The organism is Herminiimonas sp. (assembly GCF_030655415.1).
This window is the reverse complement of the sequence record NZ_JAURVN010000004.1, coordinates 115344-230686: the sequence shown is the minus strand read 5'-3', so window position 1 is coordinate 230686 and position 115343 is coordinate 115344. Positions and strand designations below refer to the sequence as shown.

Genomic DNA, 115343 nt, shown 5'->3' with positions numbered 1-115343 from the left:
TATTGGCGCGACCGTAGATTCAAGGCAGACCTATTGGATTTATCGCTTGCCTCATTCACTTACAATCTTTTTATCGATCACTGATTCACATCCATGGCCACTACAAAAAAAACATCATTCAAGACCAAAACCGCAGAGCCGAAAAAGAAAACCACGCGTCAGGCCAGCAGCGTTAATGGCATGGCAGATCCGAAACCGAAGTTGACTGATCTGGCCTACGACCAGTTGGAAGAAGCGATCATCACCTTGCGTATTCCTCCAGGTTCTGTAATCTCCGAATTGACGCTGAGCGAAATGTTTAACATCGGTCGTACGCCGATACGCGAAGCTATCCAGCGTCTGGCGCGCGAACATTTGTTGCTGGTCTTGCCGCAACGCGGCTTGATGGTTCCGGAAATCGATCTGAAAAAGCAGTTGAAACTTTTGGAAACACGTCGTGAAGTAGAGCGCCTTATTTGCAAGAGCGCTGCACGTCGCGCCACGCCTGCCGAGCGTGAAACCTTTGCCAGACTGCACGATGAATTCATGCATGCTTCCTCCACCAATGACGACGTGACCTTCATGCGTTCGGATCGCGAGTTCAATGACCTCACACTGGTCGCAGCGCGTAATGAATTTGCCGAAGGTGCGATGCGCCTGATGCATGGTTTATCGCGTCGCTTCTGGTATTTCCACTACAAACAGGCGGCCGATCTGCCAGAAATGGCACGTCTGCATGCCAACGTTGCGGGCGCTATTGCAAAAGGCGATGTGGCTGCAGCCGGCGAGGGACTCGATCGACTGCTGGACAATATCGAAACCTTTGCAAAAGCCACGCTGATGTCCGACATGTAAAAAAGCGGTTGCCGGGATCAGTTCGGCAACCGCTGAGAAAATTAAATAACGAGGCCTCGATCGATGGTTTCGTTTTCTTCTTTAGTCAATTGCGGACCATCCAGCGTCACGCGTGAATCATCCAGACGGAAGCGCTTGATGATTGGCTTCAACTCTTCCTTCACATGTTTTTCGCTATAGCCGTTGAACAGGTGGCCAATCAATCCACGATCGAGATCTGTAGTGCCCATTGCCCAGTCGGCGATAGGGAAGGTCAGGTTCATGTTGTACTTCATCATGATCCCTTGATTGTGATGCGCGGTATGGTGGCGACGGATCGTGTTGATGAATGGCATGTTGCGTACAAACCAGTTGTCATGCACGTGGCAGCAGTAGTGAAAAGTTTCGTAAATCAGGTACTGCGCGACCATCGTGATGAACAGGATGTAACCGGCATTCAGATTAAAAATGACGGATGCCACATAACCAAATGTCAGACCGCCTACGCCTAGAGTAATCAACACGCGCCAAGGGAAAAACACGATGCGGAATTCGCGCGTGGAATCGATCGTCGCTTCGTTATCTGTGAAGTATTGGTGATGCTGGCGCGTGTGACGTTCATAGATTGCACGCAATGCATAGACGTCGATGCGTCTGTGCATGACGAAGCGGTGCATCGCCCATTCGACAAAATTACCTGCCAGGAAAACCGGTATTGCAATCAGCCATTCCCAGCCCGCGCCGTTCAGTTGCGTCAGGCAATACCAGATTGCCGCTATCCCGACCGAGTACATCACCCCAATATGCAACAGACCGTTGTATAGCGGGCTGATGTCAGCTTTGTATTCTTCGCGGAATTTCCGCTGGCGTTCGCTCATCATGATTATCTCCTTCGTTATTCTTGATGTATAACTAATATATTAGTAGTGTATATTTGTGATGTCAAGCGCGATATTTGGATGTTTGATGCTTTTGTGCCGTACTACGCATCAGCGAAAAACCAAGGACAATCAAGAAAACGAATAAATCGAAACGCAAGGAGATGAATATGGAATCGATACCGCGTCTGCAGAAACTGGTGGATACCTTGACGGCTTTGTTCAAGGAGCGAGAGGTAAAAGACGAGCAGCAAAAATTGGCGATTGCTGGTGACGCGCTAAAAACTTTGGTCGCGACAGACGATTGGTTGCCGGAAGAATTTGCGCAGCCGCATCCTCAGTACTATCAGCAATATTTGTTGTATCGCAATCCGCAACAACGATTTTCTATCGTCAGTTTTGTATGGGGCCCGGGACAGACCACGCCGATACATGATCACAAAGTCTGGGCGCTGATAGGGATGTTGCGCGGTGCGGAACGCGGTGAACGTTTCGAGTTGGTATCGTCGGGGCAGCCGATGAAATGCATCAGCACCGACATGCTTTTTCAGGGCGAGATTGAAAGTCTTTCGCCGTCGTCAGGCGATATACATCGGGTATCGAATGCCTACGCTAATCGCGTGTCGATCAGCATTCACGTCTATGGTGGCGATATCGGCCAAATCAAACGTCACGTTTACGACGCGAGCAATGGACAGGCGCGCGAGTTTATTTCTGGTTATGCGAATGTGAACGCTGCGGCTTCGTAGTTGACGCGCGTAATAGAACATGCAGCTGCTTGTATATCAAACAGCCGCATGTTGGTCGTCATGGATCCATGTATTAATAAATAGAACGAACAGCTATTAACGAGTGCTTACGACTTCGCAAACGCCAGCAAATCCGCATTCAGTTTGTCTTTGTGCGTGTCGGTCAACCCATGTGGCGCACCTGGGTAGACGATCAGCTTGGCATTCTTGACAAGCTTGGACGACATCATTGCACTGGCACCAATAGGAACAACTTGATCGTCGTCACCATGTATGACCAGCGTTGGGACGTTGAATTTTTTCAGATCTTCGGTGAAGTCGGTTTCTGAAAATGCCTTGATACAAGCGTAGGTATTGATGTGGCCAGCTTGCATACCTTGCGCCCAGAAAGAATCGATCATGCCTTGCGATGCCTTGGCGCCTGGTCGGTTGAAACCAAAGAACGGGCCGCTGGCAAGATCTCTGTAAAGTTGCGAACGATCCTTGATCGATGCAGCACGTATGCCGTCGAATACTTCGAGTGGCAAGCCGCCCGGATTATTTGCGGTTTTCAACATCAATGGTGGCACGGATGAAATCAACGCTGCCTTGGCTACGAGTTTGGTGCCGTGACGACCAATGTAGCGCGCTACTTCGCCACCGCCGGTAGAGAAGCCAACGAGGATGACATTTTTCAAATCCAGCATGTCCATTAACTGAGCCAGATCGTCGGCGTAGGTATCCATATCATTGCCGTTCCATGGTTGTGTGGAGCGACCGTGACCGCGTCTATCGTGAGCGATGGCGCGGAAGCCGTTCGACGCGACGTGCAGCATTTGCGATTCCCAGCTATCTGAACTCAAAGGCCAGCCGTGACAAAACACGATAGGTTGACCTGATCCCCAATCCTTGAAGTAAAGCTGGGTGCCGTCTTTTGCGGTGAAGGTATTCATATTGTGTTTTCCTTTGTGGGCGCTGGAAGGTGTTTTTTTGCTTTCTGCAGCAAATGCTGTGATGGGCAGGCTGAGGGCGGCGGCCACACCGGCACCACCTTTTAATGCTATACGGCGGGCATCATTGATTTTTTGAGTTGCATCTTCAGACATGTGTTTCTCCAGGCGATAAGCGATCGAAATTAAGCCAATTAGGCTGATCAACCTTAGCCCTTTGAAATGACTGGCAGATATCAGTAGAGGTGATTCTTGTGTCGTTCGGCATGTTTAATTTGTCTATTGCAACAAATGCCAGTACTTGCAGCGCACCACGCTGGCGCACTCGAGGCCAGGTGATATCTGCAAGCCGCGTGACGCCTCACGTTCCATGCATTTTGGCAAGAAAAATCGAATTGTGACAAATGACATGTACTTCCGTTTTGTTGCAGTGCGGTGTATCTTTTGATCTCTACGTCACACCTGCAAAAGTTGAAGAAAACTCCATGAAAATTCAAGCGCCAACATCTGAAACAGCACACGTATTGGCGATCGATGACGATCCCATGATCCGGCAGTTGATTTGTGATTATCTGGGCGACTATGACTACAAAGTGACCGCGGTTGCAGATAGCCGCGAGATGCTGGATGTGATGGCAAAAGAAACGGTCGATCTGTTGATTGTTGATCTGAAGTTGCCGGGTGAAGATGGCATGCAAATTACACGCAAATTGCGCGACGAGTCGGACCTGCCCATCATCATGCTCACCGGCCGCAAAGATGAAGCGGATCGTGTAATGGGTCTGGAGCTGGGTGCGGACGATTATTTGACCAAGCCATTTTCGCCTCGTGAATTGCTGGCTCGCATACGCGCATTATTGCGTCGCACCCGTGCGCAAGAAACCGTGGCTGATAGTTTGTCGCGCATACGTGCCTATCGGTTTTCCGGTTGGGAATTGAATGTCAGATTGCGTCGATTGGTCGATCCCGAAGGACAAGATGTTGCGCTTACCAATACCGAATTCAATTTGCTGACAGCATTTTTGGCGGCGCCGCAACGTGTGCTTTCCAGGGAAAAATTGCTGGAGCTATCGCGTCTGCATAATGATGAAGTCTATGACCGCGCGATTGATGTACAGGTCGGTCGTTTGCGCAAAAAGATACAAGGCTTGCGTTCTAAGGAGCGTTTTATTCGCACCGAACGTGGCTCGGGTTATGTGTTTACTTCTGATGCAAGTGCAATACGCTGAGTAATAAACTAATGACGCACGTACACATGTGCAAATGTCTCTACGCAAATGCATGTACGGAAATACATCACCGCAAAAATCTTCACCTAGTCATTTTTATATTTCGCTTTCTTACTAAATCGATAGACCCACGCATATGAATCTGAGCGCCGCTTTTCGATGGCAAACCGCGAGTGGATTCGTATCGCTATCGGATGAGGCGTGGGCGCTTTTCGATTTTCATCTGGGCAGCGTATCGACGCTGACGGATTTATGGCAGCGCGTCCATCCGGATGATGCGATGTTTGTATCGCAAGCTCTTGATAGAGCATTGCGCGATAAGTATCCGCTTGATTTTGAACATCGTTTTTTGATGGCAGACGGCACGGTCAAGTATGTACAAGTCATTGCGCGTGCAGTCACAACGAATCTAAGCGGTACCGACAATATCGAATACATAGGCACGATGACAGATGTCACCGGGCGCCAGCGATCGCAGCATGCAGTCGCAAATGCGCTGCAAGAAATTCAAGCGCAAAACATTCAGTTCCGCATGGCGGTCGATCACATACCGGGTTTGGTCTGGAGTTCACAGGCGAACGGCTATGTCGACTTTCTTAATCTGCGCTGGTTGGAATACACCGGTATGCGTCTTGCCGATGCTTGCGGTTGGGGCTGGCACAGTGCTTTGCATCCAGATGATTTGCCTGGATTGATGGTGACCTGGAAGCGTTTGCTGGAGGCTGGTTCGGCGGGCGAGGTGAAAGCACGTCTGCGTCGTTACGATGGATCGTATCGATGGTTTATGTTCCGTGCGATTCCGATGTATGACGAAGGCGACAAGCTGATCAAGTGGTACGGCCAGACTACCGACATTGAAGATCATCAACGTGCCGAAGCATTGCTGGATAGAGAAAAACGTTTGTTGGAGATGATCGCCAAGAGCAATCCTCTGCGCCATACCTTGAATGCAATGTGCGAAATGGTCGATGATATGGCCGTCGGTTCTGTCTCTTCAGTCTGGTTGATTTCTTTGGAAAATCAAAGACTCGAACAGATTGCCGGACCGGGCATTCCACAGAGTTTTACCGATGCGTTGGCCAGAGAAGAATTGAACTCACAAGAAGGTCCTTGTGGTTTGGCTGCTTACTATCGAACGCCGGTTGTGATCCAGGATATTGCGAATGATCCGCGCTGGGCGGCATACGGCGAATTTCTGGTGCCGCATGGTTTGCGTGCTTGTGTTTCGACGCCGATTTTTTCATCGACTGGCAATGTGCTGGGGACATTTACCCTGCATTCAAAAACGATAGGCGCACCGACGGCTTATCAGCAAACCATCATTGATCATTTCACGCACGTCGCTGCATTGGCGATAGAGCGGCAGCATGGCGATGCAGCGCTGAAAGAAAGTGAAGAGCGCTTCCGCTTGATGGCCGAGTCCACGCCCGATGTGATCTGGATCACTGATCTGATGCCGGAGCGGGTGCTGTATGTCAGTCCCAGTTTTGAAAAATTATGGGGCCACACTGCGGCGGACTTGTATCGCGATGCGCGTCTGTGGACCAAGGTTATACATCCCGAAGATGTTGATCGCGTCGTCGCCATATTTGCGCAGGGAAAAGACGGTTACATAGGTACGCAGTACGACGTCGAGTTTCGTTTATTGCGTGCGGATGGCTCTATCCGCTGGATACATGAGCGCGCCGTATTCATACGCGATCAAGCCGGCATTGCGTATCGGGTCAGCGGTATTTCTACCGATATTACCGAGCGCAAATTAACCGAAGATGCGCTGCGAGCATCGCAAGAGCGCTTCAAACTGGCGGTTGCTGCATCGGCTGACGGCATCTGGGATTGGGATATTGGCAGTGATGCTTTGTTCATGTCTGAACGTGCGCAGCATATCTATGGTTTGCAATCTGATCTTGCGATCAGGCCACGTTTGGAATGGTGCGCAATGATGACCATGCATCCGGCCGACGAAGCGGAACATCAGGTTTTGCTGACCAACTATTTATCAGGCATGGCGCCCACCATAGATCACGAATGCAGGGTAGTTGGCAGCGATGGTAATTTCCGCTGGATACGCATACGCGGCATGTGTGAGCGCGACATCAATGGCCGCGCAACCCGGCTGGCCGGTTCGATCAGTGATATCGATATGCACAAGCGCACAGAAGCCGCTTTGCAACAAGCGCGACGTCTGCAAGCGATGGGTACTTTGGCTGGCGGCATCGCGCATGATTTCAATAATATTTTGGGTGTGATTCTGGGATATGGTGAGATGGCCTTGCGCGATACGCGTGACGGCAGTCGCCAGCGGCGTGATCTGGAAAGCATCATGAGTGCCGGCGAGCGTGGTCGCAGTCTGGTTGATCGCATACTCATATTCAGTCGCAGTGGTTTTAGCGAGCGCTTGCCGGTTCATGTAGAAGCCGTGGTGCAAGAAACCGTTGATTTGTTGATGCCGACTTTGCCGGACAACATCCAGATTACGCTGTGCCTGACGGCCGGACGCACCGCGATGATGGGAGACGCAACGCAGGTACATCAGCTGGTGATGAATTTGGTCACGAATGCTGCGCACGCGATGCGGGATGGTGGCGAGATCTGGATTTCGCTGAGTGTGCGACATAGCCAAAGCGCGCGTGTCGTGACGACAGGCATGCTGGCGGAAGGCTCGTATCTTGTGCTGGAAGTGGCCGATAGCGGCAGTGGTATAGAACTGGAAGTTCTTGATCGTATTTTTGATCCCTTCTTCACAACCAAAGAAGTCGGCGTCGGCACTGGGCTTGGCCTGTCGCTGGTGCATGGGATTGTGACGGATGTTGGTGGCGCGATTGATGTCACGAGTACGGTAGGCAAGGGTAGTTTCTTCACCGTATTTTTACCCTGTGTGGGCGAGGCGGCTCTGAATAATGAGCAGACGGCACCCGTACTGCCACTCGGTAATCGGCAACGCATTTTGGTGGTGGATGACGAAGAGCCTTTGGTGCGACTGGCGACAGAAACGCTGGCGAATTTGGGTTATCTACCGTTCCCGTTTACTTCCAGTCTCTCTGCGCTGGATGCATTTCGTGCAACGCCTGGTGCATTCGATGCGGTGTTGACCGATGAGCGTATGCCTGAAATGTCAGGCTCGGTGTTGATTGGCGCAGTACGCAGCGTGCGGCCGTCGCTGCCCATCGTTTTGATGACCGGTTACCTGAGCGAAACTGCCGCAAAGAAAAAGTATGAAGCAGTGGCAGATGTTGTTTTGAAAAAGCCTTTGTCCATGAAGGACATGGCGAACGGCATGGCGCAGTTATTTACATAGTTCGCCATAGAGATTAATGTCGATTGACACAGAAGCTGAGCCATTCGATATATGCATGACACAAGCTTACACGACAATGCGATTATCCGATTCTTGAGATTGACATTCTCGAATCGCTGATCGCTTTCAAGGAGTAGCGCATGTATCTGATGTCCATCGGTGCCGGTATTTTGGTTGGTGTCATCTACGCCTTAATAAATGTACGGTCGCCCGCACCACCAGTGATCGCTTTGCTGGGATTACTCGGCATGCTGATCGGTGAACAAATGGTACCTATCGCCAAACGCGTCATCAGCGGCGAACCAGTTTCCCTCTGTTGGTTTTCCAATACCTGCGTACCTAAAATAACCGGCATCGAAGCTCCTCCACCGCGCAAGGACGACAACAATCCTCCTGGCGTTTGATTGCACCTCCACCCATTTTCTTTTCATGGAATTCAACATGAACAATAATCGTAGAACCGTCTTGAAAACTGTTGCGTCCGGTGCGGCACTGGCAACCTTGGGTGCAATGTCTTCCGCCTCGAATGCTGCTTCTGCTGCGAGTGCCAGCGTGACAAGCTCCGCATCCAGTGCGGGTGCCAAAGCAGCGGGCGCGACTTCATCACCGACCTTGATTTTATTGAACGGTCGTTTTCACACAGTCGATAAAAGCAAACCAACAGCAACGGCGGTAGCGATCAAGGATGGCAAGTTCCTCGCAGTTGGCGATGTGGAAGATGTGATGCGTCATCGCACGCCGGATAGCCAAGTCATCGATCTGAATGGTCGCACCGTGATCCCAGGTTTGAACGACTCGCACATCCATTTGATCCGCGGCGGGCTTAACTACAATCTAGAGCTGCGCTGGGAAGGCGTGCCATCGGTAGCCGATGCGCTGCGGATGTTGAAGGAACAAGCACTGCGCACGCCGAATCCGCAATGGGTGCGCGTAGTCGGCGGCTGGACAGAATTTCAGTTCGCTGAAAAACGCATGCCGACGCTGGAAGAAATTAATGCTGCAGCGCCGGACACACCAGTATTCGTCCTGCATCTCTACGATAGAGCGTTGCTGAATCGCGCCGCCTTGCGCGCAGTCGGTTACACCAAGGACACGCCAAATCCACCGGGCGGTGAAATCCAGCGCGATGCAGCCGGTAATCCAACCGGCATGTTGATTGCCAAACCGAATGCTTTGATTCTGTACGCAACGTTGGCCAAAGGCCCGACCTTGCCGCGTGAATTGCAGGTCAATTCGACGCGTCAGTTCATGCGCGAATTAAATCGCCTTGGTGTTACCAGCACGATTGATGCGGGTGGTGGTTTCCAGAATTATCCTGAGGATTACGCCATCATTGATGAGCTGGCGCGCGAGCAGCAACTGACTGTGCGCGTTGCCTACAACTTGTTCACGCAGAACAAAGGTAAGGAACTGGAAGACTTCCAGAAGTGGAGCACGATGGTCAAGCCGGGGCAGGGCGACGATTTTTATCGTCACAACGGTGCGGGCGAAATGCTGGTGTTTTCTGCCGCCGACTTTGAAGATTTCCTGGAACCGCGTCCTGACTTACCGCCAGGTATGGAAGCCGAGCTGGAACGCGTGGTGCGCCATTTGGTATCGCAACGCTGGCCGTTCCGTTTGCATGCGACCTATGACGAATCGATCAGCCGCATGCTGGACGTATTCGAGAAAGTGAATCGCGAGATTCCATTCGATGGTTTGCGCTGGATGTTCGATCATGCGGAAACGATTACGCCGCGCAATATCGATCGCGTACGCGCACTCGGTGGCGGCATTGCGATTCAACATCGTATGGCATTCCAGGGTGAATATTTTGTCGAGCGTTACGGTACGGAAGCTGCAGCGAATACGCCGCCTATCAAGCGCATGCTGAATGCAGGCATTCCCGTCGGCGGCGGTACTGATGCGACGCGTGTCGCCAGTTACAACCCTTGGACCGCGCTGTACTGGCTGGTATCCGGGCGCACGGTTGGCGGCATGAAAATTTATGATTCCAGCGCACAGTTGTCACGCGATACTGCGCTCGAATTATGGACCAATGGCAGTGCCTGGTTCTCCAGCGAGCAGGGTAAAAAAGGCCGGATACAGGAAGGCCAACTGGCTGATCTTGCCGTATTGTCGGCAGACTTTTTCACGGTCAAGGAAGACGCGATCAAGTCGCTGGAATCCGTACTCACGATAGTCGGCGGCAAGATTGTGTTTGGCGCAGATGAGTTCAGCAAGATTGCACCGCCACCAATACCGGTATTGCCGGATTGGTCACCAGTCAAAACCGTGCCAGGTCATTACCGTCAAGTCGCGACCAGCAAGCAATTGGCTGCGTTGCCGCATCAATGCGCCGGCGCTTGCGGCGTGCACATGCATGCGCATGATGTCGCGCGAAAATCCACCGTGCCGGTAACGAGTCACACCGGTTTCTGGGGTGCGCTGGGCTGTAGTTGTTTTGCGTTCTGATCGGATGAAAAATTTCCTGATCAGATTCAATGCGCCGCAGATCGATTTCGGCTTGCTTTTTCTGCGTGTCAGCGGTGCCTTCATGCTTTTGCACGTACATGGCTGGCCGAAGGTCGTTCATTACAGTCATGAGTTGACGGTGATCGAAGATCCATTTGGTTTAGGCGCACAGTTTTCACTGCTGGCGGCGATTTTTGCGGAAGTGGTCTGTCCCGTATTGATTGCCCTTGGTTTTCTGACGCGTTTTGCTTGCCTACCTGTGATTGCAGTGTTGCTGGTATCGATGTTCATCGTGCATCCGCAGTGGTCAATAGCGGAAGGGCAATTCGGTTGGTTGCTGATGGTGATTTTTGGCGCGATTGCTTTCTGCGGTCCTGGTAAGTATTCGCTGGCCTCAGTAATCGGACGCAGGGAATTGGCATGAGCGCAGCAATAGATAGCGCCACAGGAAAAAGCACGACCTCATCGTGGAGTCCGCTTAAAAATAAATTGTTCCGCGCATTGTGGCTGGCGACGGTGGCATCGAACATCGGTACCTGGATGCACGATGTAGGCGCTGGCTGGATGATGACTTCGCTCAGCTCAGACCCATTCATGGTGGCCTTGGTACAAGCCGCAACCAGCTTGCCGATGTTCTTGTTTGCGCTGCCATCAGGCGTGCTGGCCGACATCGTTGACCGTCGAAAATATCTGCTGTTCGCACAGATATGGATGTTGCTGACGGCTGCCGCGCTCAGTGGATTTGCATTCGCAGGAATGGTCACGCCGGAGATTTTATTGGGCGCGACATTTTTCCTCGGGGTAGGTGCAGCAATGGCAGCGCCGCCGTTTCAGGCGATCGTGCCTGAACTGGTGCCGAAAGAAGATCTGGCGTCAGCCGTTGCACTCAACTCGCTCGGCATCAATATCAGTCGTGCCATCGGACCGGCACTCGCCGGTTTGATCTTGTCATTTGCCGGCCCTGCAGTCGTCTTCATGTTGAATGCCTTGTCGGTACTCGGCGTGGTGGCCGTGCTGTATTTCTGGAAATCGGCACCGCGCGTGCAACGTTTGCCTGCCGAACATTTCCTGCCTGCGGTGCGCGCTGGTTTGCGCTATGTACATGCCGCGCCTGTGTTGCGTGTGGTGCTGATACGCGCGGTGGCATTTTTTACGTTCGGTAGTGCTGCGTGGGCATTGCTGCCGCTGGTGGCGCGTAATGAACTTGGATTGGGTGCTGGCGGTTACGGCATCTTGCTCGCCTGTATAGGCGTCGGTGCAGTGACCGGTGCCGTGTTATTGCCACGCTTGCGTAAACGTTTTTCGACCGATGGTCTGGCTATAGGTGCGACCTTGTTGTTTGCGGCATCGATGCTGGCACTGGCGATGTTGAAAGATGCTGTGTTGCTCGGCATCGTTTTGCTGTTCTCAGGCTTTGCATGGATAGCGATGCTATCGATACTCAACGTCGGTGCGCAACGCAGTTCGGCCGGTTGGGTCAAGGCGCGCGCATTGGCGGTTTATCTGGTGGTGTTCTTCGGCGCAATGGCGGCGGGTAGTGCTATATGGGGCCAGACTGCAGGCAAGTTCGGTACGCCAACCGCATTGATCATCGCAGCGATTGGCATGGTCTTGTCGTGCGCGACGGCATTGCGTTGGCGCCTCGATCTGACACCGGATTTGAATCTGACGCCCTCTGCACATTTACAAAAACATCATCTCGCCGATGAGCCTGCACATGATTCTGGGCCGGTGATGATTACTGTCGAATATCGTATCGCCGCGGAAAATGCAGAACAGTTCAAAACCGCTATTCATGCGATGCGGCATGTGCGTCGCCGCGGTGGCGCATTGACGTGGGGGATTTTCGAAGACGTCGCTCAACCTGGTCGTTACATCGAAACCTTTGTTGTGGAATCGTGGCTGGAACATTTGCGACAGCACGATCGTTTTACTGAAAACGACAAGGCGATTACTTTGCGTGCGCATAGCTTTCATCAGGGGCCGGATGCGCCTGTGACTGAGCACTTTATTGCACCTCGCTAAACAATAGATATTTTTGAAATTTTAAATCGTTCACCTTACTTAAGTTTTTAACCAACAACTCTTTAACCAGCGGAGCACATTATGAGCAACCCAAAACTCGAAGTATTGACACCAACTAATTCGCAATTGATTTTCATCGATCATCAACCGCAGATGGCTTTCGGTGTGCAATCGATCGATAGACAAACTTTGAAGAACAACACAGTTGCTTTGGCCAAGGCTGGCAAGGTATTCAATATCCCAACCATCATCACTACCGTAGAAACCCAAAGCTTTTCGGGCCATACCTATCCAGAATTGCTGGATGTGTTCCCAGGACAGAAAATCCTGGAACGTACATCAATGAATTCCTGGGATGATCAAAAAGTACGTGATGCCTTGAAAGCAAACGGCCGCAAGAAAGTCGTTGTCGCTGGTTTATGGACAGAAGTCTGCAACAACAGCTTTGCTCTGTGCGCAATGCTGGAAGGTGATTACGAAATCTACATGGTGGCCGATGCATCCGGCGGCACATCATTGATGGCGCATGACCTCGCAATGCAACGCATGATCCAGGCTGGCGTTGTGCCAGTAACCTGGCAACAAGTCATGCTCGAATGGCAGCGCGATTGGGCCAATCACGCAACCTATGATGCAGTCACCAGCATCGTCAAGGAACATTCAGGTGCCTACGGCATGGGCATCGACTATGCAGTAACGATGGTGCACAAAGGTGATGTACGCAATACTAGCAAGCATGAAACACTGGCGCCGGTTGCTGCGCCTGTACGCAAGTAATTTAATGCTCTGGCTGCAAAGCTGAGCATTTAGCGAGCTAAAGCTTCAACGATGATCTGCTGTGTGTAGATACGGCAGATCATTGAGTATCTTTCCATTTATCCACTAGCGAATGTATGGCCTAACGCGCGACAACGGCGGTGGCATCAATCTCAAACAGCATTCCATCCAAAGCCAAACGCGGTACCGGTATCAAGGTGCAAGCGGGGAGTGGATGTTCTCCCCAAGCTTCCTGCAATTGACGGCCGACTATAGTTAGTCTTTCCTGGTTGTGATCGACAATCAGCAGCGTCAGTTTCACGACTTTTTCTAAACTGGCATCTGCAGCATTCAATGCAATACGCAAATTGCGTAGCGCCTGATATACCTGATTATCAAAATCCGGCGATAGCACGCCATCCGCGGTTTCCCCACCTTGTCCCGCTATATAAATCAGACGTGCCGGCATTTCAGCGGCGACCACGTGTGTATAAGCGTTTGGGCGTGGATCGTACAGGCCGGTTGGATTAATGAAAGATACGGATAAGGATGATTCGCTGCTGTGGCTTGAAGTCGTCATGCTTATTCTCTCAAAGTAAAAAGTCAGATTTAGAGTTTAAAACCTGAACTTATATTGAGGTAAAGCACTCGACGAAATTCTGTCAAGCTAGGTCGAACCTTGGTGAACCTCCGGTTTGGGTCCGAATCGGACATTCGCAATAAACCAAAATCGACTTTAATCGCCTAGACATGGCGGACAATTAGCCCTTAATATTTGACATAAATTTAATGTGGCTTTAGTAAGCCAATTCTGTATCACCACTTTTTCGGCAGATCGCAAGTTATTTTGCTTACTATTTCCCATGACTAGAAGTTGCTCGTCGTTGCGTTACCTGATTGGAATTGGGCTGTTGTATGCATCCCCCGTTTCTGCAGAATCTAGTAACTCACCGCAAGTCCTTCCCTCCGTAGACGTACGAGAAGACAGGGCAGACCATGTAGCAGCACGGGAACGTATGCGTGGCATTTCCGGTAACACTGGGATACGGTTTACTGAAGATAATCGTGATCATGCTGTGATCGGCCTGGCAGATGCACTCGCAGGTATGCCTGGAGTGTATGCCCAGCGTCCGTCTGGGCAAGAAGCTGCAAAAATCTCAATTCGTGGATCTGGAATTTCTTCTTCGGGCATACGTGGCGTGCGGCTGTTACGTGACGGGCTACCGCTTGGGCGACTCGATGATCGAAATGAGGCGATATATGCCGATGTACTGGTAGCCAATCGTATAGAAATATATCGTGGAGCCAGTTCTCTGCAATACGGTGCCGCAACCTTGGGTGGTGCTATTAATTTAATTTCACCAACGGCCTACAGCAACCCGGGTTTTGAGACACGAGTCGAGACGGGATCGGATGGCTTACTGCGGAGTCAGGTTAAAGGGGGTAAGGTCTTTAGTGACGAACTAGACGCCTACGCATCGGTTTCCCATTATGAATCTGCCGGGTTTCGTGAGAATAGTGCAGAGCGTTCGTCTCGGCTTTATGCAAATATCGGGTATGCCTTCAGCTCAACATCCAGAGGTCGCCTGCACCTGACGGAGGAAAAGTACAGCGGGGGGTTGCCAGGCACGCTCACCATCGCCCAGGTGCTGAATGATCCAGGTAAGGCTGATCGGGCCAGCCTCGCCGCCAAAGCCCATATCCAAACATCTCCCCGCTGGCATCTCGCTTACCAGCATGATATTGATTTAGCTAATGGAGATAAGCTCGCATTGGGCTTTTTTCACACTGGGACCAAGTTTGACTCGCCGACTTCAGCGGTAAAAGTACTCTATGATGCTGTCGATTACGGCGGCGCGTTACGGCACGAAGTTAACCGTGATGTATACGGTCATCGCAACCAGTATGTGTGGGGCGTCAATTTTGGACGTGGTAGTGGTGACAATTCTCTTATTGTTAATCCCAATCCTCTATCTCCTTTGACCACATCAGGCACAGTGCAGGATCGTCGTTCAAACGTGGAAATTTTCGCCGAGAATACTTTTCATGCGACAGAGCGTCTTGCTTTGGTTGCCGGTGCACAAATTAGTCGAGCAAGCCGGAAGATCGAGAATCGCACACCTTTTTTTCTGACCGAATACCCGAATGGTTCTGCCTCGCGCACTTATGATGCTTTCAATCCAAAAGTAGGAGCGATCTGGGATCTTGGTAGTAATAATGCACAGCTCTATGGAAATCTAAGCCGTAGTCACGAAGCGCCATCGAGCCTGTCTTTCTATAACAAGTATTCCTTATTCCCACCAATAACACGCACACTGCAGGCGCAAAAAGCGACAACTGTAGAGCTAGGCACGCGCGGAGGAGAGCGTGAATTTGCATGGGACATCGCCGTCTACCGCAGTCACATCGATCAAGAACTGTTATCGGTGGCGAACATGACCAGCCCGGTTCTACCTGCGGTAAATATGAATATCGACACGCCTACCTATCACTCCGGACTGGAGTTCGGATTGAATGGATCAAAAGGCGTACCAGCCTGGTCCGGAACGGTTGACTGGAACCTCGCATACACATGGAATCATTTCCGTTTCGATGATCACGCGAAGTACCAAAATAACAAGCTTCCTGGCATTCCTGACCACGTCGTGCAGGCCGGTCTGACTTTTCGACATCGCGATGGTTTTTACATCGGGCCTAGCGTTTCCGTGGGATCAAGCTGGTATGCAGATCAGGCCAATTCCTTGAAGGCCCCGGGTCATGCGATTATTAATTTGAACGGAGGATATGTTGCCCGCAACGGTGTACGCATCTTCTTGGACGCTCGAAATTTAACCAACAAGTTCTACGCCTCTACCTCTGATTTGGTGGTGGATGCAAGGGTGCCCGGCACTTCTACTGCTGTGTTCCGGCCAGGGCAGATTCGAGCAGTTATCGTTGGCGTCGAAGCACGGTGGTAAATCCTCTTTAGAATTTCAAAAATTCTCATTCAAATTCATAGAGTGACAAGAGACCATGAGTCGCTCTTGTCATTTTTATTACATTAACTTGAGTGTCGCGTATTTTTTCTTTTAGCGCCACTGAGTTGAAAATTCCTTCGCTTTCAAAATTTACTTTTTTGAAAATGATTTTCTAGAGACGACTTGTCTCTCTCTAAGCCCGCGTCTCGACATGGCGGCAATTTGCACGAAGACAAGCTTCAGCTTGGGCCGCTTACCGCGATACACATAAGAATCGTCTCAAGGTGCTCGCTGGCGTCATGCCAAAACGTTTATACAGATTGTCGAATATCTAATAAGGCTGCAGAGCATGCTGTAAAAGACTGCTTGCTTCAAACGCCGATCCCACCGATTAAGCTGACATTGTCGGCAGATGCTCTGTTCCGCTTTGACAAGTCGCCACCAGCTTACATCCTGCCAATGGGAAAAATTGAGCTTGATGAAATGATTGCAAAACTTAAGGATGGAATTGCCGAGGTCAAATCGCTGACAATTGTCGGACATACGGACCTTCTGGGAACTAAGACTTATAATCAGCGCTTAAGCGAAGCACGGGCTCACACGGTCAAACTCTATATGGTGGAGCGCGGAGTCCGTATTCCGATTTCCTCTGAAGGAAGAGGACTCACGGAGCCAGTCAAAACATGCAAAATGCTAAAGCCGTTCAAAGAACGGATTGATTTCTTGCAGCCGAACAGACGTGTGGAAGTCAGCGCTAACTTTGTTTTTCTACCGATATCGACGTCATCTGATGAATTTTTTATCACTTTTATGTATCACGATCATTAGCCGTTTTTATTTTGGCAGGTCTGTCATATGCATGCACTAATTCGATGGATATTTTCCATCACGTGCTTGTTGGTCTCGGCACCCTCTTTGGCGGCAATTCTAATTGATGCACCACGTGTGAGTCTGGAAGGTCATCTGACTGCTGCAATTGATCACAGCAAAAGTTGGTCGATCGAGCAAGCCCTGGCATCGGACGGTCTCTTCAAGCCCTTGGCAGGAAATTTGACACGGGAAGCTATTGATTCCGTCGTTTGGTTACGCTTTACTCTAAAAAACCAGCGAACCGATCTTCAGGAACATTGGCTCGAGATTGATCCGGCGATGCTCGAACGTCTCGACCTGTATGCCGCGCTACCCGATGGCCGCCTCATTCATCAGAAGGCCGGATCAACTCTTCCCTTCAGTTATCGCGACGTGGCGTATCGCAATCCGGTATTCAAACTGGAGCTACCCGCAGCGCAAGACAGGACGTTTTATCTGCGCCTGGACAGCGGTATGTGGCGAACCACGAAGCTGACGGTGTGGGAGCCTGGTACATTCCTCTCAGCCGTCGCAAAGGAACAATTGTCATTCGGCTTGTACATCGGCATCTACATCTTGCTCGTAATTGCCAGCTTGTGGTTCGAACGAGTTATGCGTGATGGAGTATATTTTTTTTTCGCCCTGTATGTTTTAGGTTGCGTCTTCATAACTTTGACATCGACAGGACTTTGGCAGCAATACCTTATGCCAGATTCCCCCCGTTTAATCGTCCTCTCCTACGCAGCGTCTTTTACTTTCATGGTGGGCGCGTGTATTCAGTTCTTTTTTGTGTTTGTCGGAATGCATCGCCATCGACCGAAAACAACGCAAGTATGCCTTTCCATCATATGGGCAATATGTGTTTCGGTCGTGATTGCTTCAGCCATTGGATATCATCGTTACGCGTTATACGTTTTTAATCTTACGATCATAGTCGTGATATTGCCTATCACAGCGTTACTGTTGTGGAAGCCTGCTTTGCAAAGTCGCAATGAAATCAGACTGACCTTCGTCTTTGGAGGTTTGCAACTGTTGGTCTCCTACGCATACGTGTCTGCGGTATCTAACCAATTACTACCGAGCAGTTGGCTGTCTTCCAACCTTATATATGTAAGCTCAATGAGTTTTTTCCTCATTGTCTTCTATGGTGTCAGTCGCCGCTATTACGCTTTACGTGTTACGAAGGAAATGGCGCAGCATGAGTTATTGCAGCTTTCTCATCGCTCAGAAAAAGAACTTCAAAAATTGGTAGTTACTCGTACATTGGAATTGGAACGAGCAAAGCACAGCGCAGAATCCGCACTTACAGAGATGAAGAATCAGGCGGTCGCTCTGGAGCAAGCCAAGCTGGCCGCAGAACAAGCTGCATTGGCCAAGTCATCCTTCCTCGCGATGATGAGCCACGAAATTCGCACACCTATGAATGCTGTGATCGGTATGGTGCATCTGGCGCAACGTACCGATCTGACCCAAAAGCAGCGCAACTATCTGACCAAGGTCGATCACTCAGCGCACGCACTACTCAACATCATCAATGACATTCTGGACTTTTCCAAAATTGAAGCCGGTCAACTGGCGCTGGAAGAAATGACGTTTTCTTTGGAAGAATTGCTGGATAGTTTGTCTGACGTGGTTGGCCTGAAGGCTGAGCAAAAAAATATCGAAATCGTGTTTTCGATTTCTCAAGATACACCACGCTATTTGGTGGGCGACTCATTGCGTTTGGGCCAGGTGCTGGTCAATCTGGTCAGCAATGCAGTCAAATTTACCGAGCGAGGCGAAATCGTCGTGTCGGTCGTGCCTGAACAGTTAAACGCTGAATCAGCAACCTTGCACTTCACGATACGCGATACCGGTATCGGCATGACGCAAAAGCAGATGGACGGATTGTTCCGTTCCTTCTCGCAAGCCGATACATCGATTACACGTAAATATGGCGGCACAGGATTGGGGCTGGCGATCAGCAAGCAATTGGTCGAAATGATGGGTGGTCGCATATGGGTCGAGAGTGAGCCTGATATCGGCAGCACTTTTGCATTTACGGCTGTACTTGGCAGAAGCAAGACGACATCACCTACGCGTATTGGTGCACGCTTGGCTGAACTACGTGGCAAGCGTGTGCTGGTGGTTGACGATAACGACAACGCGCGCGTGGTCTTGCGCGCAATGCTGGATGCGAATGGCTTTACGGCAGAGGCCGTATCGTCAGGATCAGAAGCGTTGTCGCGATTGGAGCAAGCGTCGCGCGAAAACCTGCCATTTGATTTGGTGTTGATGGATTGGCGTATGCCTGAGATGGACGGTATAGAAACCTCGCGCCGCATCAAGAGCGATCAAAACCTGTCGCGCCTACCGGCGATCTTGATGGTGACCGCTTTTGGCCGTGAAGAAGTAATGGCACTGGCGAGCGACACTGGGCTGGATGGTTTCCTGATCAAACCGGTCAATGAATCAATACTCGTCGATACGATTGCAGAAATGTTTATTCAACATGAAGATGCTGCGCCGCGAAGCACTCAGCAGCGCGGCTTGCAATTGAACATTCCTTCAAATCTGGCAGGGCGCCGTATTCTGCTGGTGGAAGACAATCCTTTCAATCGTGATCTGGCAATCGAGTTACTGACCGACTTGGGTATGGTGGTTGATATCGCAGAAAATGGTCGTATCGGCGTTGAGAGAATTTACGCCGAAACATTCGATCTGGTTTTGATGGATATACAGATGCCGGAAATGGACGGTCTGACGGCAACCCGGATGATACGTACCGAAAAACGCTTCGATGATTTGCCGATACTGGCGATGACAGCGCATGCGATGACCGGTGATCGTGAAAAGAGTCTGGACGCCGGCATGAACGATCACATTACCAAACCGATCGATCCCGAAAAGCTGACGCAGACCTTGACGCATTGGCTGGCGAAGAAACCACGCGTGCAGCGTCCGCAGAAAGATGTCTTGCCAACTTCGGTAGAAATGCTGCCAAGCGAAGATATTCCTGATGAGCTGCCGCCTTTCGATATACGTTTGGCGCTGATTCGTACCAATGGCAAGCGCACTTTGCTGCGTCGATTGATACTCAGTTTCCGCGAACGTTATGAGCATGCCGCGCTTGAGCTACGCGGATTGATTGCACAAGCAAGACACGATGACGCAGAGCGTCTGGTACATACGATCAAAGGCGTCGCTGCGACGCTGGGAGCCGAAGAATTGCGTGATGTGGCCGATGTGATGGAAAGGGCTTATCACGATCAGGAGGCAGATAATGCAGCTGAACTAATAGAACGGTTTGAAACAGCGTTGAGCATTGCGATTGCTGCCGCTGCATCATTGGTCCAAGCGGAACCTGCTGCCGCTAAATCTGAAACCGTATCCAAAAATTCTGCAGAGATCGATATGGAAGAGATTGCCCTGCAGATTGTGCAACTGAAAAAAGATATCGCCAGCAATAATCTGAAAGCCCGCAAATTGTTCCTGCCACTTCGAGCAAGCTTGCAGAGTTACGGCGTCGATGCAGAATTGGACGTGTTGGGACAAGCCTTGGATGGTTTGCAGTTCTCTGTTGCTCTGGATGCGATAGATGAGCTTGCAAGAAAACTTGATCTGAAAGGATGACGATGCTGATGATCGAACCACGTCCTCGTTTGCTGATAGTGGACGACGAGATTAGTAATATCGAATTGATAGCAGGAATTTTTAGCGATTACAACGTTCTATTCGCAACCAACGGTGAGCGTGCGCTTGAAATTGCCGCAAGCGAAAATCCTGACGTCATTTTGCTGGATATCTTGATGCCGGATGTAGATGGCTACGAGGTGTGTCGTCGTTTGAAATTAGACAAGAAGACCCGTCCGATTTCGATTATTTTCATCTCTGTGTTGGGCGATGTCGCGTCAGAAACGCTGGGACTTGAATTGGGTGCGATGGATTACATCAGCAAGCCGTTCAGTCCTGCCATCGTCAAGATGCGGGTGAATAATCAGATCGAACTCAAGCGTACGCGTGAGCAACTGACCCAGTTGTCGTTGACCGATGCACTCACAAAGCTGGCAAATCGCAGATACTTCGACAAGGTATTGCTGCAAGAATATGCACGGCATATTCGTAGTGGCGGCAATCTTTCATTGATCTTGCTGGATATCGATCACTTTAAAAAATTCAACGACAGTCATGGGCATATCTGCGGCGACAGTTGCCTGCAGCAAGTCGCTAGCGTAATGGGTAGCATGATACGTTCAACGGACTTTGTCGCGCGCTATGGTGGAGAAGAATTTGTATGCATACTGCCGGAAACAAAACATGAAGGTGCGAAGGCGATTGCCGAAAAAATACGCACAGCGATAGCTGGGCTGAAGATCGCTCAAGATGGTATCGACATCACTGATCAGGTTACCGTCAGCCTCGGTGTGGTGACGGGCAATTGCGAACCTAGCCGATCACCATTGATGTTTGTCGCGAAGGCAGACGAGCTCTTGTATAAGGCCAAATCGGAGGGCCGCAACAGCTTTTTTGCTGCGACGATACAATCGGATACGTAAGCACCAAAAGCTCGAGGTGATTTTGACAACAGTTTTGACCTGGTTCAAAAAGTTTAAAAAGCAAAGGGCAGTAAGATGCGGGTACAGCAAGCAAAGATTCTGGTTGTGGATGATGAGGTGACCAATATTGAACTCATCGCCGATATCTTTGATGACGAGTACGAAGTGATCTTTGCAATGAATGGCGAGCACGGGCTGGAACTTGCCGCCACCGCAAAACCCGATGCGATTTTGCTTGATGTCATGATGCCAGGCATCGATGGCTACGAAGTGTGTAGACGCTTGAAGGCTGATCGCAAGACGCGCAATATCCCCGTTATATTTATTACCGCACTGGGCGACGTCGCGGCAGAAACACGTGGCTTGCAATTGGGCGCTATGGATTATGTCACCAAGCCTTTGAGCACCGCCGTCGTCAAGTTACGCGTCGAAAATCAGATTGAGTTGAAGCGCGCGCGCGAGCAACTGACGCTGATATCGCACGATATGCGCGCGCCGCAATCGGCAATTCTCGCTCTGCTTGAATTGCAAAAAGACAGCCAGACAGCGCTGGATCTGGATGAACTGTTTGCCAAGATTGAGCGTTCCGCACACAGCACGCTGATGCTGGCTGATGATTTTGTTCATCTCGCCAAAGCCGAATCAAAAATCTACCACTTCAACGAAGCCGATTTTCTGGACATCATCGCGGATGCCAATGACGATATGTGGGCATTGGCGAACAAGAAGTCAATGACGATTACCTTGCGCACTGAAGAAGAGGCGTGTTGGGTCAATGTCAATCGCCGACTGATGGTCAGGGCAGTATCCAACTTGTTATCGAACGCGATCAAATACGGCCCGCCGAATTCGATCGTTAGTTGTGCTGTATCTATTGATCGCAGTAAAAAACCTGCGTTAGTGGTTTATGAAATCAGGGATCAAGGCAATGGCATCGCTGCCGCTGATCAGGCCTCTTTGTTCACGCCGTTTTATCGTGCTGATCAACCTTTGCAGCAGGGTGCCGGCTTGGGCCTGTCTTTCGTCAAGGCAGTGCTTGATCAACACGGCGGCAGTATCGTGTTTTCAAATGCAGAAAACGGCGGGGCAATTTTCACGATGTCCTTGCCTTGTATAGATCAATAGGGCGAACAATGAAGATTGCAGTACTTGAAGATGATGCGGTAGAAGCGCAACTGATACAGCGGATTTTGACTAGGGCAGGGCATATCTGTACAGGATTCAGCACCGGAGCATCGCTGCTGAAAAATCTAAAGACAGACGCTTACGATTTATTGTTGCTGGATTGGGCTTTGCCCGACATGACGGGTTACGACGTGCTTAACTGGGTCAGAACAAATCTGGGCCCAGAAATAATCGTTCTGTTTTTGTCGAATCACGATCTGGAAGAAAATATCGTTGCCAGCTTGATGGCAGGTGGTGATGATTATCTGGTGAAGCCGGCACGCTCGGCAGAATTGCTGGCACGCATACATTCGATGTCGCGTCGCTTGTCAGGATCGACAACGCCTGCAGATAACGGTCTGTTGGAAGTCGGTGCTTACCGCTTGGACAAAATACTGAAAACTGCAGAAGTACATGGCGTCGCCATTGAACTGAAGCCCAAGGAGTTCAACATCGCGTTGCTGCTCTTGCAGAATGCAGGTGCCATCGTGTCGCGCGAAACATTAATGGAAGAAGTATGGGGAAGGGAATTGGTTACGACTTCGCGTACGCTTGATACGCACATTTCTCAAGTTCGACGCAAACTGATGTTCAGTCCGGAAAATAAAATCAAGCTATCGACGGTTTATTCTTTGGGCTATCGGCTTGATTTGCTGTAAGCCAAAAAATTCCAGTTTCTAGAATGTATCCAGACGATAGCCGATGGTATAGATAGTCGTCAGTCGCACATGATTATCCAGTTTCAGTTGCAATTTGGTTCTGACTTGCGACATGTGCGTATCAAGGGTCCGTGAAGTCATCATCAGCTCGCGCCCCCATACTTCTTCCATGATGGTTTCTCTTGAAATAAGTTGGCCTACATTTTGAAAAAGTAGGACAGCAATATCAAATTCCTTAGGCTTCAACTCAACCGCTTCGCCGCGTATTTTCGCAATCTTTCGCATCAAATCAAAATGAAACACGCCCACTTCGATCGCACTGCTTGCTGGTAGCGCAGGAGTGGCTTCGCCTGGCTGTGGACGACGTAGACGTTTTGATAGCGCGTGTATGCGGGCTGACAGTTCTGCTACACGTATCGGCTTGGTCATGTAGTCGTCGGCACCCGCCATCAGACCCATCACGATGTTTTCTTCCAGCACGCGATTGGTCAGGAACATGACGACAATATCTTCGCCCACATTAGTTCTGACCCACTCGATGACATCTTTTCCTGTCATGTCCGGCAAATGCCAATCCAGTATTAACAGATCAAAGGTTTGATAAGGCAGCGCGTTGATCAGCGACTGGCCTGTTACGAAGGCAGTACAGTCGTGTCCGGCATCGGTAAGGATCCGCTGTATGAGTTTGGACTCAATCGGATCATCTTCCAATGTTGCTATTTTCATTTCTTGCTTTCTATTTCAATTAATACTTTGACGCGCAATATCTTGTTCATGCTGCGTGTCAGATTTCGTTCGCTTCAATCACGCAGGGGAGTGTGATGGTGAAGATGCTGCCTTTGCCAAGCACGCTATTGACATCGATCGTGCCGCCATGGCGTTCAATCACCATTTTTACAAAAGCCAATCCCAGTCCTATTCCATCGCGTCCTTGTTCGGCAGCACGCTGGAATGGTAAAAAAATTGCCGTGTGTTCAGACGCTTCAATCCCTTTCCCCTGATCCGAGATGCTGCAGATGATGTAACCGCCTGAATCGGTCTGGATTGGTTTCGCTGTACAGACAACCTGTGAACCTGAAGGACTGAACTTGATCGCGTTTGAGAGCAGATTACCGATCGCACGAACCAGCAATGATCGGTCCACATTGATCCAGTAATTTTCCACTTGTGCATTGATGACGATCGCGATTGATTTGCTATGTGCAAAAGCCCACATGTCATCTGCTGCATCGGCCAATATGGAAGGGAAGTCAGCATCCTGCAATTGATAGGCTTGCGACTCTGCCTTGGCTAGATGAACAAAGTTATCAGCCAGATTGAGTGTGGTTTCCACGGATTTTTCTATACGGCCGAGGAATTCCGGCAATGGAAAAGCGGTAGCAGGATTCTTCTGCAGCTGTATCAGCGCAAGAATGGATGACTGCGGCACACGCATATCGTGCGAGATAAAATTCAGACTTTCTTCGCGTCGGCGTTCCGCCGCGCGCAGTGTCGTAACGTCCACCAGCGATACGATCCATCCCAGCATCGAGTTATCGGCCATGCGGGAAGGAGCTGATTTGACGAGGAACTCGCGCTTGTTGATGTCACGCGTCTCTATTTCAACTACCTCGTGCGCTGCAGTGGGTTGCAGCAAAACGTCGCGCCAGCTGGAACGTTTTGCATTCGTTTCAAAATAGGGTTCGAATTTTTCAAAGATGCTATCCAGCGTCGGTTGATCCGAAGCTTTGAATCCTATGCTGGCGAAATATTTGCGGGCGACGCGGTTCACCATTAACAGCTCGCCACTTGGTGACAAGACCAGCGTGGCATCTGGCATGCTGTTGAGATTGTCGATTACAAATTGATGCATGTCGCGCGAGCGATCCGCCGCGATGCGCATAGCGGTAATTTGCTTGTCTAGAAAATCAGAATTTTTGGGTTTGATTGATATGTCGTTATTCCGCAGAACGATCGCGGTATTTTGATTCAGACGCGTAAATTCTTCGCTGAGGAAGTTTAATGCGGCTTCCAGTCGACGCCAGTTCCACAGAGGATAAACAGCTATCACCATCAGGATGGCCGCAGCAGGAGGAATCCACACCCCAGCTGTAAAAATAAAATAGGTAAATCCACTGATCAAAGCCAGTAGCAAGGCACTTAATCCCAAAGCAATAAATGGTGAAAAAGTTCGGCATGCAGCCATTGCAAGCACTGTTGCTGCTAGCGTAAATAACATGATGGCCCATCGTGCGGCATCGTGAATACTGCGACCTTCTATCAGCCCGGCAAGAATATTTGCGTTGATCTCGACGCCGGACATTGCTCTGTGATCAGTTGTGACCGAGGTTGAAAAGGTCGGCGCTACGCCGGCAGCGATGGCACCTATCAATACATATTTATCGGTGAAATAGTTGGCAGGTATTTTTCCGGACAAAACATCAACATAAGAAACAGTTTTGAAATGCCCGGGTGCACCGGCGAAAGGAATACGTTCCAGCGTATGATTTTTGAAAATATGACTCAAGATCGTATTCTCGGTGTCGTCTACATTTTCTGTATTGCTGCTATCTGGATATGCGCCCGCATTATTGAGGTCATCATTACCTTTTCCGGTATTGAATACTGACAACGCAAACTGCGGCCATGACACTCCGTGTAGGGATTCCTGCATATAGACGCTACGTACAATGCCGTCGGCATCGAATGTGAAGTGAATGTGCCCCAGATTTTTTGCGGCAGCTTTTAACTCAGGTAAGGGCAGTGTTGTTTTGGGACCGCTTGCAGTACGTTCTATCAAGACCGGCAGCACTGTGCGTCCGGTTTTTGCAATCGCCGACGCAAGAAGTACATCATCTTCAGGTACCGTACTCGGCTCAGAGAAAATGATATCCATGCCAATGGCATTTACATCAGCTCCGGCAAGAATATTAAGAAGGATGGAGTGTGTGGCGCGCGACCATGGCCATCTACCTATGCTTGCAAGGCTGACATCGTCAATTGCAATGATGGCGATTTCATCGGACGCAGGGCGTTGTGTAGCCTTGATCAAATTGTCATAGATGAAGCGATCGACTTGACCAAGACCGGCGGGATAACTCAACAGAGCAGCCAGTCCCAACATGAGTAGCACGAAGATGCCCCATTCTTTTTTTAATGGAGAGTAAATGTTGTGCGCGCTTGTCATTGATCGGCGAGAAGAATTGACTGATCCATCACGCAGCAGGTAACACTCGTACTAAGTAAGTGCACAGTTAGCAAGCAACGATGAATAGAGGTCATCGCGAGAATCAGAAGCCGGTGCCTACAGGCTTGTCCATCGATTGCCAGGTACCGCCGTATTCGGTTCTCCAGCGGTCGGGAATGACAAATTTCTGCGGCGGCGAAAATGTACCAATAAATCCATCCGCGTCAATGCTGCGTACGCGCGCGTAATAAGTGCCGGCTTGTGGCGCAGGGATGCTGGCTTCTGATTGCGTGGTTTCTATGTCGTTCAACAATTTGTCGAACGTGTTCGATTCAGAAATCTGGAACGTGAACCGTTGTCCCGGTGTGGCGCTCCATGTGAAATGCACATCTTCTTCACCGATCTTGGCCGCTGGTGCTGGTAACTCCGGCAAGAGCTCCAGCTTTTTCGCGTCGCCAAAAGGACCTTGCTTGTTTGCTGGACCGTTCTTGATGATGGTAGCGACGCGCCAGTAATACGAACCTACCTTGAGTGGCACAGTGGTTTGCGCTACATCTTGTTCTATCGTTTTATCGATCACGGTAGATGCGAATGTCTGGTCACTGGCAACTTGCAAACGGTAACCATAGGCGCCTGCAGTTTGTGACCATTGCATAGGCACTTGAACTTCTGCGCCTAGATGATTGCTCTGAAATTTTGCAGCGGGACTAAGCAAAAAAGGTGGGAAAGGGCGTACTTCTACGCGGAAGCGTAGCGTACCTGGCACGCCCTCCAGACCCGCTTGATCGATCGCGCTGTAATGAACGAAGTACTCACCATCTTCAAGATTTTCAAGCTTGGCGGTGGCTGTGCCATCCTTGTTTTTAACGAAGGCTTCAGCAATATTATTTGCACCGGCAGAGTCGGTTGAAATGACCGTGCTGAATGAGGTGGCGCTTGGATGACTCAATGCAAATTGAATCGGCAAACGATGTTGGGTCTGATATCCATCTGACATGGTTGGTACTGCCAGCAGAGCAACCGGCTTGCCGACACGGCCATTTTCAACAACGGTGCCATATCCATGCGTCACCAATTGACCTGTCTTTGTTGCTTTGGCCTGTACCCCCGAGTTGACGGCAACCTTGCCTTCTATGACTTCATTCAATACGCGTTGCTGATCGTAGTTGACGCGAAAGACCGTGCCGCGCACACCGGAAACGGCAAGCGGACTTTGAACTTCAAAGCGGCTGTCTGGCTGCACAAATGGTGTGACTTGTGATTTGACGCGGCCCTTTTGCAGAAAGAGTTCTGTGCGCGGGCTATTGATGATGTAAGTCGCCCGCAGCATTTTCAGACTGACGGTGCTGTTTGGGGGGAGCGTGAATTGCGTGCCGTCTTCCAGCGCGAGCGAGATAAAACCATCTGCCAGTGTCATCAAGGTATCGCCTTCTTTCAGCAACGTCCCTAACGCCGCTTCGATATTGCTTCCCTCGCTCGATTGAATAACAACTTTTCCGAAAAAGTTCTTGATCTTTGCAAACGCCGAGACCGGTGTTAACAGCCGACTTGGAATCAGGATTTTTTTACCAATAGGAATCGTACGATCGTTGCCGATGTGATTGGACTCACCAATCGCACGCCAGTGATTTACTTGACCGGTAAATTTTTGGGAAATGCTCGACAAGGTTTCATTCGCTGATACCGAGTAGATAAGGCCGTTGCGAGTGACTTCAACATTGCTTGGAATTGACTGCGGATTTTGGGCACATGCAAAAGAGCTGGCGAAAATTGACAGCAACATGCCGGGAATAATTTTTAACACTTGCCGCCTCGCGTGGGTACTTCGAAAGTTCTGAATATTTCTCTACCTGGGATATTGCTGGCGAGGAAATAGATGACTGCGAAAATTATAGGTAGTTCGAGGTTGATGTTGCGATAAAGAACGTTAACATTTGTAAATTAATAGCGAATCAGCGCTAATTCGCTAGCCAGTACAAGTTAGTCAATGAGTGAAATACAACAAACGAATTCATTTGATTTGATATGAGTTCGAATGACTGCGGCACTGGTTCACTTGCACTCAATCAACAAGCTGTTGTTTTTGTGACGAACAACATCGCATAGCGGTTTTTAAGTTCACTTTTTCAGCACGTAGGCCTTCTCGAGTTTATTTACAGTTGTTTGCATTTCATTTCATATTTTTCTCCGTCGAAAATTCTTATCTTTCTCCTATGAATTTGATTCGATTACGCATGCGAATCAATTCATGGCGTGTCTGCTTTTCAATTTGAAACGTTCACAAAGTGTTTGCAATTCGTTTTCAAATGTTAACCAAGTTATGAATGCGAATGCATTTCGGAATCCTTATATTCCGTCGAGCAATCTTTTGTCGAAGAACTTTTTACAAAGGAAATTGCAACAACTTTGTTTGTCCGACATTGAAAGTGAATAAAGCCGTGATGCCGTCCGCCCACTTGTTTGCCCGTTTTTCTCTTCGCTCATTTCTACGCTCGACAGCAGTCTCGGTATTTGCCGGCTTATTGCCGTTATCTGCTTTTGCCGCATTGAATGCCTCAGTAACGACAAACGACAGCTCAGCTTTTTATCCAGGGGAACAGAGAACGCTGATCGTAACGCTGACGAACAATTCAACAAATTCTTTAAACGGTGTTAATTTTTCGAACAGCCTCCCGGGTACTTTGCCTAACGGTTTGAAGATCGTGTCATCTTCCTTGTCGGCATCCTGCGGAGCGGCAACGCTGACGGCAATACCTGGTACTCAGCAATTGACGCTTGCGAACGGCGTTGTTCCTGCCAGAGTTGGTTCTACTGACGGAAGTTGCGTAGTGAGTGTAGTCGTAACGAGTGGAACATCGAACGGCGCCGGTACTAGCTATGATTACACTTTGGCGGACAAGGCAGTTGGCGGTCTGGAAAACGGTGTGCTTGTAGAAAATAGTGGCGCTGTTACTCAGACTTTTGGTGTCCGCGCGTTTCAGCAGCCGCAAATAAGTAAAGCTTTTGGGAGCGCAAGTTTAGTACTCGGTAGCACGTCGACAGTGCTGACAGTCACAGTTACCAATCCAAATCCTGTCGCGATTACCAATGTTGGATTTACGGATAATTTTCCTCAACTTGGCGGCGTAGGAATTCTTAAAGTTGCCAACCCCGCAAATGCTAATTCAACCTGCGGCGCGACTTTTAGTCCTGCTGTTGGTGCAACTAGCATTACTGCAACCGGGGGGACTTTGCCCGCATCTGGCAACTGTGTATTCACTGTCAATGTAGAGGCGAATCAAACAAATGGTGCATATACAACTGGCGACCAGACCAATCGTATTGATCGCACGTCCAATTTCACCAACGATCTGGGTATCAGTGCCAGCGCAGATGCAACTGCTTTAGTCCGTGTTAGTTCTCCTCTACGTGTGGGTAAAGCATTTAATGCATCTTCACTGTCGAGTGGTAACAATGGTAGTTTCACAATCACGCTTACCAACAGCGGCAATACGCCTCTTTCCATCGCAAACTTCAGCGATTCGCCTATCGATGGCATGGGAGGAGCTGACGGTACGAAAGGCTTACTAGTTACTGGCGCGAGTAATACCTGCGGCAGCGCGACGCTGGCTGCAACCAGTGTCGGTATTTCAATGACGGACGGTTTGATCCCGGCGAACGGCAGTTGCACGATCACTGTCAATTTTACTGGGCGGGTTCAAACGACCGGTGTCCCGGTTACCTATACCAACAGTCTTGCCGAAGGCGCTGTAAACGTAGGAAACCCTGCGATTCTAAGCCAATCGACCTCCGCGACTATTCTGGTCGCCGATGATTTACGCGTATTAAAAGAATCTACGCCGCTTGCTGTGGCACCAGGCAATCCGATTCAATACAGAATCACCGTTCAAAATTTTGGTGCAGGCGCTATCAACAATGTGCGTGTCACCGATACTTTTACCCAAGGCCAGACCTATCTTACTGGTGTAATTAACGGCATCGATTTCACACCATCGGTGACCGCAGCGTGCGGCAATGTCAATTCTGCGAGTCCGCTTGGAAGCGCATCGCCATTGTTTGTAATTGATACTGTGCCAGGAAGACCTGGTGTCAATACACCTGGTTTTTGTACCATCACGATGTGGGCGATGACGTCAGCATCCGGTAGTGCATCAACGCAAAACGTCATCAACCCGGGCGGCGTCTGTTATGACAATGGTGGAGCCACAATTTGTAATGGCGGTGCTTCAAATCCGACGACAGGTACCGGCAACGCGGCAGTTCTGACAGCAGTAAAGCGGTTTGCCGAGTCTGCGCCTGGCGTGAGTACTTTTGCGGAAGGCACTATCGTCCGCATGACGATTACCCTCAGCAACAAGTCAGCAAATCCGTTGACTGATGTCACGATTTCAGACACGTTGCAGCTTGCAAATTCCGGTGGCGGTCAACTGCGTATTGCTACGCCAGCAAATGCAGCAAGCACCTGCGGTACCCCAACAATTCTTGCGGCACCGAACGCTACATCAATCAGCATGAACGGTGCGACAGTGCCTGCTCGCGCAGATAACGGAACTGGTGCAGACGGTGTCTGCCTGCTTCAAGTGGATGTGATTGGCCCTGCTGGCGTTTATCCCAATACAGCAACGGTAGGGGGTAACGAAAGGATCGCTGGTTCTGTTACGCCGCGCACATTGCCGCCCTTGAATACCAATACTCCTACCTTGACCTATACGTCGGCATTAACCGCAGCCAAAAGTTTTAATCCTGCGAGCGTCTCTACTGGCGGTAAATCAACGGTAACCGTGCAACTGCTCAACTCAAGCGCATTGCCATTGACGAATGTGAGTGTTACGGATCCTCTACCAGCAGGCATGATTTTAGCAACGCCGCCAAATGCGTATACGACCTGTGCTGGTGCGCCCGTCATCAGCGGCGCTTCTGGTGCAGCTTCTATTGCATTGACGGGTGCGAGCATTCAAGGAGGCGGTAACTGCGCTTTGTTGTTTGATGTCATTGCTACAGGTGCGACGAACTGGGTCAATTCCATACCGCCTGGGAATGTATCTGCTGATGGTGGCGTGCGTAATGTCACTGCGGTGAATGCAACTCTGATCCGCAGTGCATCCACCAATCTCACGATTCTCAAATCTACCAACCCAGCAAGTCTGACTTTTCCGGGGCAAGTCAGCAAGCTGACGATTGATATCAACAACGGTACTCAAGCTGTCACCAATATGGGCGTGACGGATTACTTTACCGTTGACGGCACCTCTGGTACAGCTGAGAACGGTTGGGAAATTACGTCGAACCCGCAGGCAAGCACGACATGCCCTGGTGGCAATGTGATTGCGCTTCCCGGTTCTCGGTCGGTCAGCTTAAGCATAGCAACGCTGGCAGCAAGTACCAATTGCGAGATCACCGTCAATGTCACATCGACAGTCGCGGGTGGCGTTACCAATATCATTCCCGCTGGCGCATTGCATACCGATCAAGGTCTAACCAACGCCGCACCTGCATCGACCAGTCTGGCTGCGAGCAGCAATATTGGTATCGTTAAAAAGTTCACTCCGAATGTTGTGAAACCTGGTGAGCGTTCCCGTCTGAACGTCACTATTCATAATCCGACTTCACAACCTGCGACCAATGTCAGCTTCACTGACGTATTACCTGCGACGGTCACTGTACCGGCTAATCCAAATCCAACTTCCAGCTGTGGTGGAACAATCACACCGTCGGTAGTCGGCGGTAGCCACCAAATTGTGTTGACGGGTGGTGCATTGCCCGCCGCGGCAGCCGGCGTGCCGGCAAGTTGTGAAGTAGAAATTGATGTGTTGGTTGCGTCTGCAGGCGATTACGTAAATACAATTCCTGTCGGCGGTCTGAGCGCGACCATAGGTGGTGCTACCGTCAATAATCCTGCTCCTACTAGCGACACCTTGCGTGCGAAAGCACCATTGACTGTGCATAAGGCATTCAGTCTGCTTACGCTGGATACGCCAGCGCCGATCGCGCCCACTGCATTCACAACAGGTATCGACAACAAGGCTCCCGGTGCAGTTGCTGTGCTTACCCTACGGTTTGAAAACAACAACGTTACACCGCTAACGGGCTTGAATGTGACCGACGCTTTACCGTCGGGATTGGTAGTGGCACCTACGCCAGCGGCAAGTACGACTTGCGTAGGCGCCACTGTGATTGCCAATGCCTCGGCTACCAGCATTCGCGTTACCGGCGGCTCTATGACGCCGCCAAACAATGTGTGTGACGTGACGGTCAATGTCTTGAGCAATATCTCAGGGACATATACCAATACCATTGCAGCTGGTGCAGTGACGACCAACGAAGGTATTTCCAATGAGTTGCCGACTAGCGCGCGCCTGATTGTGTCGACTCCACCTGCGGTGAATAAACAGTTTTCGCCAGTAGTGATTCCACCTAATGGCACATCACGCTTGACGATATTCCTGACGAACGAAAACAGTTCGGCAATGAACCTGACAGCAAATCTGGATGACGTTTTGCCAGTTGCTCCAGGTCAGATCAGGGTCGCTGCGACCCCTGCAATAGCAACTACTTGTGGTGGCGGGATAGCTGCTGTTGTTGCAGCGCCTGGTGCGACAACTGTGCGTCTGAACAGCGGTGCCACGATCCCGGCACTGACAGGCTGTATGATTGAAGTCGATGTCACCGGCATTACCGCTGGCGCATACAACAACAATATTCCTGCTGGCGCCTTGCAAACCAATTTGGGTAATAACCCATTGCCGGCAAATGCACCTTTGTCTATCAGCACACGCGGCTATGTCAGCGGCAAAATATTCAAAGACAATAATCTCGTTCCAAACGGTTCGTTTGAAAGTGGCGTTGACACACCGATAGTCAACACACCGGTCGAGTTGCGCGGCGGAGCCAATTGCAGCGGCCCTTTGCTGGCAACAGCGACTACCGATGCAGTCGGTAATTATTTGTTCGCCGATCTGGCCGCAGGTAGTTATTCCGTTTGCCAGGCAGTACAACCTGTTGGAACCAGTAACGGCATCACGACTGCTGGTTCTATTCAATCAGTCAATGGCAGCACAGGAACGCCAGGCGTAGCAGCTAACCCAAGCGCGACTCGTAGTCAGATCACCAACATCCTGTTGAATGCAAATGGTAGCGGTGAAATTTCCGGCTCTATCAATAACAATTTTGCTGAAGTCGCTGCCTCGTCGATTTCTGGACAAGTCTTTAAGGACAATAACGCAACGCCTAATGGCACATTTGAAAGTGGTGTTGATACACCTCTGGCCGGCGTCACCATTCAATTGTTGAATGCGACAAATGTTGTAGTCGCAACGACGCAAACAGATGTCGATGGTAACTATCGTTTCGACAATCTATTGCCAGGTACATATTCGATACTTGAACCGACGCAGCCGGCCGGTACAGCAAACGGTATTACGACTGCGGGTGCGGTACCGGGTGGTACGCCTGGTGTGGCGACGACTCCAGCGGTAGCACCAAGCAAAATCAGTGGCATCGTATTGCCGCCTAATACTTCTTCAAGCGGTAACAATTTTGCTGAAGAACCGCGCGGTGGTGCGACTGGTGTGGTGTATGACGCGATTACACGTCAGCCTGTTAGTGGCGCGACATTGACGATCAGCGGCCCGGCTGGGTTTAATCCAGCTACGGATGTGGTCGGCGGTACTGCAAATTTCACTACCGGTCCGGATGGTCTGTATCAGTTCCCGCTGAATTCGTCCGCGCCAAGTGGGACTTATACGATTGCTGTTTCGACTTATCCAGCTGGATATTTGCCGTCGCCGTCGAACATGCTTCCGGTTTGCTCAAATGGTTTGCAAGTTTCACCAACGCCGAATCCGGCACTGGTACAAACAGGTGTCACCGCGCCAACAACAGCGGTGCCTCAGCAAAATCCTGCTGCATGTGCCACGACAAGTGGAGGCTTGTCGGCAAATCAAGGCAGCACACCTTATTACTTCAGCTTCAATTTCAGTAATACACCGGGACCAACCAGATCGGCAATTGTTGGTAACAACCACATTCCGCTTGATCCGATTCTTGGTGGCGCGATCTTGATGACGAAGAGCACGCCATTGGTCAATGTCGTGCGGAGTGACCTAGTGCCGTACACGATTACCGCGACCAATACCTTGAATGCTGTGTTGAGCAACATCAACGTGGTCGACACGATTCCAGCGGGCTTCCGCTATCGCACTGGTTCTGCAACATTGAACGGTGCGCAAGTTGAGCCACAGGTCACAGGCCGCAATTTGACATGGCCGAACCAGACCTTTAACGCAGGTGAGCGCAAAACATGGCGCATGTTGTTGGTCGTTGGTACCGGCGTATCGGAAGGTGAATACGTGAATCGCGTCTCTGCGATTAACAGCATTGGCAATTCGCAAGTGTCGAATACAGCTTCGGCAACCGTGCGCGTAGTGCCGGATCCGACCTTCGATTGCTCCGACATCATCGGCAAGGTATTCGATGACAAGAACGCCAACGGTTATCAGGATCAAGGCGAACCCGGCATTGCGAATGTACGTATCGCTACTGCGCGCGGTCTGCTGGTGACCAGCGATCAGGATGGTCGTTTCCACGTTGCGTGTGCAGCGATTCCCAATGCGGATCGCGGCTCCAACTTTGTCATGAAGCTGGACGAACGCACGCTGCCATCCGGTTATCGCGTCACTACTGAGAACCCGCGCGACGTTCGTGTGACGCGCGGCAAGATGGTCAAACTTAATTTCGGCGCGACTGTGCACCGCGTGATTCGCCTGGATCTTTCCGGCGCGGCATTCATCGGCGACAGTAAAGAACTGCAAGCGTCTTATCTTTCGGAGTTGGAAAAATTGCCTGAGCAGCTACAAGCGCGCCCATCGGTCTTGCGTATTGCATACCGGCGCGGTACAGAATCGGCCGACCTGGCCAAGCAGAGAATAGATGCGGTGAGTAAGCGAATGCAAAGCTTGTGGCACGCAAAACGACAGAAGGATACCGAGGAGAGCGAACCACTTGTTCCGCTGATGATTGAAACCGAGATGGAGGCTGCACAATGAATCTCCGTCCACACACCATCGCATTAGCGGTAAGCATGTTGTTCGCCGGCTCATCGGCATGGGCCGTGACAGAAGTCAGCGGCAAGCGTATAGACAACGGCCGCATTGATATATTTTCGGTGCCGGCACCGACAGAAGTACAACCGGCGATTGCCTATCCAATGCCGTCCGGCGTGACGCGTGAAGAAGCGACGGCTATGCGTGCCAGAGCTACGCAGACGCCGACTGCGGCATCAGATGTCAGCAAGTCTTTGCAAGAAGCGAAAGGGCTGAGCCTGTTCGTTTCCGGCAAGGCAGATTTAACGCCTGCCGCCAAAGCATCGATTGAAGCGCTTGCGAAAGAAATCATCGCAAAACAAGGTGCGATTTCCGGTATGCGGATTGCGGTTGTGGGCCATACCGACAACCAGCGTCTGTCACCAAACGCCAAACGACTGTTCAAGGACAATCAGGGTTTGTCGGAAGCGCGCGCTTTATCGGTTACCGCGTACTTGAAGCAACTGTTGAACAATCCGGCGATTACGTATTCGATAGAAGGTAATGGCGAAAGTCGTCCTATCGCATCGAACGCGACACCGGAAGGTATGTCGCGCAATCGTCGAGTTGAATTGCAAGTCTGGTTCAATCCTGTACCGGTAGTCGTTGCGCCTGCGCGTGCGGCTAAATGTGCCCCGCAATCCATCGGTCAATCGGATGTGCCATTCCGCATCACGATCGATGGCGAGCCTATCAATGCCTCCGTCAATCCGAACGAAGCCGACGCACAACGTTGTACCGACGTCGCGCTGGAGAAGGCGGACATTCAGGTGCGTTACGATAGCCTGGCAATTGCGCCTACGATGAATATCTGGGCGACCCCGAATGCTGCTGTCAAAGGTGAGACTGTCGAATTCCGCGCGTGGTCCAACTATATTCCGTGGATCAAAAAGGCGGAGTTGCGCTTGTTCCGCACAGGTCAAAAAACGCAGGAAACACCGGCTGAAATCTTGCCAGTATCTTGGACCGGCGTCACCAGCTGGACTGCGCCGGCAAAGACTGACGACGATCAAGTGTTCTATCTATTGCGTGTTTACGATGCAAAAGGGCGCTTCGATGAAACCAGTTTGAAGCCTTTGAATTTGCTTAATCGCGCCATGCCCGTCAATGCAGATCAAGACAAGCTTGAACGCGAACGCTTGACCGGCTATGGCGAAAACAGCCTTGCGCTGCGCAATATTCCTGTCACCGGCGGCACCGTTACAGTCAATGGCAGCAATCTCAAACCGGGACAAAGTATTCAAGCATTGGGTATGGAATTGCCGATTGATGCACAAGGTAAATTTGCGATGAAGCAGATCATGCCGGCCGGTCCACAGTTTGTCGAAGTGACGTTGACAGAAGAGGATGGACGCGCAACGACATTCCGCCGCAACTTGAATATCGCAGCGGATGACTGGTTCTATCTGGCTTTGGGCGACCTCACCGTCGGCAAGAATAATGTCTCGGGCCCGGCTCAATTGGTGACCGGCGATACCGATCACTACGACGATAAAGTATTTGTCGATGGTCGCGCCGCGTTCTACCTGAAGGGCAAGATCAAGGGCGAATATTTGCTGACTGCGGCTGCGGATACACGCGAGCAAGCAGTGGGCGATATGTTTAAAAACTTCTCTGCCAAAGATCCGAAATATCTATTGCGCAGCATCGATCCAAACCTGTATTACCCAGTCTACGGCGATGACAGCACCACGGTCGATGACGCCCCAACGCAAGGCAAGTTCTTCGTCAAATTGCAAAAAGGTGATTCGCATGTGATGTGGGGTAATTTCCAAACCACGTGGAGCGGCACCGAGCTGATGCAATATTCGCGTGGTTTGTACGGTGCGCAATTGCGCCATCGTTCTGAAGATGCAACCACCTATGGTGAAAAGCAAACGCAGATCGATGCCTTCGTTGCTGATCCAGGCACATTGGGTGCACGTGAAGAATTCCGTGGTACTGGCGGTTCACTGTATTACCTGCGTCACCTGGATATCACGCAAGGTTCAGAACGTGTCTGGATCGAGGTGCGTGACAAGAATTCGCAGATGGTGATCGAACGTCGTGAACTGGCTCCGGCACAGGATTACGAAATCAATTATCTGCAAGGCCGCATCTTGCTGCAGTCGCCATTATCGATGACAGGCGGCACCTCGAGTCTGATTTCAACATCGGCATTGAGCGGCAATCCGCTGTTCCTTGTGACGACGTATGAATATGCACCTGGTGTGATTGAAGTCAGCAATCTGTCGACGGGCCTGCGCGCCAGTCAATGGATTAACGACCATGTTCAACTTGGTATCAGCAGTTACCACCAAGGTGAAGATGGCGCGAGTCAGACCTTGAAAGGGTTCGACGGTACTTTGCGTTATAAACCGGGCACATGGGTCAAGTTTGAAGCGGCACGTTCGAACGGTACCGGCACGGATACGCAGACCTCGATTACCGGTGGCTTCGGTTTCAATTCCTTGAACAACGGCGGCATTCAAAGCGCTGGCGCACAACGGATAGAAGGTGCGGTCGATCTGTCTGAAGTTACCGACAGCATGAAGGGTCGCATCACTTCTTATGTGCAGAACAAGGATGCAGGTTATTCCGCACCAGGACAAATCGGCTTTAACGGCGAAGCGGTAAAACAGCAAGGTGTGGCCGCTGATGTTGAACTCAGAGAGGGCACACGTTTGTTGGTCAAAGCCGATCAGCGCGATGGCGATTATCAGGATGTCGATAACGTCGAAGTAGCGGTACGTCAGGCCATTACACCGGAATGGGAAGTTGCCGTCGGTGCACGTGCCGATGATCGCAGTAACGTCATTGCCAACAACAGTCCGTTGCTATCGCAAGTCGGTGCACGTACCGATGCGCAAGTACGTCTCGACTACAAACCGGAGCGCAAAGATGGCAAGCCGGGCGAGAAGGAAGACTGGGATGCGTACGGTTATGTACAAGGCACAGTGGAACGCGACGATACGCGCGATCCAAATAATCGCGTAGGTTTGGGCGGCACGATTCAATTGACCGAACGCGTCAAATTGATCGGTGAAGCGTCCGATGGCAATCAAGGCATAGGCGGCAAGATCGGTGCTGACTATCGTTTGTCGGATCGCAGCAATGCTTACTTGACCTATGCAATGGAAACCGAAAGCCCGAACGTCGCTTATCGCGGACGCCAAGGCACATTGGTATCTGGCGCCAGCACTCGCGTGTCGGATCAGTTGCGTATCTTTGGTGAAGGCCGCGCTGCAAATGGCGCTGGTCCGCAAAGTCTGACGCAGGCATTTGGTGCAGACTGGTCGCCGAACGATCGCTGGAATTTCGGCGGCAAGTTTGAATACGGTACGGTCTCCGATCCGTTTGCAGGTGATCTGGAACGTCGCGCAATCGGCGGTTCGGTCGGCTACAAAAAAAGTGGACTCAAGTACGGCGGCAACGTTGAGTATCGCAACGACGAAAGCAATATCTCGGGTAAAAATACAACCTGGCTGATGCGCAATACCTTGGGTTACCAAGTCGATGAATCATGGCGCATATTGAGCAAATTCAACCTGGCACGCAACAGCAATACGCAGGGCGCATTTGTTGATGGCGACTACACCGAGTTTGTATTGGGTAGCGCGTACCGTCCGGTCGACAATGATAGATGGAACACCTTGTTCAAGTACACCAAGCTGGATAATGTGCCGACCGCAGGGCAGGTAACGCCTTCCGGATTCAACGCTGATTACGCACAACGTAGCCAGGTGTTTTCGGTAGATACTATTTATGACGTCACACCATGGTTGTCAGTCGGCGGTAAATACGCATTCCGTATTGGTGAGTTGAAAATGCCGGTCGCAGGTGGTCAATGGTTCTCAAGTCGTGCAGATTTGATGATCTTGCGCGCCGATTTCCATCTGGTTAAAGAGTGGGATGCATTGGTTGAGTTGCGTAATCTGCGTGCGACTGAAGCGCAAGATGCCAAGGCCGGTGCACTGGTCGGTTTGTATCGTCACTTTGACAAAGGCATCAAGGCTGGTGTTGGTTACAACTTTACCGATTATTCGGATGACTTGACGGACTTGTCGTATCGCAGTCGTGGCTTCTTTATCAATGTGCTGGCAACGTATTGATGTGTTGATGGCCAATTTTTTATAAGACACGGCCCATTCAAAATGAAGTTACATAAAAACGGAGCGATTTAATCGCTCCGTTTTTTTGTGCACTAGAAATAAATTCCTTACGAGAAGCTTACACAAAAGCATTATGCAATTTGCGTGATTGCACGCGCTATCTTTCATCGTTATATTCTAGTGATGGAAAGTTTGGCGGAGCCGTCAATAGCCTGATGGTTCGTTTACTTTCCATGACTAATTAAAATACAAGGAGACAACATGACTGACATTAGTAGACGCGGAATGCTTCAAGCTGCTGGTTTGTTAACGATGGGTGCGGTGACTGGTTGTGCATCGTCGCGCAGTGGCGGGAGCGAACCAGCCATTTTCTCCATAGCACAACCATCGATTCCTATCGTGGGAACTACTGATCGGTTTCCGGTACGCCGCATTTATTGCATAGGCCGTAATTACGCGGCGCATGCACGTGAAATGGGTTCGGACCCAACGCGTGAACCACCATTCTTTTTCCAAAAGCCTAGCGATTCTATTCAATATGTTCCGCCAGGAAAAACTGTCGATCATCCTTATCCAACCCTGACGAAAAATTATCACTACGAGATCGAACTCGTCGCGGCAATCAACAAGGGCGGAAAAAACATTCCTGTCGAAACTGCGTTGCAGCATGTCTATGGTTATGCAGTTGGTCTGGATATGACGCGTCGTGATTTGCAGGCCGCGATGAAGAAGGAAGAAAAGCCTTGGGAAATCGGCAAGAGCTTCGATATGTCCGCTCCTATTGGACCAATACATCCGGTTGCCAGCATCGGCAATTTCACTGAAGGCAAAATCTGGTTGAAGGTAAATGGTCAGGTCAAGCAAACTTCGGATTTGAAAAACATGATCTGGTCTGTTGCAGAACAAATCAGCAATCTGTCGAAAGCGTTTGAGTTGTTCCCTGGCGATATCATTTATTCGGGTACGCCAGAAAATGTTGGGCCAGTGGTGCGTGGCGATGTGATGGAAGGGTATATTGAAAAACTGCCTAGCATTACGCTGAAAGTCGTTTAATTATTTTAGTAAAAAACTGAGTAAAAATTTACTAAGTGATTACTGAAATAAAAATAGCCGGGATTAATTCCCGGCTATTTTTTTGTACTACGCTCGGACAGCCTTGATGTCGTATGACATGCTGTTATTTACGAGTTGAGAGTTGCCAGGTAATGGAAGAAATGCACTGGAGAACCCAATTCAGCATGCGGTTTGCGCAAGCTGATGCGCTAGGCAAACCGCAGTGATAAAGCGATCAATGGTGACTTGTGTTCGCTATGTTTATTTGGTGCTGGTATGTTTCCCGACCGCCAGCGCCGGTAGTAGCAACCCTTTTGTATGGTGCTAAATGCGGCTCTTTTTGAGAGCACGGGCGTATCGTAACAAGGTCATGTGACAGGAGTTTGACATGAATCAAATTTCTGTCAGGTTTGCTTCAAGTAAGTTTTTTGTTCAAGCGTTGCCGCAAGAAAGCTGATGTTTCTCTGTTGTGCGCCTGGCTTTTTGTTTAGCTCGTTCGCTGCTTTTGGTTGGCGCACTGTTTGCATCTTCCTTAGCCCACTGCACACGTTGCGCTGACTCGGCACATTTTTTCTTTTTCGCTTCAGCTGTCTTGTAACGCTTCGCTTGCTGACGCGCTTCTTGTATTTCTTCCTTTTCACGTCTTTGTTGCAGGCGCTGCAGTTCCTTCTTGTCTTGCTGTAATTGCTTTTGCGCTGCGTTGTTCTCCGTTGCGTTCGCTGGGTCTACGACAGCAAGCTCTTTCATGCTGCCGCTTTTGCCGCCATGGCAGGGCGTATCGCTATAAATGATTTTGTCGCCGGATTCGCATTTATAAATCGCGAAGGCAGGTGCGGAGAAAAAGATCATTGCAAGAAGCAGCAGCTTGGATGGCATGGCAATCCCGTGTTTGGTTGAACGACGAAGTGCTTCTACAACTGAAAATAATCTTAGATAACTTTGCCCGGATTCATGATGTTGAGTGGGTCGAGTGCATGTTTGATCGTCCGCATCAGATTCATTTCTATCTCTGATTTATAACGCAAAATTTCTTCACGTTTCAACGCGCCTATTCCGTGTTCGGCAGAAATCGAACCGCCAAAGCTATGCACGCTATCGTGCACGATGAAATTGATCGCGGCTTGCTGTGATAAAAAACTGTCTTCAGTTTCGTCTTCAGGATGGGCAATGTTGTAATGCAGATTGCCATCGCCTAAATGTCCGAAGGTCACCATGCGCGCGCCGGGAAATGTCTTTTGCACTAGCTGTTCAGTAGCGCGAATGAAATTGCCAATCGCAGAGATCGGCAGCGATACATCGTGCTTGATATTTTTTCCTTCAGCGGCTTGTGCCAGTGGAATATGTTCGCGCACATTCCATAATGCTTTTGATTGAGCAATCGAGGTAGCAACAATCGCGTCCTGCACAATATCTTGTTGTAACGCTTCGCTAACCAGATTTTCCAGCAGAGTGTTTGCATGCTCATCTGATTCGCTATCGGATAATTCAAGCAAAACATATTGCTGATGTATGTCTTTGAACGACACGTGCATCTGAGGAAAATGTTTGCCGACTAGCGCCAGGCAGAATCCCGACATCAACTCAAAGCCTGTTAGCGCTGCATTACATTTGCTTTGCGCCAGGACAAAAAGACGCAAGGCATCGTCAACATTGCGCAAGGCGAGTAGTGCGGTACGCGTCGCCTTTGGTTGCGGGAATAGTTTGATGACGGCAGCGGTGATGATGCCCAGTGTGCCTTCTGCGCCTATGTACAGATCGCGCAAATCGTAGCCGGTATTGTCCTTGCGCAAACCACGCAAACCATTCCAGATTTCGCCTTGTGGCGTGACAACTTCCAGGCCTAAACATAATTCGCGCGCATTACCGTAACGCAGAACGGCAGTGCCGCCGGCGTTGGATGAAAGGTTGCCGCCTATGGTGCAACTTCCTTCAGAAGCGAGAGAAAGCGGGAAGAGTCGTTCTGCGTTTTCAGCTGCTAGCTGAATATTTTGCAGGATGCAGCCGGACTCGACGGTCATCGTATTGTTGACCGGATCGACAGCGCGGATTTCGTTCAGACGCGTAAGCGACAAGACGATCGCGCTGCCGCTGTTATCCGGCACGCTGCCGAGCACCAGGCCTGTGTTGCCACCTTGCGGCACCACAGGTACTTTGAACTTATTGCAGAGCCGAATAATCGCGGCAACTTCTTCCGTTGATCCAGGTTTGACTACGGCGCAAGCGGTGCCGGTAAAACGGCGGCGCCAGTCTGTCACATAAGCTGCATTCTGTTCTGCATCTATCGATACATATTGCGCACCGATGGCGCTGCGGCATGCATCTAAAAACGAATCTAAAACATTATCTAGCGCCGCTGTCATTCGGCTGCCTTTTTCAAGGCTTGTTTGGTGAGTGCTTTCGCAGCTTTTTTATAAGGACGCAAATACGCAATGACGCAAATGAAGAAGGCCAGAACCAGCGCAACTTCTATCCAGCCTAATGTTGCGGACAATCCGACATCACTCATGCCGCGTACAATGCCTTCCGCAAAATAAAGCAGGATCAGCATCGATGACCATTGCATCGTGTAGAGATCGCGTTTGAGTATGCCGCGCAGAGGAATCAATAATGGGATTACCTTGAGCACCAGCCATGAACCATTCGGCCGTATCGGCGCGAGCACCATTTCCCATGCAATGCATAGAACGATGAGGGCGATCAGGCTGACGACTGCGCCGCGATGAATGATTGTTTGGCTGCGAGTTTGCATCAGGTATTTTGCAGCTTGAGCGCAGTTTGCGCGAGGCGCTGACCGAGAGCAATTGCCAGCGCACGCGTATCAGCTGAGATTGGCTGATTACCTGTGACACCAGACCAGTGCGATGCGCCATAAGGTGTGCCGCCAGTGTTAGTGGTCATCAACTCAGCTTGTGTGTACGGGATGCCGAGCAGCAGCATGCCGTGATGCAGCAAGGGCAGCATCATCGACAACAGAGTTGATTCTTGTCCGCCGTGCAGACTGCCGGTCGATGTGAATACGCACGCTGGTTTGCCGACCAAGGTGCCGGACAGCCATTGCGATGAGGTGCCGTCCAAAAAGTATTTCATAGCCGCGGCCATATTGCCGAAGCGGGTAGGGGAACCTAGTGCGAGCGCGACGCATTCTTGCAAGTCGCTCAACTCAACATAGGGTGCGCCTTCCAGCGGCACCTCGGGTTCAGTCGCTTCGGTCACGGTAGAGATCGCAGGCACAGTGCGCAAACGCGCTTCGCAGCCAGCAACGCTGTCTATACCTTGACCGATTAATTCGGCCAATTTGCGCGTCGAGCCATGGCGCGAATAATACAAAACGAGAATAGGGAGCGGGGATGAGTTCATGCTTGGTATTATAGGATGCTTTATAAGCATCTAAATGTTTGATCTAAGCCCTCTGCTCGAAATCTGGCACAGGCCTTTTCAGATCATCAATAGAAATACCTGAATGACAAATAAGTACTGCATGAAGCTACAACAATTTCCTCTTTTCCGCGATTTATCCTGGCCGCAAATGCGGCATCTTTTCCGTTTTGCAGCGCGCCGTCTGGATGAAGAAAGACTGCCGCAGGTTGCCGGCAGCCTGACATTTACGACGGTGCTGGCGCTGGTGCCTATCTTGACGATTGCGCTGGCGATTTTTACGACCTTCCCCTTATTCAATACCTTCCGCGCTTCGCTGGAAGCGTATTTCGTGCGCAATCTGATGCCGCAAGGGATCGCCAATACCATCCTTGGTTACCTAACGCAGTTCTCCAGCAAGGCGACGCGTTTGTCTGCAGTGGGTGCAGTTGCCCTGATCGTGACAGCGGTGATGATGATGTTGATGATCGATCGCGTCTTCAATCAAATCTGGCGCGTGAAAACGACGCGGCCGATTACGCAACGGATATTGGTGTATTGGGCCATCGTGACCCTGGGACCTTTGCTGATAGGCGCGTCTATTACGCTGACGTCTTATGTATTCACTGCGACCAATGGCGTGGTCAGAAACAGCATTCCATTTTCTGGCGGTGTGTTGTATTCAACGATCTCAATACTGCTGACGACGGTGGCATTCACTTTGTTGTATATCGTGGTGCCAAATCGGCTGGTTGAATGGCGTGATGCACTGTGCGGTGGTTTGCTGGCGGCGATTGCATTTGAAGTGGTCAAGCGCTTGTTTGCGGTATTTGTCGTTCAGGTACCGACGTATACCGTGGTGTACGGCGCGGTAGCGGCTTTCCCAATTTTTCTGGTGTGGATTTATCTCGGTTGGCTGATTACCTTGGGCGGAGCGGTGGTGACTGCGGCCTTGCCTATCGTGAAATATGAACGCTGGTGGCATGTACCGCAACCAGGCAGTGCTTTCGTTGATGCGATGGCGCTGCTGGCCGTTTTATATGAAGCCAGAACGAACGCCAATTCAGCCGTCGTCGATACCAAACTGTTGCGTGATAAAACGCGTCTGGGCTTTGACGAATCCGAAGCCTTGCTTGAAAAAATGCTCGATGCCAACTGGGTAGGGCACATCAAGACCGAAGGCCCCAAGCGTATGCAATGGGGAAAACGGATTACCGATGGCCTAGATCGCTGGGTATTACTGGCTAATCCGCAGCAACTTACTTTGGCAGATGTGTATCGCGTATTTGTATTTGATGTCGCAAGCGATAGCCAACTCGCGCAGCACGTCGAAGCTGCGGTCGAGCAGGGCCTGAATGTGTCCTTGGCCGAACACTTCAGCCATCAGGCCTTACAGGTACAGGTCGATCAAAACGAGATCTGACCTGTCAGCATCTGCCAGTACATCAGCCATGCGCCTAAGAAGGAATAAACAGGTTGTTTGAAAGAACGCGGCCGGTTTTTCTCGAACTGAAAATGACCCATCCACGCAAAACCATAAAACGATGCGATGGCTGCGAATAGCCACCCAACATTGCCGCTAAGCGCCAGCAAGGTCAGGCAAATGATGGAAAGCGTTGATCCAAAGAAATGTAATTGGCGGGATGTGCGATCTGTATGGTCGGTCAGATAGCTGGTGTAGAACTCGGAAAACGATTGCTGTGTCTTTTGTGAGATCACATTCATGATGGCCTCCTCCGGTTGCAACATCTTCAGATTAGGCCTCGTTTGCGCAGTATGCAAGCGCTATAGCCATGTTAAATAAACGTTTCTGAATTTTTAACGCACATGTGCTGTCATACAGGGGCTGCCCATGACGCACGCGCTTTATGGCGTTAAATTCGCGTTGAAATCCAGATGAGGGAATGGTGGATTTTTCGTGGCGCATGGGCTACATTGCAATTGTACGTAGTACAACCATAACGATGGGAGACTAGTCCATGAAAGTATCCGAAATACTCAAGGTAAAAGGAAACATTCTCTTCACTGTGACGCCAGACAGCCCCATGCTGGATGCCGTCAATGCTATGGCCGAAAAAGATATCGGTTCGCTGGTCGTGATGGAGGGCGGTAATCTGATCGGCATGCTGACCTTCCGTGAAGTCATGTCGACCATCCACGCACAAGGTGGCGCAGTAGGTAGCGGCAGCGTGCGGCAACACATGGATAAACACGCGATCACGATTTCATGCGATACCGAAATCAATGATGTACGTCGCATGATGCTTGAAAAACATGCGCGTTATGTCCCGGTGCTGGATGGCAAAGTACTGGTAGGCGTGATCTCTTTTTATGACGTCGCGAAAGCGGTGCTGGAAGCGCAAAGCTTCGAGAATAAAATGTTGAAATCGTATATCCAGAGCACGCCTGCAATGGCTGGTGAAGAAGACAATTAAGACTGTATTAATTTAAAAAGCCGTTCGCGCATCTGATTGATGCCCGAGCGGCTTTTTTATTTGGTCCTCGGACATCGCGTAATATGCGGCTGAAGCGTTGAGAACGGTCGCGCTATTGAATGTCAGGCCATTCATCTATTCACATTTCCACGATGTCATCTTCATGAAAAAACCAAGTCAGTTTTCGCTACTCACGCAAGGTCGTTTTGCACCGTTTTTCTGGACTCAATTTTTTGGCGCATTCAATGACAATGTATTCAAGACGGCCTTGTTGACGATACTGACTTTTGAAGCGATTAACTGGACCACGATGGATGCCGGATTTTTGAATAACCTGATTCCAGGTTTGTTCATACTTCCATTCGTATTGTTTTCCGCGATTGCGGGACAGCTTGCCGACAAGTTCGAAAAATCCGGGCTGGTGCGTTACATCAAGTTGCTGGAAATTGGCATCATGCTGGTCGCCGCCGTAGGTTGGTTTACGCAAGATTTATGGTTGTTGATTGCGGCCGTGGCGGGCATGGGTTTGCATTCGGCTTTATTCGGCCCGGTCAAATACGCGTACTTGCCGCAAAAGCTGGCACCGGAAGAACTGGTCGGCGGTAACGGCGTGGTCGAGATGGGAACCTTCGTCGGTATTTTGCTGGGCGAAGTATTGGGTGCGGTTTTGGTGCTGCAAAAACCGTGGGGTATAGAACTGGTTGCGGGCGGCACGATTGCGATCGCGGTTGCTGGCTGGCTGACGAGTCGTGCGATTCCACATTCACCAGCGCCTGCGCCTGATTTGAAAATCAACTGGAATCTGGCGACAGAAACAGTGCGCAATATCCGTTACTCAAAACAAAATCGCACAGTATTTTTGGCGATGCTGGCCAACTCATGGTTCTGGTTTTATGGCGCGATCATGCTGGCGCAATTCCCGCTGTATGCGAAGCAGTATCTGCACGGCGATCACAGTATCTTCGTTTTGTTATTGACGATTTTTTCGCTAGGAATAGGCGTTGGTTCTTTGCTGTGCGAACGACTGTCCGGCCATAAAGTGGAAATCGGTTTGGTGCCGCTGGGAGCGATTGGTTTGACAGTATTCGGCGTCGATCTTTTTCTTGCGAGCGGTGCTTACAGCAACACGAATCTGGTGGATTTCGCCAGCTTCGTACATCAGCCTGGCAGCATCCGCATTCTGTTTGATTGTCTGATGATAGGCGGCTTCGGCGGCTTGTATATTGTGCCGCTGTTTGCGTTGATTCAAACGCGCTGCGATCCCACGCATATGTCGCGCACGATTGCTGGCATGAATATCCTGAACGCCGTGTTCATGGTGGTTGCTGCGTTGCTGGCGATGATGTTGTTGAATGCAGGCTTGAGCATTCCGCAATTGTTTTTGGTGACAGCAATTTTGAATGCGCTGTTCACCGCATCGATTTTTGTTGCTGTGCCTGAGTTCTTAGTGCGCTTCCGCGCATGGTTACGCTTCTAACTGGATTTGTATTTTCTCGGCAAAGAACAATCACGACAAAGGATGGAGTGCGTCGTCATCGTTATTGCGTTGTGGTGCGACCAGCGGCAAGGTCAAGGTAAACGTGGTGCCTGTGCCGACTGCGCTTTGCACACGGACACGGCCGCCGAGTATGCCGCTGACAATGTTGTGCGTGATATTCAAGCCTAAACCAGAGCCGCCTTCGCCCAGCTTGGTTGTAAAAAACGGATCAAAAATCCGCGTCAAATTACTGGCTGGAATGCCGACGCCATCATCCTTGACTGTAATTTCTACCCAGCCCTCAGCACTACTGCGTGCGCCCACGACAACCGTGCCCTGAGTTCGGCCTTCAAAGCCATGTAACAGCGCGTTGTTGACCAAATTGGTTAGAACCTGACCGAGCGGTCCGGGATAACTATCAAAGCTCAGGTCGTTCGGAATACTTTGTTCGACAGTAAAAGGCGTTTTGCGTATGACCGGCCACAAGGTCAATAAAATTTCACTGGTGATTTCTTCCAGAGAGAATGTCCGTCTTTGAGAACTGGTTTGATCGATGGCGACTTGCTTGAAGCTGTTCACCAGATCCGCCGCGCGATGCAGGTTGCGCACCAGAATATCGCTGGCCTTGTCGACATCGTTAAAGTAACTTTCCAGACTGGAGCGCTTGATGCCTTGGTTGCCGCGATAGTGATCGAGTAATTTTGTGGTTTGGTCGCTAAGTGTGCTCGCCACCATCAGGCTGTTGCCGATAGGTGTGTTCAGCTCATGCGAAATCCCCGCCACCAGCGCACCGAGTGCTGCCAGCTTCTCGCTATGCACCAATTCTTCATGCGCCATATTCAACGCTTCAAGCGTGGTTTCCAGTTCCTGATTGGCTTGCTGTAGTTCTTCGGTACGTTCAACCACACGGTCTTCCAGCGTTGCATTGAATTCCAGAATCTCGGTTTCGATCAAGCGTTTTTCGGTGATGTCTTGGCACGCCAGAATGCCGAATTGTTCTCCTTCCAGCAAAAATACATGACCGGAAAATTGAATCAAAATCTTGGTGCCATCGCCGCGATACATCCAGACTTCGTTCAGGTGAGGCAGGCCACTGTTTGTTTTTAATTCATTCAGTAGCGCATTGCGGTCATCCGGATTGCAGTACATCTGCAGGCTCAGGGTATTTTGTCCAACCACGGATTCGCGTGAGCGCTGGAATAATTGTTCGAAGGCGCTGTTGACGTCTTTGATGACGTTGTCGTTACAGATTTGCGTGACAAACATCGCGACTGGCGTCGAATGGAAAATCGTTGCGAAACGTTGTTCGCTCAGACGTAATTCTTCTTCTGCACGTTTGCGTTCCAGCTCGGCCGATGCGCGTTCGCTGAATACCTGCAGCAATGAGCGTATCAAATCGTGGTTACGCAAAGGCATGGAGTGCATTACCGCCAACACGCCTATGACGTTGCCATTCGCATCGTGCAATGCGGCTCCGGCATAACTATCCCAATTTTGCCCCAGTAGTATTTTATGTTTCGGAAATAGTGTTTGTACGTCGCTTGCGAAGACGCAGATTTGTCCATCCAGTGTGCGTTCGCAAGGTGCGCCGGACAGTGCGTACTCAAAGTTGTCTACGAGACGTCCTTGCAAATGGGCTGCAAGTGCACGCATGCGCTTGGGTTCTCCGGGGACTAACAAGCTGATGAAGGCGCAGTCGGTGCGCAGCGCGGATGCCAGATCATTGACCAGCAATTCAAAGAAAGTTTCGCCAGCAATATCACGCGTTCCTTGCGCGAGGCGTAGCAGTGCGTGATCTGCTTCTGCCTTTTGCTCTTCGAGTAAACGTTGATTCGTGACATCGCGAATAACCGCCATCACGTAGACCTCGGTATCGACGGAAAACAGCGTGGCATTGATCAGGCAATTACGGATCTCGCCAGCGCGATTACGCATGCTCCAAGAGAAATCCTGCACGGTCTTTTCGCTTTCCAATTGGCGCAGCAACTCTACGCGCTCTTCTGGATAGGCCCAGATGCGCAATTGCATTGCGCTTTTACCCAGCCACTCATCACGCTTAAAACCGAGGATGGTTTCAAATGCAGGATTGACTTCGATAAACGCACCGTCGGAAAGACGGGCAATGGAAACTGAATCCGGATTGCAGCGGAAGGCGCCGGCAAACTTTGCTTCGGATAAACGTTGTACTTCGGCCGCGTGGCGTTTTTCTGTAATGTCTTCGGCCATTGACAAGAGCCGCCCGGCATTGCCGTCATCGTCGTCTATGGTCGAGTAGCGCCATTCACACGTGATGATGCGGCCATCGGAAGTCAGGTTCTCTTGTATCGATTGTATGTCCGCCGGATTGGATCTGGACTGCAGCACGATGTCTTCAATCAGATGGCGTTTGTCGAGCGGCGCCAGAAAGCGGATATGTCGTCCGAGCGCGAGATCTCGGCGATAGCCGAATATTCGTTCAGCGGCTGAATTCCATTCGACAACTTGCAGTTTTTTGTCCCACTCGATGATGGCAATCGGGCTTTGTTCCACCAATACGCGGAAACGCGCTTCGCGTTCGTGCAGCTCCAGTTGAATGCGTTCTTGCGGATTGATTTCATTACTATTTTTATTGTCGCCAAAAATTTCTCGCAGGCGTTTGCGTATGGTTTCTAGTTGCTGAGATAGCAAACCGATTTCATCGTGACGTTTGGTTTCGATTGCATGATCCAACTGGCCGACTGATAGCTGTTGCGTGTCCGTATTCAAGCGTAGTAATGGACGTATCAAGCGACGTTCGAAAAAGAGCAGGATCAACAGAATCGATAAAGCGATTTGGAATGTCAGTGACCACAACTGTTGCAACAGATTGTCGGTCATGATTTTCTGCAGGCGTGCACCGCCAACCTCTAGTTTGAGCGAGCCGGCAACCTGGCCACGATAATAAATATTGGCTTCTGTGGTAGCTATATAGCCGCCAGGGCGCTTGCGTCGTTGGTTGCTGACAAACACCGTGCGTTTGTTGTCGCGGACTTCAATGCGGACGATATCGTCATTGCGCCACATCGCAGCATCGGCCAACGCGGAAGCTTCATCGTATTTGAGATTCCATACGGCTTCGCTCATGACATCGGCCAAGGCCAGGGCGTTTTCTTCGGCGAGTTTGACTGTGCTTTTATTGACTTCGGTATCGTAGGTTTTGAACCAGCTATAACCATTAATAGCAATGGCTGGCACGAGCAAGCCGAAGGCGACCGCGAGCACGATAGAACGTCGCAGAGTAAGTACGCTTTTTTTCATGTCGTCCGTTTAGAGGCAGAGACTATGCGATAAGAAAACGTTGTTACTAATGTTGTTGGTATTTGTAGTGCGAAGTCAAAATTTAAAGCTACAGATTAAAACGGCATATTTTTATTAGTTCTTTTTATGCGTACGTAACCAGTCGTGCAGCACATCCGAGTTCAATGGTTTTGCAAATAAATAGCCTTGACCATAAGGGCATCCGAGTTCGGTCAGAATTTTTGCTTGCCGTTCGTCTTCAACGCCTTCTGCGATGACATCCAGTTCAAGATTGCGGCCTAACTGAATGATCATTTCCGCGATGCTGCTACCACGGGAAGAGTCGGTAATTTCGGTAACGAAGGCTCTGTCGATTTTGAGGCGATCGACGTTCAATTTTTGCAAATGGCTGAGTGATGAGAAGCCTGTGCCGAAATCATCAATCGCGATGCTGACGCCGGTTTCTGTAATTTGATCGAGCAATTTAATCAGCGCATCCGGCTCTTCCATCGCCATCGATTCGGTGATTTCAAGTTCGATGCAGTGTGGCGGAGCGTTGGTGTCTTCCAGTGCCTTGCGCAACATGCTGAGGAAGTGCGGATGACGGAATTGAACTTGCGACACATTGACCGACATCATGAAGTCCGTGAAGCCCAGCCGTTGAATACGCACCAGCTCTTGGCAAGCTTGACGTAATACCCATTCGCCAAGCTCAATGATCAGGCCGGAATATTCTGCGATCGGGATAAAGCGATTTGGTGAAATCATCGTTTTATCTTCAGCCTGCCAGCGCAGCAATGCTTCCGCGCCAACCGGTGCGCGCGTGACCATATCGATCTGCGGTTGATAGACGACGAACAAGCGTCTTTCCTCAAACGCCGCACGCAGTGCATGCATCATGTTCACGCGTTCGCGTATATCTATACCCATGCTGCGTGAGAAATAAAGATAGCCGGTGCGCTGCTGCAGCTTGGCGCGTTTCAATGCAATATGTGCATTTTTCAAGGCTTCGACGCCGCGGCCATCGTGCTCTGAAAGGCGTACCAATCCTACCGTTGCGGAGAGCTGTACGTCCTGGCCATCAATACTGAACGGTCGTTCAAATTGCGCCAATACTGCGGCTGGATTTACTTGTATGTCATCGCCCAATACACCAAAGGTATCGCCACCGACGCGCGCTACCACCAGCCTGTCGCCTAACCGCGATTGCAGGCGCGATGCCACGGATAGCAACAAGAGATCGCCGAATTGATGGCCTAGCGTATCGTTGGTTTCGGCAAAGTGATCGATGTCGATCAGCGCCAATGTGGTTGGCTTATCTGTGGTTGATGCCAGATTGTCGTCAATGATTTCTTTGAGGCGGGTGCGATTCGGTAGTTTAGTCAGCGAATCGTAGAAAGCGGAATTGTGCAGACTTGTGACCAGCATGATGTTGGCGAGGCCAACTGAAATATTGCTGCAAAAAACTTCCAGTAATCGCAGGTCAATTTCGTTCAGCGGTCTATCGGTGCGGAAAAAGGCAGCAAAATCGTTGGAGGCGTTGCCACTAAAGTGCAGGGCGGTAAATTCACGACCATAAACATTGCGGCGTTCGCTTAGTGCGCGACGCAAGGTGCAGCCGATTTGCTCATCTTCAAATGAAGATACCGGATGATTCAGCAGATTCTGATATTTGCCTGTGGCGGCAACCACGAATAATTCGGTTTCCTGATTTTGCAGCGTTTCGCGCACGCAAAAAATGCCACTAGGCGGCACATCCAGCAGGCGGGCGATTTGTTGCAGAACGCCAGTTGTAAATTCTTCCAGAGTTTGCAATGCCATCAATTCGGTACTTGCGCGCAGGATCATATCCAGACCGCGGCTGCTTGAATTGATCGTGCAGATTTGTTCGTAAGAGCGAATCGCGGCTGTGACTACCGTATACAACTTGATACGGGTCAGCTCGGATTTGGTCTTGTAATCATTGATGTCGAATTGCTGGATCGCGTCGATTTCCGGTGCATAGCCCGGCTGGCCGGTGCGCAGGATGATGCGCACTTCAGCTCTATGCAAAACATCGCGGATGTAATGCACCAGTTGCAGGCCTTCATCCTGCTGTTCCATGACAACGTCCAGCAAAATAACCGCAACGTCGGGTTCGTTCGCCAGAATGTCACGCGCTTGCTGCGCAGAGTAGGCGTGCAGGAATGATAGCGGTCGATTTTGTATTTCAACGTTACTGAGGGCAAAGGTTGTTGCTGAATGGACGTCTGCATCATCGTCGATGATCATGACCTGCCAAACGTCCTTGCTAGCACTCAGGGTATTGTTCTCGGATAGCATTACAGCTTCATCCAGAAATACAAGGTCATCCTCGCTATGGCTGACCGACTTGCTCATGTTGCCTTCTCCGGGATTTGATTGTTCTGGTTTGGAGATCGTATATTGCACATCGATTTAACATTCGGCAATGATTTTTCTTGAAGTATTTGTTTTCTATGCACTGGTAGAATGATGCTTTATTCAATTGATCATTCATCATCATGTCCGGCAATACATTTGGCACACTCTTTACAGTCACCACTTTTGGTGAATCCCATGGCCCCGCAATCGGTTGCGTAATCGATGGTTGTCCACCTGGCATGGTGTTGTCAGAAGCCGACATTCAATTCGATTTGGACCGCCGCAAGCCGGGCACCTCGCGTCATGTTACTCAGCGTCAAGAATCCGATACGGTCGAAATCCTGTCCGGCGTGTTCGAAGGCAAGACCACCGGCACGCCGATCGCATTGCTGATTCGCAACGAAGATCAGCGCAGCAAGGATTACGGTAACATTACCGAAACCTTCCGTCCTGGTCATGCTGATTACACGTATTGGCACAAATACGGCATCCGCGATCCGCGTGGTGGCGGTCGCTCCTCCGCTCGTCTGACCGCGCCAGTCGTCGGTGCGGCAGCGATTGCGAAAAAGTGGTTGCTGGAACAATACGGCACCACCTTCAAAGGTTGCATGAGCCAGTTGGGCGAGATTGAAATTCCGTTCGAAGATTGGTCGCACGTTCCTGAAAATCCATTCTTCTCTGCCAACGCCACGATACTTCCGCAACTGGAATCGTATATGGATGACTTGCGCAAGAACGGCGATTCTTGCGGTGCGCGCATCAATGTCGTTGCCGAGAACGTGCCGATTGGATTAGGCGAACCGATTTACGACAAGCTGGATGCGGAAATTGCTTACGCATTGATGGGTATCAATGCGGTCAAAGGCGTAGAGATAGGTGCTGGCTTTAAATCAGTCTCGCAAAAAGGTACGGAGCATGGCGATGAGTTAACGCCTGACGGTTTCGCCAGCAATAACGCGGGCGGCGTACTGGGTGGCATTTCAACCGGGCAAAATATCACTGCATCGATTGCGATTAAACCAACATCCAGTATTCGCACCGCGCGTCATTCAATCGATAAAGCCGGTAATCCGATCATGGTCGAAACCTTGGGTCGTCACGACCCTTGCGTCGGCATTCGCGCTACGCCGATTGCCGAAGCCATGCTGGCATTGGTGCTGATGGATCATGCCTTGCGTCATCGCGCGCAATGTGGCGACGTCAAAGTGAGCACGCCACAGATTCCCGCTAGTGCGGGCTGAGTATTAGCCACAGTAGCCGCAGTATTTTTCTGATTTGCTATAAGGAGCTCGAGTGAAACTCGTTAAATCGCATTCTATTCGCGCGTCTACTATTCTGGTTTTCTCGGTGCTGACTTTGTCCGCCTGCGAAACCGTACAAACCACACAAGGCGGAACGGTTGGCGTTGATCGCTCGCAGAGAATGTCAGTGTCGGCGCAGCAGCTGGATCAAACCGCATCCAAGCAATACGGTGAATTGATCGCGGAAGAAAAGAAGAAAAACAATCTCAATCGTGACGCTGCGCAAGTTGCTCGCGTGCGGGCGATTTCGAATCGTCTGATTGCGCAAACACCAGCCTTCCGTCCGGATGCAAAAACATGGCAGTGGGAAGTCAACGTCCTGACTTCGGCTGAAGTCAACGCGTGGTGTATGCCAGGCGGGAAGATTGCTGTTTATAGCGGCTTGATCGAAAAGCTCAAAGTAACTGACGACGAGCTGGCCGCAGTCATCGGCCATGAAATTTCGCACGCCTTGCGCGAACATGCACGTGAACGTGCGTCTGAGCAAATGGTTGCGGGTAGCTTGATTTCTATCGGCTCTGCGTTGTTGGGCGTCGGCAGTCTGGGCCAGCAAGGTGCTGAATACGCGTATATGGGTGTAATTGGCTTGCCGAATTCGCGCGAGCACGAAAGAGAAGCGGATCGTATCGGCGTGGAATTGGCGGCGCGTGCCGGTTATGACCCACGCGCAGCAATCACGCTATGGCAAAAAATGGGGCAGGTCGGCGGCAGCGCGCCACCGACATTTCTGTCTACCCATCCATCCAGTTCGGATCGCAGCGCTGACTTGACGGTTTACGCGCAACGCGTGATGCCACTTTATCTACAAGCCAAAAAATAGAGTCGTAAATAGACTGCAGCAGCAGGGCATTGCTTTAAAGGTAAACACCCTCATGTTGTAAGTGCGGCACGCTTTCCTGCGTGCCTGCAGCCGTTTCCTGCAATGGAGACGCGCTAAATATGGCATAATCTAAGGCTGATTATTTAGTCACCATTGACTTACTTTTGCACACGAATATGGCTCAAACGCTCTACGATAAACTCTGGCAATCTCACGTTGTCGAAACCGGCGACGATGGCACAACCGTGCTCTACATTGATCGTCATCTGTTACATGAAGTCACCAGCCCTCAGGCTTTCGAAGGCTTGAAACTGGCTGGTCGTCGCCCATGGCGCGTCTCTGCCAATCTTATGGTGGCCGATCACAATGTGCCGACCACAGACCGCTCGCAAGGCATCGCAGATCCAACATCGCGCCTGCAAGTGGAAACGCTGGACGGCAATGCCCACGAATACGGTTTGACCTATTTCAGCATGCGCGACAAACGTCAAGGCATCGTGCACGTAATCGGACCTGAGCAGGGCGCAACCTTGCCTGGCATGACGGTGGTATGCGGTGATTCCCATACGTCTACGCATGGCGCGTTTGGTGCATTGGCACATGGCATCGGTACTTCCGAAGTTGAGCACGTACTCGCGACCCAAACCTTGTTGGCGCAAAAATCCAAAGCGATGTTGGTACAGGTCGACGGCGCATTACCAGCCGGCGTGACTGCCAAAGACATCGTATTGGCCATCATCGGAAAAATCGGCACCGCTGGCGGTACCGGTTACGCGATCGAATTTGCCGGCTCGACGATACGTTCGCTGTCGATGGAAGGTCGTATGACCATCTGCAATATGGCGATCGAAGCCGGCGCACGCGCCGGTATGGTTGGCGTCGATGAAACTACAATTAACTACGTTAAAGGTCGCCCATTTTCACCAGTCGGCCCACATTGGGACCGCGCGGTTGAATACTGGCGCACCTTGCATTCGGACGTCGGCGCCAAATTTGATTTGGTTGTGACTTTGAATGCCGCTGAGATCAAACCGCAAGTCAGTTGGGGCACGTCGCCTGAGATGGTGGTGTCGGTTGATGGTCGCGTACCTGATCCGGATAAAGAAAAAGATCCAACCAAACGTGACGGTATGGAAAAAGCGCTGGTCTACATGGGCTTGAAACCGAATACGCCGATTACCGATATTCGTATCGACAAAGTGTTCATCGGTTCGTGCACCAACTCACGGATTGAAGATTTGCGCGCGGCCGCGGCTGTAGTACGCGGCAAGCATCGTGCATCGAACGTGAAATTGGCGATGGTTGTGCCAGGTTCCGGCTTGGTCAAAGAGCAGGCCGAGCGCGAAGGCCTCGACAAGATTTTCAAAGCCGCTGGTTTTGAATGGCGTGAGCCAGGTTGCTCTATGTGTTTGGCGATGAACGCCGATCGCTTGGAGCCAGGTGAGCGTTGCGCGTCGACTTCGAATCGTAACTTCGAAGGACGTCAGGGTGCAGGCGGTCGTACGCATTTGGTCAGCCCTGCGATGGCTGCCGCTGCCGGTATTGAAGGCCATTTTGTTGATGTACGTTCGCTGTAAATAAAATTCAAGGAGAGAAAAATGAAAAAAATCGCTGCTCTATTGATCGCTTCGGCTTGGTTGCTGGCTGGTTGCAATACCGTTCATGGTTTCGGCAAGGATGTCGAACATGTAGGCGATAAAATCCAGGGTAAATAATCTGCGAACAAGTTAGTTTGCCGCGATGCGCTGAATGATTTCAGCGCATCGCGAAAACAAAGAAGTTGCTTGAAGTAGAAACTAGTTGTCTGGCATCGATATTCAAAATTACTGGCGACATCGTCGTCGATACGCATCAACAGTTGGGCACTATGGAAAAATTTAATATTCTTGATGGTTTGGTTGCACCGCTGGATCGTGCAAATGTCGATACCGACGCCATCATTCCAAAGCAATTCTTGAAATCGATACAACGTACCGGTTTCGGTCCGAACTTGTTCGATGAATGGCGCTATCTGGATCAAGGCGAGCCGGGCAAGGACAATTCAACTCGTCCGCTGAATCCCGATTTCATTTTGAATCAACCGCGCTATCAAGGTGCGCAAATTTTATTGGCACGCAAAAATTTCGGTTGCGGCTCCTCGCGCGAACATGCGCCGTGGGCCTTGAGTCAGTATGGCTTCCGCGCGATTGTTGCGCCCAGCTTTGCGGATATCTTCTTCAACAACTGCTACAAGAACGGCTTGTTGCCAGTTGCGCTGACTGAATTGCAAATCGATCATCTGTTCAATGAGGTCAAGGCCTTCCCTGGCTATCATTTGGTAATCGATCTGGAAAAACAAATCATCGGCACCAGTAATGGCAGCGTTGTCTATCCATTCGACATTGATGCATTCCGCAAATACTGTTTGCTGAACGGCTTTGACGATATCGGCCTGACTTTGCAAAAGTCCGACAAGATACGCGAGTATGAAGAGCGTCATCTTGCTGAACAACCTTGGTTGTCGAACACTATTTAACGACACGAATTGCAGGCTAGCTGCTTGCGATTTGTTGCGGCTGATTGGTAGCCGCGCGCTTTTATCCTTTTTTAAATCTTACTGAAGTTATCAAATGAAAATTGCAATTCTGCCGGGCGACGGCATTGGTCCAGAGATCATGAATCAAGCAGTCAAGGTAATGAACGCCTTGGGTGAAAAGTTTGAAACCGAAACCGTGCCAGTTGGCGGCGCGGCCTACGCAGAACAAGGTCATCCTTTGCCGGAATCGACCTTGAAAGTTGCGAAAGAAGCGAACGCTATTTTGTTCGGCGCAGTTGGCGACTTCAAGTACGACACACTGGAACGCTCGTTGCGTCCTGAGCAAGCGATTCTCGGTCTGCGCAAGCATTTGGGTTTGTTTGCCAACTTCCGTCCTGCGATTCTGTATCCAGAACTGGCTGGCGCCTCATCGTTGAAACCGGAAATCGTTTCCGGTCTGGACATCATGATCGTGCGCGAATTGACAGGCGATATTTACTTCGGTCAACCACGCGGCATGCGCGAAGCACCAGACGGTCCGTTCAAAGGCTCGCGTGAAGGTTTCGACACCATGCGTTACAGCGAACCAGAAATTCGCCGCATTGCGCACGTCGCATTCCAGGCTGCGCAAAAACGCAGCAAGCGTTTGACCAGCGTTGATAAGGCCAACGTACTGGAAACATTCCAGTTCTGGCGCGACGTTGTGACCGACGTGCACAAGGAATACAAAGACGTCAAACTCGATCACATGTATGTCGATAACGCAGCAATGCAATTGGTGCGCGCGCCTAAAGAATTCGACGTTGTGGTGACCGGTAATATGTTCGGCGACATTTTGTCCGATGCAGCCGCAATGCTGACCGGTTCGATCGGCATGTTGCCATCGGCTTCGCTGGATGCGAATAACAAAGGCTTGTACGAGCCATCACACGGTTCGGCTCCTGACATCGCAGGCAAAGATATCGCTAATCCATTGGCGCAAATTCTGTCGCTGGCGATGATGTTGCGTTATTCGCTGGCCAAGACTGAACAAGCTGACCGTATTGAAGCGGCTGTTAAATCGGTGCTGAAACAAGGTTTGCGCACGGTTGATATTTACGAAGCCGGCACGACCAAGGTCGGCACAACGCAAATGGGCGACGCAGTCGTCAAAGCGCTGGCTTGATTTTCTGAATCACGAGTTCGTAGTTTTTATTAATGGGCGCCGGATGCGCCTGAGTTAAGGAAATGATGATGAAAGTTGTTGGCTTAGTCGGTTGGCGTGGGATGGTTGGATCGGTCTTGATGCAGCGTATGCAAGAAGAGGGCGATTTCGACCTTATCGAACCTGTGTTCTTCACCACCTCGAACAAGGGCGGAAAAGCCCCTGCGATGGCGAAGAAGGAAACGACTTTGCAGGACGCCAACGATATCGATGCGCTGAAAAAATGCGACATCATCATTACTTGCCAAGGCGGCGATTACACCACCGAGATTTTCCCTAAGCTGCGCGCATCGGGCTGGGACGGTTACTGGATTGATGCGGCTTCGACACTGCGCATGAAAGACGACGCTGTCATCATCCTGGATCCAGTCAACCAAAATGTGATCACGGACGCACTGGGTCGTGGCGTTAAAAATTACATCGGTGGCAATTGCACCAACTCCATTTTGTTGATGGGCGTCGGCGGCTTGTTCCGCGAAGGTCTGGTTGAATGGGTCAGTTCAATGACTTATCAAGCAGCATCAGGTGGCGGCGCTAATCACATGCGTGAATTGTTGTCCGGCATGGGCGTGGTCCACGCTGCAGTCGCTGATGAACTGGCAACACCTTCTTCGGCAATTCTGGATATCGACCGCAAAGTTGCGCAAACCATCCGTAACGACGTGCCAACAGAGTTCTTTGGCGCGCCTTTGGCTGGTGGCTTGATCCCATGGATCGATGCACAACTGGAAAACGGTCAATCCAAAGAAGAATGGAAAGGCCAAGCCGAAGTTAACAAAATTCTTGGCAATACCAACACAATTCCAGTCGATGGCTTGTGCGTACGTATCGGTGCGATGCGTTGCCACAGCCTGGCGTTGACGATCAAATTGAAGCGCGATGTACCTTTGGCTGAAATCGAATCCATTATCCGTTCGGGTAATCAATGGGTGAAATGGGTGCCGAATGAACGCGCCATCACCGTCAAGGAATTGACGCCTGCAGCTATCACCGGTGGTTTGGAAATCGGTGTTGGTCGTGTACGCAAGCTCAATCAAGGACCGGAATACATTTCGGCCTTCGTCATCGGCGATCAACTATTGTGGGGCGCGGCTGAACCATTGCGCCGCATGCTGCGTATCGTGCTGGATCGCTGATACAGCCCTAATAGCCTCATGTGACGTTGTCACTACGCAACATAAACCCGCCAAATTCGCTCTATAAATGAGCGATTGGCGGGTTTTAAATTAGTTGCCAATATGGTTGCGCTTGCGCGCGTAAGTCCATGATGCTATGGTGAAAGTTCTTAGAAAAACGATAAATAAGCGTTGCTTGTGGTCCCCTACGTACGCTAACGGAATACTCTCCATGCCACTAAAAATGCGGTCAAATTCTCGCCCTAGCTTTTCCTCGTTCAAATTAAAGACACTCAGCGCGGCAGTGATATCCGCAGTGGTATTGTCAAATGCGCACGCCGCAGGTTTGGGGAAATTGACAGTTCTTTCGTCGCTGGGGCAACCGTTACGGGCAGAGATCGAACTGACCTCAGTTGCGCAAGATGAATTGGGTAGTTTGGTGCCTAAGCTGGCATCGGCCGATGCCTTCCGCCAAGCCAATATTGATCTGCACCCAGCATTGTTTTCCTTGAGATTTGCGGTAGAGCAGCGCGGCAATCGTCCTATCGTCCGGATTACTTCAACCCAACCTATCAACGAGCCTTACGTCGATATGCTGCTGGAACTAGGCGGCAATAAAAACCGTCTGGTACGCGAATACACTTTCCTGCTTGATCCGCCTGAGATGCGTGCTACGCGTCCAGCGCAAATAGCACCAATTACACGTCCATTAGCACCTGTCGCAAGACCGGTCGAAAGCATTCCAGAGCCAGTTGCACAATCTGCGCCGCCGCCGTCGCAAGCTTTGCCGCCGCCAGCTGCTAGCCAGGCACTTCCGCCGCCAGCACCTGAACCAGTTCCGCAACAAGCTGCACCACAACCGATTCGTGAAGTGGCGCCAGCACCGGCTCCAGTGGTAGCCAAACCGGTACGCACAGCTTCAGAGCCAAAATCTGATAATTCATCCGCGGACGAGTATCTGGTTAAAAAAGGCGACTCGCTGGCGAAAATTGCCAACCAATATCGCCCAAGCGGTGTCTCGCTAGATCAGATGCTGGTTGCCTTGTACCGCGCCAATCCTGATGCATTTATCAACAAGAACATGAATCGCCTGCGCGCCGGACAGATCTTGTCCGTGCCTGAAGCTGACACCGCAAAATCGGTGGGCCAATCAGAAGCGAAAGGCGTAGTCGTCGCGCAAGCAGCAGATTTCAATAGCTATCGCAATAAACTGGCTGGTCAAGTCGCTACCGCAGAAGCGAAAAAATCTGACGACGTCAAGCAAACTGCGGGTGGAAAAATCACCACCCGTATTCAGGAAGAATCCGCTGGCACAGCTGAATCCAAAGACAAACTGAAATTGTCCAAATCGGGTGCGACGACATTAAGCGCAGGCTCCGATAAAGCCGGTGCCAGCACTGAAGAGTTGATCGCCAAAGACAAGGCAATTGCAGATGCAAATGCTCGCGTCAAAGAACTCGAAAAGAACGTTAGCGAACTGCAAAAAATTCTTGAGATTAAAAACAAGGATTTGGCTGACCAGCAAAAACAAGCAACGGCTGCTGCAACACCAGCTGCGGTAGTTCCGCCAGTAGTGACGCCAGTGCCTGCTGCAGAAACACCTGCGGTAACTCCCCCAGTTGCCGAAGCTCCAGCAGTTGAAGCAACGCCGGCTCCAGTCGTTGAGCCAATAGTGCCGCCAGCTCCAGTTGCTGAAGTTAAACCTGTCGTTAAAAAGCCTGTCGTCGTTGCGCCACCGCCACCTGAGCCTAGCTTCCTGGATGACTTGATGGGTAATGCGATGTTCCTGCCGGGCGCAGCAGCATTGCTGGCTTTACTTGCCGGGTTAGGTATTTACAGTTCGCGTCGTCGCAAGCAAACCAAATCGTTTGAAGACAGCATCATTTCGGATTCCAGTCTTAAATCGAACTCGTTGTTTGGCTCGACCGGTGGACAAAGTGTTGATACCAATAACAGCGTATTCAATTCCAACTTCGTGCCTTCGGCTAGTCAGCTAGATACGAATGAAGTTGATCCGATTGCAGAAGCCGATGTTTACATCGCTTATGGTCGCGATGCGCAAGCCGAAGAAATACTGAAAGAAGCATTGCGCAATCAACCTGATCGTCATGCAGTACGCGTCAAGTTGCTGGAAATTTATGCCAACCGCAACGACGCACGTTCGTTCGAAATTTTGGCGAGCGAGTTGTACAGCATGACAAAAGGTGAGGGCGAAGACTGGGCGCAAGCTGCCAACCTGGGCATGATTCTGGATCCGAGCAATCCGTTGTACGCTAGCGGTGCCGGCTCAGAAAAAGGCGAGTCCAAAGCTGCTGCATTACTGGCGCCTACTCAGCCTTTTGATGCGATCGATTCGGATTTGCCGGCCGATACTAAAGAATCGGGTAGTTCCTTCGAAAGCTCTTTTGCAGAAAATAGTTTGTCCCTGCCAGAAGAAGACGAACACAAAACGATCGCTTCGATGGAACCGGACGTAGTCGAGGATCTCGACTTTGATCTGGAAGGTTTGGACATTGAAGATAATGACAAGAAATCGTCGGACGTAGCGCTGCCAAAAGCTGAGATGCCAGCGGATATTGCTGATATCGATTTCGGTTTCCTGGAAAATGACAAGCCTGCAGCTGATTTAGAAAAGACACCATCCGTTGCCAGTTTCGAAGCTGAAAAAGCATCCACGCCGGCAGCGTTTGCAGCGCCAGAAATCAGCGCGCCTGACGACTTCGGCCTTGATTTCCCAGCGAAAGAAGAGTCACCTGCAAATGTGAAAGCAGCAAATGTCGCAGCGGCGCCGGTGAAAGATATCGCTGCTGATCTGTCCGACATTTCGCTTGATCTGAATCCAGTTGCTGCATCACCATCTGCAGCTGCACCAAGTTTGGATGATGATCACTTCGCCCTGGATGGCGTCGATGAAGCAGAGAGCTACACTAGCAACGCTGAAATGGCGACCAAGCTTGATCTGGCGATCGCTTACCAGGAAATCGGCGACAAAGAAGGCGCACGCGAATTGCTGGAAGAAGTCGTCAAAGGTGGCAATGGCGAGCAATCCGAGAAGGCGAAAAACCTGCTGAGCAAACTCTCCTGACGAGCTAAAATGCAGTTCCGACGGGCGCAATGCACTGCTTGCGCCCGTTTTTCATTTTCAGTTTCGATTTTCGGACTATGTTTATCATGAATGGCGAATCAGACAGCTCAGGCCAAGCGAAACGTATTGTGCTCGGCGTGCAATATGATGGCGCGCCTTGGCAGGGCTGGCAGACGCAGCTCAACGGCTTGACGGTGCAAGACAAGCTGGAACTCGCTTTGGGGAAATTTACCCAGCAAGAAGTCTCCACATCATGCGCCGGACGTACCGATGCAGGCGTGCACGCAATCGAACAAGTGGTGCACTTCGATACGCTGCTGGAGCGTGATATGCAGTCGTGGGTACGTGGCGTGAATACTTTTTTGCCGTCATCGATTGCGGTGCGTTGGGCAACTGAGGTCGCGACCGATACTGACGAAAATTTTCATGCGCGCTTCAGCGCGCGCTCCAGAACCTATCAATACGTGCTGTACAACAATCAGGTACGTTCACCTTTGCTGGAAGGCAAAGCAGGCTGGGTATTCCGCACGTTGGATGTCGATAAAATGCGTGAAGCAGCTGCGCACTTGTTGGGCGAACATGATTTTTCCAGTTTCCGTTCCGTACAATGTCAGGCCAAATCACCGGTCAAGACGATGTATGCGATCAAGATCGAACAACGTGGCGATTTGATCATGTTTACGGTGCATGCAAATGCGTTTTTGCATCACATGGTGCGCAACATTATCGGTTCACTGATTTATGTCGGTAATGGCACGCAGCCATCGGCATGGTTGAAGGAACTGCTGGAAGCGCAAGATCGCAAAATCGCCGCGCCCACCTTTATGGCCGACGGTTTGTACCTTACTAAAATCGATTACGATCCAAAATGGAAGTTACCGCAAATCGATACACAGAATTTTCTATGGTCTTGAGCCTGAGATTAATATTCGATGCGAGATGTGATTGATCCTCATCTTGCACTTCATTCTTGATCTTAATACTCACAAATCATCACACATGTTTTTCAATAGGCTGGCAACACAATGACACATCGCACCCGCATCAAAATTTGCGGTTTGACTCGACCGGAAGATCTGGCAGGCGCGATTGCGGCTGGCGCTGATGCGGTCGGTTTCGTTTTTTATGCCAAGAGTCCGCGCTATATTCAGCCTGATGCTGCGGCGCAGTTAATTGCGCAGATCCCACCTTTCGTTACTGCGGTCGGTTTGTTCGTGAATGCCAGTGCGGAAGAAGTACAGGCAGTTGTCGCTCAGACATCAATTGCGATGTTGCAATTCCACGGTGATGAGACGGTAGACGAGTGCGCCGCCATCGCGGATGCAGTGAATCGACCTTTCATGCGTGCACTACGCGTAAAACCGGATACGAATTCTGCCGATTTGCTAAAATACGAGTCTGATTATCGCGCCGCCAGCAGATTATTCACCGGCTTGTTGCTGGATACCTATGTTGATAGCTATGGCGGCAGTGGAAAGGTCTTCGATTGGTCTCTCATTCCAGAAAGCATCGCGCCTCGGGTCGTTTTAAGTGGTGGCTTGAGCGTACAAAACGCGACTGACGCGGTCACGCGTGTTCGCCCGTACGCCGTCGACATCAGCAGTGGTGTCGAACGCGACAAGGGCATCAAAGATATCGCGAAAATTCGCGTCTTTATCGCCGCCGTGCATCTTGCAGATTCTGCTGAAACAGCACACGCAAATGCCACGCAGCCAGACTAAATAGTAAAGAGAACATCATGAAAGAATTTGAAGCCTTAGGCAGCTTTGCCGAGCGACAAGCAGTCATCGAGAGTGCATTACATCAAACCGCCTCATACAATTTTCCCGATGCCAAAGGCCACTTCGGCCCATACGGCGGCAGCTTTGTTTCAGAAACGCTGAGCCACGCGCTGGCTGAATTGAAAGAAGCGTATGCGCATTACAGCAAGGATCCTGCATTCCTCGCAGAATTTCATTACGACCTGAAGCATTTCGTCGGTCGCCCAAGCCCGATCTATCATGCCAAACGCTGGTCCGAAAAAATGGGCGGCGCACAGATTTACTTCAAACGTGAAGACTTGAATCACACCGGCGCGCACAAAATCAATAACGTGATTGGCCAGGCTTTGTTGGCACGCCGCATGGGCAAGCCGCGCATCATCGCGGAAACCGGCGCGGGTCAGCATGGTGTCGCGACCGCCACCATTTGTGCGCGCTTCGGCCTTGAATGCGTGGTTTATATGGGCAGCGAAGACGTCAAACGTCAGGCGCAAAACGTCTATCGTATGAAGTTGCTGGGCGCGACCGTGGTGCCGGTTGAATCAGGCTCTAAAACCCTCAAAGACGCGTTGAATGAAGCGATGCGCGACTGGGTTACCAACGTGGAAAATACTTTTTACATTATCGGTACCGTCGCCGGCCCACACCCATATCCAATGATGGTGCGCGATTTCCAATCTGTTATCGGCAAGGAATGCATAGAGCAAATGCCGGAAATGACCAGTCGTCAGCCGGATTATGTGGTCGCCTGTATTGGTGGCGGCTCGAATGCGATGGGTATTTTTTATCCATATATAGAACACAAGAATGTTCAATTGGTTGGCGTCGAAGCCGCCGGTGAGGGCTTGGAAACCGGCAAACATTCAGCCTCATTGACAGCAGGTTCACCTGGCGTCTTGCACGGCAATCGTACTTATTTGTTGCAAGATGAAAACGGTCAAATCATCGAGACACATTCGGTTTCGGCCGGCCTTGATTATCCAGGCGTAGGTCCGGAACATGCATGGTTGAAGGATTCGTCGCGTGCGCAATACGTGTCGGTGACCGATGAAGAAGCTTTGCAAGCTTTCCACGATTGCTGCCATATCGAAGGCATTATTCCAGCACTGGAATCCAGTCATGCATTGAGCTATGCCGCCAAGTTGGCAGCGACTTTGCCGAAAGAGCAGATCGTGTTGGCTAATCTGTCCGGTCGCGGCGACAAGGACATGCATACGGTTGCGGAACGTATGGGCTTGGACTTCGGTTAAGCACGGCGCTAACGGCAATGGATTCACATCCATTGCCGTTTTCATTTCATATGCGGCAGCAGTCGCGTGGCGCATTAAAAGATCATTGATTAAAGATAAAACAGATGTCCAGAATTCAGTCCACGTTAGCCGCATTGGCAGCGAACAATAAAAAAGGCTTGATCCCTTTCATCACCGCGGGCGATCCGTCGCCCGATCTGACCGTGCCATTGATGCACGCGCTGGTTGCAGGCGGTGCCGATATTCTCGAACTGGGCGTACCTTTTTCCGATCCTATGGCCGAAGGCCCGGTGATTCAGCGTGCATGCGAACGTGCACTCAAGTTCAATGTGGGTATGCGCGACGTATTGGATTTTGTAAGTGAATTCCGCAAGACCAACACGACCACGCCTGTCGTCTTGATGGGTTACGCCAATCCGATCGAGCGCATGGGCCAAACTGAGTTTGTTCTTGCTGCGAAAGCGGCCGGTGTTGATGGCACCATCGTTGTCGATTATCCGCCTGAAGAGTGCGAAGAGTTTGCCGCGACATTGAAGGCAAACGATATGGATCCCATCTTTTTGCTGGCACCAACTTCAACCGAAGAACGTATTCAACAGGTAGCAAAATTTGGTAGCGGCTTCAGCTATTACGTTTCGCTGAAAGGCGTTACCGGCGCGGCCAATATCGATATTGCTGAAGTGTCGCAACGCATCGCCGCGATTCGACAACACGTAAAATTGCCTATCGGTGTAGGTTTCGGTATTCGCGATGCTGCAACCGCCAAGGCAGTAGCGGCGGTATCGGATGCTGTCGTAATCGGCAGCCGTATCATCCAGGAATTGGAAAATACCCCACGCGAGCGCGCAGTAGAAGCGGTGCAAACCTTTATTGCCGGCATCCGCAAGGCGCTGGACGAATAAGGTGAAAATGTCTTTATAGACAAGTAAAATACCGCCGATCAGCTCATGGATAACTATTTGAGCTGGCGCAAGAAGAGAAAAAACACGCAATTGTGGCGAATATCCGTGCAAACGGTACAATTCGGCAAGTCAAAATGAAAGAGGTCACGATGAGCTGGCTAGAAAAATTACTTCCCCCACGCATTCAGCGTTCCGATACTGCCCAACGTAAATCGGTACCAGAAGGTTTGTGGGTTAAATGCCCGTCTTGCGAATCCGTGCTGTATCGCACCGATCTGGAAGCCAATATCCACGTTTGCCCTAAGTGCAATCATCACATGCGCATACGCGCACGTGATCGTCTGGATGCGTTGCTGGACGCAGGCGGACGTTATGACATCGGCCAGGAAGTACTGCCGGTCGATACACTCAAATTCAAAGACAGCAAAAAATATCCGGATCGCCTGAAATCGGCGCTTGAAGCTACTGGCGAAACCGATGCGCTGATCGTCATGGGCGGCTCCATCATGAGTTTGCCTGTCGTGGTCGCCTGCTTCGAGTTTGAATTCATGGGTGGTTCGATGGGTTCCGTCGTTGGCGAGCGTTTTGTACGCGGCGCACAAACTGCGCTGGAACAAAAAGTACCGTTCATCTGCTTTACGTCAACCGGTGGTGCGCGTATGCAAGAGGGCTTGTTGTCCTTGATGCAAATGGCCAAAACCACGTCGATGCTGACGAAGTTGTCGGAAAAGAAATTGCCGTTTATCTCGGTGCTGACCGATCCGACCATGGGTGGTGTGTCCGCTTCGTTCGCGTTCCTGGGCGACGTCGTGATTGCAGAACCAAAAGCGCTGATCGGTTTTGCCGGTCCACGCGTGATCGAAAACACAGTGCGTGAGAAGTTGCCAGAAGGCTTCCAGCGAGCCGAGTTCCTCGTGACCAAAGGTGCTGTCGACATGATTGTTGATAGACGCAAAATGCGTGAAGAAATCGCACGCCTGTTGGCATTATTGCAAAATCAGGCTGCAGACGTTCTTGCTTAATTGACGACTTGAACATAGAAGCCCGAACCGCAACCGGTTCGGGCTTTTTATTTTGCCATTCGCCATCACATACACTCTCTAACCACGATCAATTTGTATGGAAAATTATCCAACGACCTTAGCTGGCTGGCTCACGCTACTGGAAACGATGCATCCCAAAGCGATAGACATGGGTTTGGATCGCGTACGGCAGGTCAAGGACGCAATGGCGATTGAATTTACCTGTCCAGTGATTATCGTAGGCGGCACGAATGGCAAGGGTTCAACTTGCGCCATGCTGGAAGCTATCTTGTTGCGCGCCGGTTATCGCGTTGGTTTGTACACGTCGCCGCATATTTTGCATTTCAATGAGCGCATGCGCCTCAATGGGCAATCGGCGACGGATGCAGAATTGATCAATGTTTTCAACAAGCTTGACGTCATCCGTGGCGATGTATCGTTATCGTATTTTGAATTCACCACGCTGGCTGCGATGCAGTTGTTCGCAGATGCCGAACTGGATGTGGTGATTTTTGAGGTTGGCCTGGGTGGACGTCTCGATGCCGTGAATGTACTTGATGCAGATGTGGCGATAGTCACAAGCGTCGATATCGATCACACCGAATATCTGGGCGATACGCGCGAGAAGATCGGCTTTGAGAAAGCAGGTATTTTCCGCGCTGGCAAAACTGCCATTTGCGGTGATCCAGTGCCGCCACAGTCGCTGATCGACCATGCAGAACAAATCGGTGCCGACTTGTGGCTCTTCAATCGCGATTTCAATTATTCCGGCGACAAGTTGCAATGGAATTTCAGCGGCCGCAGCGGCCGTCGTAATTCACTGGCGTATCCGGCTTTGCGTGGTGCGAATCAGTTATTGAATGCGTCAGGCGTGCTAGCTGCGCTGGATGCCTTGCGCCTGCGTTTACCTGTCGGTGCGCAAGAGGTGCGGACTGGCTTGGCGCTGGTCGATTTGCCGGGACGTTTTCAAGTATTGCCGGGGCAGCCAACGATTATTCTGGATGTGGCGCACAATCCGCATGCTGCCGCTACGCTGTCGCAAAATCTCGGCAATATGGGCTTTCATCCTTATACCTACGCCGTGTTCGGCTCGATGCAGGACAAGGATATCGCCGGCGTGATTGAGCACTTGAAAGGGCAGGTCGATCACTGGTGCGTTACCGATCTACCGTTGCCGCGCGCTGCTACCGCAGAAGAGATACGCGAAAAGCTGATTGCCGCTTATGTTGAGTCACCAGCAGCTGGTGATACCGAACGCAGCATCCAAACATTCGCCACGCCTGCAGAAGCTTTTGCAAATGCCATGAGCCGAGCGGGCGAGAATGATAGAATTACGGTTTTCGGATCCTTCCTTACAGTTGCAGGCGTAATGGAATTCCGACAATCCGAACATCACTAACGAATTTCACTCTATATCGTATGGGCTTGTTCTCGTTTCTTCGTAAAAAACAGCAGGAATCCTCGGTCGGCAATAGCGATTTTTATTCGCAAGCCGACGAAGAGCAGCCGAGTGGTCGCAGCAGACGCAAGCAAAGCAACAAGCGTACAGAGGCGGTCGATCCAGTATTGCCAGAAAAGAAACGTGCGCGTCGCCGCTTGATCGGTGCGATCGCTCTGGTACTCGCGGCGGTAATCGGTTTGCCGATGATTCTGGATTCAGAGCCCAAGCCTCTGTCCGACGATATCAATATACAAATTCCATCCAAAGATACGGCCGCGCCGATTGCACAAAGCAAAGCGCCAACCACGCAAAAGAATAGTCAGCCAACGGCAGAGTCGCTTTCTCCTGATGAGGAAGTGCTCGAAGCACCTGCATCACAAGTCGCGGCCAAGACCGAAGTCAAACCGGAAGAAAAGCCAGAAGTAAAAGCAGTCGAGCCGGAGAAAAAGCCACAAGTTGCGAAAGTCGAAACACCAGAGCACAAGGTAGCGACACCGCCAACGATAGCAAAAACAGATCATTCGGATGAAGCAGCGCGGGCCCGCGCCATCCTGGATGGAAAAGCGAATACCGCTGCACCAAAAGCATCAGGAAAAATTGTCCTGCAGGTCGCTGCTCTCGCAACGCAAGATAAAGTGAATGAGCTGCAAAAGAAATTGCAGGGCGCTGGCCTGAAATCATTTACGCAAAAAGTGGCGACTGAATCCGGTGAGCGGATTCGGGTACGCGTAGGCCCATTTGCAAATGAGGCTGAAGCTGAAAAAGCGCGTGCCAAATTGACCAAGCTTGGTTTGACCGGCAAACAGGTTCCGGCTTAAGGTGCAGTTAAATGCGTGGCTTGAAGTAAATCGATAGTGACGATTTTTGATTATCTGGTTTTATTTGTACTGATCTGTTCCATCGTGATCAGTACCTTGCGGGGATTGGTAAAAGAAATTCTGTCCCTGTTGAGCTGGATCGTGGCGTTTGTAGTTGCCAACGCATACGGCGAGTCACTGGCAGAGTTATTGCCGAATATGGTGCCAGGCAGTACGACGCGTTTGATAATTGGATTTATTGCATTGTTCATCGGTGTGCGCATCCTGATGGGCTTGTTGACTATGGCTTTGAATGAAGTCGTCAAAGCGACCGGATTGACCTTGGTAGATCGTGGTCTTGGCGGTTTGTTCGGTTTGGCGCGTGGTCTGGTGATTGTGCTGGCAGCTGTACTTTTATGCGGCGTGACGGCGATCCCTGAACAGAGTTTTTGGAAAGAGGCGTTATTCAGTCCGTTGGCAGAAACTGCTGCGCGTACTGTGATCCCTTTCTTGCCAGGTGATTTGGTTAGTCACATAAATTTTTGATTTGCAGGTGCTCTATGGCTCGCAATAGTTTCACGCTTAATTCGCAGTTTTAATTTGTTCAAGTTGAGGAGTCCACCATGTGTGGCATTGTTGGCGTCGTTTCTCACAATCCAGTTAATCAATTAATCTATGATGCCTTGCTGCTGTTGCAGCATCGTGGTCAAGATGCTGCCGGTATCGCAACTGATAACGGTAATACATTCAGCATGCACAAGGCCAATGGCCTGGTACGGGACGTTTTCCGTACTCGCAATATGCGCTCGCTGTTCGGCAACTCGGGTGTCGGTCAAGTCCGTTACCCAACTGCCGGTTCTTCCAGTGCAGAAGAAGCGCAACCGTTTTATGTCAATGCGCCTTTCGGCATCATCCTCGCGCATAACGGCAATCTGACCAACTGGGAACAGTTGAAGATTGAAATGTTCAAGAACGATAGACGCCACATCAACACCACCTCCGATTCGGAAGTATTGTTGAACGTGTTGGCACATGAAATTCAACAAGCGACGACCGGTTACTCGCTCGATCCTGCGGCGATTTTCAAAGCGGTATCGATGGTGCATAAACGCGTACGCGGTTCATATGCAGTGACCGCACAAATCGCTGGTTACGGTTTGCTGGCTTTCCGCGATCCGTTCGGGATTCGTCCTTTGTGCATCGGCTTCAATGAAACCGAACAAGGTACCGAATATCTGGTGGCCAGTGAGTCGGTCGCACTGGAAGGTTTGGGCTTCCGCTTCTTGCGCGATGTATTGCCAGGCGAAGCAATCTTTATCGACCTTGACGGCAAACTCTACAATCAACAGTGTGCAGAAAATCCAACGCTGAATCCTTGCGCGTTTGAGTTCGTTTATTTCGCACGTCCTGATTCGATTATCGATGGCGCATCGGTCTATGCAACGCGCTTGAAGATGGGCGAATATCTGGCCGAAAAAATCGCACGTGAATTCCCGCTGGGCGATATCGACGTGGTGATGCCGATTCCTGATTCCTCGCGTCCTGCAGCGATGGAGTTGGCGCACAAACTGAATATCGAATATCGCGAAGGCTTCATCAAAAATCGTTACATCGGCCGTACCTTCTTGATGCCGGGACAAGCGATCCGCAGCAAATCGGTACGCCAAAAATTGAATGCGATTGGTTCGGAATTCAAAGGCAAAAACGTGCTGCTGATTGATGACTCCATCGTTCGTGGTACGACCAGTCGCGAGATCGTGCAGATGGCGCGTGAAGCTGGTGCGAAAAAAGTGATGTTCGCATCTGCTGCGCCACCAGTTAAATTCCCTAACGTGTACGGTATCGATATGCCTACGCGTGCGGAATTGATTGCATATGGTCGTACTGATGAAGAAGTTTGCCGCGAAATTACTGCTGACGCGTTGATCTATCAAGATATCGATGCATTGAAGCGTTCGATTTCTGATGTGAATCCAGCGTTGAAAAGCCTCGAAGCTTCATGCTTTGATGGTGTGTATATCACGGGTGATATTTCGCGTGATTATCTGGATCGTATCGAGTTTGCGCGTAACAATCCTAAGCCGGAAACCACTGATGACGCAATTCGCTCGCAACTGAACTTGAATCTGGCGCAGGTAGATTAATCACTTTGCTGCTGTGACTGTGTATTAATGCCTGCTCGGCGTATTTGTTACGCACGCAGGCATTTTTTATTGTCCTTCCTGAATTGTTTACGATGACTGAATCTAAAAAATACGGCTTTACCACAACAACGTTGCACAGCGATCGCCAAAAGACGATCGAGCATGGCTCACTGCACAAGCCTATCCATACCTCCGTTACCTTCGGCTACAACGATGCGCGCGAATTGGCGACCGTTTTTCAAGGCAAGCAATCCGGCTATCGCTATGGACGTCAGGGCAACCCGACCGTGTCGGCACTGGAAGACAAGATCACCAAGATGGAAGACGGCTTGGGCACGATCTGCTTTGCAACCGGCATGGCAGCAATCGGTGCGGTGACGCAGGCCTTATTGCGTGAAGGCGATCATGTTGTCTCGTCGGCCTTCCTGTTTGGTAATACCAATAGCCTGTGGCAAACAGTCGGCATTCAAGGCATAGACGTGTCTATGGTAGACGCCACGGACGTCAAACATGTGGAAGCGGCGATCACGCCAGCGACCCGCATTGTGTTCGTCGAAACCATTGCCAATCCACGCACGCAGGTTGCCGATCTGGCGCGTATCGGCAAGTTGTGCGCCGACCGCGGCATCGTCTACATCGTCGACAACACGATGACCTCGCCGTATCTGTTCAACCCGAAAACCGTGAATGCCAGCATCGTCATCAACTCGCTGACGAAATCCATAGGCGGTCATGGCAACGCATTGGGTGGCAGCCTGACCGACACGGGTTTGTTTGACTGGTCAAAATTTCCAAATATTCTGGAAACCTACAAACGCAATCCCGCGCCGCAATGGGCATTGGCGCAAATTCGCGCGAAAGGATTGCGCGACTTTGGTGGTTCGCTCGGGCCAGAAGCCGCACATCATCTGGCGGTGGGTTCAGAAACCATGGCCTTGCGCATGGATAGAGAATGCAAAAATGCGCTGGCCGTGACGCAAATGCTTGAGGCCGATCCGCGCGTTGCAGCCGTCTACTATCCGGGATTGGCCTCGCATCCGCAGCACGCAATCTCTACTGAATTGTTCCGCGCCTATGGCAGCTTGTTCAGCTTTGAATTGAAGGATGGGATTGATTGCTTCGATTACCTGAATCGTTTGAAGCTAGGCGTATCGGCCAGTAATCTGGGCGATACACGTACCTTGGTGATTCCTGTGTCTCACACTATTTTTTATGAAATGGGTGCTGAACGTAGAGCCAATATGGGCATCGCTGAATCCTTGATACGCGTGTCGATTGGTATTGAAGATACTGATGATTTGGTGGAAGACTTCCGCCAGGCGCTGGATGCTTAATTTGTCGCTGGTTTGAAGTGAATATAAAAAATGCCGAAGAGATTCGGCATTTTTTTATTGAGCTGCTATCGAGCTGTTTTTTAAGTTTAAGGCAGCAAGGTTTTAGCCGCCAACGAATCCAGCACCTTGGTACTGGGTTGCGGCACGAAGGTTTGCAACCTGCGCAACAAGTCTGCGGCATTAGTTTCATGCATCATCAAGTCTGCCTGATTCGCTTTTACAAAACCTTGTGCTACCTGGTTTTGCAGAAAGGCGATCAATCCATCGTAAAAGCCATCCACATTCAATACGCCTATCGGTTTTTCATGAAAGCCGAGTTGCGACCAGGTCAGTATTTCGAACAGTTCTTCCAGCGTACCTATGCCGCCTGGCATTGCAATAAATCCATCTGATAATTCCGCCATCATGGCTTTGCGTTCATGCATGTCTTTGACGACATGTAGATGCGTCAATTGATTGTGGCCGACTTCCTTGTCCATTAATGCTTGCGGAATAACGCCGGTTGCTTCGCCGCCTAAACGCAAGATTTCATTGGCGATCACTCCCATCAATCCGACATTGCCACCACCGTAAACCAATGCAATGTTTTGCTCGACCATTTCTTTGGCGAGTGAACGCGCTGCATTTGTGTAAATGGATTTGTTACCGAAGGAGGAGCCGCAATAGACGCAAAGGGATTTCATGATGGTTAGTAAATTTCAAGAAAACTGGTGAACAATAAGCTATGAGTAGCGGAAACAAAAGCGGGGTTGTGCATTTCGGCATCAACCCCGCGGTTAAAACTCAAGACGATGCTTGCATCATTTATCTGAGCTTACTTTGCTGCTTTCGCTGGCGAGCGTTTGGCGGTTTTTTTAACTGCGGCTTTCTTTTTTGCCGCTGGCTTTACTGATACTTTTTTTGCGGCTTTTTTAGCAGGAGCTTTCTTGGCTGCCGGCTTCTTGCTGGCTGGCTTCTTGACCGCAGATTTAGTCAGATCGTCTATGCGCTTGTGCAGTGCTTGTAACTCTTTTTGCGTGCTTAATCCTAAGCTGGTCAATGAACGCGTGACGGTTTGTTCAACGACTTGTTCCAGCTTGCCCCAGGAGTCGGAGGCTTGCTTGCCGATGCTGTTGGTAATCGAAAAGAATCCATCAGACAAATCCGAGGCTTTTTCCTCTGCAGCTTTGCGCGTGCTTTTTTGAAGGCTCGAACCTTCTTTAGCCAAGCGGGAAATAACTTTGCCGCCTTCTTGCTGGGTTTTTGCAAGCGCATCGATTCCGGCTTGCCAAATCTGTTGGGCAGAAGCTTGCACGCCGTTGCTCAATTGTTTCGAATTTGATTTCGTTGTTTTGTTCGATTTCTTTGCCATGTGACTCTCCGTTCCTGGTTAATCAAAATGTCATGGTTGGCATCTCACCAAGCCAGTGAAAATGCCGCAAACGCAATCAATTATAGTTGCAATAAGCATGTGTGCACATGCATTGCCTAGGCGAGCAGAATCGCACATTTTTTGTGTGCGTATTCCATATGAGAGAGGTGTGCTTGATCGCGCTGCAGATATCGGCAGGTACCGTATCGTTTTTATTTTGACTTGCTGATTTCTATCAGTTTGGTACCGGCGATGCGGTCGTGCAAAAACTGTTGGCTTGGATGGATGCGCGCAGTGAGTGCCCAGGCAACGACATTGGCAAATACGATGGCAAGAGAGGTCCATGCTTTTGCATCCAGCGCCCATGCGATGGCGAGGCCGGGTACGAACCACAGCCATGCGAGAAAGTAGCGGGCGAGGGCGCGTTTGAATGTCACTGCGTTGCCATCAAGAGTGACCAAGCGCATACGCCATGTTTTCATCGGCAAGGTTTGCCCACTGTGTACCCAAAACCAAATGAAGTAAGCACCGATGACGAAGAACAGCCAATACTGCAGAGCATGGCGGAGATAAAGTGCGTGACGTTGCTGAAAAATCGGGGAAAAGATCAGACCTGCAATTGCCACTACGCCGAATAGCAGCACACCTTCATACATCATTGTGGTCAGACGGCGTTTGATTGTGGGTGTATCAGAAGTGTCGAATTGCATTGTGCAAACGGCTCAATCAAGGCGTAGAAGAAGATAGCGGCATTGTAGACGGTTGAATGACTTCTGCGGTAGGAGAAGGCTGTTTTGTATGAACAGATGGCGAGACGGCATTTTTTGTTTGTACGCCGGCCGGGCCCGTGTGCAGTCGCGGCGGATTTACAATTTGCTTTTTAGGCGCAACGGTGGCGGCCAACTGCTGTTTTTTTTCTTCAGACAGTTGTTGGTATTGCTCCCATTGTTTGGCGCGCTGCTCCGCGTCCAACTTTTTGACGCGGTTGTAGCTTTCACGTGCGAGACGTCGTTGTTCCGGTGACAATTTGACCCAATCACGCATGCGATCTTGCATCCGTGCTTGTTCTTCAGGCGACATTGAAGCAAAGCGATTTGCCAGCTCCAGCCATTTTTCCTTGCGGAAAGCATCCAGTCTTGACCAATCGCCAGCCAATGGCGCCAGCGCTTGTTGCTGAGCGGCGTTTAACTTGCTCCACTCTGATTTTGGTGCAGGTGTAGGACGGGCTTTAACAACTGGTTTGGCTACAGTCTGCGTTGTATTCGCTGCAGGCGTTGCTGGAGTTGTTACGACCTGCGCATTAGCAGGGGTAGGCGCGGTTGGAGCCGGCATGGCTTGCAATACGCCTGCCAATGTCATGGACACTAGCAGCGCAGCGATTTTCTTCGGATGATTAGCACCCATAGAAAAAATCCATGCCTTCATTGCCTAGTCCTCTCCCTTGGCTAAAAATGCACCAAAGCCATTATCCAGATAAGCGGACAAAGGTAAATCGTCTGTTAATACTTCTGCATCAATGGCTGCAGATTCAATAATTTGCTGGCGCTGCTCGAATTGATAAATACCCATCAAACCAAAAACCAGCGCAGCAAGTGGAATAACCAGGCCGGCACGGCTGATCCATGCAAAAAGTTTAGGCGAAGAGGAGCCTGCCGAGTGGCCAGCGAAGGCTGCTTGCGGCACAACGACATGGACGGCAGAGTCTTGTTTCTTGCGTAATAGCGCGATATTGCGCGCCGATGCAAGGCGTTCTACGGTTTTTGTCGGCAAATCGGCAGCACTTTGATCCAAGGCGTGGCGCAATTTGTAGGCGAGGTCTAACTCTTTCGTTTTCATAAATAGATTCCTTTGGCTTTCAGTGCCTGGGCCAAGGTATGGGTTGCGCGGGAACAGTGTGTCTTAACGCTTCCCTCGGAACATCCCATGGCCGTAGCTGTTTCAGCCACGTTCAGATCCTGCCAATAACGCATCAGGAAGGCTTCGCGTTGACGTGCCGGGAGATTTTGTACTTCAGTTTCGATAAGTTGCAGGACTTGCTTGCGTTCCAGCTTGCCCAAACCGGTCTCGGCACCATAGCTGCCTTCCTCCGCTTCGACCATATCCATCGCATCGAAGTTTTCCTGGTCTTCCTGTTTATTTCCAAAGCTGGAAAACAGGCTGATCCATGAGCTGCGGACTTTTTCGCGTCGAAAATAATCGCGTATCGTGTTTTGTAAAATGCGCTGGAATAGCATAGGCAGCTCGGCTGCCGGCTTGTCGCCGTATTTTTCAGCGAGCTTGATCATGGCATCCTGAACAATATCGAGCGCTGACTCTTCTTTGCGTACCGCATAGAGGGCTTGCTTGAATGCGCGACGCTCTACGTCTGCAAGAAAATCCGAAAGTTCTTTGTCAGTTGCCATGGGATGCAGCGAATTCGATAGAGAGCTGCCGGAGATATTGCTGGATTAGATGCCCATATTATAAGGGCGACCACTTTTTCAAACTGCACGCATGCTAGCAAAAAAGCCTCGTTTGTGGGCAATTTTTGCGCAAAATCCTTGATTTCAAACAGCTTTCCTTGAATTTCACTTGACCGGAATTGTGCAACGCAGTAACGTATCACTCCCTTCGTCACCTCGAAGGGATCCCATGGTCTTTTTGCATGTTGCGCATGATGCAGTTTTGTAAAAAGACGCGCTTCAAATTTGAAAGCTGTTTGCTCTAACCCGTGCCACAAGCGCGAGAAATTCGCAATCCTGCCTCAGAAACTCCGGCCGAACGAGTCGCGTTAAGCGTTTGTTTGAAGCACATTCACAGATGTGTAACGAATCGACGTGACCGCACAAAAAAGGGACGCCTCAGCACTGACGCAGTTAGCGGTTTCAATAGGAGAGAGCATCCGATCAATTTCCAATGGACCTTGAAAGGACGTTAGCATGACCTCAGAAACAAGCACGACCGCAGTTAGCAATAACAAAATCGGTGAAGAAATCACCGGTGCAGAAATCGTCGTACGTTGCCTGGCCGAAGAAGGTGTTGAACATGTGTTCGGCTACCCGGGCGGGGCGGTGCTCTACATCTACGACGCAATTTTCAGCCACAGCAAATTCCAGCATATTCTGGTGCGCCATGAACAGGCCGCCGTGCATGCTGCTGACGCCTATTCCCGCAGCTCCAATAAAGTCGGCGTTTGCCTCGTGACCTCAGGTCCGGGCGTTACCAATGCTGTTACTGGTTTGGCGACTGCGTATATGGACTCGATTCCAATGATCATCATTTCCGGTCAAGTGCCTTCGCACGCGATCGGTCTGGATGCATTCCAGGAATGCGACACGGTCGGGATTACCCGTCCATGCGTCAAACACAATTTCCTCGTCAAGGATGTCAAGGATCTCGCCGCGACCATGAAGAAAGCATTCTTCATCGCGACCACCGGCCGTCCAGGCCCGGTGCTGATCGATATTCCTAAAGACATCACGATGCACAAGTGCGTTTTCGAATATCCAAAAGAAGTCGAAATGCGCTCGTACAAACCGGTCGATAAAGGCCACGCTGGTCAAATCCGTAAAGCGGTGCAACTGCTGTTGCAAGCTGAACGTCCGATGATCTATACCGGCGGCGGCGTGATTCTGGCGCATGCATCTGAAGAACTGAACAAGCTGGTCGACAAGCTCGGTTTCCCTTGCACCAATACCTTGATGGGTTTGGGAGCATACAAGGCATCGAGCGACAAGTTCGTTGGCATGCCAGGCATGCACGGTACTTACGAAGCCAATATGGCTATGCAGCATTCCGACGTGATGATTGCGATCGGTGCGCGTTTCGATGATCGCGTGATCGGCAATCCAAAACATTTTTCATCAACGCCGCGCAAGATCATTCATATCGACATCGATCCATCGTCGATTTCGAAACGCGTCAAAGTTGATATTCCTATCGTCGGTAACGTCAAAGAAGTGCTGGTTGAATTGTTGGCGCAACTGGATGCGGCCGAAGCCAAACCGAACAGCGTCGCATTGTCCGCATGGTGGAAGCAGATCAACGAATGGCGCGCACGCGATTGCTTGAAGTTCACGAATTCGACCGAAGTCATCAAGCCGCAATCGGTTATTCAAAAGGTGTGGGAAGTCACCAAAGGCGACGCTTTCATCACGTCTGACGTTGGTCAACATCAAATGTGGGCGGCGCAATACTATCCGTTCGACAAGCCACGTCGCTGGATCAATTCCGGTGGCCTTGGCACGATGGGCGTCGGCTTGCCGTACGCGATGGGCGTGCAAATGGCGAATCCTGATGCAACGATCGCCTGTATCACTGGCGAAGCATCGATCCAGATGTGTATCCAGGAGCTGGCGACCTGCAAGCAATATCACCTGACACCAAAAATCATTTTGTTGAACAACCGTTTTCTCGGCATGGTTAGGCAATGGCAACAACTGGAATACGGTTCGCGTTATTCAGAGTCGTACATGGATTCGCTGCCAGACTTCAACAAACTGGTTGAATCGTATGGCCACGTCGGCATGAAGATTGAAAACCCGGCCGACGTCGATGGTGCATTGAAAGAAGCATTTGATATGAAAGATCGTCTGGTATTCATGAATTTCATTACAGATCAAACCGAAAACGTCTGGCCTATGGTCAAGACCGGCAAAGGCTTGACTGAAATGTTGCTCGGTTCGGAGGATCTGTAATGCGCCATATTATTTCCGTACTGATCGAAAATGAAGCGGGTGCATTGTCCCGCGTGGTGGGTTTGTTCTCCGCACGTGGTTACAATATCGAAACGTTGACCGTCGCTCCAACTGAAGATGCAACCTTGTCGCGCATGACGATCGTCACCACCGGCTCGGACGATGTGATTGAACAAATCACCAAGCATTTGAACCGTTTGATCGAAGTGGTCAAAGTGGTCGACCTGACTGAAGGCGCGTTTATCGAACGTGAGCTGATGCTCATCAAGATTCGTGCCGTTGGCAAGGAACGTGAAGAGATGAAACGCACGGCGGATATTTTCCGTGGTCGCATCATCGATGTCACCGACAAGACCTACACCATCGAGTTGACCGGTAACAAAACCAAGCTCGACGCGTTTATCGATTCTATCGATCGCACAGCTATTCTGGAAACTGTCCGTACAGGCGGTTCCGGCATTGGTCGCGGCGAACGCATTTTAAAAGTCTAAGTATTTGCAAGATCAAGCAGTTTAAAAAATCAGTTAAAAATTAGCAGTTCATTTACACCAACAACAACCAACATCATTTAGGAACATCATGAAAGTTTTTTACGATAAAGATTGTGATCTGTCGCTGATCAAAGGTAAAAACGTTGCCATCATCGGTTACGGTTCGCAAGGTCACGCACACGCGCAAAACTTGAACGACTCCGGCTGCAAAGTAACGGTCGGTCTGCGCAAAGGTGGCGCTTCATGGGACAAAGTAGCGAAAGCCGGTCTGAACGTTGCTGAAGTCAACGACGCAGTTAAAGCAGCTGACGTCATCATGATCTTGCTGCCAGATGAAAACATCGCGCAGGTCTACAACGAAAACATCGCTCCACACGCAAAACAAGGCGCTGTCCTGGCATTCGCTCACGGCTTCAATGTGCATTACGGTCAAGTCGTGCCACGCGCCGATCTGGACGTCATCATGGTTGCGCCTAAAGCACCAGGCCACACAGTTCGCGGTACTTACGCACAAGGCGGCGGCGTTCCTCATTTGATCGCTGTGTACCAAGACAAATCTGGCGTCGCACGCGACATCGCTTTGTCGTACGCAATGGCTAACGGTGGCGGCCGTGCCGGCATCATCGAAACCAACTTCCGTGAAGAAACAGAAACAGATTTGTTCGGTGAACAAGCTGTTCTGTGCGGTGGTGCAGTTGAACTGATCAAAGCTGGTTTCGAAACATTGACCGAAGCTGGTTACGCTCCGGAAATGGCTTACTTCGAATGCTTGCACGAACTGAAATTGATCGTCGATCTGATCTATGAAGGCGGCATCGCCAACATGAACTACTCGATCTCGAACAATGCAGAATACGGCGAATACGTCACCGGCCCACGCATCGTGACCGAAGACACCAAAAACGCAATGCGCCAATGCTTGAAAGACATCCAAACCGGCGAATACGCGAAGAGCTTCATCCTTGAAAACAAGGCTGGTGCACCTACGCTGATCTCCCGTCGTCGTTTGAATTCAGAGCATGAGATCGAACAAGTCGGTGCAAAATTGCGCGCCATGATGCCTTGGATCGCTAAAAACAAACTGGTTGATCAATCGAAGAACTAAGATTGGGAATATCGAATACAGCCGTTTTACGAAAGTGAAATGGGTGTTTCAAAAAGCCGCACTGAGGTGCGGCTTTTTTCGTTTACATTTAGTTGCACTAAAATAATGAACGCCTTGCTCGATAGAAAGAACTAACCGTTAGTCCATGAGTCACAATAGGGCTAAGTTTTTTAATAATTTTTGGTGCTCTGCGCCTCTTTCTGGAGAATCACAATGTCACGAATTAAATCCGTCTTGCTGGCTTTGAGCTGTTTTGCTGTTAGCGCTGTTGCGGTTGCGCAAACGCCTGTACAAACCAGCGGCACACTGGTCATTGTTCCCGCATTCGGCGAAGTAAAAATGGCGAATGATGAAGCAACCCTGACCTTGATGATTGAAGAGCAGGATAAGGACAAAGCCGCCGCTGCATCGCGCGTGAATCAAAAGATGAAGCAGGGCATGGAGATTGTGCGCAAGGAAGATCCCAAGGCTGTGCTGACCACGCGCGGTTATTACACTTACGCGGTTTATCCGGAAGAGCAGCCTCGTGTAGCGACCAATAAAGTGCGTCAACCTACCGGCTGGCGCGTGGGTCAATATCTGGAAGTGAAAACCAGCAATCTGGCTGGCTTGCCTAAGTTGGTCGCTGCCACGCAACGTACATTGGCAGTCAACGGTTTGCAGTTTGGTCTGAGCGACACGACAGCCAAAAAAATGGATGCGCAACGCATAGACGCAACATATAACAACCTGACAGAGCGGATTGCATCAATCGCACGTGCGATGGGACGTAACCCTGCTGATGCTGTGCTGGATACAGTCGACTTTGAAGGTTCGGGCAACTACGCACAAGAAGCAGCTGCGCCAAAAATGATGCGTGCCTCGATGGCTGCTGATAATTCAGCAGTGGAAGAGCCAAGTTTCGAACCGGGCGAAACGACTTTGACCATGCGTGTTGTAGGCAAGGTTAAATTCCGCTGATTTTGAAATTTGGATTGAAGCCAAGCCGGCTTGAATACTGTTGCTGAACGCGGCAACTTAAGAGCGCTGCATTAAATCTGGTTTCATGATTCGTTTTAAGAATGTTGTATCTCAACCGCGGCTTCTGGCCGCGGTTTTCTTTTGCGCGCTGGTTTTGCACTTTTAGCCTTGCTCGCAGATATCGCTCGGTATTCGGCTCATTTTCGACTGATTTTTAGCATTTTGAGCACCGTGGCCATCACGATTCCCGGCAGCCGCTGCCATTGCCCGTCTGATACACTACGACTTCCTGATTTTCCATTAAATACCGGACCTAATACACGGGATACGCATGTCTAGTTTCAATCGCCGAAAAGCGAAAACCAGTACTTCAGCTTTTGCCAGAACACGTTCGCTGAGCAAGCCGGCTCGCGGTACGCAAACTTCGCGTCATGACGACGATGAGCTGGTCGTGTCTGCGCCCAAAGGACGTCATCGCGGTATTTATTTGTTGCCGAATGCATTTACTACGGCAGGTTTGTTTTGCGGCTTCTACGCCATCGTGATGGCGATGGGAGAAAAATTTGATCACGCAGCGATTGCGATTTTTGCTGCGATGTTACTCGATGCGATTGATGGTCGTGTGGCGCGCCTGACCAACACGCAAAGTGAATTCGGCGCACAGTATGACAGTCTGGCCGATATGGTTTCCTTCGGCGCTGCGCCGGCTTTGGTTGTCTACATTTGGGCGCTGCAGGATTTGGGCAAGCTCGGTTGGCTGGCGGCATTTGTGTATTGCGCTGGCGGTGCATTGCGCCTCGCGCGTTTCAATACCAATATCGGTGTCGTTGATAAGCGCTATTTCCAAGGCTTGCCTAGTCCTGCGGCGGCGGCTTTGGTCGCAGGTTTTATTTGGCTGATGCAAGATCTCGGCTATGACGGCAACGAATTGAGCTGGGCCGCTTGGGCAATTACTTTGTATGCTGGTTTGACGATGGTAACGAACGTACCGTTTTACAGCTTCAAGGACATCAACTATCGCAAGTCAGTGCCGTTTATCGCCGTCTTTCTGATTGTGCTGGCCTTGGTTGCGGTCGCTGGTGATCCGCCTAAAGTATTGTTTGGTTTGTTCGTGCTGTACGGTTTGTCAGGTTATGCAATTTACTTTTGGCGCCTCGCTAAAGGCAAGCCGGTCAGTATTGTGCAGACGGAAATTGATACGCACGATTGAGTTTTAAAGAAGATGCAGATGCGTGCTGACGTCTTATGGCAATACAACGTAGCATCTGCAAATTGAATTACCAAAATAAATATTGAGCCCAGACTCAGGAGTGCATCATGGCAGTCGATTCAAACAAACTGATTATTTTTGACACGACCTTGCGTGATGGCGAGCAGTCGCCCGGCGCGTCGATGACGAAAGACGAGAAAATTCGCATTGCCAGACAGCTAGAGCGTTTGAAGGTCGATATTATCGAAGCGGGTTTTGCAGCCGCGTCGCAAGGTGATTTTGAATCTATCCATGCGATCTCCGGCATCATCAAAGATGCGACAGTGTGCTCGCTCTCGCGAGCGAATGACAAAGACATCGCACGCGCGGCAGAGGCGTTGGCGCCGGCTGAAAGAAAGCGTATCCACACCTTCCTCGCAACCTCGCCTTTGCACATGGAAAAGAAACTGCGCATGACGCCGGACCAGGTGTTCGAGCAAGCCAAGATGGCGGTGCGCTATGCACGCAAGTTTACCGATGACGTGGAGTTCAGCCCTGAAGACGGCAGCCGCTCGGATATCGATTTTTTGTGTCGCGTGATTGAAGCCGTGATCAAGGAAGGTGCAACCACCATTAATTTTGCCGATACAGTCGGTTATGGCGTGCCTGAGTTGTACGGCAATATGTTGAAGACTTTACGCGAACGCATTCCTAATTCAGACAAGGCAGTCTGGTCTGTGCATTGCCACAACGATTTGGGTATGGCAGTTGCCAACTCGCTCGCTGGCGTGATGATAGGTGGCGCGCGTCAGGTTGAATGCACGATCAACGGTTTGGGTGAACGCGCCGGCAACACCGCGCTGGAAGAAATTGTGATGGCCGTGCGCACGCGCAAGGATCACTTCAATTTGGAAATTGGTATTGACGCGACACAGATCGTGCCGACTTCTAAACTAGTGTCGCAAATCACCGGCTTTGCGGTGCAGCCGAATAAATCGGTGGTCGGCGCGAATGCATTTGCGCATGCATCCGGTATTCATCAGGACGGCGTGTTGAAAGCGCGCGACACCTACGAAATCATGCGTGCCGAAGATGTGGGCTGGAGCGCCAACAAAATCGTGCTCGGCAAGCTCTCAGGCCGCAACGCTTTCAAGCAACGCCTGGAAGAATTAGGCATCACGATGGAATCGGCAGCCGATACCGATGCAGCATTCGTGCGCTTCAAGGAACTCGCTGATCGCAAGTCGGATATCTTCGATGAAGACATCATGGCGCTGGTATCGGATGAGCAGCAATCGCACGAGAAGGAATACTACAATTTTGTTTCGCTGACACAGCAATCATCCAGCGCAACCAAACCTGCGGCCAGCGTCGTATTTTCTATAGGTGGCAAGGAAGAAACCTGCAAAGGCGAAGGCAATGGTCCGGTCGATGCAATCGTGAATGCGATCGAATCGAAAGTGGCGAGCGGTGCTGAATTACTGCTGTTCTCAGTCAACGCGATTACTACCGGTACAGAATCGCAAGGCGAGGTCACAATGCGTTTATCGAAAGCCGGCCGTATCGTCAATGGCGTAGGCGCAGATCTGGATATAGTGATTGCTTCGGCCAAGGCGTACATCTCGGCACTAAATAAATTGCATTCAAAAATCGAGAAGTTGAACCCGCAGTTGTAGTGCTGCCGTTGTGAAGTATTTAAATCGTTTTAAAAGGCCTTGCCGAGATGCAAGGCCTTTTTGTTTGTGCTCACGGTTTAAAGCAGTTTAAAACTCGCTGGCTTACGTGCGCAAACGTACATATCAATTCAGGAAAAGAGATAAGGATCAATCATCTGTCGGGAATGGGAAGGCCGGTTCACACGGCGAAAGGGAGACAGCATGGATGCAAGAAAATCGCACTTCATGGGCCTTATTTGGGCCGGTATTGTCATTGTCTTTTTTACGGTCGCTGCCACTATCATTATTGTGACATGGTCACCAATATTGCCCGAAGCAATAGCCGTCGATATGCAGGGTGAGAACATAAAATCGATGGATAAGGCGGCGCAGGATTTTTTGCCGTATATCGCATTACATCAAACTGAATCCTGGCGTTACAGCGCAGCCTTGCAAGATCCGTTAATGATTGCGGCTTGTCCCAAGTGAGGAGCCCGCGGCTGCAAAGTTAATGGATGCTAAACCACGGTCGAGTCATCATTTGAAGGCGTAGTATTAGCTGCCAAAAACTTTGTTTTTTCAGCTACTAAAGCTGCAGCATGAATTGCATCCATAAACTGCTTCGCTGCCATCGGCTTGCCCATCAAATAACCTTGCATCGTGTCGCAGCCCAGCGTGGTCAAATACGCTTGCTGTTCTTTCGTTTCCACGCCTTCTGCAACGATACGCAAATTCAGCGAACGTCCTAATGCAATAATCGCAGCGACGATGGATGAGTCATCGCTTCCCTTTGCCAGATCACTGATGAATCCTCTATCAATTTTCAGCTCAGTTGCAGGCAGGCGTTTCAGATAAAGCAGGCTGGAATAACCAGTGCCAAAATCGTCGATAGAGATATCAATACCCAAACTGGCAAGCTTGTCGAGGATCTTCAAACTGGCTTCGACGTCATGCATTGCGGTCGATTCGGTGACTTCCAGCATCAGCGCAGATGCTGGCAATTTGTTTCGTGCGAGTGTCGCTTGTACCAGCTCAATCAACTGATCGTTGCTGAACTGAACCGCTGATAAATTGACTGCCACTTTCCAATGCGTGTTGCCTTCGTCATGCCATATCCGCATTTGACGGCAGGCTTCGTCCAATACCCATTCACCTATCGGCACAATCAAACCGGTCTTTTCAGCCAACGGAATAAACTCGTTGGGCGCCACCATCCCGCGTGTCGGATGTTGCCAGCGCAATAGCGCTTCTGCACCGATGACCATGCCGTCTGGCGTGTTGAATTTTGGTTGGTAGTGGAGTTGAAACTCTTTGCGTTCCAGTGCCAGTCGCAGATCCTGTATCACTTGCAATTGGTTGTGCGCATTGGTGTTCATCGACGTTTCAAAGAAATGGTAGCCGTTGCGTCCTGTGCTTTTAGTGTGATACATCGCCGCATCGGCGTTGACCAACAAGTCATGCGGAGTCTTGCCATCATCCGGATAAATGGTAATGCCGACACTCGCTGACACGCCCAAGGTATGGAGGCCGATATCAAACGGTTGATTGATGATGTTGCACAGCTTGTCTGCGACTGACGCTGCGTCTTCCGGCTCCACTACTTCGATCAGTAACACGAACTCATCGCCACCCAGACGCGCGGCCGTGTCTTGCGCTCTGATGCTGCCGCGTATCCGCTGCGCGACTTCAATCAGCAGCATGTCGCCAATATGATGGCCGAGGGAATCGTTGATTGCCTTGAAGCCGTCCAGATCAAGAAACATCACTGCAAAGCGGCTATGGGTACGCTCAGCCTTGTGCAAAATCTGATTCAAACGGTCTTCCAGCAAAGTCCGGTTTGGCAGTTTGGTCAAATTGTCTTGCAAAGCTCGTTGCGTTAATTCTTGATTGGCGACTGCTAGCGATTTGGCCAGCAAACTGGTTTGCGATTCGAGTCGCGCATCCAGTACGGAAGTGAGCAGTGCAATTGCCAGTACCGATAGCGTCACGATAATCACGACTAACGCCAGCCAGCCGGGAAGAATGCCTTCACTTGCCGCAGTACAAATACTGCCTACCGGGAAGTTGGCTGCTGCCATGCCGGTGTAATGCATGCCGATGATCGCCACGCCCATCACAACTGCTGCCAGTGCGCGCGCACGCTTCATGTGCGGTCTATTCTTGCGCAAGGTAAAGGCTATCCATAGCGCGGCGCCCGAGGCTGCAATTGCAATCAGTACAGATAGAAAGAACAGCAGTGGATCGTAGTCTATGCCGGGTGCCATGCGTAAAGCGGCCATGCCGGTGTAATGCATGGCTGCGATTGCCACACCCATCAGCAAAGCGCTCACGCTGAGTGCCCTTATAGGTAATGTAGGTTGGCTTATACGCCACAAAGCAAAACCCGATGCGACTACTGCAATCGCAAGTGATGCGATCGTCAGCGTTAAATCGTAACCGAGTGCGATCGGCAGGCGAAACGACAGCATGCCGATGAAATGCATGGACCAAATACCGACGCCCATGGCGAACGCACCACCGGCTAGCCACAATGCCGCGCCTTTTTGCTGCGTTGAATTAATACGCTCAGCCATATCCAGCGCTGTATAGGATGCCAGGATAGCAACCAGCAAAGATATAAGAACCAGCAGGCTATCGTAGTGTGTCGCGTAGTACGTCGTTAACATAATAGAAACTTCATTACTCAATATTGGACAAACAGAACGATACGAAAGTGCGGTTTGGTGTCGGGCAAGCTTGCGCCACCAGGGCATCGTCAGACGAACAGGGACTACGCAGAAAAACCAATGACCAGACTCTTCAGAACATTTGAGTTGGTAGTACGACAATTCACGTTATCAATTCGATGTCTGTAGACCTGATGACATGAACACAAAGGCGAATAGAAAATGTGTTTCACAGCGATGTATGATCTTCCATATTGTACCTTGCTAGCAGGCAAGTCGCCGTGTGCGACACAATGGTTAACATAAGTTTAGATTGTCGAATTCAATTGATTCCCTCTTGAAAGTAATAATAAAAATATATGCATTGCGCATTTATGTGCGATGTCGAACAGAGGCGTATGTGTGTTTGCTTCATAGTTGATTCCAATGTCGGCGCATCACTTGTCGACGACCTTCGCGATAGAGATTTGGTAATGGCATTGTGTTTTCTGCTGAAAATATTTGATGCTGATAACAGCGTCTTCGATTCAGCAACAAAGCTTTTTCCCTTCTCTATCAAACCCGCGTTACAAACGCGATATTTTGAAAGGAACTGCGATGAATAACGACGTTATTTCTACTCTCAACGACCTGATTGAAACTTGCAAAGACGGTGAAGAAGGCTTTAAAAGCTGCGCTGAAGATATCGTCGATCCGCAACTTAAACAAACCTTGCTGACCTATGCAGCAAGCTGTTCAACTTCAGCTCGTGAATTGTCAGCTCTGGTGATCGCACACGGTGGTGATCCAGAAACAAAAAGCAGTTTGGCTGGCACCTTGCATCGCCGCTGGATCGATATCAAGTCTGCGGTAATGGGCAAAGATGATGAAGCAGTGCTGAACGAATGCGAACGCGGTGAAGACGTCGCGAAGAAAAGCTATCGCAACGCGCTGGAAAAAGATCTGCCGCTCGATGTTAAAGCAGTTATCGAACGTCAATATCAAGGTGTCTTGCAAAATCACGATGCGATCAAAGTTCTGCGTGATCGCGCACGTGCCGCTGCATTGTAAAAAGTCGAATGCGTCTGTTTGGGCGCATTCTTTTTCTTCCACTTGATTTACCAAGGAGCTCAACATGGCTGAAGTAAAACTGGATGCTGTTACCGACGACTTGAAAACCTTGTCACGTGACGCAAAAAAAATGGCGCGTGAAGCGCATGACGATGCAGTGGAGAAAACTGGCGAGCTGAGCGCGAAGTGTGTGGAATTGTTTAATTCCGCTATCGCGACTGCGAAGGAAGTGCCGTCCGTTGCTGCTGCAAAAACCAAGGAAGTCGCAGCTTCGACTGATGACTACGTTCATCAAAATCCATGGAAGGCAGTAACACTGTCCGCTGGTGTTGGCTTGTTGTTGGGCGTTATCTTTTCGAAAAGAACGGTACGCTAAATTTGATGCCACTTGAAAGTGGCTTGTAAGAAAAAAGCCTGCGACACACATTGTGTCGCAGGCTTTTTTTCAATTGATTTCCAAAGTATTGGAATCTGATCCAAGCATCAATTTATTCAGTGGCTGGTGGATAAAATGGAACCTTCGGATTGATGATGCCGCCTTGCGCGTAGCCTATGCCTATGCTTTTCAGTTTGTCTAGCGTGATATCGTCTTCGACGTTTTGCGCGATGGTTTCAATTCCCATCACGCCGCTGATGTTTTGTATCGCTTCGATCTTGGCGCAATCTACAGGATCAGTCGCCATGCCCCTGACGTAGCTACCGTCAATTTTCAGGAAATCTACATGCAAATGTTTGAGGTAGGCAAACGAGGACATGCCGCTACCAAAATCATCGAGCGCGACTTTGCAGCCCAGTGGTTTGAGCTTGCCTATGAAGTTCAGGGCGCGGGTCAAATTGGTAATCGCAGTGGTTTCTGCAATCGCAAAGCAGATGGATTCGAAGGGCAGTGCGTAGTGAGTGAATTGTTCCTTGATAAAGTCGAGGAAGCTTTCATCATCAAGCGAACTGCCGGAAATTTTGACGAACATCAAATGCAGATTTTCACTAGGCGATTTCTTCAGTGCCGCAGCATGTTGTGCAAAGGCCGTACGTATTATCCAACGATCAATGGTCGGCATGAAGTGATAGCGTTCAGCCGCAGGCAGGAAAGCCGAGGTCGGAATCAACTTGCCGGATTCGTCCGCCATCACCAGGCTCAACTCGTCGAAGGAAAAGTTTTTCTTGTCCGGTTGGATGCTGACGATGCGCTGCGATAGCAAATGGAATCTATCGTTTTCAAATGCTTTTTGTATGCGTTCATTCCACTTGACTTCACCTTCGCGCGCAGCGAGTTGATGATCTTCCGGTCTGTAGATATGTACGCGGTTACGACCAGAATCTTTGGCGACATAGCATGCGGTATCAGCAGCGCTTAACAGATCGGGCAAAGACAGCACATTGGTGCTGAAATTAACCAAGCCTATGCTGACGCCAATCGGGAATATTTTGTCTTGCCAGACAAAATGAAAATCACAAATCGTTTGTCGTAATTTTTCCGCAATGCGGCTGGCTGATTCAGGCGAGCAATTTTCCAGGAATGCGCCAAACTCATCGCCGCCTAGACGCGCGAGCGTATCGCTGTCACGCACCAGGGGTTGCAGCAACGCAGTGATTTGCCGGAGCAGTTCATCACCGGCGCTGTGACCGCAAGTGTCATTGACAATCTTGAATTGATCCAGATCCATATACAACAGCGCATGCTGTTTGGATTGCCGTGCCAGCGTATCTATTGCCAGTTCCAGACGACGTTCGAATTCGCGGCGATTGAATAAACCGGTCAAAGGATCGTGTGCTGCCTGATGCGACAACTGGATAGCCAGTTTGCGTGAATCGCTAACATCGTGGAATACCAGCACCACGCCGATGATGCGACCTTCGCGATTGCGTATAGGCGCAGCGGAATCTTCTACCGCATATTCGGTGCCGTCGCGGCTCAGTAGCACGGTGTCCTTGATCAATTCGACATTGCTTTGTTGCGCGAGCACCAGTTCAACTGGATTAGGAACCGACTCTCGAGTAAAGCCATTGAGAATCTTGAAAACATCTGTCGATGGCAAACCTTGCGCTTCTATATTTTTCCAGCCGGTCAGTTTTTCTGCGACGCGGTTCATGTATTCAATATTGCCGCGATTGTCTGTTGTGATGACCGCGTCAGCAATCGACTCGAGCGTAACTTGTGCACGTTCTTTTTCAGCGAACAAAATTGCCTGCGATAGTTCGCGATCTGATTCGTGTTCCTGTAGCGAGCTCACCATACCGTCGAAGGCCCGCGCAAGTTGGCTGATTTCTTCCTTGCCGTATTTGATTCCAGTGCGCGCATCGAGATCGCCGGCTGCTACTTGGTCAGCCGTTCTTACCAGCGCCTTGACGCGCCGCAAAATGATGACGTCGCCTACAAACCAGACGGCTACCAACGCGAGTAAAGCAATGATTGCCAAGGTGCTCAGTTCCATCATTTGTAAATGATTGGCTGGCGCCACAATATCCTCGAGCGGGATGCCGATACTGACTTTGAAATTGGAGATGTTACTGGTGCCGACTGGCGCGAATGCATGCAGACGCGTGATGCCATCCGCATCTGTTAATTCGGAGGTGCCGAAGCCGACCTTGATCATGACGTCGAATAAGGATTGCGAGGTACGTGTGCCTATCCATTTATCCGGGTCTGGCCGTCTGGCAATGATGGTGCCGTTGCTGTCGGCGGTGATGAGGACCGCGCCGGCAGGGAGTGCAATATCGCTGACAAAGCGATCGAGGTAGTTCAAATCGAGGGCGGCAAAAATCACCGCTTGCACAATACCGTTATTGTCGAAGACCGGATAGGTCAGGTTGATCGCATGTTTGCGTAAGGCGTTACCAAATACATAATCGCCGGCGATAAAAGTCTGCTCGTGTAATGCTCGTTTGAAATGCGGTCGGTCTGCCACATTAAGCTTGCCATTCAAGGGCATTGCGCTGCAGTTGACGTCGCCGTTCAATTGAATCACGCCGAAATTGACGTAGCCTTCATTTCTTTTGAGGATTTTGGCAAGAAATTCGCTGCAGGTTTTTGTGTTGCCACGCAGTTCAGGCAGCGTCGAAAGCACGCTCAATAACTGTTTGGTGCCTTCGATGGAGCGGGCTTCGCTGGTCGCCGCTAATTGGGTCAGTTGTTGCAGATTGTCTTCGGCAATGCTGACGGCTTGTTGTCTTTCTTTCCACGCGCCGTACACGGTCAGAATCACAGGCGGCACAATCGCGAGCAACACTAATACAAGCAAGCGCACACGCAAGCTATCGAAATTGAAATATGAGCGCAGCGGTTTGTTCAATGCGTGGACTTTTAAAATGACCGTCGATTAAAAGCTGCGTTAAATATGGCGCGTAGCTTCGACTTTAATAATGACTGATTCTGATCGCATAAGTGTGCGATTTTTCCAGTCATTTCCCTGATTACTCAGACTGGGGGAGCCGGAAAAGAGTTTCCGTAATTTCTGTTGGGTAGAAAAAATAGCTGACGCCGCATGCTGATTTGTAGCCGTCAGACGGCGCGCCGCATTTTCTTCACTGTGTAATCTTTAACTTCTTTCGGTACTTTGACCAGCTTGACGATAGCTAAAGTGCAATTGTCTGCTTTGCCGTTGACGGCGCGTTCGCGTGCTTTGGCGATCAACATTTCGCTCGCCTTGCGTGGCGTGTTCATCGCCACGGCGGCGCCCAATTCCGCTTCGTTGAAATAGCGCCAGAGCCCATCGCTGCAGAGCAGGAAGGAGTCGCCTATCTTCAAGCCATCGCGGCGGTTGATCGCCAGAGTGTAATCACTGCTGCTGCCAAGTACATTGACCAACAGATTGACGAGTAGCGGATCTTTGGCTTTGATCTCGTCCAGTTTGTTCTCGGCTTTCAATTGCTCAAAATAAGTGTGATCGGTCGTGCGTTTAACGCAATTCGGGCCTTCAAAATAGTACAAGCGCGAATCGCCAACGTGCGCCCAGATCGCACTGTTTTCTGGCGTGATGATCAAAAGGACAAGCGTGCTGTGCGGCTTTTTGTCGGAAGACATGGCCGATAACTTGATTACGGTATCGGCTTCTTTTGCAATTGTATGCAGCGTGTCTTCCACCGTATCGGTCAGCGGTGAAAAACGTTCGAAGATTTGTTTTGCCGTATTGATAACTTGTTCGGCCGCCAGCGCACCTTGATTGCCCATGCCGTCAGCCAAGACTGCCAGCATGTAACCGGGAGCTTTGGGCGCGGCAAACAATGCGGTTCTATCTTGTTGTTCCGCGCGATCGCCAATATGCTGGCCGGTTCCTGCTTCTATCTTGTATTGGCTCATACGTCTGGGTGGATTAAACTAGCAGGGAAATTTGTTGCGTTTGATTATTGCATGCGTGCTTGGCACGGCAATCAAAGGCAGCCCGTTTAAATTGTAAGAATTTTTTACAATTGATTTTATTTGTATTTATGACATAAAAACCAGCGACTCTGCGCATGCGTAGTCTTTTACATGCAGAATCAGTCGCTTTTTGTAGATATTTTGCTACGACAGGATCGGAATAATTCGACTTCGTTTGTAGTGGACAATGGGGATGCGTCCTCGTTGAAGTGCAACATCGCCAAGAATGACAAAATGACTATGAGTTCTCCACAAGCTATTCACCAACGTATTGTTGAACTTGAAGTCGAGCATCGCGATCTGGATGAAGTGATCGAAACCCTGATCCGTGACGGACGGCATGAAGAGTTACAATTACGTCGTTTGAAAAAACGCAAATTGCAATTGAAGGACAACATCACCTTGCTGAAAATGCAGCTGATTCCCGATATTCCTGCTTAGCCGTTTGAGCTTGCGACCAGGGATAGTCACAAGCTTTATGTGATTTGCGCACCTGATCCAGTTTCACTATTCTTCTCTGTTTGCCTGCATCATCAGGCGCAGAAACATCGCCTTTTTTAACGCATCGCCCAAGACTTTATTTTGACCGCTGAATCTGCCGCATTGCCCGTTGGTGCCACTGCCCAACAAGTCGCCACTCACGATGCCGAGCTTGATCAGCTGTTTGGTGTGGATAGTCCTTTGGGCAATGCCGTTGGCGGATTTCGTCCGCGCAAATCTCAAACCGAGATGGCCAAGGCAATTGCCAATGCGATCGTCAATCAAAATACCTTGATCGCCGAAGCCGGTACCGGCACTGGTAAAACATTTGCATATCTGGTGCCGTCTTTGCTGTGGGGCGGCAAGGTCATCATTTCTACCGGCACCAAGAACTTGCAGGATCAACTTTTTCTGCGCGATATTCCGACTGTGCGTAAGGCATTGGGTGCGCCGGTTTCGGTCGCTTTGCTCAAAGGTCGTGCTAACTATGTTTGCCATTTCCATCTCGAGCGAACATTGCAAAATGGTCGTCTGACTTCGCGTGATGATGTTGGCTATTTGCGCGAAATTTCGCGCTTCATGAAAACCACCGGTTCTGGTGACAAGGCTGAATTATCGAAGGTGCCGGAAACGGCGCTGGTATGGAATCTCGTCACCTCGACGCGCGATACATGCATGGGCGCCGAGTGTCAGTATTATCAGGATTGCTTTGTGATGAAGGCGCGCAAGGAAGCGCAGCAGGCCGACGTGGTCGTCGTCAATCATCACCTATTCTTTGCTGATGTCGCGTTGAAAGACACAGGCGTGGCCGAATTGCTGCCATCAGCCAACACGATTATTTTTGATGAAGCGCATCAATTGCCAGAGACAGCGACGCTGTTTTTCGGCGATACGATTTCCACCTCGAACGTGCTGGAATTATGCCGCGACGTGTTGGCAGAAGGTTTGTCGCATGCGCGTGACGGCGCCGATTGGGCCAGCGTCGTGAGCAAGGTCGAGCGTGCTGCACGTGATCTGCGCCTGACTTTTCCTCAGGATATTGTGCGTCTCGCAGTCAACCAGATTGCTCCGTCCAGCCCGTTTTTCCCTGCGCTGGAAACGCTGAAGGACGAAATGGACGGCATGATCGCAGTCTTGCAAAAGCAGGCTGAACGCGCTGAGACGATAGAGCAATGTCGCGTCCGTGGAATTGAAATCGCAACGCGTCTGGAAGCATGGAACAAGCCCAAGGGTGATGTGATTATTGGGCAGGAAAGTGTGCTGTGGGTAGAAGCATTTTCGTCTTCGCTGCAACTGCATCAAACGCCACTTTCTATCGCGCCGATATTCAATAAGCAGCGCGAAGGCGTGCCGCGCACCTGGATATTTACTTCGGCAACGCTGGCCGTTAAAAACGACTTCAATCACTACACGGCGCAAATGGGTTTGTGGGACGAGGCTGCGCAGTCATGGCCGAGTCCATTCGATTACGATAGCCAGGGCTTGTTGTATGTGCCAACTGGCTTGCCGCAACCTAATTCACTCGATTATACCGATGCAGTGATCGACGCCGCATTACCGGTAATCGAAGCAGCGGGTGGCGGTGCATTTTTATTGTGCACGACGATACGTGCGGTCAATCGCTCCGCTGAGCGTTTGCGAGAAGAATTTGAACGTCGCAAATTGCCCTTCCCATTGATGGTGCAAGGCGAAGCAGGACGCACTGAATTGCTGGATCGTTTCCGTGCGGCCGGCAATGCGGTGCTGATTGGCAGCCAGAGTTTTTGGGAAGGTGTGGATGTGCGCGGCGATGCCTTGTCGCTGGTGATTATCGATAAATTGCCGTTCTCGCCGCCCGATGATCCGGTACTGGCCGCACGGATTGAAGCGCTAGAACGCAAAGGCATGAACGGCTTCATGCATCATCAATTGCCGGCAGCGATCATCAACTTGAAGCAGGGCGCTGGCCGTCTGATTCGCGATGAAACTGATCGTGGCGTGCTAATGATTTGCGACCCGCGTTTGATCGCGAAGCCTTACGGCAAACGCATCTGGCAAAGTCTGCCGCCATTCAAACGCACACGCGAACTCGATGCGGTGCGCACGTTTTTTGCATCGACCGTGGATGCAGTAGGCGACGCGGAGTAATTCCCCTTCGCGCTGCGATCAGTGATCTGCTGCTCTCGCGAATGCGAAAGCTTGTTCAGAAAGCGGCGTTGCTTCAGGTAAAATTCACACATGAAAATTCTTATCAGTAATGACGACGGCTATCTCGCTCCCGGCTTGATTGCCTTAGCCGAGGCGCTGGCACCGATTGCCGATATCGTCGTCGTTGCGCCGGACAGTAACCGTTCCGGCAGCTCTAATTCCCTCACGCTGGACAGACCGCTTTCCGTCTATCAAGCGGCTAACGGTTTTTACTTCATCAACGGCACACCTTCCGATTGCGTTCATATTGCGCTGACCGGCATCATGACGTCCAAGCCTGACCTGATTGTTTCCGGGGTTAATCAAGGGCAAAACATGGGCGACGACACGCTGTATTCCGGCACTGTGGCGGCGGCGACTGAGGGTCATTTATTTGGGATTCCAGCGATCGCGTTTTCGCAACTGGATAAAGGTTGGGGCGAGATCAAGTCGGCCGCACGGGTTGCACGCGATATTGTTGAACGCTGCGCTGAAGGACATTTCGCTCATTTGGCAGAAAATTTTCTGCTGAACGTCAATATTCCCAACATGCCTTATGAGCAAATTAAGCCAGCCCTTGCGACTCGACTCGGCAAACGTCATCAGTCAGAAGCCGTGATCAAGACGCAGGATCCTAGCGGTCGCGATATTTATTGGATAGGTCCTTGTGGCGGGCAAAAAGATGCCGGTGAAGGTACCGATTTTCATGCAACTGCGCTGGGTCATGTATCGATCACGCCTTTGCAAATCGATTTGACACACAATACGCAACTCGCTGCATTGAAGAAAGTGCTGGCATGACGGACAAGACCAAGCGCTTCCCGTTGTCGCTGTCTTCCATCGCGGAAAAAGCTCCGCGCAACGGCGCACGCAGTGAACCGAATCGCAATGTGAGCGGCAAAACTGCTACGCCGCAAACTGCCACGCAGAATGCCTCGCGTCATGCGGCCGCGCCGGCCATGCGGACTGTTTCAAACTCTAGTGCGTCACCTCGTCAGTCTGAGCCCTCGCACAAAGCCGCAACGCATGCTCCTACAGCAGGTAATCGCAGCGCGCCACTGGTGTCAGAAGCAATACGCAAGGCGATGACGGCTCGTGTGGCGAAACAGGGTGTAAAAGACAGTAAGGTATTGGCGGCAATGGAGGCGGTGCCGCGCCATTTATTCATGGAGCCGGCGTTGGCGAGCCAGGCTTATATCGACGCATCCTTGCCAATTGGGTATCACCAAACGATTTCGCAACCGTATATCGTGGCGAGAATGATTGAAGTCATGCGGAACAATAGTGCAGGTGGCGTACTCAATCGTGTGCTGGAAATTGGCACCGGTTGTGGTTACCAGGCTGCGGTCTTGGCGCTGGTGGCAAAAGAAGTCTATTCCATCGAGCGCATCAAGGGTTTGCATGAGCTGGCCAAGACCAACCTGCGGCCCATGCGGGTGGCAAATATCCGCTTGCATTACGGAGATGGTATGCTTGGCTTGCCACAGGCAGCCCCGTTTGACGGCATAATTTTAGCCGCAGCGGGGATGGAAGTGCCGCAGGCCTTGCTGGAACAAATGACGATAGGCGGTCGCCTAGTTGCCCCAGTCGGGGATAGGCATCAAGTTCTACAATTGATAGAACGCGTCAGCAAATTTGAATGGAAAAGTTCGACGCTGGAGGATTGCCACTTTGTGCCTCTCCGTCCAGGTACCGTAACTTGAACTCCGCGAACAAACATCGCTAAAAAATAATTGAACGTAAAGAGAATGAAAAAAATTCGACTCACATTGTTGGCATTACTGGTTGGCTCCTTAGCCGCTTGTGGTACGACGCATCGCGCTGCCCCAGTTTCAGAACGCACCATAGGCGGGACAAATTCTGCAAAAGCACCAGCGGAAGACCGCAGTTTCTATACAGTAAAAAAAGGCGATACCTTGTACCGCATCGCGCTGGATTTCGGCCAAAGCTATAGCGAACTCGTGACATGGAACAAACTGGCAAATCCAAATGACATCAAGGTTGATCAAGTACTGCGCGTAGCACCGCCTGAATCTTCGACATCGCGGGCCAGCAGCGGTGCGCAAATTGGTTCGATTGCATCATCATCGGGTACCGAGGCACGTACTTTGCCTGCGCCTCCGACAATGACGGGCGCCAATAAAACGGCTCCGCGTGGCGACAAACGACCGTATTCCGATAGTAATTTGACCGAGATGCAGAAATCGGAAGCAGCAGCTGCTGCTGCTGCCGCAGCAGCCAAGGCAGCTGAACCTGCTACAGCAGCTGCACCCGTGGCATCAGATGACGAAACTGTCTCCTGGATGTGGCCAGCCGAAGGCAAAGTCGTCGCGACTTTTGATGACAATAAAAAAGGCATCGATATCGCCGGTAAATCTGGTCAGCAAGTATTGGCTGCCGGTTCCGGTAAAGTCATGTATGCCGGTAGCGGCATCCGCGGTTATGGCAATCTGGTCATCGTTAAACATACGAGCACCTTGTTATCCGCCTATGCGCACAACAAGGCTATCCACGTGAAAGAAGGCCAGAACGTTACCAAAGGCCAAAAGATTGCCGACATGGGCGATTCGGATGCAGATGCAGTCAAATTGCATTTTGAAATTCGCCAGCAAGGCAAGCCCGTCGACCCATCCAAGTTTTTACCCAGCCGCTAATGACACGTAACCGGAATGCACAGGCAGACGACGAGGAAAACGCGGAGCCCGCGTCCTCCGAGCTATCTTTTCATTCTGGTGATGATGACGAAAAAGGCGACGACACTGATGAAGATGTCGAATCCGCCGATTCCGATGAGCCAAATGAGCGCACTGCGGTACCGGTTGAAGTAGCAGGCATCGATGAACTGAAAAAGGTTCTATCGACAGAACTGTCCACCGATGCGACCCAACATTATCTGAACCAAATAGGCGCACGTGCCTTGCTGACGGTGCCTGAAGAAGTTCACTTCGCTACGCTGGCCAAGCAGGGTAATTTCGAAGCGCGTCAAAAAATGATCGAACACAATCTGCGTCTGGTTGTGTCCATTGCCAAGCATTACATCAATCGCGGTGTCGTTCTGCTCGATCTGATCGAAGAAGGCAATCTGGGTTTGATGCGTGCCATCGATAAATTCGAGCCCGAGCGCGGATTTCGTTTCTCGACTTATGCGACATGGTGGATACGCCAAAGCATAGAGCGCGCGATCATGAATCAGGCACGCACGGTACGTTTGCCGGTGCACGTGGTACGTGAATTGAATCAAACGCTACGCGCAAAATTTCATCTGGAAGCACAACATCACGACGGCAAGGATGCAACGGCCGAAGGTATTGCGCATCTGGTTGATCGCAGCGTTGAAGATGTGCAGGATATTCTTGCCTTGTCCGAGCACGCCAGTTCATTGGATGCGCCACTCGATGGCGATCCGCAATCCAGTCTGATGGATTTGCTGCAGGGCGATCATGCGAACGATCCCGATGCGCAGGCCGAACATCACGAAATGACAATCTTGGTGCGCGATTGGCTGGATAAATTGCCGGATAAGCAGCGCTTGGTCATCACACGCCGCTTTGGTCTGGACAATGATGATCCAGCCACGCTGGAAGAACTGGCAGTAGAAATGCATGTCACGCGTGAGCGCGTTCGGCAAATTCAGCAGGAAGCTTTGATTAAATTGAAGCGTTCCCTCGCCAAGAATGGCGTAGGTAAAGATTCGCTGTTGTAACGGGCTTTAGCGTTAAATCTATCGCGCATGTGTGGCAGTTTGCTATCATCCGTTTCTTTTGATTTTCCCCTTTTTAATGCGAGCAAGGTTTTGCCTAGCTCGCTAATCTGATTTAATCCCTATGCAGCAAACAATTATTGATATCGAGTCCCTCGACATGGAAGCCCGTGGTGTTGGCCATCTGAAAAATGAAGATGGCACGCCCGGCAAAGTGGTATTCGTCGAAGGCGCTTTGCCAAAAGAGCGCGTGGTTTATTCTTCCTATCGCAAAAAAGCGAATTGGGAAGCGGCAAAAATGATGTCCGTGATCAAGGAATCATCGCTGCGCACCAAGCCTAAATGCAGCTATTTTGGTATCTGTGGCGGTTGCTCGATGCAGCATCTAGAAGCTGGCGCGCAAGTCGCGCTGAAGCAGCGCATCCTTGAAGATAATTTAAAGCATATAGGCAAGGTCAAGCCCGAAACCATGCTGCGTCCTATACACGGACCGACTTGGGGTTATCGCTATCGCGCACGTATTTCTGTGCGTAATGTGCCGAAAAAAGGTGGCGTGCTGGTTGGTTTTCATGAGCGTAAATCTTCGTTCATTACCGATATGAAGACCTGCGAAATTTTGCCGCCCAATGTCTCCGCGATGCTGGTGCCTTTGCGCGAATTGATTGCGTCGCTTTCAGTCATCGATCATTTGCCGCAAATTGAATTGGCAATAGGTCAGGGCGCAGAAGACAAAATCACTGCCATGGTTTTGCGCATCATGACTGAACTTTCGGCTAACGACGAAGTGAAATTGAAGGCGTTTGCCGATCATCACAAAGTGCAATGGTGGTTGCAACCAGCCGGCCCGGATAGTGCATATCAGTTCTATCCGGTAGAGGCGAATTTGCATTACGCCTTGCCGGAATTCGGTGTCACGATGCCGTTCAAGCCTACCGATTTTACGCAGGTAAATCATCAAATTAATCGCGTTCTGGTAGCGCGCGCATTGCGTTTGCTGGACGTGCAAGCGACAGATCGTGTCGCTGATCTCTTCTGCGGCTTGGGTAATTTCACGCTGCCGATTGCAACGCAAGCACGTGAAGTGGTTGGCGTGGAAGGCAGCACAACGTTGACCGAACGCGCAATGGAAAACGCGCAAGCAAATCAACTGGCCGAAAAAACCTCGTTTTATTCGCGCAATCTGTTCGAAGCCAAAACCGAGGATTTCATCGAAATAGGCAAGTTCGATCGCATGTTGATCGACCCACCGCGCGATGGTGCCTTGGCAGTCTGTGAAGCGCTGGCCGGATTGAATGCATTGCAGCCGGATCTGATGCCTAGCCGTATTGTCTATGTGTCATGCAATCCATCCACACTCGCGCGCGACGCAGCAGTGTTGGTGAATGACGGGCCTTACATATTGAAAAATGCCGGCGTGGTGAATATGTTTCCGCATACTTCGCATGTCGAGTCGATGGCGGTTTTTGAGTTGAATCGGGATCAAAAGCCCGCTGCTTGATTCTTTTTCTTGAGCCATATTTGATGTTTTAAAAGCCGACTTTGATGTCGGCTTTTTTGTTTGTATTGCAAGAATTTCTTGTTCATTTAGGACGTGTAAATTAACTAAATGTCATCGAATTTAAATAAACATGACATATTCTGAGGATGGATCAGCGCTTGTCAAAAGGCTTGTTCCCCTTCGCTTTTAGGTTCTTGCTTAAACGAATTTGCTTGAAAAAATACCATGTGTTTGATGAGCGGACTTAGGCCCGGCACGGCTTAGGCATAAAACCATGTGTTCCTGCTCATAAAGAGGGTGTTTCATGCTAGAATCGAAGGTTGATTGAGTTCTCAATTTTTCGTCTTAACCCTTTCATTTTATTGGAGTTTTTTCAGATGGCAATCGAACGCACACTGTCGATTATTAAACCGGACGCAGTCGCTAAAAACGTAATCGGTCAAATTTATTCCCGTTTCGAAGGCGCTGGCTTGAAAATCATCGCTGCTCGCATGACACAATTGTCGCGCGCTGAAGCTGAAGGTTTCTACGCTGTTCACAGCGCACGTCCTTTCTTCAAGGATCTGGTTGACTTCATGATCTCGGGTCCTGTGATCATTCAAGTACTTGAAGGCGAAAACGCAATCATCAAACATCGTGATCTGATGGGCGCAACCGATCCTAAAAAGGCTGACAAAGGTACGATTCGTGCTGACTTCGCTGACTCGATCGATGCAAACGCAGTCCACGGTTCCGACGCAGAAGAAACAGCGAAAGTTGAAATCGCTTATTACTTCCCAGCGTTGAACGTTTACTCGCGTTAATTTGCGATTAATTTGTAATGTCGCTATTCGTTGATATGTTTTCATCGACGAACCAGCGGCAACAAGAAGTGTTTTTATGACGACTCTCACCAATCTGCTGGATCTGGATCCTGCGCAGCTCATCGCTTATTGCGGCGAGTTGGGTGAGAAGCCGTTCCGCGCCAAGCAATTGCAGCGCTGGATACATCAATTCGGTGCCAGTGATTTTGACGCGATGACGGATTTGGCCAAGTCGCTGCGCGACAAGCTGAAGACGCGCGCGATGATTGCTGCGCCAGCTGTGATCTCCGATCACACCTCTACCGACGGCACACGCAAGTGGCTGATCGATGTGGGGCAGGGCAATGCGGTCGAGACTGTTTTTATTCCTGAAGAAAACCGCGGCACCTTGTGTATTTCTACACAAGCCGGTTGCGCGGTAAATTGCCGGTTTTGTTCAACCGGAAAACAAGGCTTTAACCGTAATCTGTCAGTCGGCGAAATCATAGGCCAACTGTGGATGGCAGAATTTGAATTGCGCCGGACCAAAGGCATAGAGCCAGGTCCAAAAGGCGAGCGCCAAATCACCAACGTCGTGATGATGGGCATGGGCGAACCTTTGCTGAATTATGAGCCGACCGTTACTGCGCTCAAGTTGATGCTTGACGATAACGCGTATGGTTTGTCGCGTCGTCGCGTGACCTTGTCGACCAGTGGCGTGGTGCCGATGATAGACAAACTCTCACAAGATTGCGCAGTGGCGTTGGCTGTATCGCTGCACGCATCGAACGATGCCTTGCGCGATGGCCTGGTGCCATTGAATAAAAAATATCCGTTGAAAGAATTGATGGCCGCTTGCAAGCGCTATTTGGAATTCGCTCCACGGGATTTTGTGACCTTTGAATATTGCATGCTGGATGGTGTCAACGACAGCGATCAACATGCGCGCGAGTTGCTGGCGTTAGTCCAAGGCAAAGATGGCGTGCCATGCAAATTCAATTTGATTCCCTTTAATCCATTCCCAGAATCGGGTTTGACTCGCTCCAATAATCCACGCATCAAGGCGTTCGCGCAGGTGCTGATGGATGGCGGCATTGTTACGACTGTGCGCAAGACCCGCGGTGATGATATTGATGCGGCATGTGGCCAACTGGCAGGTGAAGTGCAAGACCGTACGCGCGTGCAAGACCGTATGAAAAAAATGGCCGAGTATCAAGAGAAATTCGGTAAAGATTTTGGACGTATTGTGGAGATTTCATCTTGAAAATAGCGCGTCCTGTAGTCTGGTTTGGTATCACTTTGTTCTCCATGGTCTTGGCTGGTTGCGTAACCAGCACTACAAGTTCATCCAAGCAAGATGGCGATGCGACGACGGTCACCGGCACCGATAAATCAGATAATCATAGACGTGCGCGTATTCGTTTGCAACTGGCAAGCGAGTATTACCAGCAAGGACAGATGAATGTCGCGCTGGATGAAATCAAACTTGCATTGCAAGCGGACTCGGAATTTTCCGATGCATACAGCATGGCCGGATTGATTTACATGGATCTGGGCGAAACGCGTTTGGCAGAAGAAAATATGACGCGTGCCTTGCGCTTGGCGCCAAATGATCCGGACTTGAGCAACAACTATGGCTGGTTCCTGTGCCAGAACGGACGCGCTCAGCAGTCGATTGCCTATTTCGAATCAGCGATTCGCAACAAGGCTTATCAGTCGCCGGCCAAGGCATTTAATAACGCTGGTACTTGCAGCCTGATTTTGAAAAATCCAGTCGCAGCAGAAGCTTATTTCAATCAAGCCTTCCGCTACGATCCGGGCAATCCGACAACGAATACTAATTTGTCGCGTATCAATTACGAGCGTGGCGATTTTGAGCGTGCCCGCTTTTACATTACGCGCGTGACCAAGATGGATGTATTGAGTGCAGAAGTACTCTGGTTGGCGATCAAGATAGAACACAAGATGGGTGATCGCGCAGCAGAAGCCAGTTTTGCAACGCAATTGCGTCGCCGTTATCCAAACTCAAATGAATTTGCGGCTTATCAGCGTGGAGCCTTTAATGAATGATGAAGTGCCAGTAAACCAGCAGCCAGAAAACGTGGCTTCTACCAACTCAAATCCTGAGGCGGTCGTTAATACTGTTGAGCAGATAGTGCCGGCGGGAGCGCAACTTGCCGCCCTGCGTGAAGCGCGCGGCTGGACGACGCTGCAGATCGCTAGTCAACTCAATCTTGCGAATAGGCAGATTCAGGCATTGGAAGCAGATAACTATGCGGCCTTGCCTGGCATGGTTATCGTGCGCGGTTTTATTCGCGCTTATGCGAAAGTATTGCAAGCTGATCCTGCGCCTATCTTGGCAGCGATCGTTGATGATACTTCCACACCAGCTGTGTTGCTGCCTGAGCGCAATACGCTTTCAGCATCTTTTTCTGAAGCCAAATTGTCGCCTTCCGGTCCTCGCGGATTCTCATTCAAGTTGATGGTTGGTGTTGCTGTGTTGGCGCTGATTGGTGTTGCTATATTCGCTGGACAGCATTTAGGTTTGATCCCTTCGTCGATGTCGCCGCAGACTTCCCATGTAGAAAAGGTTTTGCCGATTGAGAGTGGAGAAATCGTCGAGGTACCTCCAGCGCAATCTGAGGTAATTGAAGGGTCAGTTGCACCAAGTACGAATGAATCGAATGCGACTTCGGCGGCAACGCCGACTGCGCCGGTAGCAGAATCAAAAGTTACAGTGCCTGAATCCAAACCGGCAGCAGTTGTCTCGGCTCCTGCGCCAACCCCAGTTACAGCATCGAAACCGTCCGTAGCTGCACCAGCCGTTCAATCTGTTGCGGCGACTATGAATACAACTGCAGTTACTGCACCTGTAGTGGCTGCCGTTCCAGTGAATAGCAAAGATGCATTGGCGATCAAGGTGCGCGAAGATTCATGGGTGGAAATTAAGCGCGCTGACAATAGCGTATTGCTTTCACGTTTGCTGAAAGCGGGCACATCCGAAGTCGTTGCTGTGACCGAACCCGTCAACATGGTGATCGGTAATGCTGCCGGCGTTGATGTCACCTTGCGCGGCAAATCTGTTGATGTTGTTACGGGCAACACGAGTAACGTTGCACGTTTGAATTTGAAATAATTTACGTATGTCTTCATCCGATCCGATTGGTACAGGTTCTTGGCCGCGACGTAAAAGTCGCATAGCGGTTGTCAGTTATGGTGGCCGCGAAGTTCGTATCGGCGGCGATGCGCCAGTGGTCGTGCAATCGATGACCAATACCGATACCGCAGACGTAATCGGCACCGCGATCCAGATCAAGGAATTGGCGCGTGCTGGTTCCGAGATGGTCCGTATCACGGTGAATACGCCAGAAGCCGCCGCTGCTGTCCCCGAGATTTGCGAGCAGCTGGACAAGATGGATATCGTCGTGCCGCTTGTTGGTGATTTCCACTACAACGGCCACAAGTTGTTGAACGACTATCCGGATTGCGCGAAAGCGCTGGCGAAATATCGCATCAATCCCGGCAATGTCGGCAAGGGAAACAAGCGTGATACGCAGTTCGCGCAGATGATTGAAACTGCCTGCCGTTTCGATAAGCCAGTACGTATTGGTGTTAATTGGGGCAGCTTGGATCAAGAGCTGCTGGCGCGCATCATGGATGAAAACGCGACAAGAGCGAATCCGTGGACTGCGCAAGCGGTTATGTATGAAGCGCTGGTGACTTCGGCGATTGAAAATGCACTGCGCGCTGAAGAAGTAGGTCTGGCTGGTGACAAAATTATTTTGTCTTGCAAAGTGTCAGGCGTGCAGGATTTGATCGCGGTATATCGCGAACTTGCGCGTCGTTGCGATTACCCATTGCATCTCGGCTTGACCGAAGCGGGCATGGGCAGCAAAGGCATCGTTGCCTCGACGGCTGCATTATCGGTTTTGCTGCAAGAAGGCATAGGCGACACGATCCGTATTTCGCTGACACCAGAACCGGGTGGCGACAGAACGCGTGAAGTCATCGTTGGCCAGGAAATTTTGCAAACCATGGGCTTGCGTAAATTTACGCCGATGGTGATTGCATGCCCAGGTTGTGGTCGCACGACGTCGACGGTATTCCAGGAACTGGCAGATGGCATTCAGACTTATCTGCGCGATCAAATGCCAGTCTGGAAAAAACAATATCCTGGCGTCGAAGCGATGAACGTTGCTGTGATGGGGTGTATCGTCAACGGTCCTGGCGAATCGAAACACGCGAACATCGGTATCAGTTTGCCTGGCACTGGTGAGTCGCCAGCGGCGCCCGTATTTGTCGATGGTGAAAAAACTGTCACGCTGCGTGGCGATAATATTGCCGCAGAATTTCATGCGATCGTGCTTGATTATGTCAAGACGCATTACGGTAAAGAAAACACAGCCGCATAGTTTTATGCGCTGCTGAAATAAACGATGCTCACGAAGTGTGCAGCGTCAAACAAGTTAAAGATAAGTTTTTAAAAATAAATGTCAGATACCAAGAAAATAGAAAAAATTGTCGGCGTGAAGGGAATGAACGACATTCTCCCCGTCGATGCGCCCATGTGGGAATTGTTTGAAAATACCGTACACACGGTGTTGAAAAGCTACGGTTTCCAGCAAATTCGCACGCCTATCGTCGAGCCGACTGCATTGTTCTCGCGCGGCTTGGGCGAAGTCACCGATATCGTTGAGAAGGAAATGTATTCCTTTACCGATTCTATGAACGGCGATGAATTAACCTTGCGTCCGGAATGCACTGCAAGCGTTGTGCGCGCGGCGCTCGAACATAATTTGACTTACGACGGTCCAAAACGTCTCTGGTATTCAGGCCCGATGTTCCGTCACGAAAGACCGCAACGTGGTCGCTATCGCCAGTTCCATCAAATCGGTGCGGAAGCGATCGGTTTTTCCGGTCCGGATATCGATGCAGAGCTGATCATGATGTGTCAGCGTTTGTGGGACGACCTTGGCTTGCAGGATGTACGTCTGGAATTGAATTCCATTGGCAATGCTGAAGAACGCAATAAGCATAGAGCTGATCTAATTGCGTACTTTGAGCAGAATACTGAATTGCTGGATGCAGAAGCGCAAAAGCGTTTGCACAGCAATCCATTGCGCATCCTCGATACCAAAAATCCGACCATGCAGGATATGGTCAATGCAGCGCCTAAGCTGCTTGATTATCTGGGCGAAGATTCGCGTGCGCATTTTGAAGGCGTGCAAAAAATCCTGAATCACAATGCGGTTCGTTTCACCATCAATCCGCGTTTGGTACGCGGCATGGATTATTACAATCGCACCGTGTTTGAATGGGTCACCGATCAACTTGGTTCGCAAGGTACTGTTTGCGGCGGTGGTCGTTACGATCCGCTGGTTGAAATGTTTGGCGGTAAGCCTACGCCAGCTTGCGGGTTCGCAATGGGCGTTGAACGCATCCTTGAATTGATGAAAGCCAGCGGCGAAAAATTCACGCCGAATCAATGTGACGTTTACATCGTGCATCAAGGTGAGCCAGCGCAGTTGCAGGCATCGGTTGTCGCAGAACGTTTGCGCGATGCAGGTTTGGATGTGTTGTTGCATTGCGCATCGTCGGCCGGTATCGGTAGTTTTAAATCGCAGATGAAGCGTGCCGACAATAGCGGTGCTGCTTACGCCGTCATCATCGGCGAAGATGAAATCGCACAAGGCATGGCAGTCGTTAAAGAAATGCGCGATTCAGAAGGCAAGCAATCGAATGTTGTATTCGAAGGCATCGCCGATTATCTGGTCGACCAAATTGTTGGCGATGATCACGACCATGATCACGGCGACCACGTTCACTATCATCATTAATTCACACTAATATCAGACAATCATGGCATACGATCACGCAGAAGAAGAGCAACTAGCCAGCCTTAAAGCCTGGTGGAATCAATACGGCAATCTGGTTACCTGGTTGTTGATTATCGTGTTGGCGGCTTATGCAGCATGGGCAGGTTGGGGCGTTTATCAGCGCAACCAATCGGCGCAAGCAGCACAGCTTTACGAAGAGTTGCAAAAAGCAGTAACGGCGCAAGACAAGGAAAAAATCCAGCGCGTCGCGACCGATATGGAAGAGAAATTTTCTCGTACCGCTTACGCGCAAATGAGTGGCTTGACCGCAGCTAAATCAGCTTTCGATTCGAACGACTTCAAAACCGCAAAAGCGCAGTTGCAATGGGTCGCCGACAAAGGCAGTGCTGAATACAAAGCCGTCGCAAAAATTCGTCTGGCGGGTATTTTGCTCGATGAAAAATCCTACGACGAAGGTTTGAAAGTGTTGGCGGGCGATTTCCCTGCAGAGTTTGCTGGTGTTGTGAGTGATCGCAAGGGCGACATTTTCGTTGCACAAAACAAGCTGGATGAAGCGCGTACTGCTTATCATGCGGCACTGGAAAAAACCGATGCGCAAAATCCGGGACGTCAGTTGATCCAGATAAAACTGGATGCAATTGGTGGTGCTCCTGTGAAAAAAGCTGCATAAATTAGCTGCATACACGTTTAAGGAAGAAGATGCGTATCGAATCGAATGCCAAATTGAATTCCGCTGTGATGACCACGACAAAAATTCTGGGTGCTGGATTGCTGCTCGCAATCACCGGTTGCTCAACTTTGTCGTCGCTTAATCCGTTTGCCAGCAAACCGTCGACGCGCAATCAGCCTGCGGCTTTGACTGAAGTCAAACCGACAGCAACTGTACGCACCGTGTGGTCGGAAAAAATTGGCAAAGCAGGTCAATATAGTTTCGCGCCAGCGGTTGTTGGCGGCGATGTATTTACTGCAGCAGCAGACGGCACGATTACGCGCATCAATGCAACGACTGGTCGTTCGGTCTGGAGTATCAATGCCGGAACCAAGTTGACGGCGGGTGTTGGCAGCGATGGCGATACCATCGTGGTGGCCGGTGAAAAAGGTACGGTACTTGCGTTTGATGGCAATGGTAAGCAACGTTGGAAGGCGCAAGCCAGCAGCGAAGTATTGTCTACACCTGCAGTTGGTCAAAACGTTGTGATCGTTCGCAGCCTGGATAATCGCGTAGTCGCGTTGGATGCCGAGACAGGCGTGCGTAAATGGTTCTTGCAACGTACTGCACCTGCACTGACTTTGCGTACTTCGCCTGGTATCACGATTGTGAACTCGACGGCTTTTGTTGGTCTGGCTGGCGGTCGTTTGCTGGCAGTCACATTGACTAACGGCGCACCACGCTGGGAAGTCGCAGTTGGCGATCCACGCGGCACGACAGAACTGGAACGTATCGCTGATATTTCCGGTTCGCCGGTAGTCTCAGGTCGCGATGTTTGCGCGGTTGCTTATCAAGGTCGTGTTGCCTGTTTTGATGCTGCTAGCGGCACACCACGTTGGGCAAAACCATTATCCAGCGATGTTGGCGTTGCAGTCGATGAGCGTTTTGTCTATGCATCAGATGAACGTGGCGGCTTGAGCGCATTTGCGCGTGATGGCGGCACCAGCATCTGGCGCACTACCCAATTGGCAAATCGTCGCTTGTCGACACCAGTCAGTTCCAACCGTTTGGTAGCGGTAGGCGACTACCAAGGTTACATCCATTTTTTCTCGAAAGAAGATGGCTCGTTAGCGGCGCGTATCAGCACCGATGGCAGCCCGATTCTTGCCGCACCGGTTAGCGCCGGCGCGAATTTTATTTTTCAAACTCAATCAGGAACGTTGGTCGCTGTCGCGGCCGAGTAAAACAATTAGATGAAGCCGGTTATTGCACTTGTAGGTCGACCTAACGTCGGCAAATCCACGCTCTTCAATCGACTAACCCGGTCGCGTGATGCGTTGGTCGCTGACCTTCCGGGCTTGACGCGTGACCGGCACTACGGCGAAGGCCGTGTGGGCGAACGTCCTTTCCTAGTGATTGATACTGGCGGTTTCGAGCCTGTTGCCAAGGAAGGCATCATGCACGAAATGGCCAAGCAGACGAAGCAAGCGGTAGCTGAAGCTGACGTTGTGATTTTCATCGTTGATGGTCGTCAGGGTCTGACACCACACGATAAAACCATTACCGACTTCCTACGCAAGTCTGGCCGTTCGGTGATGCTGGTGGTCAACAAGGCCGAAGGCATGAAGTACACGATGGTGACAGCTGATTTCTACGAACTCGGCATGGGTGATCCTTACGTAATTTCCGCCGCGCATGGTGACGGTGTGACCGATCTGGTGGAAGAATCGCTGGACATCGCCTTCGCGCAGCGCCCTCCGGAAGAAGAAATCCCTGAATCGAAAGACCGCAGTGTTCGCCTGGCGATCGTCGGTCGTCCGAATGTCGGCAAGTCCACGTTGGTCAATACGTTGCTCGGCGAAGAACGCGTCATCGCATTCGATTTGCCTGGCACTACTCGCGATTCAATCGAGATTCCGTTCGAGCGCGAAGGCAAGTTGTATACCTTGATCGATACCGCTGGTATCCGTCGTCGGGGCAAAGTATTTGAAGCGATCGAAAAATTCTCCGTGGTGAAAACCCTGCAATCGATTTCCGAAGCGAACGTCGTGCTCTTGCTGCTCGACGCGCAACAGGATATTTCCGAGCAGGATGCGCACATTGCCGGTTTTATTCTAGAGTCGGGCAGGGCGCTGGTAGTTGGCGTGAATAAATGGGATGGTTTGACCAGTGATAGACGCGACGAGATCAAGATTGATCTGGAGCGCAAGTTGGGTTTCCTGTCATTTGCAAAAACACATTTCGTCTCCGCACTGAAGTCCAGTGGCATTGGTCCGATGATGAAGTCCGTCGATGGCGCGTATGCGGCAGCGATGTCTAATTTGTCTACGCCTAAACTGACCCGTGCATTGATCGAAGCAGTCGAGCATCAACAACCACGTCGTAAAGGCTCCATCCGTCCGAAATTGCGTTATGCGCATCAGGGCGGCATGAATCCACCTATCGTCGTCATCCACGGTAATGCTCTGGATGCGATCGATGCCAACTACAAACGCTTCCTCGAAAAACATTTCCGCGAAACTTTTTCGCTGGTGGGGACTCCACTACGTATCGAGTTACGTTCTGGTAAAAATCCTTTCAGCCGATCGGAAAAATAAGCTGGTTTAGCGCAAAACTGCGAAATCGATTACATTCCTGAGAGCGGCACTTGAAAATAAGCAAGATGCCTCAACCTCCTAATCACAACAACACAATGGAGCTGTCATGACCAACAAAGGGCAACTGTTACAAGACCCATTTCTCAATGCATTGCGCAAAGAGCACGTCCCCGTTTCGATCTATCTGGTAAACGGTATCAAGCTCCAAGGTCATATCGAATCGTTTGATCAATACGTCGTTTTATTGCGTAATACGGTTACGCAAATGGTTTATAAACACGCAATTTCCACAGTCGTGCCTGCACGCGCAGTCAATCTGAGCATCGAGTCTGACGCTGAATAAGGTCGGCATCATTTTGTTACTGGCGCGAGATTAATATGCGTGCAGTACTGGTTGGCCTTGATTTCGGTAAAGGCTATTTCGCCGCAAGCCTGGAAGAACTTTCCCTACTTGCGCGATCTGCAGGTGCCGAACCAATCACAACGATTACAGGCAAGCGTTCAAGTCCGGACGCTGCCTTGTTCGTTGGTTCGGGCAAGGCAAATGAAATCGCAGATGCGGTGGTCGATCATGAGATCGATATAGTCATTTTCAATCACGCACTTTCCCCCGCGCAGCAACGTAACCTCGAACGTCACCTGAAAATCCGGGTGGTTGATCGAACCAGCCTGATTCTGGATATTTTTGCGCAACGCGCACAAAGCCACGAAGGTAAAGTTCAGGTTGAGTTGGCGCAATTGCAACATTTATCCACACGTTTGATCCGCGGTTGGACCCACCTTGAGCGTCAAAAAGGTGGTATTGGTTTGCGCGGTCCGGGTGAGACGCAGTTGGAAACCGATAGACGATTGCTGGGCGAACGCGTGAAAGCGCTGCGTGCCAAGCTAGAAAAGCTGCAAAAACAGCGTGCGACACAACGTCGTGCGCGCAGCCGTAATAATGCGTTTTCGGTTTCGCTGGTTGGCTATACCAATGCGGGTAAATCAACGCTGTTCAACGCGTTGACCAAAGCCAAGATGCTGGCTGCCGATCAGTTATTTGCTACCTTGGATACCACCTCGCGTCGTATCTATCTGGGCGAAGCCGGTAATGTGGTGATCTCGGATACAGTTGGATTTATCCGCGAGTTGCCGCATCAATTGGTGGCTGCTTTCCGCGCTACTTTGGAAGAAACTATCCATGCCGATTTACTGCTGCATGTAGTAGATGGTGCAAGCCCGGCGCGTATGGAGCAGATCGAAGAAGTAAATATGGTTTTGCGAGAAATTGGCGCCGATCATATCCCGCAAATTCTGGTTTGGAACAAGATTGACGCTGCAGGGCTGGAACCTGCTTTGGAGCGTGATGAATATGATAAAATCCGACGTGTTTTTATTAGTGCCCAGACTGGAAGCGGATTGGATCTATTGCGAGAAGCAGTAGCCGAATGTGCGAAGCAGCGCGCCGCTGGACTTGAAGATGACTCGCTTGTTGCATCTGAAGACGTCAACCCATAACGAATTTATTTGGTATTCCAACCCACTATTTTTCAGCCCGGACCACAAAAGAATGCTTGTTTCCCTACTTAAAAAATTTGGCTTGAAATTTTCGCTCAATGACCCTCGTTGGGGTCGTGGCTCTGACGACAACAAAAATCAGGATGGCAATAAAAGACCGAACGATGGTCCGCCAGATCTGGATCAATTGTGGCGTGATTTCAATCAACGTCTGAGCAACCTGTTTGGTAACAAGAAAAACGGTGGCGGCAATAATAACAACGGTAACGGCGGCAATTCCGGCGGTAACGGTTTTACGCCTGACATGCGCGGCGCAGGTATCGGTGCCGGTGTCATCGCTGCGATCGTTGCGTTCCTGTGGCTGGTGAGTGGTTTCTTCATCGTGCAAGAAGGTCAGACCGGTGTGGTTCTCACATTCGGTAAATACAGTCATATGACGCCAGCTGGTTTTAACTGGCGCTGGCCTACTCCGATTCAAAGCCACGAAACTGTGAATGTTTCGCAGGTCCGTACGGTAGAAGTCGGCTATCGCGGCAACGTCAAAAACAAGCAGCAACAAGAATCCTTGATGTTGACTGAAGATGAAAACATCATCGATATCCAGTTTGCAGTTCAATTCACATTGAAAAATGCATCCGAATGGGTATTCAATAATCGCGAGCAAGACGAGATGGTCAAGCAAGTCGCAGAAACTGCGATACGCGAAGTTGTCGGTCGCAACAAAATGGATTTTGTTTTGTATGAAGGCCGTGAAAAAATCGCTTTTGACAGCAGCCAGTTGATGCAGCAAATCGTGGATAAATACAAAGCCGGTGTGCAAATCACCAACGTAACGATGCAAGGCGTGCAGCCACCTGAACAAGTACAAGCTTCGTTCGATGATGCAGTCAAAGCTGGTCAAGATCGTGAGCGTCAAAAGAATGAAGGTCAAGCGTATGCGAATGACGTTATTCCACGTGCTCGTGGTGCCGCATCGCGTTTGATGCAAGAGTCGGAAGCGTATCGTGCGAGTGTGACTGCGAACGCACAAGGTGAAGCGTCACGCTTTAAGCAAGTATTAGTCGAATATCAAAAAGCGCCAGCTGTGACGCGTGACCGTATGTACATCGATACGATGCAGAAAATCTTCTCGAGTACGACAAAAGTGATGGTTGATGCCAAAGGCAGCAATAATTTGATTTACCTGCCGCTGGATAAACTGATTGCGCAAACTGCTGCCGGCACAGCCGCGGCAACTGCACCATCAGCAGCCACATCTAGTACGCCAACATTACCAACAGATTCAGTCGCATTGGAGACGCAATTGCAGCAGGAATCCCGCACCCGTGATAGCCGTATTTCCCGTGAACGGGAGGTTCGATAATGAATCGCCTTATTTCTGTTGTTATCGCATTGGTGATAGCAGTCGGTATATTTTTCTCGACCATGTTTGTGGTCGATCAACGCCAATACGCGATCGTATTTGCCTTGGGTGAAGTAAAAAATGTGATCAGTGAGCCAGGCTTGCATTTCAAGCTGCCGCCACCTTTTCAGAACGTAATTTTTCTGGATAAACGTATCCTGACATTGGATACGCCAGACGCAGATCGCTTTATCACTGCGGAAAAGAAAAACATTCTGGTTGATGCTTTCGTCAAATGGCGCATCGTCGATCCACGTTTGTATTACGTCAGCTTTAGTGGCGATGAACGCAGTGCGCAAAACCGCATGGCGCAAATTGTCAAAGCCTCGCTGAACGAAGAAATCACCAAACGCACAGTGCGTGAAGTGATTTCGGGCGAACGTGGCAAAGTCATGGACGGTATCCAGAAAAAAGTTACCGAAGAAGCCAAGCAGATCGGTGTAGAGATTGTCGACGTACGTTTGAAACGTGTTGATTATGTTGATCAAATCAACGCATCCGTTTTTGAACGTATGAAGTCGGAGCGTGCACGTGTGGCGAATGAATTGCGTTCGACTGGTGCTGCTGAATCAGAGAAGATTCGTGCTGATGCCGATCGTCAACGTACTGTGATTCTGGCGGAAGCGTATCGTGATGCCGAGCAAGTGCGTGGTGAAGGCGATGCCAAAGCGTCGCAAATTTACGCACAGGCATTTGGGCAAAGCCCGGAATTCTACAAGTTCTATCGTAGCCTCGAAGCCTATCGTGCCAGCTTCAAGACGCGTAACGATATGCTGGTCATCGATCCGAATTCTGAATTCTTTAAATACTTCAAAAATCCGACAACTGGTAGTAGCGCTCCCAAGAAATAATTTGTCTGCCGTGAATGGATGGAACCAAGGTTCTCATTCATTCACGGCAGTAGTTTCTTAGCTTGTTACTACGTTTTACAAGAGCGAATAATTTAGCGGCACGATT

89 protein-coding genes and 1 pseudogene are annotated in these 115343 nt (G+C 50.5%); 68 read left to right on the top strand and 22 right to left on the bottom strand.

Features of this window, described 5'->3' with window-relative positions; genetic code table 11:
* Window positions 1-93 precede the first annotated feature (93 nt).
* Window positions 94-834, top strand: a complete 741-nt coding sequence (locus Q7T66_RS03660; RefSeq protein ID WP_370691605.1) for a GntR family transcriptional regulator — start codon at window positions 94-96, stop codon at window positions 832-834.
* A gap of 41 nt (window positions 835-875) precedes the next feature.
* On the opposite strand, the gene Q7T66_RS03655 is transcribed toward Q7T66_RS03660, so the two are convergent.
* A complete protein-coding gene (locus Q7T66_RS03655) occupies window positions 876-1694 on the bottom strand; it encodes a sterol desaturase family protein (RefSeq protein WP_304931941.1) in 819 nt (272 codons plus the stop codon).
* Between the two features lie 167 nt (window positions 1695-1861).
* Between Q7T66_RS03655 and Q7T66_RS03650 the strand changes: the two genes are divergently transcribed.
* Window positions 1862-2440 carry a cysteine dioxygenase gene (locus Q7T66_RS03650; RefSeq protein WP_304931940.1) on the top strand — a complete coding sequence of 193 codons (579 nt, stop codon included), beginning with the start codon at window positions 1862-1864 and terminating at the stop codon, window positions 2438-2440.
* A 107-nt stretch (window positions 2441-2547) separates the two neighbouring features.
* Here the strand turns inward: Q7T66_RS03650 and Q7T66_RS03645 are convergent, their stop codons facing one another.
* On the bottom strand, window positions 2548-3525 hold the full coding sequence (locus Q7T66_RS03645; protein WP_304931939.1) for an alpha/beta fold hydrolase: 978 nt from the start codon (window positions 3523-3525) through the stop codon (window positions 2548-2550).
* A 329-nt stretch (window positions 3526-3854) separates the two neighbouring features.
* On the opposite strand from Q7T66_RS03645, the gene Q7T66_RS03640 reads away from it, so the two are divergent.
* From Q7T66_RS03640 to Q7T66_RS03610, 7 genes are all read left to right on the top strand, one after another.
* The gene (locus tag Q7T66_RS03640) at window positions 3855-4598 is read left to right on the top strand and encodes a response regulator (protein ID WP_304931938.1); all 744 of its coding nucleotides are present in this window, start codon (window positions 3855-3857) and stop codon (window positions 4596-4598) included.
* A 136-nt stretch (window positions 4599-4734) separates the two neighbouring features.
* A complete protein-coding gene (locus tag Q7T66_RS03635; RefSeq protein ID WP_304931937.1) occupies window positions 4735-7896 on the top strand; it encodes a PAS domain-containing protein in 3162 nt (1053 codons plus the stop codon).
* A gap of 140 nt (window positions 7897-8036) precedes the next feature.
* A complete protein-coding gene (locus Q7T66_RS03630) occupies window positions 8037-8300 on the top strand; it encodes a DUF1427 family protein (protein WP_304931936.1) in 264 nt (87 codons plus the stop codon).
* Window positions 8301-8337: 37 nt separating this feature from the next.
* Window positions 8338-10350: an amidohydrolase gene (locus tag Q7T66_RS03625; RefSeq protein WP_304931935.1), complete on the top strand. Its 2013-nt coding sequence runs from the start codon at window positions 8338-8340 to the stop codon at window positions 10348-10350.
* 4 nt (window positions 10351-10354) lie between these two features.
* Window positions 10355-10774, top strand: coding sequence for a DoxX family protein (locus Q7T66_RS03620; RefSeq protein ID WP_304931934.1), 420 nt, complete (start codon window positions 10355-10357; stop codon window positions 10772-10774).
* Window positions 10771-12375 carry an MFS transporter gene (locus Q7T66_RS03615; protein ID WP_304931933.1) on the top strand — a complete coding sequence of 535 codons (1605 nt, stop codon included), beginning with the start codon at window positions 10771-10773 and terminating at the stop codon, window positions 12373-12375. Before Q7T66_RS03620 ends, Q7T66_RS03615 begins: the two co-directional genes overlap by 4 nt.
* 81 nt (window positions 12376-12456) lie before the next feature.
* Complete coding sequence (locus Q7T66_RS03610) at window positions 12457-13152, top strand: hydrolase (RefSeq protein WP_304931932.1); 696 nt, start codon at window positions 12457-12459, stop codon at window positions 13150-13152.
* Window positions 13153-13273: 121 nt separating this feature from the next.
* Here Q7T66_RS03610 and Q7T66_RS03605 read toward each other — a convergent pair whose 3' ends face one another.
* Window positions 13274-13711, bottom strand: coding sequence for a RidA family protein (locus Q7T66_RS03605; RefSeq protein WP_304931931.1), 438 nt, complete (start codon window positions 13709-13711; stop codon window positions 13274-13276).
* Between the two features lie 436 nt (window positions 13712-14147).
* Between Q7T66_RS03605 and Q7T66_RS03600 the strand changes: the two genes are divergently transcribed.
* From Q7T66_RS03600 to Q7T66_RS03575, 6 genes are all read left to right on the top strand, one after another.
* Entirely contained in the window at window positions 14148-16088 is a 1941-nt protein-coding gene (locus Q7T66_RS03600) for a TonB-dependent receptor domain-containing protein (RefSeq protein WP_304931930.1), read from the top strand.
* Window positions 16089-16310: 222 nt separating this feature from the next.
* Window positions 16311-16916 (top strand): OmpA family protein, encoded by a 606-nt coding sequence (locus Q7T66_RS03595; RefSeq protein WP_304931929.1) that lies wholly within the window; start codon window positions 16311-16313, stop codon window positions 16914-16916.
* A 27-nt stretch (window positions 16917-16943) separates the two neighbouring features.
* Window positions 16944-20549, top strand: a complete 3606-nt coding sequence (locus Q7T66_RS03590) for a response regulator (RefSeq protein ID WP_370691604.1) — start codon at window positions 16944-16946, stop codon at window positions 20547-20549.
* 2 nt (window positions 20550-20551) lie between these two features.
* On the top strand, window positions 20552-21472 hold the full coding sequence (locus tag Q7T66_RS03585; RefSeq protein ID WP_304931928.1) for a diguanylate cyclase domain-containing protein: 921 nt from the start codon (window positions 20552-20554) through the stop codon (window positions 21470-21472).
* 75 nt (window positions 21473-21547) lie between these two features.
* Window positions 21548-22597: a hybrid sensor histidine kinase/response regulator gene (locus Q7T66_RS03580; RefSeq protein WP_304931927.1), complete on the top strand. Its 1050-nt coding sequence runs from the start codon at window positions 21548-21550 to the stop codon at window positions 22595-22597.
* 8 nt (window positions 22598-22605) lie between these two features.
* Window positions 22606-23295, top strand: coding sequence for a response regulator transcription factor (locus Q7T66_RS03575; protein WP_304931926.1), 690 nt, complete (start codon window positions 22606-22608; stop codon window positions 23293-23295).
* Between the two features lie 18 nt (window positions 23296-23313).
* Here the strand turns inward: Q7T66_RS03575 and Q7T66_RS03570 are convergent, their stop codons facing one another.
* The 3 genes from Q7T66_RS03570 to Q7T66_RS03560 all read right to left on the bottom strand — a co-directional run bounded on the left by Q7T66_RS03570 (window position 23314) and on the right by Q7T66_RS03560 (window position 28244).
* On the bottom strand, window positions 23314-24021 hold the full coding sequence (locus Q7T66_RS03570) for a response regulator transcription factor (RefSeq protein WP_304931925.1): 708 nt from the start codon (window positions 24019-24021) through the stop codon (window positions 23314-23316).
* 58 nt (window positions 24022-24079) lie between these two features.
* Entirely contained in the window at window positions 24080-26398 is a 2319-nt protein-coding gene (locus Q7T66_RS03565) for a CHASE2 domain-containing protein (RefSeq protein ID WP_304931924.1), read from the bottom strand.
* 166 nt (window positions 26399-26564) lie between these two features.
* A complete protein-coding gene (locus Q7T66_RS03560) occupies window positions 26565-28244 on the bottom strand; it encodes a FecR domain-containing protein (RefSeq protein ID WP_304932320.1) in 1680 nt (559 codons plus the stop codon).
* Between the two features lie 658 nt (window positions 28245-28902).
* On the opposite strand from Q7T66_RS03560, the gene Q7T66_RS03555 reads away from it, so the two are divergent.
* From Q7T66_RS03555 to Q7T66_RS03545, 3 genes are all read left to right on the top strand, one after another.
* Window positions 28903-35505 (top strand): SdrD B-like domain-containing protein, encoded by a 6603-nt coding sequence (locus Q7T66_RS03555; RefSeq protein WP_304931922.1) that lies wholly within the window; start codon window positions 28903-28905, stop codon window positions 35503-35505.
* Window positions 35502-39632, top strand: a complete 4131-nt coding sequence (locus Q7T66_RS03550; RefSeq protein ID WP_304931921.1) for an OmpA family protein — start codon at window positions 35502-35504, stop codon at window positions 39630-39632. The genes Q7T66_RS03555 and Q7T66_RS03550 overlap by 4 nt, the downstream gene beginning before the upstream one ends.
* A gap of 261 nt (window positions 39633-39893) precedes the next feature.
* The gene (locus Q7T66_RS03545) at window positions 39894-40685 is read left to right on the top strand and encodes a fumarylacetoacetate hydrolase family protein (protein ID WP_304931920.1); all 792 of its coding nucleotides are present in this window, start codon (window positions 39894-39896) and stop codon (window positions 40683-40685) included.
* A gap of 432 nt (window positions 40686-41117) precedes the next feature.
* On the opposite strand, the gene Q7T66_RS03540 is transcribed toward Q7T66_RS03545, so the two are convergent.
* From Q7T66_RS03540 to wrbA, 4 genes are read right to left on the bottom strand one after another with little or no spacing between them, the layout of a single operon-like run.
* Window positions 41118-41561 carry a hypothetical protein gene (locus tag Q7T66_RS03540; protein ID WP_304931919.1) on the bottom strand — a complete coding sequence of 148 codons (444 nt, stop codon included), beginning with the start codon at window positions 41559-41561 and terminating at the stop codon, window positions 41118-41120.
* 53 nt (window positions 41562-41614) lie between these two features.
* Complete coding sequence (locus Q7T66_RS03535) at window positions 41615-43045, bottom strand: FAD-binding oxidoreductase (protein ID WP_304931918.1); 1431 nt, start codon at window positions 43043-43045, stop codon at window positions 41615-41617.
* Complete coding sequence (locus Q7T66_RS03530; RefSeq protein ID WP_304931917.1) at window positions 43042-43434, bottom strand: DUF2069 domain-containing protein; 393 nt, start codon at window positions 43432-43434, stop codon at window positions 43042-43044. Before Q7T66_RS03530 ends, Q7T66_RS03535 begins: the two co-directional genes overlap by 4 nt.
* Window positions 43434-44042, bottom strand: coding sequence for an NAD(P)H:quinone oxidoreductase (wrbA, locus tag Q7T66_RS03525; RefSeq protein WP_304931916.1), 609 nt, complete (start codon window positions 44040-44042; stop codon window positions 43434-43436). Before wrbA ends, Q7T66_RS03530 begins: the two co-directional genes overlap by 1 nt.
* A 121-nt stretch (window positions 44043-44163) precedes the next feature.
* Between wrbA and Q7T66_RS03520 the strand changes: the two genes are divergently transcribed.
* Window positions 44164-45462, top strand: coding sequence for a YihY family inner membrane protein (locus Q7T66_RS03520; protein WP_304931915.1), 1299 nt, complete (start codon window positions 44164-44166; stop codon window positions 45460-45462).
* On the opposite strand, the gene Q7T66_RS03515 is transcribed toward Q7T66_RS03520, so the two are convergent.
* Window positions 45447-45764, bottom strand: a complete 318-nt coding sequence (locus Q7T66_RS03515) for a DUF962 domain-containing protein (RefSeq protein WP_304931914.1) — start codon at window positions 45762-45764, stop codon at window positions 45447-45449. The two genes, Q7T66_RS03520 and Q7T66_RS03515, sit on opposite strands and share 16 nt — an antisense overlap.
* A 254-nt stretch (window positions 45765-46018) precedes the next feature.
* Between Q7T66_RS03515 and Q7T66_RS03510 the strand changes: the two genes are divergently transcribed.
* Together Q7T66_RS03510 and Q7T66_RS03505 are read left to right on the top strand one after the other, a co-directional pair.
* Window positions 46019-46474: a CBS domain-containing protein gene (locus Q7T66_RS03510; RefSeq protein ID WP_304931913.1), complete on the top strand. Its 456-nt coding sequence runs from the start codon at window positions 46019-46021 to the stop codon at window positions 46472-46474.
* Between the two features lie 163 nt (window positions 46475-46637).
* Window positions 46638-47942, top strand: a pseudogene (locus Q7T66_RS03505) (MFS transporter); the annotation flags it as partial.
* A gap of 39 nt (window positions 47943-47981) precedes the next feature.
* Here the strand turns inward: Q7T66_RS03505 and Q7T66_RS03500 are convergent.
* Both Q7T66_RS03500 and Q7T66_RS03495 read right to left on the bottom strand, forming a co-directional pair.
* Entirely contained in the window at window positions 47982-51227 is a 3246-nt protein-coding gene (locus Q7T66_RS03500) for a PAS domain S-box protein (RefSeq protein WP_304931912.1), read from the bottom strand.
* A gap of 114 nt (window positions 51228-51341) precedes the next feature.
* Entirely contained in the window at window positions 51342-53585 is a 2244-nt protein-coding gene (locus Q7T66_RS03495; protein WP_304931911.1) for a bifunctional diguanylate cyclase/phosphodiesterase, read from the bottom strand.
* Window positions 53586-53728: 143 nt separating this feature from the next.
* On the opposite strand from Q7T66_RS03495, the gene aroC reads away from it, so the two are divergent.
* The 18 genes from aroC to Q7T66_RS03405 all read left to right on the top strand — a co-directional run bounded on the left by aroC (window position 53729) and on the right by Q7T66_RS03405 (window position 74278).
* Window positions 53729-54829 carry a chorismate synthase gene (gene aroC, locus Q7T66_RS03490; protein ID WP_304931910.1) on the top strand — a complete coding sequence of 367 codons (1101 nt, stop codon included), beginning with the start codon at window positions 53729-53731 and terminating at the stop codon, window positions 54827-54829.
* A gap of 52 nt (window positions 54830-54881) precedes the next feature.
* A complete protein-coding gene (locus tag Q7T66_RS03485) occupies window positions 54882-55709 on the top strand; it encodes a M48 family metallopeptidase (protein ID WP_304931909.1) in 828 nt (275 codons plus the stop codon).
* A gap of 176 nt (window positions 55710-55885) precedes the next feature.
* On the top strand, window positions 55886-57286 hold the full coding sequence (gene leuC / locus Q7T66_RS03480) for a 3-isopropylmalate dehydratase large subunit (protein WP_304931907.1): 1401 nt from the start codon (window positions 55886-55888) through the stop codon (window positions 57284-57286).
* Between the two features lie 21 nt (window positions 57287-57307).
* Window positions 57308-57424: an entericidin A/B family lipoprotein gene (locus tag Q7T66_RS03475; RefSeq protein ID WP_304931906.1), complete on the top strand. Its 117-nt coding sequence runs from the start codon at window positions 57308-57310 to the stop codon at window positions 57422-57424.
* 152 nt (window positions 57425-57576) lie between these two features.
* On the top strand, window positions 57577-58224 hold the full coding sequence (leuD, locus tag Q7T66_RS03470; RefSeq protein ID WP_304932319.1) for a 3-isopropylmalate dehydratase small subunit: 648 nt from the start codon (window positions 57577-57579) through the stop codon (window positions 58222-58224).
* 94 nt (window positions 58225-58318) lie between these two features.
* The gene (gene leuB / locus Q7T66_RS03465; protein ID WP_304931905.1) at window positions 58319-59389 is read left to right on the top strand and encodes a 3-isopropylmalate dehydrogenase; all 1071 of its coding nucleotides are present in this window, start codon (window positions 58319-58321) and stop codon (window positions 59387-59389) included.
* Between the two features lie 62 nt (window positions 59390-59451).
* On the top strand, window positions 59452-60564 hold the full coding sequence (asd, locus tag Q7T66_RS03460) for an aspartate-semialdehyde dehydrogenase (RefSeq protein WP_370691603.1): 1113 nt from the start codon (window positions 59452-59454) through the stop codon (window positions 60562-60564).
* Between the two features lie 295 nt (window positions 60565-60859).
* Window positions 60860-63628, top strand: a complete 2769-nt coding sequence (locus Q7T66_RS03455; RefSeq protein WP_304932318.1) for a FimV/HubP family polar landmark protein — start codon at window positions 60860-60862, stop codon at window positions 63626-63628.
* A gap of 86 nt (window positions 63629-63714) precedes the next feature.
* On the top strand, window positions 63715-64542 hold the full coding sequence (gene truA, locus Q7T66_RS03450) for a tRNA pseudouridine(38-40) synthase TruA (RefSeq protein WP_304932317.1): 828 nt from the start codon (window positions 63715-63717) through the stop codon (window positions 64540-64542).
* A 111-nt stretch (window positions 64543-64653) separates the two neighbouring features.
* Window positions 64654-65349: a phosphoribosylanthranilate isomerase gene (locus Q7T66_RS03445; protein WP_304931903.1), complete on the top strand. Its 696-nt coding sequence runs from the start codon at window positions 64654-64656 to the stop codon at window positions 65347-65349.
* Between the two features lie 17 nt (window positions 65350-65366).
* Entirely contained in the window at window positions 65367-66638 is a 1272-nt protein-coding gene (gene trpB / locus Q7T66_RS03440; RefSeq protein ID WP_304931902.1) for a tryptophan synthase subunit beta, read from the top strand.
* Window positions 66639-66742: 104 nt separating this feature from the next.
* The gene (gene trpA / locus Q7T66_RS03435) at window positions 66743-67540 is read left to right on the top strand and encodes a tryptophan synthase subunit alpha (RefSeq protein ID WP_304931901.1); all 798 of its coding nucleotides are present in this window, start codon (window positions 66743-66745) and stop codon (window positions 67538-67540) included.
* A gap of 149 nt (window positions 67541-67689) precedes the next feature.
* On the top strand, window positions 67690-68562 hold the full coding sequence (gene accD / locus Q7T66_RS03430) for an acetyl-CoA carboxylase, carboxyltransferase subunit beta (RefSeq protein WP_304931899.1): 873 nt from the start codon (window positions 67690-67692) through the stop codon (window positions 68560-68562).
* A gap of 97 nt (window positions 68563-68659) precedes the next feature.
* Window positions 68660-69961 (top strand): bifunctional tetrahydrofolate synthase/dihydrofolate synthase, encoded by a 1302-nt coding sequence (folC, locus tag Q7T66_RS03425; protein ID WP_304931897.1) that lies wholly within the window; start codon window positions 68660-68662, stop codon window positions 69959-69961.
* Window positions 69962-69981: 20 nt separating this feature from the next.
* The gene (locus Q7T66_RS03420; RefSeq protein ID WP_304931896.1) at window positions 69982-70821 is read left to right on the top strand and encodes an SPOR domain-containing protein; all 840 of its coding nucleotides are present in this window, start codon (window positions 69982-69984) and stop codon (window positions 70819-70821) included.
* Window positions 70822-70857: 36 nt separating this feature from the next.
* Window positions 70858-71346 carry a CvpA family protein gene (locus Q7T66_RS03415; protein ID WP_304931895.1) on the top strand — a complete coding sequence of 163 codons (489 nt, stop codon included), beginning with the start codon at window positions 70858-70860 and terminating at the stop codon, window positions 71344-71346.
* Between the two features lie 77 nt (window positions 71347-71423).
* Window positions 71424-72944, top strand: coding sequence for an amidophosphoribosyltransferase (gene purF, locus Q7T66_RS03410; protein WP_304931894.1), 1521 nt, complete (start codon window positions 71424-71426; stop codon window positions 72942-72944).
* A gap of 92 nt (window positions 72945-73036) precedes the next feature.
* Window positions 73037-74278, top strand: coding sequence for a cystathionine gamma-synthase family protein (locus Q7T66_RS03405; protein WP_304931893.1), 1242 nt, complete (start codon window positions 73037-73039; stop codon window positions 74276-74278).
* An 86-nt stretch (window positions 74279-74364) separates the two neighbouring features.
* Here the strand turns inward: Q7T66_RS03405 and Q7T66_RS03400 are convergent, their stop codons facing one another.
* The 6 genes from Q7T66_RS03400 to Q7T66_RS03375 form a co-directional block, all read right to left on the bottom strand.
* Entirely contained in the window at window positions 74365-74961 is a 597-nt protein-coding gene (locus Q7T66_RS03400; protein WP_304931892.1) for a TIGR00730 family Rossman fold protein, read from the bottom strand.
* A gap of 131 nt (window positions 74962-75092) precedes the next feature.
* Window positions 75093-75629 carry a phasin family protein gene (locus Q7T66_RS03395; protein WP_304931891.1) on the bottom strand — a complete coding sequence of 179 codons (537 nt, stop codon included), beginning with the start codon at window positions 75627-75629 and terminating at the stop codon, window positions 75093-75095.
* Between the two features lie 212 nt (window positions 75630-75841).
* Entirely contained in the window at window positions 75842-76339 is a 498-nt protein-coding gene (locus Q7T66_RS03390; protein ID WP_304931890.1) for an RDD family protein, read from the bottom strand.
* Window positions 76340-76355: 16 nt separating this feature from the next.
* Window positions 76356-77054 carry a DUF3106 domain-containing protein gene (locus Q7T66_RS03385; RefSeq protein ID WP_304931889.1) on the bottom strand — a complete coding sequence of 233 codons (699 nt, stop codon included), beginning with the start codon at window positions 77052-77054 and terminating at the stop codon, window positions 76356-76358.
* A 3-nt stretch (window positions 77055-77057) separates the two neighbouring features.
* Window positions 77058-77465, bottom strand: a complete 408-nt coding sequence (locus tag Q7T66_RS03380) for a DUF3619 family protein (protein WP_304931888.1) — start codon at window positions 77463-77465, stop codon at window positions 77058-77060.
* The gene (locus tag Q7T66_RS03375) at window positions 77462-78031 is read right to left on the bottom strand and encodes an RNA polymerase sigma factor (protein WP_304931887.1); all 570 of its coding nucleotides are present in this window, start codon (window positions 78029-78031) and stop codon (window positions 77462-77464) included. Before Q7T66_RS03375 ends, Q7T66_RS03380 begins: the two co-directional genes overlap by 4 nt.
* A gap of 516 nt (window positions 78032-78547) precedes the next feature.
* On the opposite strand from Q7T66_RS03375, the gene Q7T66_RS03370 reads away from it, so the two are divergent.
* The 7 genes from Q7T66_RS03370 to Q7T66_RS03340 all read left to right on the top strand — a co-directional run bounded on the left by Q7T66_RS03370 (window position 78548) and on the right by Q7T66_RS03340 (window position 86194).
* Window positions 78548-80305: an acetolactate synthase 3 catalytic subunit gene (locus Q7T66_RS03370; protein WP_304931886.1), complete on the top strand. Its 1758-nt coding sequence runs from the start codon at window positions 78548-78550 to the stop codon at window positions 80303-80305.
* Complete coding sequence (ilvN, locus tag Q7T66_RS03365) at window positions 80305-80796, top strand: acetolactate synthase small subunit (RefSeq protein WP_304931885.1); 492 nt, start codon at window positions 80305-80307, stop codon at window positions 80794-80796. The genes Q7T66_RS03370 and ilvN overlap by 1 nt, the downstream gene beginning before the upstream one ends.
* 88 nt (window positions 80797-80884) lie before the next feature.
* Window positions 80885-81901: a ketol-acid reductoisomerase gene (gene ilvC, locus Q7T66_RS03360; RefSeq protein ID WP_304931884.1), complete on the top strand. Its 1017-nt coding sequence runs from the start codon at window positions 80885-80887 to the stop codon at window positions 81899-81901.
* Window positions 81902-82114: 213 nt separating this feature from the next.
* Window positions 82115-82861: an SIMPL domain-containing protein gene (locus tag Q7T66_RS03355; RefSeq protein WP_304931883.1), complete on the top strand. Its 747-nt coding sequence runs from the start codon at window positions 82115-82117 to the stop codon at window positions 82859-82861.
* A gap of 331 nt (window positions 82862-83192) precedes the next feature.
* The gene (gene pssA, locus Q7T66_RS03350; RefSeq protein ID WP_304931882.1) at window positions 83193-84071 is read left to right on the top strand and encodes a CDP-diacylglycerol--serine O-phosphatidyltransferase; all 879 of its coding nucleotides are present in this window, start codon (window positions 83193-83195) and stop codon (window positions 84069-84071) included.
* A gap of 107 nt (window positions 84072-84178) precedes the next feature.
* Window positions 84179-85726, top strand: a complete 1548-nt coding sequence (locus Q7T66_RS03345; protein WP_304931881.1) for a 2-isopropylmalate synthase — start codon at window positions 84179-84181, stop codon at window positions 85724-85726.
* 201 nt (window positions 85727-85927) lie between these two features.
* Window positions 85928-86194, top strand: coding sequence for a hypothetical protein (locus tag Q7T66_RS03340; protein WP_304931880.1), 267 nt, complete (start codon window positions 85928-85930; stop codon window positions 86192-86194).
* Window positions 86195-86223: 29 nt separating this feature from the next.
* Here the strand turns inward: Q7T66_RS03340 and Q7T66_RS03335 are convergent, their stop codons facing one another.
* Window positions 86224-88371, bottom strand: coding sequence for a bifunctional diguanylate cyclase/phosphodiesterase (locus tag Q7T66_RS03335; RefSeq protein ID WP_304931879.1), 2148 nt, complete (start codon window positions 88369-88371; stop codon window positions 86224-86226).
* 597 nt (window positions 88372-88968) lie between these two features.
* On the opposite strand from Q7T66_RS03335, the gene Q7T66_RS03330 reads away from it, so the two are divergent.
* On the top strand, window positions 88969-89421 hold the full coding sequence (locus tag Q7T66_RS03330) for a PA2169 family four-helix-bundle protein (RefSeq protein WP_304931878.1): 453 nt from the start codon (window positions 88969-88971) through the stop codon (window positions 89419-89421).
* A 64-nt stretch (window positions 89422-89485) separates the two neighbouring features.
* Complete coding sequence (locus Q7T66_RS03325; RefSeq protein ID WP_304931877.1) at window positions 89486-89797, top strand: YqjD family protein; 312 nt, start codon at window positions 89486-89488, stop codon at window positions 89795-89797.
* Window positions 89798-89909: 112 nt separating this feature from the next.
* On the opposite strand, the gene Q7T66_RS03320 is transcribed toward Q7T66_RS03325, so the two are convergent.
* Together Q7T66_RS03320 and Q7T66_RS03315 are read right to left on the bottom strand one after the other, a co-directional pair.
* Window positions 89910-92711: an EAL domain-containing protein gene (locus Q7T66_RS03320; RefSeq protein ID WP_304931875.1), complete on the bottom strand. Its 2802-nt coding sequence runs from the start codon at window positions 92709-92711 to the stop codon at window positions 89910-89912.
* A 209-nt stretch (window positions 92712-92920) separates the two neighbouring features.
* Entirely contained in the window at window positions 92921-93718 is a 798-nt protein-coding gene (locus Q7T66_RS03315) for a PP2C family serine/threonine-protein phosphatase (protein ID WP_304931873.1), read from the bottom strand.
* 300 nt (window positions 93719-94018) lie between these two features.
* Here Q7T66_RS03315 and Q7T66_RS03310 point away from each other — a divergent pair, with 300 nt between their 5' ends.
* The 20 genes from Q7T66_RS03310 (at window position 94019) to hflC (ending at window position 115237) form a co-directional block, all read left to right on the top strand.
* Window positions 94019-94219 (top strand): YdcH family protein, encoded by a 201-nt coding sequence (locus Q7T66_RS03310; RefSeq protein WP_112992165.1) that lies wholly within the window; start codon window positions 94019-94021, stop codon window positions 94217-94219.
* 141 nt (window positions 94220-94360) lie between these two features.
* Window positions 94361-96385, top strand: a complete 2025-nt coding sequence (locus tag Q7T66_RS03305) for an ATP-dependent DNA helicase (protein ID WP_304931871.1) — start codon at window positions 94361-94363, stop codon at window positions 96383-96385.
* Window positions 96386-96475: 90 nt separating this feature from the next.
* Window positions 96476-97225 (top strand): 5'/3'-nucleotidase SurE, encoded by a 750-nt coding sequence (gene surE, locus Q7T66_RS03300; RefSeq protein WP_304931870.1) that lies wholly within the window; start codon window positions 96476-96478, stop codon window positions 97223-97225.
* Window positions 97222-98127 (top strand): protein-L-isoaspartate(D-aspartate) O-methyltransferase, encoded by a 906-nt coding sequence (locus Q7T66_RS03295; RefSeq protein WP_304931869.1) that lies wholly within the window; start codon window positions 97222-97224, stop codon window positions 98125-98127. The genes surE and Q7T66_RS03295 overlap by 4 nt, the downstream gene beginning before the upstream one ends.
* 45 nt (window positions 98128-98172) lie before the next feature.
* Window positions 98173-99078, top strand: a complete 906-nt coding sequence (locus Q7T66_RS03290) for a peptidoglycan DD-metalloendopeptidase family protein (RefSeq protein ID WP_304931868.1) — start codon at window positions 98173-98175, stop codon at window positions 99076-99078.
* On the top strand, window positions 99078-100127 hold the full coding sequence (gene rpoS / locus Q7T66_RS03285) for an RNA polymerase sigma factor RpoS (protein ID WP_304931867.1): 1050 nt from the start codon (window positions 99078-99080) through the stop codon (window positions 100125-100127). Before Q7T66_RS03290 ends, rpoS begins: the two co-directional genes overlap by 1 nt.
* Window positions 100128-100248: 121 nt before the next feature.
* On the top strand, window positions 100249-101622 hold the full coding sequence (gene rlmD, locus Q7T66_RS03280; RefSeq protein WP_304931866.1) for a 23S rRNA (uracil(1939)-C(5))-methyltransferase RlmD: 1374 nt from the start codon (window positions 100249-100251) through the stop codon (window positions 101620-101622).
* A gap of 377 nt (window positions 101623-101999) precedes the next feature.
* Window positions 102000-102425: a nucleoside-diphosphate kinase gene (gene ndk, locus Q7T66_RS03275; protein WP_112992172.1), complete on the top strand. Its 426-nt coding sequence runs from the start codon at window positions 102000-102002 to the stop codon at window positions 102423-102425.
* Between the two features lie 76 nt (window positions 102426-102501).
* Window positions 102502-103668, top strand: a complete 1167-nt coding sequence (gene rlmN, locus Q7T66_RS03270; RefSeq protein WP_304931865.1) for a 23S rRNA (adenine(2503)-C(2))-methyltransferase RlmN — start codon at window positions 102502-102504, stop codon at window positions 103666-103668.
* Window positions 103669-103712: 44 nt separating this feature from the next.
* On the top strand, window positions 103713-104474 hold the full coding sequence (pilW, locus tag Q7T66_RS03265) for a type IV pilus biogenesis/stability protein PilW (RefSeq protein ID WP_370691612.1): 762 nt from the start codon (window positions 103713-103715) through the stop codon (window positions 104472-104474).
* Window positions 104467-105540: a helix-turn-helix domain-containing protein gene (locus Q7T66_RS03260; RefSeq protein ID WP_304931861.1), complete on the top strand. Its 1074-nt coding sequence runs from the start codon at window positions 104467-104469 to the stop codon at window positions 105538-105540. Before pilW ends, Q7T66_RS03260 begins: the two co-directional genes overlap by 8 nt.
* 7 nt (window positions 105541-105547) lie before the next feature.
* The gene (gene ispG / locus Q7T66_RS03255; RefSeq protein ID WP_304931860.1) at window positions 105548-106816 is read left to right on the top strand and encodes a flavodoxin-dependent (E)-4-hydroxy-3-methylbut-2-enyl-diphosphate synthase; all 1269 of its coding nucleotides are present in this window, start codon (window positions 105548-105550) and stop codon (window positions 106814-106816) included.
* Window positions 106817-106894: 78 nt separating this feature from the next.
* Window positions 106895-108241, top strand: a complete 1347-nt coding sequence (gene hisS / locus Q7T66_RS03250) for a histidine--tRNA ligase (protein ID WP_304931859.1) — start codon at window positions 106895-106897, stop codon at window positions 108239-108241.
* Between the two features lie 22 nt (window positions 108242-108263).
* Window positions 108264-108911, top strand: a complete 648-nt coding sequence (locus tag Q7T66_RS03245) for a tetratricopeptide repeat protein (RefSeq protein WP_304931858.1) — start codon at window positions 108264-108266, stop codon at window positions 108909-108911.
* A gap of 29 nt (window positions 108912-108940) precedes the next feature.
* A complete protein-coding gene (gene bamB / locus Q7T66_RS03240) occupies window positions 108941-110134 on the top strand; it encodes an outer membrane protein assembly factor BamB (RefSeq protein ID WP_304931857.1) in 1194 nt (397 codons plus the stop codon).
* A 9-nt stretch (window positions 110135-110143) separates the two neighbouring features.
* Entirely contained in the window at window positions 110144-111487 is a 1344-nt protein-coding gene (gene der / locus Q7T66_RS03235; protein WP_304931856.1) for a ribosome biogenesis GTPase Der, read from the top strand.
* 106 nt (window positions 111488-111593) lie between these two features.
* On the top strand, window positions 111594-111830 hold the full coding sequence (gene hfq / locus Q7T66_RS03230; protein WP_304931855.1) for an RNA chaperone Hfq: 237 nt from the start codon (window positions 111594-111596) through the stop codon (window positions 111828-111830).
* A 35-nt stretch (window positions 111831-111865) separates the two neighbouring features.
* Window positions 111866-112984, top strand: coding sequence for a GTPase HflX (gene hflX / locus Q7T66_RS03225; RefSeq protein WP_304931854.1), 1119 nt, complete (start codon window positions 111866-111868; stop codon window positions 112982-112984).
* Between the two features lie 52 nt (window positions 112985-113036).
* Window positions 113037-114347, top strand: a complete 1311-nt coding sequence (gene hflK, locus Q7T66_RS03220; RefSeq protein ID WP_304931853.1) for an FtsH protease activity modulator HflK — start codon at window positions 113037-113039, stop codon at window positions 114345-114347.
* Complete coding sequence (gene hflC / locus Q7T66_RS03215) at window positions 114347-115237, top strand: protease modulator HflC (RefSeq protein ID WP_304931852.1); 891 nt, start codon at window positions 114347-114349, stop codon at window positions 115235-115237. Before hflK ends, hflC begins: the two co-directional genes overlap by 1 nt.
* Window positions 115238-115343: the final 106 nt, after the last annotated feature.

What these genes read in the sequence shown, in the direction of transcription:
- Q7T66_RS03660 (WP_370691605.1), top strand. Translation starts at nt 94, where the DNA reads ATGGCCACTACAAAAAAAACATCATTCAAGACCAAAACCGCAGAGCCG.
- Q7T66_RS03655 (WP_304931941.1), bottom strand. Translation starts at nt 1,694, where the DNA reads ATGATGAGCGAACGCCAGCGGAAATTCCGCGAAGAATACAAAGCTGAC.
- Q7T66_RS03650 (WP_304931940.1), top strand. Translation starts at nt 1,862, where the DNA reads ATGGAATCGATACCGCGTCTGCAGAAACTGGTGGATACCTTGACGGCT.
- Q7T66_RS03645 (WP_304931939.1), bottom strand. Translation starts at nt 3,525, where the DNA reads ATGTCTGAAGATGCAACTCAAAAAATCAATGATGCCCGCCGTATAGCA.
- Q7T66_RS03640 (WP_304931938.1), top strand. Translation starts at nt 3,855, where the DNA reads ATGAAAATTCAAGCGCCAACATCTGAAACAGCACACGTATTGGCGATC.
- Q7T66_RS03635 (WP_304931937.1), top strand. Translation starts at nt 4,735, where the DNA reads ATGAATCTGAGCGCCGCTTTTCGATGGCAAACCGCGAGTGGATTCGTA.
- Q7T66_RS03630 (WP_304931936.1), top strand. Translation starts at nt 8,037, where the DNA reads ATGTATCTGATGTCCATCGGTGCCGGTATTTTGGTTGGTGTCATCTAC.
- Q7T66_RS03625 (WP_304931935.1), top strand. Translation starts at nt 8,338, where the DNA reads ATGAACAATAATCGTAGAACCGTCTTGAAAACTGTTGCGTCCGGTGCG.
- Q7T66_RS03620 (WP_304931934.1), top strand. Translation starts at nt 10,355, where the DNA reads ATGAAAAATTTCCTGATCAGATTCAATGCGCCGCAGATCGATTTCGGC.
- Q7T66_RS03615 (WP_304931933.1), top strand. Translation starts at nt 10,771, where the DNA reads ATGAGCGCAGCAATAGATAGCGCCACAGGAAAAAGCACGACCTCATCG.
- Q7T66_RS03610 (WP_304931932.1), top strand. Translation starts at nt 12,457, where the DNA reads ATGAGCAACCCAAAACTCGAAGTATTGACACCAACTAATTCGCAATTG.
- Q7T66_RS03605 (WP_304931931.1), bottom strand. Translation starts at nt 13,711, where the DNA reads ATGACGACTTCAAGCCACAGCAGCGAATCATCCTTATCCGTATCTTTC.
- Q7T66_RS03600 (WP_304931930.1), top strand. Translation starts at nt 14,148, where the DNA reads ATGCGTGGCATTTCCGGTAACACTGGGATACGGTTTACTGAAGATAAT.
- Q7T66_RS03590 (WP_370691604.1), top strand. Translation starts at nt 16,944, where the DNA reads ATGCATGCACTAATTCGATGGATATTTTCCATCACGTGCTTGTTGGTC.
- Q7T66_RS03585 (WP_304931928.1), top strand. Translation starts at nt 20,552, where the DNA reads ATGCTGATGATCGAACCACGTCCTCGTTTGCTGATAGTGGACGACGAG.
- Q7T66_RS03580 (WP_304931927.1), top strand. Translation starts at nt 21,548, where the DNA reads ATGCGGGTACAGCAAGCAAAGATTCTGGTTGTGGATGATGAGGTGACC.
- Q7T66_RS03575 (WP_304931926.1), top strand. Translation starts at nt 22,606, where the DNA reads ATGAAGATTGCAGTACTTGAAGATGATGCGGTAGAAGCGCAACTGATA.
- Q7T66_RS03570 (WP_304931925.1), bottom strand. Translation starts at nt 24,021, where the DNA reads ATGAAAATAGCAACATTGGAAGATGATCCGATTGAGTCCAAACTCATA.
- Q7T66_RS03565 (WP_304931924.1), bottom strand. Translation starts at nt 26,398, where the DNA reads ATGTTGGGACTGGCTGCTCTGTTGAGTTATCCCGCCGGTCTTGGTCAA.
- Q7T66_RS03560 (WP_304932320.1), bottom strand. Translation starts at nt 28,244, where the DNA reads ATGTTGCTGTCAATTTTCGCCAGCTCTTTTGCATGTGCCCAAAATCCG.
- Q7T66_RS03555 (WP_304931922.1), top strand. Translation starts at nt 28,903, where the DNA reads ATGCCGTCCGCCCACTTGTTTGCCCGTTTTTCTCTTCGCTCATTTCTA.
- Q7T66_RS03550 (WP_304931921.1), top strand. Translation starts at nt 35,502, where the DNA reads ATGAATCTCCGTCCACACACCATCGCATTAGCGGTAAGCATGTTGTTC.
- Q7T66_RS03545 (WP_304931920.1), top strand. Translation starts at nt 39,894, where the DNA reads ATGACTGACATTAGTAGACGCGGAATGCTTCAAGCTGCTGGTTTGTTA.
- Q7T66_RS03540 (WP_304931919.1), bottom strand. Translation starts at nt 41,561, where the DNA reads ATGCCATCCAAGCTGCTGCTTCTTGCAATGATCTTTTTCTCCGCACCT.
- Q7T66_RS03535 (WP_304931918.1), bottom strand. Translation starts at nt 43,045, where the DNA reads ATGACAGCGGCGCTAGATAATGTTTTAGATTCGTTTTTAGATGCATGC.
- Q7T66_RS03530 (WP_304931917.1), bottom strand. Translation starts at nt 43,434, where the DNA reads ATGCAAACTCGCAGCCAAACAATCATTCATCGCGGCGCAGTCGTCAGC.
- wrbA (WP_304931916.1), bottom strand. Translation starts at nt 44,042, where the DNA reads ATGAACTCATCCCCGCTCCCTATTCTCGTTTTGTATTATTCGCGCCAT.
- Q7T66_RS03520 (WP_304931915.1), top strand. Translation starts at nt 44,164, where the DNA reads ATGAAGCTACAACAATTTCCTCTTTTCCGCGATTTATCCTGGCCGCAA.
- Q7T66_RS03515 (WP_304931914.1), bottom strand. Translation starts at nt 45,764, where the DNA reads ATGAATGTGATCTCACAAAAGACACAGCAATCGTTTTCCGAGTTCTAC.
- Q7T66_RS03510 (WP_304931913.1), top strand. Translation starts at nt 46,019, where the DNA reads ATGAAAGTATCCGAAATACTCAAGGTAAAAGGAAACATTCTCTTCACT.
- Q7T66_RS03500 (WP_304931912.1), bottom strand. Translation starts at nt 51,227, where the DNA reads ATGAAAAAAAGCGTACTTACTCTGCGACGTTCTATCGTGCTCGCGGTC.
- Q7T66_RS03495 (WP_304931911.1), bottom strand. Translation starts at nt 53,585, where the DNA reads ATGAGCAAGTCGGTCAGCCATAGCGAGGATGACCTTGTATTTCTGGAT.
- aroC (WP_304931910.1), top strand. Translation starts at nt 53,729, where the DNA reads ATGTCCGGCAATACATTTGGCACACTCTTTACAGTCACCACTTTTGGT.
- leuC (WP_304931907.1), top strand. Translation starts at nt 55,886, where the DNA reads ATGGCTCAAACGCTCTACGATAAACTCTGGCAATCTCACGTTGTCGAA.
- Q7T66_RS03475 (WP_304931906.1), top strand. Translation starts at nt 57,308, where the DNA reads ATGAAAAAAATCGCTGCTCTATTGATCGCTTCGGCTTGGTTGCTGGCT.
- leuD (WP_304932319.1), top strand. Translation starts at nt 57,577, where the DNA reads ATGGAAAAATTTAATATTCTTGATGGTTTGGTTGCACCGCTGGATCGT.
- leuB (WP_304931905.1), top strand. Translation starts at nt 58,319, where the DNA reads ATGAAAATTGCAATTCTGCCGGGCGACGGCATTGGTCCAGAGATCATG.
- asd (WP_370691603.1), top strand. Translation starts at nt 59,452, where the DNA reads ATGATGATGAAAGTTGTTGGCTTAGTCGGTTGGCGTGGGATGGTTGGA.
- truA (WP_304932317.1), top strand. Translation starts at nt 63,715, where the DNA reads ATGAATGGCGAATCAGACAGCTCAGGCCAAGCGAAACGTATTGTGCTC.
- Q7T66_RS03445 (WP_304931903.1), top strand. Translation starts at nt 64,654, where the DNA reads ATGACACATCGCACCCGCATCAAAATTTGCGGTTTGACTCGACCGGAA.
- trpB (WP_304931902.1), top strand. Translation starts at nt 65,367, where the DNA reads ATGAAAGAATTTGAAGCCTTAGGCAGCTTTGCCGAGCGACAAGCAGTC.
- trpA (WP_304931901.1), top strand. Translation starts at nt 66,743, where the DNA reads ATGTCCAGAATTCAGTCCACGTTAGCCGCATTGGCAGCGAACAATAAA.
- accD (WP_304931899.1), top strand. Translation starts at nt 67,690, where the DNA reads ATGAGCTGGCTAGAAAAATTACTTCCCCCACGCATTCAGCGTTCCGAT.
- folC (WP_304931897.1), top strand. Translation starts at nt 68,660, where the DNA reads ATGGAAAATTATCCAACGACCTTAGCTGGCTGGCTCACGCTACTGGAA.
- Q7T66_RS03420 (WP_304931896.1), top strand. Translation starts at nt 69,982, where the DNA reads ATGGGCTTGTTCTCGTTTCTTCGTAAAAAACAGCAGGAATCCTCGGTC.
- purF (WP_304931894.1), top strand. Translation starts at nt 71,424, where the DNA reads ATGTGTGGCATTGTTGGCGTCGTTTCTCACAATCCAGTTAATCAATTA.
- Q7T66_RS03405 (WP_304931893.1), top strand. Translation starts at nt 73,037, where the DNA reads ATGACTGAATCTAAAAAATACGGCTTTACCACAACAACGTTGCACAGC.
- Q7T66_RS03400 (WP_304931892.1), bottom strand. Translation starts at nt 74,961, where the DNA reads ATGAAATCCCTTTGCGTCTATTGCGGCTCCTCCTTCGGTAACAAATCC.
- Q7T66_RS03395 (WP_304931891.1), bottom strand. Translation starts at nt 75,629, where the DNA reads ATGGCAAAGAAATCGAACAAAACAACGAAATCAAATTCGAAACAATTG.
- Q7T66_RS03390 (WP_304931890.1), bottom strand. Translation starts at nt 76,339, where the DNA reads ATGCAATTCGACACTTCTGATACACCCACAATCAAACGCCGTCTGACC.
- Q7T66_RS03385 (WP_304931889.1), bottom strand. Translation starts at nt 77,054, where the DNA reads ATGAAGGCATGGATTTTTTCTATGGGTGCTAATCATCCGAAGAAAATC.
- Q7T66_RS03380 (WP_304931888.1), bottom strand. Translation starts at nt 77,465, where the DNA reads ATGAAAACGAAAGAGTTAGACCTCGCCTACAAATTGCGCCACGCCTTG.
- Q7T66_RS03375 (WP_304931887.1), bottom strand. Translation starts at nt 78,031, where the DNA reads ATGGCAACTGACAAAGAACTTTCGGATTTTCTTGCAGACGTAGAGCGT.
- Q7T66_RS03370 (WP_304931886.1), top strand. Translation starts at nt 78,548, where the DNA reads ATGACCTCAGAAACAAGCACGACCGCAGTTAGCAATAACAAAATCGGT.
- ilvN (WP_304931885.1), top strand. Translation starts at nt 80,305, where the DNA reads ATGCGCCATATTATTTCCGTACTGATCGAAAATGAAGCGGGTGCATTG.
- ilvC (WP_304931884.1), top strand. Translation starts at nt 80,885, where the DNA reads ATGAAAGTTTTTTACGATAAAGATTGTGATCTGTCGCTGATCAAAGGT.
- Q7T66_RS03355 (WP_304931883.1), top strand. Translation starts at nt 82,115, where the DNA reads ATGTCACGAATTAAATCCGTCTTGCTGGCTTTGAGCTGTTTTGCTGTT.
- pssA (WP_304931882.1), top strand. Translation starts at nt 83,193, where the DNA reads ATGTCTAGTTTCAATCGCCGAAAAGCGAAAACCAGTACTTCAGCTTTT.
- Q7T66_RS03345 (WP_304931881.1), top strand. Translation starts at nt 84,179, where the DNA reads ATGGCAGTCGATTCAAACAAACTGATTATTTTTGACACGACCTTGCGT.
- Q7T66_RS03340 (WP_304931880.1), top strand. Translation starts at nt 85,928, where the DNA reads ATGGATGCAAGAAAATCGCACTTCATGGGCCTTATTTGGGCCGGTATT.
- Q7T66_RS03335 (WP_304931879.1), bottom strand. Translation starts at nt 88,371, where the DNA reads ATGTTAACGACGTACTACGCGACACACTACGATAGCCTGCTGGTTCTT.
- Q7T66_RS03330 (WP_304931878.1), top strand. Translation starts at nt 88,969, where the DNA reads ATGAATAACGACGTTATTTCTACTCTCAACGACCTGATTGAAACTTGC.
- Q7T66_RS03325 (WP_304931877.1), top strand. Translation starts at nt 89,486, where the DNA reads ATGGCTGAAGTAAAACTGGATGCTGTTACCGACGACTTGAAAACCTTG.
- Q7T66_RS03315 (WP_304931873.1), bottom strand. Translation starts at nt 93,718, where the DNA reads ATGAGCCAATACAAGATAGAAGCAGGAACCGGCCAGCATATTGGCGAT.
- Q7T66_RS03310 (WP_112992165.1), top strand. Translation starts at nt 94,019, where the DNA reads ATGAGTTCTCCACAAGCTATTCACCAACGTATTGTTGAACTTGAAGTC.
- surE (WP_304931870.1), top strand. Translation starts at nt 96,476, where the DNA reads ATGAAAATTCTTATCAGTAATGACGACGGCTATCTCGCTCCCGGCTTG.
- Q7T66_RS03295 (WP_304931869.1), top strand. Translation starts at nt 97,222, where the DNA reads ATGACGGACAAGACCAAGCGCTTCCCGTTGTCGCTGTCTTCCATCGCG.
- Q7T66_RS03290 (WP_304931868.1), top strand. Translation starts at nt 98,173, where the DNA reads ATGAAAAAAATTCGACTCACATTGTTGGCATTACTGGTTGGCTCCTTA.
- rpoS (WP_304931867.1), top strand. Translation starts at nt 99,078, where the DNA reads ATGACACGTAACCGGAATGCACAGGCAGACGACGAGGAAAACGCGGAG.
- rlmD (WP_304931866.1), top strand. Translation starts at nt 100,249, where the DNA reads ATGCAGCAAACAATTATTGATATCGAGTCCCTCGACATGGAAGCCCGT.
- ndk (WP_112992172.1), top strand. Translation starts at nt 102,000, where the DNA reads ATGGCAATCGAACGCACACTGTCGATTATTAAACCGGACGCAGTCGCT.
- rlmN (WP_304931865.1), top strand. Translation starts at nt 102,502, where the DNA reads ATGACGACTCTCACCAATCTGCTGGATCTGGATCCTGCGCAGCTCATC.
- pilW (WP_370691612.1), top strand. Translation starts at nt 103,713, where the DNA reads ATGGTCTTGGCTGGTTGCGTAACCAGCACTACAAGTTCATCCAAGCAA.
- Q7T66_RS03260 (WP_304931861.1), top strand. Translation starts at nt 104,467, where the DNA reads ATGAATGATGAAGTGCCAGTAAACCAGCAGCCAGAAAACGTGGCTTCT.
- ispG (WP_304931860.1), top strand. Translation starts at nt 105,548, where the DNA reads ATGTCTTCATCCGATCCGATTGGTACAGGTTCTTGGCCGCGACGTAAA.
- hisS (WP_304931859.1), top strand. Translation starts at nt 106,895, where the DNA reads ATGTCAGATACCAAGAAAATAGAAAAAATTGTCGGCGTGAAGGGAATG.
- Q7T66_RS03245 (WP_304931858.1), top strand. Translation starts at nt 108,264, where the DNA reads ATGGCATACGATCACGCAGAAGAAGAGCAACTAGCCAGCCTTAAAGCC.
- bamB (WP_304931857.1), top strand. Translation starts at nt 108,941, where the DNA reads ATGCGTATCGAATCGAATGCCAAATTGAATTCCGCTGTGATGACCACG.
- der (WP_304931856.1), top strand. Translation starts at nt 110,144, where the DNA reads ATGAAGCCGGTTATTGCACTTGTAGGTCGACCTAACGTCGGCAAATCC.
- hfq (WP_304931855.1), top strand. Translation starts at nt 111,594, where the DNA reads ATGACCAACAAAGGGCAACTGTTACAAGACCCATTTCTCAATGCATTG.
- hflX (WP_304931854.1), top strand. Translation starts at nt 111,866, where the DNA reads ATGCGTGCAGTACTGGTTGGCCTTGATTTCGGTAAAGGCTATTTCGCC.
- hflK (WP_304931853.1), top strand. Translation starts at nt 113,037, where the DNA reads ATGCTTGTTTCCCTACTTAAAAAATTTGGCTTGAAATTTTCGCTCAAT.
- hflC (WP_304931852.1), top strand. Translation starts at nt 114,347, where the DNA reads ATGAATCGCCTTATTTCTGTTGTTATCGCATTGGTGATAGCAGTCGGT.